Raw genomic sequence first — 112804 nt, 5'->3', positions numbered from 1 at the left:
AAAGCTTGTTGTAATTGCTACCTCGTTCTGGCTCAGGCCCAGCACGACCTCTTCCGCCCAAGCGGGCAGCGCGACAAGGATGAGCAAGGCGAGCCACCGCAACATCAGTGTCCCTCCGTCGCGCCAACCGAGAACAGTTCGGATGGCATGACAAGCAGGTCAAAGGCCAGCTTGCCGCAGACCACCAATACCATCAGGGCAAGCAAGATGCGCAGCTGTTCGGCCTTCATCCTCACGCCAATACGGGTGCCTATCTGCGCGCCGATCACACCACCGACCAGCAACAGGACTGCCAGCACAATGTCCACGGTATAGTTCGTGGTGGCGTGCAGCATGGTGGTGAAAGCGGTGACAAAAATGATCTGGAACAGCGATGTGCCCACAACCACCTTGGTCGGCATGCCCAGCAGGTAGATCATCGCAGGCACCATGATGAACCCACCACCAACACCCATGATGGCGGCAAGGATGCCAACACTCAATCCCACCAGCAGCGGCGGAATGACCGAGATATACAGGCCCGACACCCGGAAGCGCATCTTGAAGGGCAGCTTGTGGATCAGCCCGTGTTTCTTGCGGGTGGGGATCGCCGTGCCCTTGGCTGTCTTGCGGATCGCATTCAGGCTTTCGACGAACATCAAGGCACCAATGACACCCAGGAACACGACATAGCACAGGCGCACCAGCAGATCGACCTGACCCAGTGACTTGAGATAGTTGAAGAGCAGCACGCCCAGGGCCGCCCCTATGAGGCCGCCAACCAGCAGCACCGTTCCCATTTTCAGATCGACCGTTTTACGCCTGAGATGGGCAAGCACGCCCGAGAAGGACGAGGCGACAATCTGGTTCGCTTCCGTTGCAACGGCGACGGCGGGCGGGATGCCGATGAAGAACAAGAGGGGCGTCATGAGAAAGCCGCCACCGACGCCAAACATGCCGGACAGAACACCCACCATTCCGCCCAACCCCAAAAGGAGGAACGCGTTGACCGATACCTCGGCGATGGGCAGGTAGATTTGCATGGGTACTGTTAGGACGGCGGGGTATGGGAAATCAAGATGTCATGCCGCCACGCAGCAAACTGGGGTTAAGTTTGTGAGGAATCTGGACCTATCGCAGGGCGCACAGGTATGTGCGCCTTAAGATCGGGTGGCATTGGCGGCGCATCAGGATGCGCCTTACCGTTCTTTGACATAGGGCTCGCCCCCGGCGCGGGGGGGAATCGCTTTGCCCACGAAACCCGCAAGGATGACGACGGTCAGGATGTAGGGCAGGGCGTCCAGAAGCTGGACCTGCACTCTGAACCCAAGCGCGCCTTCGATGATGTCAGGGCGCAGCGCGATGGCTTGAAGATAGCCAAACAGCAATGTGGCCCACAGCGCATGCCAGGGGCGCCACTTGGCAAAAATAAGGGCTGCCAGCGCGATAAAGCCACGACCGGCGGTCATATCCTTGACGAAGCCCGCTTGCAGGCCAGTGGCCAGGTAGGCGCCTGCGATCCCGCACAGGATGCCGCAGATACCCACGGCAACAAAGCGCAGGCCCATGACCGATACACCGGCTGTATCCACCGCAGCCGGGTTCTCGCCCACAGCACGCAGCCGCAGACCAAAGCGGGTGCGGAACAAAAGCCACCATGTGCCGGGCACGGCCAGAAGCGAGACGTAAACAAGGATGGAGTGGCCCGAGATCAGTTCGGCATAGATCGGACCAAAGAAAGGTACGCCGTTCAGCGCATTGGCAAATGGCAGGGTGATCGGCTCGAACCGACCACCGCCGATCAGCGATGGAGTGCGCCCACCCTGCTGAAACCAATCCTGCGCGATCAACACGGTCATGCCTGCGGCCAGAAAGTTGATGGCCACGCCCGAGATCAACTGGTTGCCGCGGAAGGTGATCGAGGCAAGGCCATGGATACCGGACAAAGCCATCGACGCGGCGATACCGGCCAAAAGCCCAAGCCAGACAGAGCCCGTCATGGCCGCTACGGCAGCAGAGAAAAAGGCCGCAAACAACATCTTGCCTTCAAGGCCGATGTCGAAGATGCCCGCACGTTCCGAGAACAGACCGGCGAGGCAGGCCAGCAGCAGAGGCGTCGTCAGACGGACGGTTGAGTCGAGGACCGAGAGGTCGAAAAGGGCGAGAAAATCCATGTTAACTACTCCGCCGGTCCGACCGATTTGGACGCACGCGCAGTGCGCACCGCGAGGAATATCCGTTCAAGCGGCATCCGCACCATATTGTCCAGTGCACCCGTAAACAGGATCACAAGCGCCTGAATGACGACTATCAACTCACGTGGAATCGATGTCCACAGCGCCAGCTCAGCCCCACCCTGGTACAGGAACCCGAACAGGATCGCGGCCAGGAAGACGCCGAAGGGATGGCTGCGACCCATCAGTGCCACCGCGATACCGATAAAGCCTGTGCCTTCAACAGCGTTCAGGACCAGCCGCTCGGCCTCACCCATCACGTTATTGATCGCCATCATGCCTGCAAGGGCGCCCGAGATCAGCATGGCGATCATGGTGATGCGCACGGCCCCGATACCTGCATATTTGGCGGCGCGGCCCGATTTGCCATAGGACCGGATCTCAAGGCCCAAGGGCGTGCGCCAGATCAACAGCCAGACCAGAACACAGGCGATAATGGCGATGACCAGCGACACGTTTGCCGGTGCTGCCTTGGAGAAGTTGATGCCAATGGGGGCCAGCATCTCGTGTAGGCTCGGCAGATGCACAGCTTCGCGGAACCGCTCGGTGGCGGGGTCCATGCTGCCCGCAGGGCGCAACTGGTTGACGAGCATGTAGTTCAGAACGGCCGCCGCGATGAAGTTGAACATGATCGTGGTGATCACGATATGGCTGCCCCGCTTGGCTTGCAGATAGGCCGGGATCGCGGCCCAAAGTGCGCCAAAGACGGCAGCACCCGCCGTTGCAGCCAACAAGGCGATGGTCCAATGCGGCCAGGGAATGAACAGCAACACAAGGGCAACGCCAAGCCCGCCCAACATGGCCTGACCTTCGCCACCAATGTTGAACAGCCCGGCGTGGAACGCCACGGACACGGCCAGCCCGGTAAACATGAAGTTGGTCGCGTAGTAGAGCGTGTAACCCCAGCCATAGGTCGACCCAACCGCGCCAGTGACCATCAGGTTCACGGCTTCTACCGGATTCTCACCAATGGCAAGGATCACCAGCGCCGACAGAAGCGCCGCAAGGATCAGGGAGATCAGCGGAACAAGGATCACCTCGGCCCATTTTGGCATCACATCCATGGTTCAGATCTCCTTGTGCGGATTGCCGTGCGCTTGGGCGAGGTTGGCTTCGATCTCGGCTATCGTGTGGGGTTTGTCTGTGTCGGTAATACCCGCCATCAGCAAGCCCAATTCCTTTTCGTCCGTCTCCGTGGTCAGGCGTTCACCCATGATTTGCCCGTCGAACATCACGGCAACGCGGTCGGCCAGACCTAGGATTTCTTCAAGCTCGACCGACACCAGCAGGATCGCCTTGCCCTGATCACGCAGGGCGACGATCTGCTGGTGGATGAACTCGATGGCTCCGATATCCACGCCGCGCGTCGGTTGACCGATCAGAAGCAGGTCCGGGTTGCGCTCAATCTCGCGCGCGAGGACAATCTTTTGCTGGTTGCCGCCGGAAAAGTTCTTTGCCGCCAAATGCGGGTGCGGCGGGCGCACGTCAAAGCGCTCCATCTTTTCAGCCGTATCCGCCTTGATGGCTGCGTTGTTGCTCAGCAGGCCCGAGGTGTAGGCCGCATCCCTGTGATAGCCAAAGGCCGTGTTTTCCCATGCGGCGAAGTCCATGATCAGACCTTCGCGCTGGCGATCTTCGGGCACGTGGGCGATGCCCCGGTCCCGGCGCGATCGCCCGTCCGAGTATTTGCCCGTCAGGTCGATGGGGGCGCCGTTCAGCGTCACAGTGCCCGTGGCATCTTCATAACCGCCCAGCACTTCGAGCAGTTCGGATTGACCATTGCCCGCAACACCTGCGATGCCAAGGATCTCGCCCGCCCGCACTTGCAGATCAATGCCGCGCAAGCGCTCAACCCCTTGGTCGTCAACAACTTTCAGGTTCTTGACGTCCAGCACAACATCGCCCGGCGTCGCCGGTTCCTTGTCCACACGCAGCAAAACCTTGCGGCCCACCATCAGCTCTGCGAGCTCTTCGGGACTGGTTTCAGCGGTCTTGACCGTGGCCGTCATCTCGCCCCGGCGCATCACGCTGACGGTGTCGGTGATGTCCATGATCTCGCGCAGCTTGTGCGTGATCAGTATGATCGTCTTGCCCTCTTCCTTGAGACGGCCAAGGATGCGGAACAGCTGGTCGGCCTCGGCTGGTGTCAGCACGCCCGTAGGCTCATCGAGGGTCAGGATATTGGCCTGCCGGTACAGGGCCTTGAGGATCTCGACCCGCTGCTGCATGCCCACGCCGATCTGTTCGATAACTGCGTCGGGATCGACCTTGAGGTCGTATTCCTTTTCCAGCTCCAGCAGTGTCTTGCGGGCCTTGGACAGGGACGGCTTCAACAGCCCGCCATCCTCCGCGCCCAGGATGATGTTTTCCAGCACGGTGAAGTTTTCGACCAGCTTGAAATGCTGGAACACCATGCCGATGCCTGCGGCAATCGCCGCCTGGCTATCAGGGATCTCTGTCTTCTGGCCCGAGATGAAAACCTCGCCCGCGTCGGCCTTGTAGAAACCATACAGGATCGACATCAGCGTGGACTTTCCGGCGCCGTTTTCGCCAATGATCCCGTGGATCGTGCCGGGCATCACGCGAATCGAGATGTCCTTGTTGGCCTGAACGGGGCCGAAGGCTTTGGAGATGCCTTTGAGTTCGATTGCGGGGGCTGTCATGCGGTGTCTTCCGTTCCCATGAAGCCGACCATACGCGTCAGCTTGCCGTCTGCGTTGTGGTCGATGAAGTATTGTACACGCGCCATGCGGGCTCCGTCGCGGGTCAGGTCGAGGGTGGCGCGGGTGTGTGTGTTGTGGCTGGATGCGCCGGTCACCTTTGCAACGGCACCAGGCACGCGACCAGTGAACATGGTCAGAAAGTCCAGAAAGGTCGGCAAACCCTGGCAGGGGTGCGTCGCGTGCGGGTCTGGATAATAGAAATCATCGCTCAAGGCTGGCGTAACCAAAGCGGCGCGCGCGGCTGCGTCTGGCTCACCCCAGGTATCGAATACGGGTTGTAGTTCCAAAGTCATGCAATGCGCCAGCTTGAACGGCAGGCCGCGCCACATGATGTGCGGCGCGGCCCTTGTTTGATTTTGATCGGATCAGAAGTTCAGCACGGGGCAGCTGTCGTCCGACATGTAGTCGTGAACGGTCAACGTACCACCGGCGATCTCGGCGGATGCCGTATCGACAGCGGCCTTCATCTCGTCCGACACCAGGGCTGCGTTGTGCTCGTCCAGTGCATAGCCCACGCCCCCGTTGGCCAGACCCATGACGTTAAAGCCGGTTTCCATATCGACACCATCGGTGAAGGCCTGGAAGACGGCGTTGTCCACGCGCTTCATCATCGACGTCAGAACTTTGCCCGAATGCAGGTAGTTCTGGTTGCTGTCTACGCCGATCGACAGGATGTCTTCGTCGGCTGCCGTCTGCAGAACACCCACGCCTGTGCCGCCCGCTGCGGCGTACACAACGTCAGCGCCTTGGCTGATCTGTGCTTTGGTCAGCTCAGATCCCTTAACAGGGTCGTTCCATGCAGCAGGTGTGGTGCCTGTCATGTTGGCGATGACTGTTGCGTCGGCATTCACGGCTTTGACGCCCTGCGCGTAGCCGCACGCAAATTTGCGGATAAGTGGGATGTCCATGCCGCCAATGAAGCCGACAGTGCCGGATTCGCTGGCCTGCGCGGCCATCATGCCGACCAGGTAGCTGCCCTCGTGCTCGTTAAAGACGACCGAGCGCACGTTGGGGGCGTCCACAACCATGTCGATGATGGTGAACTTGGTGTCAGGGTAATCGGCAGCGACCTGGCCCAGCGCGTCAGCAAAGGCAAAACCGGCCATGACGATCGGGTTCGACCCTGACTCGGCAAAGCGGCGCAGGGCCTGCTCGCGCTGCGCTTCGGATTGCAGCTCGATTTCGCGGAAGCTGTTGCCGGTTTCGTCGGCCCAACGCTTCGCGCCGTTGAAAGCGGCTTCGTTAAAGGATTTGTCGAACTTGCCGCCCAGATCGAAGATCAGCGCGGGTTCAGCCAGCGCAGCACCTGCGGACAGGGCCAGGGCCGCGGTCGCGCCAAGGAATTTCTGCATCATGGTCATGTATCAGGTCTCCCAGTTTATCATGGTTGGGGCGGTGGCGGCGGGCCACCCACGCCCGGGATCAAAAGATCATAGGGGATTAGGCCGCAGGGGCGGGGTGGGGTCAACCGCTTTTTGACCGTTTGGGCAAGTGTGATGGAGGCTAACCTTGCGCAAAGCTGATTGGGTAGGCAGGGGGCTGTCTGCCCCCGCTCCGCCCTGGGGTCGGAGCCCCCCCGAGGATTTTCTTGAAACAGAGAAGGGAAGGCTAGTGCGCATGATCAGTGCGTCGGCGCGGCTGTCCGGGCGGTGGTAGTAGTTGGTGCGGGTTGCAATGATTTCAAAGCCTTGGCGCGTGTAGAGTGCGATGGCGCTGGCGTTGTCCGATGCAACGTCAAGAAAGGCGCTGGTACATGTCCCGGCCGCCTCAGACATCCATGAATTCATCAACTGTGTTCCAATTCCGCGGTCCTGATGTGCCGGATCTACGGCAATGGTGAGTAACTCTGCCTCGCCCGCTATCCCGCGCCACAGGGCGAATCCATGCTCGGATGCGCTCAGCTGTGTGTGGGGATTCGCCAGAAGATCGGCAAACTCCTGCGCCGACCAAGGGCGTTCTCGGGTAAAGGCTGCCCGATGCAAAGCGGCAAGCGTATCCGGTGTCATGACAGGATCTGTGGCGGCGCATCCCGCGCTGGTGCTGCATCCGGAGGGCGGACGTAGAACGGGGCCGGCGATGGTACCTCGGTCGGCCAGACAGAGGCAGCGTATTGCGCAATGGCGGTGGCCAATTCCGCCGGGGTGGGATGCGGGGCACTGTTCGAGATCTCCACGGCCGGTTGCAACTGCGCTTTGCCACTCCCCGTGACATAGACCATGTCACGGGGGGCCGGGATAGCGACGGTCGTTCCGTCTGGTGCAAGCCGCGTCCGGGCCTCGAAACCTGTGACGCCGTAGGCGGGGCATCCCAGCCCAAGGGCCAAGCCGCGCGCCGCCGACACGCCGATGCGAATGCCGGTGAAGTTGCCTGGTCCGGTTCCCACGGCCAACGCATCCAGATCCGCCCAGGTCACGCCTTGGCCGTTCAACACCTCCTCAAGCAATCCCATCAACCGCTCGGCCTGTCCGCGCGCCATCTTTTCTCCGACGGCAACCAACACCATATCACCACGCACCAGCGCCGCGGCACAATGCGCCGCAGACGTGTCAAAGCCGAGGATCAAAGGTGCTGTCATTCGGTCACAGTGTTTAATGCCTCACGCGCCGACGCATCGGAACGGGGCAGGTCGTCGTCGATATGCAGCCACGGCAACGTACTGCCAGCATGACTGTGCATCGCGGGTGCAAGCTGCTCCGCTTGGTCAATGATCCCGATGGGGACATAGATCTGGTCCGGCAAGTAGTCGAAGGCAGACCCCAGCGGCGCATGACAGGTGGGACATGTCCAGCGTTCGACACCAGCGGCACCCCGAAATGCATCCCGCAATTGTACGATCACATCGGCCCGATCAAAGGCGGCAAAGGCTGCGACCGGCGCGCCAGTCCACCGACGGCAATCGTCGCAATGGCAATAAGCCACCGTGAAAGGTGGTTTATCCAGCGTCAGTCGGGACGCACCGCAATAGCATCGGGCCGTGATCGGCCCGGTAGGGTCAGACGGCAACAGGGCGTACCTCTGTCACCTCGGGAATATAATGGCGCAGCAGGTTCTCGATCCCCATCTTCAGCGTCAGGGTCGAAGAGGGGCAGCCCGCGCAGGCACCCTGCATGTGCAGGTAGACAACGCCGCGGTCAAAGCCGTGGAAGGTGATGTCGCCGCCGTCCTGTGCAACAGCAGGGCGTACCCGGCTGTCGAGGAGTTCCTTGATCTGATCAACAACGGCGGCATCTTCACCATCATGCTCTGCATGGCCCGACGCCGGGGCGTGGCCATCATCCATGACCGGCTGGCCAGATTGGAAATGCTCCATGATCGCGCCCAGCAGGGCAGGCTTGATATGATCCCAATCGACCGCGTCCGCCTTGGTCACGGTGACAAAGTCGGTGCCAAAGAATACGCCCGTTACACCTTCGACCGCGAAGATGCGCTTGGCGAGCGGTGATTTGTCCGCCGCCTCGGCTGTCGGAAAATCGGCGGTGCCCATGTCCAAAACGGATTGGCCGGGCAGGAATTTCAGCGTCGCGGGGTTCGGTGTGGATTCGGTTTGGATGAACATGGGCACAGCTCCTGAGCGTTACACTAGGATATGCGGATGAGACGGCACACTGTCAAGGTTTGGAACGATTCTAAAGTGCGCGAGGCGACAGCGCCAAGCGATCAGGTGATGGCTTCCAGCTTCTCTTTGCTCAAATCGCCCGGCACGACGGTCATAGGAATGGGCAGATTGCCTGCGTTGCGGCTCAGCTGCGTGACAAGCGGGCCAGGGCCCTTCTTGTCCGTCCCGGCCCCCAACACCAATACACCGATCTCTGGGTCATCATGGACCTGCGCCATGATCTCGTCCACGGCCTGTCCCTCGCGGATAACCAGCTCTGGGTCGATACCCTGCTTGTCGCGCATCCACTTGGCGAACACCTCGAAATGTGCGTGGATGCGCTCGCGGGCCTCCTCGCGCATGACATTGCCAACACCGATCCAGTGATTGAACTCGTCGGGCGGGATCACCGACAGAATTGCAACGCCACCGCCCGTGTGATTGGCCCGCATTGCTGCAAAGCGCATCGCGTTCAGGCACTCACGGCTGTCATCCAGCACCACCAGAAATTTGCGCATCCTGTCCTCCGCTCACGTGCCGGCACAATGGCCCAACGTCCGCGCGCGCGCAATCCCGCGTGTGATCACGAGGCGCGGGCGTGGGCAAGCGCCTGTTCCAACCGGTCATTGCCCCAGAACAACGCGCCATCCACGACAAAGCTGGGCGCGCCGAACAACCCGCGCGCCAACGCCTCTTCCGTCGCTGTGCGCAACAGGGCCTTGCCCTCTGGTGCCGTGGCTGCGGCGACGATGGCCTCGGCATCTTGCTCGATCTCGAACAACAATGCGGCAATCACTGTGTCGTCCGCGATATCGCGGTCCTCGGCAAAATTCGCATGATACACAGCTCGTACAAACGGACCGACCCATGGTGCATCTGCATGCGCTGCCACTATTCGTGCGGCCAACAGGCTGCCACGGGGAAACGAGGATGGCTTGCCAAAGGGCAACTCCAGATCGGAACAACAGCGTTCCATGTCGGTCCACATATAGGCGCCCTTCACCGGAAACATGTTGAACGGCGAATCCGTCATGCCTTGCGCGCCAAAAACGGGGCCCAGCAGAAAGGATCGCCAGACCAGCGGCACCCCGGCGTTGGCACAGGCATCTTCGATCCGGGCAGCACTCAGATAGCTGTATGTGCTGGCGAATTCGAACCAGAACTCAAGCGGCTTACCCATGGCTTGCGGCCCAATCCCAATACATCTCGCGCGCGCGGCGGGTGACAGGACCGACCTGGTAGGACGTGTCCTCGAACCCCGACACAGGCGTGACTTTCATCATATTGCCAGACAGGAACACCTCGTCAGCGTCCTCGAAATCCTCGAATGTCAGGACTTTTTCGATGACCTCCATCCCATCGGCACGCATGTTTGACATGTGGCGGGCGCGGGTGATGCCGGACAGGAACGTGCCGTTCGGGATTGGGGTAAAGACCGCGCCATCCTTGACCATGAACACGTTGGCAGTGGCGCTTTCGGCCACGTTGCCCATCGCATCGGCCACCAGCGCGTTCTGAAATCCACGCTTGCGCACTTCGGCCAGCATACGGGCGTTGTTGGGGTACAGGCATCCAGCCTTGGCGTTGACGACATTGTCTTCGATCACGGGGCGGCGAAACCGCGTGCGTCCCAACGTGATCGACGCGGACGGATCAGCCATCGGGATCGCTTCGAGGCAGATGGCAAATCCGGTGGCGTCCGGTTTGGGCACGATGCCTGACGCATCACCGTCCAGCCCCCAATACATGGGCCGGATGTAGACGGCATCGGACGGATCATAGGCTTTCAAACCTTCGTGGATCGCCTCCACGATATCCGCGCTTTCCATGGTTGGGGTCAGCATCAACGCCTCAGCGGACCGGTTTACGCGGGCGCAATGCAGATCCAGGTCGGGCGCACGTCCGTCGAACCAGCGTGCGCCGTCAAAGACCGTGCTGCCCACCCAACTGCCATGATCTGCGGCGCGCATGACGGCAACGTCTTCATCATGCCATGCACCTTCAAAGAATGTGCGGATCTTGGTGCCGGTCACCATGTCTGTCCTCCCCCTGTTGCCGCGCAGGCTAGCAGAGACAGGTCAAGGGTCCAGACCTTTTCACTTCGGCTCCTTGCGCAACTGATACACGCCTTCAGGTAGGTCCAGTGCGGCAGCCAAATCACGCGCTTGTTCCGGGGACAGGGTGATCTTGACCACGCTGTCGCTGCGCGGGTCGTATTGCTCCACCGTGATCACCTCGGCGAACGAGTTGATCACAACATCTTCCTGCAGCGGGGCGGCCCCGTCATCCACCAGCGTGACGACGGTGGCGTCGAATTCATGCTCGATTGTAAACATGGGTTTAAACGTATGCCATGCGCGCAGAGTTGCAAAGGGGCACACGGCTGCGTGAAGAGGGCTGGAAGCTGCCAACGTGCGTGATAGTATCTGCTGCGTTTTGTACGAAAGGACATTGCCTTGATCACGCGTCTCTTGGCCGCCCTGACAACACTGGCTTTCGTGGCCGCCTGCGATGACCTCGTTGTCACGTCGGCGCCGACTGGCGGACCCGCGCCCGTCGCACGCGATGTGCCGGATGAGTTGCGCACGCGCCAGCAATCCACCCGCGCCTTTGCCGAGGTCGTGCGGCGCGTTGAACCCGTGGCCGAACGTGAATGCAAGGCGCGGACGCAGGGGATGAACTGCGATTTCAAGATCGTCGTGGATGATCGCGCCAATGCACCCTCCAATGCCTTTCAGACGTTGGATGACGAAGGTCGTCCGATCCTCGTGTTCACGCTGCGCCTGATTGACGAGGCGCGGAACGCTGACGAACTGGCCTTTGTCATGGGGCATGAAGCGGCGCACCACGTAAGCGGTCACATCGCGCGTCAAAGGGAAAACGCAGCCGCCGGGGCCGTCATCTTCGGCGGGTTGGCGACCCTGACCGGGGGTGATCCGAACGCCATCGAATCTGCACAGCGGATCGGGGCACAGGTGGGCGCACGCACGTACTCCAAGGATTTCGAGCTTGAGGCCGACGCGCTTGGAACCGTCATAACGGCAGCGGCAGGGTATGATCCGGTCAACGGTGCCGAGTTCTTCAATCGTATCCCTGATCCCGGCGACCGGTTCCTTGGGACGCACCCACCCAACGCACAGCGTATTGAAACCGTGCGCCGCACCGCGGCTGGCCTCTAGACCGGCGCGGATGTGCCGCGGTGTCGAAGCCGAACAAAGATGCCGATAATCGACATGGCCACCCAAAAGATCTGAAGCAGGGCCGAGGCCAGGTTGAAACTCGCCACCAGCCCCAGCAAGACACAGCTTGCGGCGACAAGGTTGATCGAGAAATACGCAAGGCAATCGCTGCTCAGGCAGCGGGTGGTCAGAAGACTGTAATTCGTCACATAAAGCGCAAAGCCCAGGATGCCGATCACCTCGTAGACCGGCATCGATGGCAACAGTGAAAAAGTCATGGGAAAATCCCCGGTTTGAAATGGTCTTTAATCAATCAATGGCGTCTGGATAGCACATGCGGGCCCGTCTGTCGGGTCTGGGAAACCCGACCTTGAAGCGTTTGGGCCAGATCCTGACCGACCGTGGGTCGAAATACGCCGTGTCCGGCTGCCCTGCTGCATCGCGGGCCGAGATTGATGCCGCTCTAAAGGGCCTCAAGCGCGACCGAGCCTACGCAAAAGCCACTCACAACACATGGGGTGCCACCTTGTCCGAAGGTGGCCCGATCAAGGGCGACGATGGCGAGGCGGGCGCGGGTATGGTGATCCTGCGGATGCTTGAACGCGAGGGGCTGACCGATCACCTGGTCGTCGTGACCCGCTGGTATGGGGGTAAACATCTGGGCGGTGACCGCTTCCGCCATGTCCAAAGCTGCGTGCGCGCCTATCTCGACCAGCTTTGATCTAGATCAAGGACCTTGTGCACCGCGCCCGTCAGGCTGGAACCATCCAAGGATCTCGTCGAAAGGGACGCCCGATGACTGACGCCCGATTGAAGACCCACGCCGATTTGGTCGACCGTATGGCCGCCGCCCGCGGTGTCGACCTGCAAGAAGCCGCCCTGCGCGCGCATCTGACACCCTCCGACATCTCGGACCTCGTGCTCAACTGTGTGGGCTGCACAAAGCCTGACGCCTGCGCGCAATGGCTGGACATGCAGGCCGGTCGAGTATCTGAAACGCCGGACTTCTGTCGCAACGCCGAAGCATTCGCCGAACTGGCGCGCCGCTCAGACTGACAGGCCCAAGGCCACAGCCCCAAAGAAACAGGCCGAGGCGGCCAGAACGAAGCTGTGCCAGATCGCGTTCTGAAAGCGCAGCGATTTCTGCGCGTAAAACACTGTGCCCAGCGAATACAGCCCCCCGCCTGCCACGATCAACGCGGTCGAGGCGCCGGGCAGGTTCTGCCACATGGGCCAGATCAACAGCACGCTCGCCCAGCCCATCGCGAGGTACAGCGCCAGCGATCCCCGTGCATCCGTGGCCCAGAAGCTCAGCTTGGCCAGGGCCCCCAGCAGGGCCACCAACCAAACGGCGGCCAGCACCACATAGGCAAAGGCCGATCCGATCAGGACAACCAGCGGCGTGTAAGTCCCGGCAATCTTGAGGCAAATGGCCGCGTGATCGATCCGGTGAAACACCGGGCGCGATCGCTCCCACCGCAGCAGATGATAGGAGGCAGACGCCACAAGGGCAAAGACCGCAAGGCCGGTGTAAATGCTGGTTGCTGCAATCTGTGCCGCCCCTTGGGTCTGCATAACATGAACCAACAGCATTGCACTTGCGGTGATCCCGGCTGTCAGACCAAGAACATGAACAGAAGCATCGGCAAGGGTTTCACGAACGGAATGTGGGTATGGCATTGCGGCAACCTGACCTGTGAGATGTTCACGGTCTAGGCACAAACCCTCACGATTCAGTTGACGTTGCTGCCGCCTGGCGTCGCAGATGCCATTGGTAGATCAGCGGCGCCAACACATGGTCATATGCTTTGGACGCAAGCCAATGGAGACCGGGCAGCGACACGATCCGTGCCAGCCAGCGATAACGCGGCATGTCCTGCCACAGCACGATGAAGGCCGGGACGCCCGAATACATCTGACCACCCCGCAACACGTACAGGCGGCGCGCCGCCTCGTCCCGGCTCAGCCCCCAATCCGTCATGTCGACGCAATTCAGATCTTCAAAGCGGATGGGCAGGGCGCGACCGGCGCTATACTTGGCATAGTGATCGATCTCGAAACTGCAGACGGGGCAGTCTGCGTTGTATAGCACCCGGGTATCTTCAGTCATGATGTAAATATAGAGCCGCACAAACGCGGCTCTATAGACAAAGCGCCGCACTTACCGGGGTTTGTTTCCATCGATCCACCGGGACATCATCACCTTGTCCTTGAAACACTCCGCCGGGATCTGGCGGCGTTTCAGACGGGCGATGCGTTCGGCAAACTGCACCTGCTTGGCACTGGGATAAGCCGAAAACCGGCCCTCTGCGGCTTTGGGTTTGGTCTGATCGATCCACGCCGACAAACCCACCCGGTCACGGAAGAGTGCCGCAGGCAAGGGGCGGCCCGTCTTTGCAGCCAGCGTCCGGGCATAGGCAATCTGCTTTTCCGTTGCAGGCTGCGCGTCAAGAGGCAGGGCCGTCTGCACCGGCTCGAACAGGCCGGGAAGGGTAGGATGGATCGACATATCTGTTCTCCTTGCTTTCGCCAGGGTGGAGAACAAATATAGAACAAATTAACCAAAACGCAAGGTTTGTGGGGAAACGCCGCGAATGTGTTGAATATGGATAGGTGCAACCGGACCCTTATTCAGCCCGCTGTCACCAGCTTTCCCCACAGGTCGTAGTCACCCGCCTCGTCCACCTCGACGGTCACGATATCGCCGGGGCTCAAATCCTCGAACCCCTCATCAATGAACAGATTGCCGTCGATCTCGGGCGCATCTGCTTTGGTCCGGCAGGTGGCGGCCTCGTCGTCCACCTCGTCCACGATCACGTCCATGCGCTGACCCACCTTGGCGGCCAGCTTGGCTTCGGAAATGGCCGCGGCCTTCTCCATGAACCGCTCCCAGCGTTCCTGCTTCAGTTCAGGCGCCACGTGATCGGGCAGGGCGTTTGATCGCGCGCCCTCCACGTTTTCGTACTGAAAGCATCCCACGCGATCCAGTTGCGCCTCGTCCATCCAGTCCAGAAGGGTCTGGAATTCCTCTTCCGTTTCACCGGGATAACCCACGATGAATGTCGAACGCAGCGTGATCTCAGGGCAGATCGACCGCCATTCTGCGATCCGGTCCAGTGTCCGCTCGGCGGCGGCAGGGCGTGCCATGCGGCGCAGCGTGTCGGTGTGGGCGTGCTGGAACGGGATATCGAGATAGGGCAGCACCAGCCCCTCCGCCATCAGCGGGATCAACTCACGCACATGGGGGTAGGGATAAACATAGTGCAACCTTACCCATGCACCGAGCGATCCCAGATCGCGGGCAAGGTCAGTGATATGGGCGCGATGTCCTTTATCCTCAGCGTGCTTGATATCGACGCCATAGGCCGACGTGTCCTGAGAGATGACCAGCAGTTCCTTCACCCCGGCCTCGACCAGCTTTTCGGCCTCGCGTACGACGGCATGGGCCGGGCGGGACGCAAGGCGGCCACGCATGTCCGGGATGATGCAGAACTTGCACTTGTGGTTACAGCCCTCTGAAATCTTGAGGTAACTGAAATGGCGCGGGGTCAGGCTGACGCCGCTGGCAGGCAGCAGGTCGACAAAGGGGTCCGGATCGGGCGGCACGGCGGAATGTACGGCATCCAGCACCTGCTCGTATTGATGCGGCCCGGTGACAGCCAGCACCTTGGGATGCGCGCCGGTGATGTATTCGGGTTCGGCCCCCAGGCACCCCGTGACGATCACGCGCCCGTTCTCATCCAGTGCCTCGCCAATGGCATCAAGGCTTTCAGCCTTTGCACTGTCCAGAAAGCCGCAGGTGTTCACGATCACCGCATCCGCGCCGGAATAGTCAGGTGAGATGCCGTAGCCCTCGGCCCGCAGCCGTGTCAGGATACGTTCGCTGTCGACCAGCGCCTTGGGGCAGCCAAGGCTGACCATCCCGATCGTGGGTTGGCCGGGGCGGCGAGTGCTGTCCAATGTAGCCTTGGGGGCAAGGTCGGGGCGCAGGTCAGGCGGGTTTGTGCTCATGGCTTGCCTCATATGTGATGTGGTGGCCGGGGAAAAGGGTTGGGTGCTATGCGTGCGCTGCGTTACGCTGGTCTCAACACGTCATCAGAACGGAGCAGTTGTCATGAAATGGATTTTCCGCCTTATCGGGTTTGTCCTGGTTCTTGTGTTGGTCGCAGGAGTGTCACTGTTTTTTTTGCCCGCTGATCGCATTGGTGCCATTGCCGCTGACCAGATCCGCAAGGCAACGGGTCGCGACGTGACAATCACCGGGGTGTCGATGACCCTGTGGCCAGTGCTTGGCGTGCGCGCCGACGGGCTTGAGGTTGGCAATGCCGACTGGTCAGAACAGGGTCCGATGCTGACAGCCGAAAATGCCGCGATTGGCGTGGACTTGATGGCCTATATTCGCGACCGCGAAATCCGCATTACCAATATCGAGGCAACACGCCCCACCATCCGGCTTGAAAGCCGTGCTGACGGGCGGGCCAGCTGGGTCTTCACCGATGCAAGTGGAGAGGCGCAGATCGAAACCGAGACGGCCCCAACCCGTGCCGCCCAACCCCTGTCGATCCAGAAGTTGGAGATCACGGATGCCACTCTGACCTATGCCGCAGAGGGGTCAGATACGCTGTCTTATTCCGGGGTTGATCTGATGCTTGACTGGCCCGAGCGTCTGGGCCCCGCCACCATCGACGCGACCTTGCGCCCCTCGGGGACACCGGTTGAAGTAGACGCCACCATTGACGGGTTCGCGGGTTTCATCGCGGGACAGGTGCAACCCGTCAAGGCATCCATCGAAGCAGGCGGGGGGCTATTGACGCTGGACGGACGCGCCAGCACGGCGGGCGAGGTTGCGGGCATGCTGGGGCTGAACCTGCCGGACACTGACACCTTCATGGCGGCCTTGGGATTGCCGCGCCCCGGGCTGCCGGCAAAGCTGGGGGAGTCGGTCGAGATGTCGACCGACCTTACCCTTACCGCTGACCGGCGTCTTTCCTTGCGCGATCTTCGGGCCGATCTGAGGGGCAACATGCTGACGGGTGCTGCGGATATCAGCCTGAACGGCACCCCGGCGATCAACGCTCAACTGAATGCCGGGGCGCTGGATCTGAGCAGTGCAACCGGCGGGGACAGCGGGGGCGGAGGTGGCAGTTCCTCGTCCTCGGAGGTTGAGGTAGGCACCGGCTGGCCCACGGATCCGATCGATGCCAGCGGGCTGGCCGCATTCAATGGTGAGATCGCGCTGGCAGCTTCCTCTATCGACCTCGGTCAGTTCAAACTCGGACAGACCCGCACCCTTTTGCGCAACGACAACAGCCGCATGGTGTTCGAACTGCGCGAAGTCGCTGCCTACAACGGCACGCTGGTCGGGCAGTTCGTGGTCAATAACCGTTCGGGGCTGAGCGTTGGCGGCAACCTGACTGCGCGCGGCCTTGGACTGCAACCGTTCCTGTGGGATGCGGCGGACCTTGAGATGTTGACGGGGAAAGCCAATGCAGAGGTGAAATTCCTTGGCGTCGGGCCCAATGTGGATGCGATCATGAAGTCGCTCTCGGGCAACGGATCATTCAACGTGGCAAGCGGTACAATCGAAGGGCTGGACCTCGACGGCCTGCTGAAATTCGGGCGGGGCAACGGGCGCACCACCGTGTTCGAAGAAATGAGTGCCAGCTTCCAAATGCAAGGCGGCAATCTACGGAATGACGACCTGTTGGTGTTGTTGCGCAGTTTCGAGGCGCGGGGTGCGGGACGCGTGGGCCTGGGCCAGCAAGATATCGACTATCTGTTCACGCCGACGGCGCTCAAGGGAGACGACGGCCCGGACCTGGCCATCCCTGTGCGCATCCGTGGTCCTTGGGCCGACCCAAGCATTCTGCCCGATCTGGATTCCGCGATTGACCTGAAGCTGGACAAAAAGCTGGAAGCCGAGAAAGACAAGATCGAAGCCAAGGCCAAGGAGAAGGTGCGCGAGAAAGTGACCAAGGAACTGGGCGTCACGGATGAGGGCCAGGACCTCGAGGATGCAACCAAGAAAAAGCTGGAAAATGAGGTCAAAAAAGGGCTGCGGAGCCTGTTTGACTGATCTGTCCCCGCGGGGACAGCGTGTTCGGTGAAGCTACGCAATCTTAGCGATTTCGTGAGTTCTGAACGGGAACAATGGTTTAGCCCTGCGCGCGGTCCGTTTGGGTGATTTTAACCGGATTTCCGGCAAGCTGCCCGTGAAGGCGGGCGGCGTCGCGGACCAGGCGGAACAGACCCGGTTTGAGCTTTGAGGTGCGGCGTGCTTGAAGTGAGCAATTGGCGCAGAAGTGGACTTTGCAAAGTCTGGCCGGAGGGCCGGTTTGAGCCCACAGCGGAAGTCTTTTATTTTCGCTGCGCGCGCGCAGCACGAAAATAGCTGCAGCTGCTTGGTTCATGACGCTGTGTGGCGGCGAGAAAACCGGGCATTGATGCCAACCGCAGCGCAGATGCGGCGGGCAAGGATCAAATTGCGGTATAAAGTTGCCGTTTGCGAAGTGCCGAGGAGCTACCCGCGCAGCTTGATATCTTCGTTCTTGAGGCGGCGGAGGACGGGGACACCATCAGCATGGTGGACGAACGTCGCGGGCAAATGCTGCGGTCAATCCGGGCCGGGGTGAGTGGCCTTTCAAAAGCCGAGCCAGACGAAACGAACATAGAGCAGTTCTGGTTCGACTATTCGATACGTGATGAGGAAGGTCAGCAACTGGTCTCGGCAACAGCGCGCGCCCTGCGTGGCGCCGCCCGAGCCCTCAAAGCCTCTGTATAGGCATTCGTGAGCAACTAAAGTTAGGCCACCCGTTGTACCGGGTGGCCTAATAGTTTTGCAGCACAGCAGTTACCGCCGTTACATCGCCACCGGACCTAATTTTCCCGCATTCCAGAAGGCGAAGCATTCAGCCGGGCCGAGATTGCCCCGGGGACAAGCGATTTCATAGGTAAGTTCCGCTAAGCCCTTGATCATGAAACCCATTCCTGCGGCGACAATGAACACGGAACCAATCAGGTATTGATTAGGATCTACACTTTGGCCTAGCGGTTGGCTGTCTTGATTTTGCTCCCAATTCAGATGAATACTGCCATCGGTAGTGTATTCACCAGCATCAATTCCGATCATATCACCATCGGGAAAATCCCAGTCCCAGTTCGAGTTTATTGCAGGATTCTGCAGAGTGGCGGACAAGTTGTTTTGACCCAGTTGGCGTTCTGAATGCAAATCGAAGTCAAAACCGGACGAGTGAGTGGTATGGTGAGTATTGGTCATCCCATCAGCGTGATTGACTGATTGCGAAACTGATGAGTGAACTTTGGGTGCAAACCCGTGTTGGCCAAGGTCACCCAGCGGACCAGCCGTGGACGTTCCGGCGCTCAGGATAATGGCGAATGCGGTGACGGATGTAATCAGTGCCTTTTTCATGTCTTGGTCCCTTTCGGTTGAGCGTGTTTGTTACGCTGTGTGTGGAACCAATCTGGCAATCTGCGGCTCGGATTTATTGCGATGGCACGTCAAGGTTTTGCGAAAAGACATCAAGTGAACACCCGCTTGCAGCGCCGCCCGAAACGGGCCCGTCTAAATCAAGCGAACAGTGGTTCGACGACAGCCGCACGCAAAACTGAATTGGTAGAAACCGACAGTTCGAGCAAACTCTTGCCATTCCAGTCTCGCGCGACATCTGCCAGTTTGGGCTTAGAGCCGCCGGATGCGCACGCAGAGACTATGCGCCAAACTGTCTTTGGACTGCAGACATTCTCCCATCTCGTAGATGCGCAGCGCAACGAGATGTTGTCAGCCAAAAAGCAAGATGCAGGGCAAAGCCGCCATTTGGTTTAGGGACGTCAGCAAGCGGTGCGAAATCCTTGATTGATCTTTCGTATCTTGAGCTTGTACCAACACCAAAAGATCTCCTGAATACGGGTGAACGTCTTGACGCCGGAACCACAAGGACGCCTGTTGTTCTTGCTGACAGCCATTTTCGCCGTGGCCCACATGGACCGGCATATTCTGAGCATCTCGCTGGATGCCATCGGCCAAGAGTTTGTTCTGTCAGATACGCAGCTTGGCCTCCTTTCCGGATTGGTTTTTGCGGCTATGTTTCTTCTTGCTGGCTTCCCAATCGCGCGATTGGCTGCCCGCGGAAACAAGCGAAACATCGTTGCAACGTCCGCCGTTGTCTGGAGCCTCTTAACTCTGATGATGTCGGTCGCGCAGAATTTTACGCATCTCGTTCTTGCACGATTGGGTGTTGGGCTAGGTGAAGCAGGTGCTGTGGCACCAGCCCATGCGATGATTTCAGACCGGTTCCCGCGTGAGACCCGCACATCGGCTCTGGCATCTTTTGCGACCGGGGCAAATGTTGGCGTTTTGTTGGCGTTCCTCGTTGGAGGCATCGTCGGGCATATGTTTGGCTGGCGGTGGGCCTTTGTTTTGGCAGGTCTTCCCGGTCTTATCCTGGCTCTGCTTCTGAGATACACGACAACGGACACCAGCAAATCGCAATCGGAGCAGAAAGCTGCCGCAGATCCAGCCGTTTTTCGCAGAACGTGTTATCTGATATGGAATGACCGCGGTCTTTTTCATGCACTCTGCGGTCTTGCATTGATCGGCATTGTAACCTTTGGCGTTTTAACGTGGTTGCCAACTTTCATCATCCGAACCCACGGAATGACCCAGGCGCAAACCGGCATCTACCTGGCCTTGACGACAGGGATCATCGGTGGATTTGGCACATGGTACTCAGGTCAACTGGCAGATAGGTGGGGAACGAGAAATCCACGATGGCGCATAGGCATAATCATTCTTGCCATCCTCCTGTCCAAGCCGCTGATATGGATTTTCTTTCTGACAAGCTCAACATCATTGGCTTTGATCAGTTTTGCCTTCGCAGCAACCGTGAGCGCTATATACTGGGGGCCAACCTTTGCCTATCTGCACAACCGTTTGCCAGAAGACTTGCGTCCCATGGGAACAGCGATATTTCTGTTTGGCTTTAACTGCGTTGGCGTGGGCATTGGTCCAACGGTGATTGGTCTGGCCAGCGAGACCTTGTTTGCCAGCCATGGCCAGAACGGCTTGAGGTTCGCCTTGTCCACTATTCAGATCGTGGGGATTTGGGCGGTTTTTCATTATTGGCGTGCGATGCGCGAGATTGATCACGTCAGCCCTCCAACGCCTTCATTTTCTCGATAGGCACCAACGATCTGCACCCTCAAACAAACATGGCCAGGGTCAGTCCCTCTATCTTTCCTCCACATCAGATAGATAGTCTGCTCGGGAAATTCGAAGGGTGTCGGGTACGGGAAGTCAGGGATTATGCCTTTGCTGGTTATGACAGACCAGTGGGGTCGGGAACACAAACTGTCGGGGATTATGCCAGCAGCCTCTCGGAGCGTTGCCAGATGGACATCTACAATCACGGGCGGTTCTACCAAGGGATAGACTTCACTACATTCCCCGCGCAGGCCGTATCCGCAACAACCCTATGACAAACCACTGAGGGCGCTAGGCTTATTCTGAAACGGTGTTCAGTGTTCCAACAGCACCCGAAAAAACAACAAAGATACGTGCGATGCCATCGCCAGTGTTTTTGCCGTTATGTCGTGAACCAAGTGCTTCAATCAGCGTGTCACCTTCACGATATACCCGAGTGCCGTCAGCGCCGTAGTCTACCGTCAGCTCACCTTCCAAGATGTGGGCTGTAAGCGGGGCTTCATGCTGATGCCAGCCTGTGACTTGACCGGCTTCCATAGTAATAATGGCAGCTGTGATTTGGGCGGGGCCCTCTGGATAGACAATCTGCTGTCCAATGATTGTAGTCTGCGATTGAAGCAAGACATCAACGGGCGGGTAAGATGTTTCAGCGTACCCTGCACTCGCCACGGCAGTGGCTGCTGTCACTGCAAGATGGAAGACAATTGATTGCGTGGTCATTGGCGGAAATTCCTAATTGGATGATCTCGCGCGCAAGGTGCGCCCATATCGGCGTCAGCACGTTCAACCATAGTTTAGAAGCCGGTAGGTTGCTTTTATCAAGCCAGAAAACCGTGTAGCGCAGCATAATAGCTGACATTCTCCAACAGCCGTACCTGCAACCCACTTGAAGGAATGAACGCTCAGCACGGGTGAGAACAGTCACAAACAAAGGGGATCCCCTCAAAGGCTGGGTAAGAAATGCCTGACGCGAAGTGCTGAAAACCGTCCTGAAGCTGCATCTCCATGAGTCAAAGGCTCGTGACGTTCCACACCAACTGTCGGGCGACACATGGCTTTTCCATTCGTTCGTGGCGAAGTCATTAATAATGAAACAGAAGAAATGCGGCACGCGTACCAACCTTGCCTTTTGCGACTCAAAGGTTTGCCTTCCTTGTAAGCTGACCTTCAAATAAATCGCGGCCAAATCTGACGGCGAGCCCATTTTGCGCGATGCTGCACTTTGCCCAATGTCGGCGGTTTGCGCGGTTGTTGACTTTCACGAATTCACTTTCACAAACGTCTGTCTCGAAGCCAATGGTTTCTTAGCTGAGGCCGCCCCGTTTCGGGTAGCGCCGCGAGCGGGCGTTCACTTGATGTCTTTTCGCAAAACCTTGACGTGCCATCGCAATAAATCCGAGCCGCAGACTGCCAGATTGGTTCCACACACAGCGTAACAAACACGCTCAACCGAAAGGGACCAAGACATGAAAAAGGCACTGATTACATCCGTCACCGCATTCGCCATTGTTCTGAATGCTGGAGCATCCATGGCCGGACCGCTGGGTGGCAATGGCCACCGCGGGTTCGCACCAGATGTTCGCGCGTCAGTATCGGAAGCACGCAGCCACGCCAGCGGGATGGCCCATACCCTGCAAATCACAAAAGGGTCTACCGATATAGCCGTCGGTGAGCAGCCAATGGCGCTGTCGGCAGCGCCTGTCCAAGGATACGCTTTTGATTACACCGACACTCCGGGGACTTTCGATGTGATCGCCGGTCAGCAGCCAACGACACTGTCGTCAGCGGCTACCCCAGCAATCCCCCTGGATGACACTGAATCTCTACTGAGTTGGTTGGGTTTGGTTTGGTTCAATCTTGCCTTGGTGAACTATCCGTATCCAGCCAACTTTTATGACAATCTTCCGGGGGAGCCGGAGAAAAAAATGATTATCAAAAAAACAATCGCCAATCATCACTACAATAAAACCCATTGACACTCAGACCGCGGTCAGATGGGCCCAGCGCCTCATTCAGCATCACCCCCATCTGCCCGTTAAACTGATGACTTTTCTCAAAACCCTGACGTGCCATCGCAATAAATCCGAGCCGAAGACTGCCAAATTGAATGCACACACAGCGTAACAAACACGCTCAACTGAAAAGGAACCAAGACATGAAAAAGACACTGATCACATCCATCACCGCTTTCGCCATTGTTCTGAGTGCTGGAATGTCCATGGCCGGTCCACTGGGTGACCACGGCTTCGGCGGGAAAGCACATGATGTTCGCTCTTCCGTTTCGCAAGCAGTCAAGCAAGCTGACAGGACGGCGAATACCCACCAAACCACCACCGTGACCGGCTCGAGCCCGAGCACGCAATTGCCCAATGTCATAGCCATCCCAGTTCAAGATGATGGCAGCTATACTTGGGTTATTGGCAAGACGCCGAGTGATGGCCCCTCAAGCTGCGTGTATGTGCGGGGAGGGATGACATTCTGTTGATCCAGGTGCGTCGGCCCAGACAAAACATGATGCGCCGCCATCTAACGCCGGGCCCCGGATACAAACTCCGGGGTCCGGCAGCACCTTTCTCTGGACGCAAGTAACACAACACATTCGCCCCTCGCTCTGAGTGCGTCGAGGTCAACGCCGGTCCGGGCCAGATGATCAGCGCGGTTGTCGCGACGCCAATATTGGCCTGACATGGACCGCGCCGCTGCAAATGCATGAGGGGCGGGCGCTCAATTGACGTCTTTTCGCAAAACCATGAGGTGCCATCGCAATCAATTTGAACGGCCGATTGCCAGACTGAGTGCACACACCGCGTAACAAACGCGCTCAACTGGAAGGCACTCAAAGATGAAAAAGGCACTCACTCCATCCGCTACAATACTCGCTCTTGTCGTAAGTGCCGGAATGTCCATGGCCGGACCGTTGCAGGGTCACAGTGACTATGGATTTGCACATGATGTTCACTCATCTATTGCGCCAGACCGCAGCAATGAAAATTTCGGTGATCGCCATGTAACGACGAACAGCGATGACCAGCAATATGATACAGATTTCTACTTGGGAGAGGTCGCGGGCGGGGATATGTTCGGCAGGGTTGAGTTCGGCACCACCCACTCGTCATCGGACGTCAGCACCCGCCTGGCCAGCGCTGGTATCTCAGCGGACAGCTACGATGCAACCATAGGCGCGCTTTGGGTCGCAGATAGTATGCTGTATATTGATGGGCAGTTTCGCTATGGAGCATTCGATAGCCGCATAGGTCTGAATGGTCAAAATATCTTGGATATCGACGGCAGTGGATATCAGATATCTGTTGAAGTTGGTAAGCCCTTCGCCCTTTGGAACGACTTGACGCTCACCCCGCAAGTGGAGGTCACCTACAGCGACATCGACTTGGACAATGTTCCGGGTGGTCAGATCGGAACCTTGGTGGACAGCGATACACTGATGGCTCGACTTGGACTGCGCGCTGAACGTACCTTCGCGAACAATTCGATGCTGTATGGTCAAATTGATATCTATCATGCCTTCGACAACGAAGCCTCGATGGTATTTGGGCAGAACACAGCGGCCCTGAGCATAGGTGGCAATCTCTCCCTGTCAGATCACTCACAGCTCTATGCTGAGATCACCAGTGAAACCGGATTGGGGAGCAGCTCGAACGACCACAGCGTTAGCTGGAACATCGGTTTCGCGGTCCAGTTTTAAGGCCCGTCGCTGCGGCGAAACGAAGGACAGGCGCCAACTTGGTGACTTTTCGCAAAACCTTGACCTGCCAGCACAATAAATCCGAGCCGCAAGCTGCCAAATTGAATGCACAGACAGCGTAACAAACACGCTCAACCCCAAAAGGAGAAGACAAATGCAAAAGACAATGCTCACAGCCGCCACAGTATTCGCACTGGTCACGAGCGCCGGAGCGTCCATGGCCGGACCTTTGAACGGCCACAGCTTCGGTGGGAAAGCCCATGACGTGCGCGCCTCCGCATCGCAAGCACTCAACAACGCGGACCGTGGGGCCAATACTCACCAAACCGACCCTGGCTTCGATCCGGGTCAAGACAACTTGTCCTCGACCCAGCCCTTGGGCTCCGACAACTTTAAATTCAATTTCGAAAACCACTCTGGCGGCCAGAATGGTACACCTGTGATCTTCTGGTCCCCAAAATGATTGTCTTGTGGTGTTTCGCGGCACTTGGTTGTCCCGCCACCAGCATTGTTTTGATCCAGACAGGAGGGCGCTGAGAAATCGCGACGTACCACCACCTAATGCCGGGCCCCGGATGCTAACTCCGAGGTCCGGTTTCGTCTGTCGGTCGCGCCCCTTGCAGGTCGTCGGGGCAGGCCAGGTCCTCCTGACACAAAATACCCCTCGCAAACTACCTGGCGCATAGACGCCAAATTGAAGCTTCTTCGCAAAACCCTGACCTGCCAGCACAATAAATCCGAGCCGCAAGCTGCCAAATTGAATGCACACACAGCGTGACACACACGCTCAACCCCAAAAGGAGAAGACAAATGCAAAAGACACTGATCACCGCCGCCACCGTTTTCGCACTGGTCATGAGCGCCGGAGCGTCCATGGCCGGACCTTTGAATGGCCACAGCTTCGGTGGAAAAGCTCATGACGTGCGCGCCTCCGCATCACAAGTGCTCAACAACGCGGACCAGATGGCCCGTACCGGTTCGCACAATGCTGACATGGTTGGGCTGGCGGAGACCAGTCAGGGCATCCTGCAGATCTATTCGGTTGATTCGATTGCCGATGCGGTTGCCATTGCTCAGATGATCGCCCCGAATGCAAAGGCTACCTACCACGCTGACCATGGCTTCGGTCAGGATCAAGACAACCTATCCTCGACCCAGCCCCTGGGCGAAGAAGAAAGCAAAATTATTCCTGTGGAATAGTAGACATCAAAATGATCATCCTGTGGTGTTTCGCGGCACTTGTTTGTCCCGCCACCAGCATTGTTTTGATCCAGACAGAACGGCGCTGAGAAATCGCGACGTACCACCACTCAATGCCGGGCCCCGGATACGAGGTCCGGCAGCACCGTGTTCGACGATTTGTAAACCCTGAGATCAGCTACGCAGTCCGAACACTCCCCGGAGATTGGCCCGTCCAGCTCTTGTAGGCATTGGTAAACGCAGCTTGATCAGAGTAACCAAGGGCAAAAGCAATCTCGGAAAGGCTGAGTTTGGGGTCATCAAGATATTGTTCCGCCAGCCTTTTTCGAATGTCCATTAGCAGCTGTTTGTAGGTTGTGCCTTCTTTGGAAAGTTTGCGTCCAAGTGTACTGATGCTCATGCCAAGCGTCTTTGCAATTTCATCTTGCGTGGGTGCACTGAAAGACAGTCGTGACGTTACTTCGCCCTGCACCAAAGAACTTGTCTCACCGACAACTGGTGTCAGATCCTTCATCAGAGTTTGCACATGTGTTTCAAGGTGCAAAAGCAATGCGGCATCCGCGTCCCTGATCGGAATATCCACAACCGCCTTGTCAAACAGGATGCCTGGAACGCGCTGACTCTGTTTGACGTTGACCGACAAAGCATCCGAGATTTGTGTTTGCTTTTCTTCGGTCAGCTTATGCGGAAAACGCATCTCGACGACTGGCAGGGGGGTCTCAGCCGCAATCTGAAGACTGGTCAAAAAGGCGGTAATGCGAAACTCGTTATGCGCCCCATCAGCACGTATCAACTTGGCGATGGTGTCTATTTCCAAGAACATGCCATGCTCTTCTTCATAGAATGACAGTTTTGCGAAGCCCCGCGCCAAACGCGCGTAGGTCACAGCCTTCTCAATGGCCTCACCAACGGTCGGAGAGTTCAAAACGACGTAACTGAGAAGCGTTGTCCCTCTGGGGTTGAATGTTTGTCCTGCCGAGACCGCAAAAAAGGGATCTTTGGTTTCTTCAATAGCCAGTTCCAGGAGGCGGAGCTCACTCCGAACATCGACTTGGTTCGGAGGGGTTTCGTGACAATCAACAGGTAGATTTGCCGATCTCAGAAGCGCGGCGACATCTGAACCACGGTTTTTCAGAAGCTTGGCGATGTGGTGGACGCCAAAACCTGGAACATTCCAAACATGGCTATCAGAATTCGCTTCGTTCGTTTTCATGCTGACATGCTGCCTGAGACTGAAGAGCCCCGTCAAACTGAGGCGGTTTGTGTATTGGGCGATATTAGACAGGGTGCAAAAGCCATGCCAAGCAATCGTTTGCTCGCCACCGGAACGGCAGGCAGTTGCAGTTCTGAGCGCTTGCCCTCAGCCCAGCTCTCACGTGGTGACATGCACGTTCTCAGTGGGAGTGCGCGGCAGTGCTATTGTCCACGAAGCAAATTGCTGAAAACAAACGCTGCCATCTTCGGCGGGTTTCACATGGTTGACATTCGTGCACCCGCAGCGAAGGCGCACTTAGTCCGCGTCTGAGTTGTCCGATGAAGCTGCGGCGAAATTGCGTTTTCGGTTTAGGCCACCTTGACGACCGCGAACATCCGGTTCGGTGACATGTGCTGCGTGGCAGCGGCAGGCTCGCCGCAACCGCGAAGGGATGCTGCGTCGGCGAAGTGCTAAAATCCAAGGTCGGTTTTGTCCCGCACAGCCGTCATCCCAGCAGCTGTGACCAACGTCCGCTTAGGGCTGGTATCCGTCAATTCGGAAGTAACAGTGTCTATACAAACCACGCGCCACACGGTAGAGGGGCGTCTTAAACCTCGGATGATGCGCTGATTGCAAGTTTGCACAGCCGTACAGCCTGCCCCATACAAAGAACTTCCACCTTGAAAAAAACCATCGCAGATGCGCTTGCCCGCAAGGGCTATGATATTTTGACCCCCGTTCAGCAAGCGGTCACCCAACCAGAACTGGAGGGCCGGGACCTTTTGGTATCGGCGCAAACCGGATCGGGAAAAACGATAGGTTTCGGGTTGGCGATAGCCCCCACTTTGTTGGGGGATGATGACGTGTTTGGTGCGGCTGCCGCGCCGTTGGCTTTGGTCATCGCGCCGACGCGGGAACTGGCATTGCAGGTAAAACGTGAACTCGGGTGGCTTTATGCTGATGCGGGCGCATTTCTGGCATCCTGCGTTGGGGGCATGGACATGCGCGATGAACGTCGTGCCTTGGCACGTGGTTCCCACGTCGTCGTAGCCACGCCGGGGCGGTTGCGCGACCACATTATGCGCGGGTCCATCGAGTTGACCCAGGTCCGTGCGGTCGTGCTGGATGAAGCCGATGAAATGCTGGACCTCGGCTTTCGCGAGGATTTGGAATTCATCCTTGATGAAACGCCTGCAGACCGCCAGACATTGCTGTTTTCCGCAACTGTTCCCGGCGCGATTGCCAAACTGGCCAAAAGCTATCAGCGCGATGCGGAACGTGTGTCGACCGTAAGTGAACAGACCCAGCACGCCGACATAGACTACCGCGCTATGGCGGTGGCCGCACGTGATGGCGAAAACGCCATCATCAATGTGCTGCGCTATTACGAGGCACCCAATGCCATCGTGTTTTGCAACACCCGTGCGATGGTATCACGCCTGACTGCACGACTGTCGAACCGCGGATTTTCGGTTGTGGCCCTATCCGGTGAGCTGACCCAGGGCGAACGATCCAACGCACTACAAGCGATGCGGGACGGGCGCGCGCGGGTTTGTGTGGCAACCGATGTCGCCGCCCGAGGCATTGACCTGCCCAACCTTGATCTGGTCGTTCACGCCGAACTGCCGAACAGCCACGAGACCCTCTTGCATCGGTCCGGCCGCACGGGCCGCGCAGGACGCAAAGGTGTAAGTGCTTTGATTGTCGTGCCGTCGTCCCGAAAGAAGGCGGAACGGATTTTGAAGTTTGCCAAGCTGACTGCTGAATGGGGCGCTGCGCCTTCGGCCGAGGCCGTGCAGGAGAGCGATCAGGCGCGTATGCTGGCCGCGGACGACTGGCAAACAGACATCACCGAAACGGAACGCCCGATGGTCGACCAATTGGTCGAAAAATTCTCTCCTCAACAGATCGCGGCCGCTTACTTGCGCCAGTATCAAACGCGCCATTCCGCCCCGGAAGAGCTGGGTGTGGTTCAGGCGGAAAAGAGCAAGCCAAGGGGGGCATTCGGTCCCAGCGTCTGGTTTTCGCTGTCAGAGGGGCGGAACCAAAGCGCGTCTCCACGTCATCTGCTTCCGATGGTGTGTAAGGCGGGTAACATCACGAAGGACGATATTGGCGCGATCCGCATTGCTGACGATTTGTCTTACGTCGAAATTCGCGAGGCTGTTGTCGACAGTTTTCTGGCAGCCATTGGTTCTGACATGAGGATCGAGAGGACAAAGGAAATCGTGCGTCTGGACGCGGCGCCGGATATCCCGGCCTTCAAGCGACCGAAATCCGATCGCGCGCCTACGGGCAAACCACGTCATCGCAAAGCGGACACGCCGCCGACTGACTGGAACGACGCGCCAACGCCTCGACGTCGCAAGCCCAAGCCCGAGGATCGCAAGCCCAGGGAGCAGAAACCCAAGGCGAAAGAGACGGATAAGGCTGCGCATGCGCCTTTGAAAAAACGAAGCTCATCGGCGGCAAGCCCTCAGGGTAAATCATCGACTGCGTCCAAAGCAGCCAAGGACACGTATTCCAAACCTCGGAGCAGCAGCGCCAAAGGTCCCCCGCCCCCAAAGGGCAAGCCCAGCAGCAAGAAAAACCGTGCGCGGTCTGCGGCAAAAACGGTTCGTGGGGGAAGCGCGGTGCCAAAACGACGGTGATGTTGCGCTGTGCGATGTCTGAAGTGGCCGTCCTGAACGTAGCCAACTGACTGCTATGGGCCGGCGGTTCTAAACTACACTAGCGGTTCAAGCTGGCGATGAGTTGATGAAACTTCTCGCCCTGCACGGCGACGTGCCGCCGCAGAACCGACGCCGCCTGATCCGCGTTGCCTGCTTGCAGTGCCGCCAGGACCTCGGAGTGCTCGCTCATGGATTGTTGGAGCCTGCCGCGGAAGCGGAGTTGAATCCGGCGATAGGCCTTGAGCCTGTTTTGAAGTTGCAGCGCCTGCTTTTCCAGGAACGCGTTGGCCGCGCCGCGGTAGATGATTTGGTGGAACGTCTCGTTCTCTGTGTAGTAACGGTCGTGGTCCGTGTCATCGATGGCTTGCTGGCACCGGTCATTCGCGGCTGACAGCGCCTCGAGACCCTGATCGGTCATGCGTGTTGCCGCAAGGCGGCCGCACACCGCCTCGATCTCGGCCATGGTTTCGAACATCTCCATCAGTTCAACGGGGCCGGGCTGTCGGATGAAGACGCCGCGCCGTGGCACCTGTTCGGCCATGCCCGAGCTGACAAGCACCTGCAGCGCCTCGCGGATGGGCGTGCGCGAGACGTGAAACTGTTCTGCCAGCTTGAGTTCGTCCAGACGTTGGCCATCCTGAAATTCCCCTGAAAAAACCAGTTGTTCGAGGGCTTCTGCAATCTGATCTGCACGTCTGACATCCATGGGTGATGTGTATCATTCAGCGGGTAAAAAATGCAAGTATTGGATTATTGTATACAAGAAAGTTGACTCGTTATGCGCGCTGTGGGAGCGTCCCAGTCGTAGTTTCAGCGCGCAAAGTTGATTCACACCTAGGGAGGACACTATGAAATTCGCAAAACTCACAGCCACTGCCATGGCGGCGTGCCTGGCCATCGGATCGGCCGCGAGCGCAGAGACGCTGCGCCTGTCGCACCAGTGGTCCAACAAGGATGTGCGGCACCAGGTGGCCCAGATGGTCGCTGACGAGGTTGCTGCCGCAGGCGTCGATCTGGAGATACAGATCTTTGGCTCGAAATCGCTGTTCAAGCCGCGCGAGCAATATCGCCCACTCAGCCGTGGCCAATTGGACATGACCGTTCTGCCGCTCAGCTATGCCGGTGGCCAACAGCCCGCCTACAACCTGACGCTCATGCCCGGCATGGTGAAAAACCACGATCACGCCGCACGTCTGAGCGCATCCCCCTTCATGGCGGCCCTCGAAGAGAAGATGGCCGGTGATGACGTGATGGTCCTCGTCCATGGTTATCTGGCGGGCGGTTTTGTCGGCAAGGACAAGTGCATCACCGCGCCCGATGATGTGAAGGGCCTGCAGACCCGCGCGGCCGGCAAGGCGTTCGAGCAGATGCTGGCGGGGGCAGGGGCCTCGATCGCCTCGATGGCGTCTTCGGAAATTTACAACGCGATGCAAACCGGTGTTCTGACCGCCGCGAACACGTCGTCATCATCGTTCGTATCCTACCGGATTTACGAACAGGTCAGCTGCTATACCCCTGCGGGCGATGTGGCGCTGTGGTTCATGTACCAGCCCTTGCTGATGAACAAGTCGCGGTTCGACAGTCTGACCGAAGCGCAGCAGGTAGCCCTGTTGGACGCGTCCGCCAAGGCGCAGGCGTTCTATCTTGAGGAAGCCAAGAAGCAGGATGCCGCATCGGAACAAGTGTTCCGTGACGCGGGTGTCGAGATCGCGCAGATGTCGCCCGAGGATTTCGAAGCCTGGCGTGCGTTGGCGCAAGAGACGTCTTACGCCGCGTTCGTTGCGGAGGTCGATGGCGGGCAGGAGCTGCTCGATATGGCTTTGGCTGTCGAGTGATACACATCGCGAGGGGGCGCATGCACATGCGGCCCCTCTGCACCCCTTTTCTCATCCAAGGACATCGTCATGGCGGGTCATAGTTCCGCTGCGGTTGCGCGAACCGGAAACAACCCGTTTCTGCGCGTCGTGGCTGCACTCTCTACACTTGCGGGCTGGTGCTCGGCTGCGATGATTGTCGCGGCTGTCGCGATCACCTGCCAAATGATTTTCATCCGTTTCGTGTTGAACGGGTCGACGGTGTGGCAGACCGAGGCGGTGATCTATCTGGCCATCGCTGCCACGCTGATTGGATTGCCATATGTTCAGCGCCTGCGGGGGCACGTGAATGTGGACCTCATCCCACTGGCTCTGAGCAAGCGCGCATGCTTCGTTCTTGCGATGTTCACGCTGTCCCTGTCCATCGTCATGGTCGCGATCATGCTGTGGTACAGTTATGAATTCTGGCACCTGACATGGGAACGGAACTGGAAGTCGGACACGGTCTGGGGTGTGCGGCTTTGGATTCCGTATCTTGCCTTACCGGTAGGTTTTGCACTGTTCCTGCTGCAACTGGTCGCCGACATGGTCGCGATCCTTCTCAAAATCGAACAGCCGTTCGGCCTGGAGGACGTGTAATGGATCCGCTGACGCTGGGCGCGCTTGTTGCTGTCTGCACTATCCTTGTCCTGTTTTCCGGCGTGTCGGTGGCCCTTGGGCTGCTGATCGTATCGACAGGTTTCATCATGATCTTTGACGGCATGCGCTCGCTTGAGTTGCTGCCGGAAATCCTGTTTGGCAAGCTCGACAATTTTGCGCTTCTGTCGATCCCGATGTTCATAATCATGGGATCATCAATTGCATCGACCCGCGCGGGGGCGGACCTTTATGAGGCGTTGGAACGCTGGCTGACGCGGGTGCCCGGTGGTCTTGTGATATCGAATCTTGGTGCCTGTGCGCTTTTTGCCGCGATGTCCGGATCAAGCCCTGCAACCTGTGCCGCCATTGGTAAGATGGGCATCCCCGAGATGCGCAAACGCGGCTATCCCGATGGGGTGGCGGCCGGGTCCATCGCGGCGGGCGGCACTTTGGGTATTCTGATCCCGCCCTCTGTCACGATGATCGTCTACGGCATCGCCACCGAGCAATCCATTGGCCGCCTGTTTCTGGCTGGCGTGATCCCCGGTCTCATGCTGGTGGGTCTGTTCATGGTGTGGTCGCTGTATTCCACATGGCGATCCGGAGACCGGGCGCTGTTGGCGCAGGGTGATTATACGTGGCGGCAAAGGCTGGAAATTCTGCCGCGTGTCCTGCCCTTTATCTTCATCATCATCGGCGTGCTTTATGCCATGTATGGCGGTGTTGCGACACCGTCAGAGACGGCGGCTGTTGGGGCGCTTTTGTGTCTGCTGATTGCGATGGTGATCTACAAGCTGTGGAACCCCAAGGACCTTTGGGTGGTGTTGCGCGACAGTACCAAGGAAAGCGTGATGATCCTGTTCATCATCGCGGCGGCGGGTGTCTTTTCCTACATGCTGTCCAGCCTGTTCATCACGCAATCCATCGCGGCATGGATCGGCACGCTGGATGTGAACCCATGGGTCCTGATGGCGGCGGTCAATGTGTTCCTGTTGATCGCAGGCTTTTTCCTGCCGCCCGTTGCGGTGATCCTGATGGCGGCGCCCATCCTGCTGCCCATCATTACTGCTGCGGGCTTTGATCCCATCTGGTTTGCCGTGGTGCTAACGATCAACATGGAGATCGGCCTGATATCACCCCCTGTTGGTCTGAACCTCTATGTCATCAACGGGATCGCGCCGGACATTTCCTTGAAAACCATTCTGACTGGTTCCTTGCCCTTTGTCGCGTGTATGGTGATTGCGATCATTCTGCTTTGCATTTTCCCGGGCTTGGCAACCTGGCTTCCGAATGCGGTGATGGGCACGGCGATATGAGCTATTTCGCGGGGCTTCTTTCGACACTCTTTGATCGGCGGTACGAGCGTGCCGTATCTTTGGACGCGGAAGGGCGCACGATGACCGAGCTGGCGCTGGACCTGTTGGGCGCCCGCGGGGAAGTGTCGGGAAGCACCTTGGCGCGTTTGATCCTGGATCAATACGCCGGTGCTGATGACGCTGAAAAGCGGGGGTTCTTCGCGTTTATGCTGCAGGACCTCGAGATTGACCCTGTAGAGGTTGTGGAATGCCTGAAAGCTTATAAAGAGGCGCCATCGAAACGCAGTTATCGTGAGTATGCGCGTGCCAGCGAACCCAGACGGCAGGAATTGTTGCGACGGCTCAATCAGGTGCCGGGGGGGACGGCGCACCTTGTATCCATGCGGAAGGACCTTTTACGCATGATACGGACGGATCGAATGCTTGGTCCGCTGGATGTGGATTTCCAACATCTGTTCGCGTCGTGGTTCAATCGTGGTTTCCTTGTGCTGCGCCCCATAAACTGGTCCAGCCCGGCCGAGATACTTGAAAAGATCATCGCATACGAAGCAGTCCACGCAATCGACAGCTGGGATGATCTGCGTCGCCGTCTGCAGCCGTCGGACCGCCGATGCTTTGGCTTTTTCCATCCCGCGATGCCGGATGAGCCGCTGATCTTTGTCGAGGTTGCGTTGACCAGAGGCATCCCGAATTCCATCCAGAGCTTGCTGGCCGACGGGCGTGATCCCATCGAGGCAGAAGAGGCGGATACGGCGGTTTTCTACTCCATCTCGAACTGCCAGGCCGGGTTGGCGGGCATTTCCTTTGGCAATTCATTGATCAAGCAGGTGGCAGCGGACCTGTCGCGTGACCTGTCCTTGATCGAGACCTTCGTGACACTGTCGCCGATCCCGGGCCTGTCAAAATGGTTGGACCAGGCGGACCACCCCGCGCTTAAGAATGCCTCGCGGCAAGCGCAGGCGGCTTACTACCTGCTGGATGCAAAGCGCGAGGATCGCCTGCCTGTCGACCCGGTGGCACGGTTCCACCTGGGAAACGGGGCATCCGTCCATGCAGTTCACGCGGACGCCGATTTGTCCGAAAACGGGATGCGCCAATCATACGGTGCGATGGTCAACTACATGTATGATCTTTCCCGGATCACAACGAACCACGAGCAATTCGTCACGGAAAAAACTGTCGCGGCATCGCCGGAGGTGCATGCCTTGAGCGCACTGGTCGCTGCAGCAAAATAGGAACAAGCCTGATGCCCAATCCTCTTTACGATACGCTGTTTGGTCAGCATCTTCAGAGTGATGCCGTGTTCCTGCAACTGCCTGGCGGTGACGCGGTCACGTACCGGTCCTTCCTAGAAACGGCGGCCCAATATGCTGGTTTGTTGACGGATATGGGGCTTGCGCCGGGGGATCGCGTTGCCGTCCAAATCGCCAAGTCCACCGAAGCGTTGGCCGTGTATGCGGCATGTGCGCAAGCCGGGTTGGTTTTTCTGCCGCTCAATACGGCCTACACGCCGGACGAAGTTGCCTATTTTATTGAAAATAGTGGCGCGGGGTGCGTGCTGGGCGATGACAGTAAGCGGGTCGAATTGGCTGCCATCGCAGACCGGTGCAGCGCCCGTCTGGACACCCTGAATGCCGATGGCTCGGGATCGTTTGCCGACAAGGCGGCACGCTTTCCAACGACGTTCGAGACGGTGCATCGCGACAAGGACGACCTGGCTGCCTTCCTCTACACATCGGGAACAACGGGGCGTTCAAAAGGGGCGATGCTGAGCCAGGCCAACCTGTTGTCCAACGCGCAGACCTTGAAGCAGGAATGGTGTTTCACGTCCCAAGATGTGCTGCTGCATGCCTTGCCGATCTTCCATACGCATGGACTATTTGTTGCAACCAATGTGACGTTGTTGTCGGGCGGGCGGATGATCTTTTTACCCAAGTTCGATCTGGACCAGATGATCGCGCATTTGCCGGGCGCGACAACCATGATGGGGGTCCCCACGTTTTATACTCGCCTTCTCGGGGATGCGCGTTTCACCAAGGCGCTCACGGCGCATATGCGCCTTTTTGTATCGGGCAGTGCCCCGCTTCTGGCAGAGACCCACGTTCAGTTCAAAGCGCGCACTGGGCATCGCATCCTTGAACGCTACGGCATGACCGAAACCAACATGAACACCTCGAACCCCTATGACGGGGAGCGGCGTGCGGGGACTGTTGGTCTCCCGTTGCCGGGGGTGGAACTGAAGATTACCGACCCGAAAACCGGCGCACCCCTTCCGCCAGGACAGATCGGAGAGATCGAGGTGCGAGGCCCAAACGTGTTCCAGGGCTATTGGCAGATGCCGGAAAAGACCGCGGAGGAACTGCGGGCGGACGGGTTCTTTATCACCGGTGATCTGGGCGTTGTGGATGCAGATGGCTATGTCACCATCGTGGGCCGAAACAAGGATCTGATCATCTCGGGCGGGTACAACATCTACCCTAAGGAGATTGAATTGCTGCTGGATGAACAGGACGGCGTTCTTGAAAGCGCGGTCATCGGCGTGCCGCATCCCGATTTCGGAGAAAGCGTTGTCGGCGTCCTGGTGGCCATGCCGGACCAGCAGCCCGATCTTGACGCCATTTCGACCGCAATTGGAACGTCGCTTGCGCGGTTCAAGCAGCCGCAGAAACTGGTGCTGCTGCCCGAACTTCCGCGCAATACGATGGGTAAGGTGCAGAAGAAAGCGCTGCGGGATCAGTTCGCGACGACTTTCGCGTAATCGTCCGAAGCGCACCTAGCGTACCAGAATTTCCCGTGCGACCTGCTGCACCTTTCGTGTCAGACGCTTGAGGATGTCGGAAGAGATCGCGCTGTATTGCCAGACCAGTTCGGTTGCCATCTGATCCTCTGGAAACAGTTCCACGAGGCGGCCAGCAGCAATGTCGCCTTGGACTGACAGGCTGGGTGCTATGCCCCAACCAATCCCGGCACGACAGGCGTTGATATAGCCGGCAAATGACGGCACCCGGTGGGTCGCAATTGTCGTTGGGCCCCCGAATACGTGCTTGATCCAGAGGTCTGGCAAGCTGTCCTTTTCATCAAAGGCAATGCCCCGCACAGCGGATAGGCTGGCAAGCGTCACACCTTCCGGAAAAGCATCTGCATGAAAGCCCGGGCTGACGACAGCGCTGTACTCCAAGCGGCCCAACGGCAGTGATTTCAATCCATCCAGCATGCGGTCGCGCGGTGTGACGGTGGCGATTGCTTCGCCACGTTTCAAGGCCTCTGTCGTATATTCGCGGTCGTCACGCAGGATGTGGATTAGGACCTCTTCATCTGTGCAGAATTCCGCAATCACCCGATTGAACCAAGTGTTCATACTGTCGCCGCTGACCCCCACGCGCAGCACCACGGGTGCACGGCCCACAACAAGTCCTGATGTTTGAAAGTCCGATTTCACATCCTGTTCAAGCAGCTTGACCTGTTCCATATGCGCAAAGAGACGGTACCCCATCGGCGTCGCCTCACAGGGCTTGGAACGGACCACAAGGACCTGGCCGACGCGGCTTTCCAACAGTTTTACCCGCTGGGATACCGCGGAAGCCGTGATGCTGAGCCGTACGGCCGCCCCTTCGAAGCTGCCTTCGCGGACAACTGCCCAGAGGGCATTCAGCAGTTTGTAATCAAACATGAAAACATGCCCCGACACCCGGAAATTTCCCGCCATGGTAGCGTGTGCCTGTGTCCAAATCAAGTTTTGCTAAGGTTGCCTTAGGAAACTGAGCTTTTCTAATCACTCTCTTTCACACAACCTTGAGGTGTCCCGCTGATTTGCGGGGAGTGTGGAGGATAGATTATGAGTTTTGACCGCCAAATACGTGCCTATCGGGACACGGATCGCGATCACGCGATTGCCCTGTTTGAAGCTGGAAATGCCGATTACCGCAGCGCCGATACGGCGGCGCATTTTGATACCTATATGCGCCGCGCCCGATCGGGCGAGATTGACCGCTTGGGTGACAGTTTCGCAGAGCGCGGCGGACGCATCTGGATGGTGGAACAAGGCAGCGACGTGGTGGGCATGTTTGGGCTTGAGCCGGAAACCCGCACCACGATGCAGCTTCGCAGGCTGTACGTGACCCCGCGTGTTCAAGGCACAGGTCTGGCCCAATGGATGCTGGCCCGTGCCGAGGAGAAGGCTCGCGCATTGGGCGCGCAGCGTCTCTCGCTTACGACGTCGGCGCATCAGGTGCGGGCGATCCGGCTCTATCAGCGCCATGGTTACGACATGCGCCCCGACGTGCAGGCCCGCCACCCTTTGCGCAGCCTGCGTGCGGACACAGGCAAGCTGAGCGGCCTCAAGACGCTTGCGTCCGAACAACTGCCGCTAAGTGTGACCAGCCCATTTCAAGGAGTTTGCCATGTTTGATCGTATTGAAACCGACAATTGCTTTGCCGCTTTGGAGCATGCCGTTCAGGCGCGCTTGGTCCACGAAACATCGCGCGACGTTCTGGACCGAACAGAAAAGTCAATCCGGGCCTATATGGCTGACCGTGGCATCGACTTTGAAGGCCGTGCGCTGCCTATGTCGCTGCGCCCACTTGTGATGGACGAAGGACAGGTGGCAGCCACGGCGCAAAACCTGCGGCTGGTGCGCGCAGGCATCAACCGGATCATTGTCAGGACCCGCGCTGATATCCGCAGCAACGCCGATACGGTGCTGACCCGCTTTTTTGGTGGATACAGCAAGTGGTTCGACCTGATCGCCGCGGAGGAGCGTCGGCTGCCCGATGTCATGTTGATGCGTTTCGACACGGCGTTTGACCGTGAAACAGGATGGCAGGCGATGGAACCAAATGCGGCCTGCCCAGGTGGGGTCATTCATTGCGCTTATCTGCGCGCGGCCTGGCAGGACAGCGATCTTGGTGCTGGCCTGACTGAAGCTGTGCCAATCGTGGAGCGTGCCATCGACGATGCCTCGGGGTTTGTCCGGTTTCTGGAGGGCGTGATCAAGGCACCGGATGGCGACCGTCATGCCGTGATCTGCAACTATGATGGCACGTATACCAACGAGTTGGACAGTTTGGTACGTCGTGCTGCGATTGACCGCGCGGCGGGGCAGGGCGCCCTCACCATCAGTACCGCCGATATTCGCGCGCTTGAGCAAGTCGGGGACGAGATTCACCTGAACGGGCGGCGGGTCGACCTGATCTACAACAAGCTTGATCCGCTGGAAATTGACCCCCAAGACCCGGATACCACCGCGTGGCGCGCGGCCAGCCATTCGAAACACTGCACGTTTCTGAACAGCTTTGGCGCGATGTATATCGGCGAGGCCAAGAGCATGTTCGCGGCGCTCAGTGATCCGGCCATTGCCGCCCATGCCGGTCTCACCGTGGAGGAACGGGCGGCCGTGGAGACCTGTGTTCTGTCCACCCGCCGGGTGCGGGATTTGGCGCCGGCGCTTCGGGCCAAGGCTGTTGCTGATCGCGCGGCCTGGGTGCTCAAGGAAGATGCCACCACGCGTGGGATCGGTGTTGAGTTGGGGGATGCGCATGGGGCCGACGATTGGGCCGCTTTGCTTGCGGACTATGCCCCGCGCAACGGTGTCATTCAGCGCGCTGTGGCCACACCCCGTCGTGCCCGGTCCGGAAACGCGGGCGAGGAGTTCTTTGGTGCCGACTGGTTCTTTTTTGGAGACAGCTTTGCGGGCTGTGTCAGCCGCGCCCACGTGAACAAGGTGTTCAACGTGGGCAATGGCGGGTGCGAGGTTCCGGTACTTGTCGTGCAGCAAGAGGCGAAGGTGGAGGCCGTCTCATGCTGAACCGGGTCTATGCAAATCCGGTGGATTGTGACATGCTGCCCCGGGCCGAGCGGGAGCGGTATCAGGAAACTGCTTTGGCCCGCCTGTTGGCTGAATGTGGCGGTCACCCTCTTGTCGCAGAGAGGATCACCGGTCCGCTTGCCCTGCACAACATCACACCGGGGGAGTCCGAGGATCACAGCGGCGCCATTTGCGGCATTGGTCCCTACGCCAACCGTCCCAGCCGCGACCCCGGCGCGTGCATCGTGTTCTCAACCAGTGGCAGTTCCGGGACCGAACGGCGGCTTGTGACCTCGTACCAGGAAATCATCAACAACGCCCGGATCCACGGCAAGGGCTATGCCGCCTGTGGCGTTGGGTCCGACCATACGCTCGCCACCTTTGGAGAAGTCGGACGCTTTGCTTCGGAATTTGCGGTGATTGCTGCCCTCGACATGACGGGCTGCACAATTGTGCCCCTTGTCGATCGTCTGGACATCACCGCCAATGTCGCACTGTTTCAGGAGCTGAACGTGGACGCCCTTCTGGCGATGCCGTCGGAGTTGTTGGGTTATCTCGATCATTGGGAGACAGCGCCAGAGACCGTCCCGGCCTTGCGTCTGGTTGTCACCGGGGGAGAGCCTCTGCCTGCCCCCGTGCGCGCAAGACTGCAGCGGCTTTTTGGTCCCGAACTGAAAGTGCGGGGGACGTTCCAGACCGCTGATGCGGGCACAATCGGGTATCAATGTACCCATTGCGCGGACGGCGAATTCCACCTGCACGAAGAATTGCAACTGGTCGAGTTGCTTGATGAAAGCGGGCAAGCCGCCGCGGAGGGAGAGATGGTTGTCACCAATCTCTATCGGCGTGAAATGCCCGTGATCCGCATGAAAACAGGCGACCGCGCCGCTTGGACCAGCCATGCAGAGCGCTGTGATTGCGGGCGCACCTCGCGCCGGATCAGGTTGCTGGGTCGGGCTGCGCGTTTACTGAAGATTGGCGGGGAAAAGACATCAGCCCGGGCTCTCGGTGATCTGGGCGCGCGGATGGTGCCCAATGGTGAGTTGGTGCAATTCGTCGTGTCCCGGGATGCGGGCGGAGGTGATGTGTTGACGGCTCACGCCTGTGCCTTTGCTGACCCGGACCGGGCGCGATCTGCCCGCGACACGCTGCTCCGGGACCCATGTCTTGGATCACTGTACGCGCGTGGTCGCATTGTCGACCTCCAAGTGTCTGGTGCGCTGCCGACGCACCTGACCGGGTCCAAGCAGAAACCGCGCGCTGTTGTGGACATCCGCGACGACGCCAGCCTGAAAGGACATCACACATGAATGCGCCCGTTCTGACCATTCCCGCGCTCCTGGCTAGAGAGATGCCCGCCATCGCGGACCTGCGCGATCCGGTGCGCGACCACGCCCTTGAAAGCTGCATTGCCTCTTTGGACCTGTTGGCCAAGACGGTGATCGATCTACGGGGCGGGGTTGGCGTCAACGCCATGCGTTTTGCCAAATACGGCGCCATGCGGGTCTTTACCCTGATCTTAGATCCGCAGGCTGTGCGCTATGCCCGCCAGCTGATCCGCAGCAACGGTTTTGAGGGCGTAATTACGGTGATCAGCAAGCCTGTGGCGCAAGCCCAGGTTGATGGCGATCTGCCGGAAGGTGCGGATATCCTTTTTGCCGATGCGCTGGACTGCGGCGTGTTCAACGAAGGTGGGTTGGAGCTGTTTGATGACATCGCGGCCTTGCGTGGGCCCATGACACGGGTTCTGCCCGAAGCCGTGTTTCAAAGCGGAGTGATGGTGCATGATCCTGCGTCGCGTGCAACCTGCCGGTTTGACACCTCGTGCGGGTTCGATCTGTCCTGCCTGAACCGGATGAATGGGCGCGGATATGTCCCGGTGGTCAATGAAAGCGCGGCGCAACAATTGTCGCCGCGGGTCCTGTGCCGCCGCTACGACTTCACCAGCCGCGACTGTCTCGAAGATCGCATCATTGACGTGGTCGCCACCCGGGACGGCCCCTGCGACGGCCTTCTGACATGGTTCGAAGCGCATTATGGCCAGGTGCTGCTGTGTAATCGGCGCGAGGGCAGCCTGTGGCCTCCGGCCTATCACCCGCTTGAGACACCAATCCCGGTGCGGGCGGGCCAGCGCTATCGTTTCCAGATGACCGGCGATGGGCGGGTTGGTTTCCTGTGTGACAGCGCCGCCCCGGAAAGGGTGACAGCATGACCGCGGATCACCCCAATTACCTGCACATGGTCAGGCGTATTTCCTTCTTTGCGGCGATCAGCTACGCGGTCGACTATTCTTTTCAGCTGATCGACATGTTCTGGGTTGCGCAATTGGGCGCTGCGGCCCCGACGGCGATCACGCTGGTCTCTGTCATCCTGTTTGCTGTTCTGGCGCTGAACGAGATTGTTGGCGTCAGCACCGTTTCTCTGTTCTCGCAATCGGTGGGACGGGGCGATGACGTCGAGACCGGTGCCTTGATCCTGAATTGTCTGGTCGTGAAATTCGTTCTTGGCATTGCCATGGTTGCCCTGTTCGGTGCTGTGCTTGCGACCACCGTCTGGTGGCAAGGCCTGGACGGTGCCCTGCGACAACTGACGCTGGACTATGCTTGGGTGATCTGGCCCTCCCTCATTCTGGTACCCGTTTATTCGACCATCATGACCGTGCTGCGGACCGTGGGGCTGGAGGTTACGGCGGCCGCGATTTCGGTCATGATCCTTGCAGTCAATGCGGTCGCTACGCCGCTCTTGGTGCTTGGCTATGGTGACATGCAGGGTTTTGGGATTGCCGGAGCCGCATGGGCGACGATCCTGTCGCAAGTCTTGGCGTTGGCCCTATCATTGGCCGTGCTTGTGAAACAGCGCCCGGCCCTGGATGTCTTGCGCCGCGCTGCCCTTGCCTGGCAGCCTGCCCTTTATCGCAAACTTGTCCTGATCGGTTTGCCCATCGGCGCCATGATGGTGGTCTACAGTTTAGAAAACCTCGTGCTTGCAAACCTCGTGCTGGATTATCCTGTCGCTGTCAGCGATGGCTTTGGCATCGGTGCGCGTATCTTTGGCTTTGTGTTCATTATCAACCTTGGCATCACGGTCGGCGTGGGCATCGGTGCGGGTCGGGTCCTGGGCGCTGCCGGAACGTCGCAGGCCGCTGCCGAGGCGATCCGCAGCGGCACACAAAAGCTGTGCCTTGGCCTATTGGTGCTTGGGTTGTTGATCTGGGCCAGCGCCCCCCTTTGGCTGGCGGCTGTGCTGTCCACCTTTACCAAGACACCGGAAACCGCGGAGACCGCCGCGCTTTACATCCGCGTCATGTTGCTGACGAACTGCCTTTTCATGGTTACCTATGCGTTGAACGGCGTGTTCGAGGGATCCGGCGTGACCTGGCCCATCCTTGCCGCGGGGCTGGTCAGCTACGGTGTTATCGAGTTCCCATTACTGTTCATCCTGCACGTTCATGCACCGGGTAATCTGTTGCTGCTTTGGGGCACAATCTGTGCTGCGGCTGCCGCGGGTTTGGCGGTTACGACGGTCCTGTTCCGACTGCGGTTTTGGGATGTGAACAAGGACGCGGCGGTGGTGCCCTAGATCGGGATTGAGGTGTCCCCGACGCCTTGGCCTGATGTTATGGCGGGCGCGCGCCAAACGCGCTTGAACGTCGTGTGGAAGGATGCGCGCGAGTTGAACCTGACCTCGTGAGCAATGGCTATGATGGGAGCATCGTTGGTGTGCGGTCGGTTTGCAGCATCCCAGATCCGCCAGCTGTTCACATCGTCAAAGAAGCACCTGCAAATGCAGGACAGGCATGGCTTGGCAAAATCGCGGGCATTTGATAGCTCTCACCCACGGTCGGCAGACACCGAGGCGTCGCTGCTCTTACCTGAGTGCTAAACCTGCCAATAAACCAAACGAAATCGCATGAAGTAGGGCGTGTTTCGTTAAGCCAGCGACCGACGAGTGAGCAAACGCCCGACTTGGATGCATGATGACCAAAACACCTGTCCCATTGCGTGTGGACGATGTGACCACATTCACACGCGCGCTATCCCGACAACTGGGGGACAAAAGTCCCAAACATCTGACATTGATGAACATGGTCGCCCGGTCTGCCGGCTTTCAGAACGTTCAGCATTTGCGTGCGGTGTCCGCGGCGGCAAAGCGGCTGGACAATCAATCCGAAAATACGCCTATCGATGCCCGCGCGATCAAACGCGCATTGCATCAATTCGATGATATGGGGCGGCTCCTTCGTTGGCCGTCCAAACGTGCCACGCAGACCCTGGCGCTTTGGGGGTTGTGGGTCACGTTGCCTGCCAATCAGACATGGGACGAGCGCGCGGTGAATGCGCATCTGAAAGAGGAACACCTGTTTGAAGACCCCGCGACACTGCGACGAACCATGGTTTCATGTGGCTTGCTGAGCCGAGAACCGGATGGAACGAACTACCGCAGGATTGAGCAGGAACCGCCCGCCGAAGCCAAGGCACTTGTCCGCGCCCTGAGTTCCCGCCGCAGGGCGCGCGTTGGCGCCGGAAAGCAGCGTGCATAGGTAAGATCTGCCATTGGTCCTGTGACTGGAAGTTCTTGCGTCCATGGCGATCTGAAGCAGCGTCACACGGCCACAAGTCTGGGGGCGGGGATCCGGAGTTCCCTTTCGACGGCGTCGGGACGTGACAGAAACAATATGGCCGGGCTTTCGATGCCTGCCCGTGTCAGTTCAGACACCATATCCCGACCGCCACAGTGCAAGACTTTTTGCTCCGCGCGCTGGGCGTTGCTCACGGCCGTCACTTGCACCTGATCCAGCAGGTTTGCGCGCCGAAGGCATTCGGCGATCTTGGGGGCTGCTGCAACGCCCATATAGACGGCGACATTGCTGCGCTGGGTCAGATGCGTGACCCAATCCGGCGTGCCATTGCCATCGGCACAGCGGCCCGTGGTCAGAACCAGCGTGTCGCTCTTGCCCCGCTCTGTCAGGAACCCACCGACGGCTGCGGCGGCTCCGCTGGCTGCAGTCACGCCCGGTACAACCTCGCATTCAAGCTCTGCGGCACGCAAGGCGTCCGCCTCTTCCGCGCCGCGGGCAAACACACCCGGATCACCGCATTTCAGACGCACAACGCGCTGACCGCGCTTGGCGGCGGCGACGATGACCGCGTTGATCTTGTCCTGTGGCCAGGCGTGGCAACCGGGTTCCTTGCCCACGAACACACGTTCGGCATCGCGGCGGGCCAATTCCAGCACACCCGGATCGACCAGCCGGTCGTAAAAGATGATGTCCGCCTCTTGCAACCGCTGCACACCGCGCATCGTGATCAGGTCAGTGGCACCCGGTCCTGCGCCAACCAGCGCGACCGGAGAAGGGGCGGCGGCGGGCACTGTGCCGGTGCGAATGACGTCCTTGATTGCGCGGGCAACAGGCGCATCCCCCTCACGCGCATGCCGGGCCCGCAATGGGCCGTTGAAAACCCAGCGCCACAGATCGCGCCGTTGCCGGGGTGCAAGACGCTGGGCCGCAAAGTCTCGCAAACGTCCGGCCAATGCAGCCATATCGCCCAAACGCGGATCCAGCATGCGTTCAAGCGCAGTCTTGATCTGTCGCGCCAGCACCGGTGCCGTGCCTTCGGTGCCTATGGCCACCACAACCGGATCCCGATCCACGATGGCGGGTGTGATCGCGTCACACAGATCGGGTTGGTCCACCACGTTCACCAGCCCGCCTGCGTCCGTGGCGACGGCGTGCAGTGCCGCGTCGATGCCCGGGCAGCCTGTGCCGACAAATACAAGTGGTGCACCGCGCAGCGCATCCGCAGTGATCCGGTCCATCCGATGGGTGATCCGGCCAGTATCGACCAGCGATTGCAGCTCGACGTCCAAAGCAGGGGCGAAGACTTCAATCGCGGCTTCGGTCTTGAGCATCAGGCGGCATTTCTGGGTGGCCTGCTCGCCGCCACCAAGGATGACCACCCGTCGGCCTGTCATGGTCAGGAACATGGGAAAGGTTTTCATCGCAATCCTCCTATTCCGCTGCAACGGCGGTGGGATGGGCTGGCAGCAAGGCAGCAAGCTCGGGCTTGCAAGCGCCGCAGTTCGTACCTGCGCCGGTGCATTGCCCCAGCGCGTCGACACTTGTCGCACCATCGGCGATGGCGCGTTTCAGATCATTCAAACCGACGCTCATGCAGGCGCAGACCGTGGGGCCGGGATCCACTTGGGAACCCGCTGCACGCCCGGCTAAGGCAGCCCCGGCGGGGCTTGCTTGCCCGATGGCTGCGACAGCGTGGGGGCGCGAGAGTTGTACAGGTTCAGGCGCAAGGAACAGCAGGGCAGTCAGGCGCCCATCCTTGTGATGGGCCACGCGCTGCATCCCGGTCGCGCCGTCACTCACCACACTGATGGACCCGGCAAGTGGTCCGACAAGCTGCGACAGCATGGTTTGCGGGTCTTCGAGATCTGTCAGGCCTGCTAGCTCGGCCTGCCATCCCGTCTCGGTCCGGGCGATTGCGCAATAGTCGCCGTGCAGATGCATCTCTGTCGCAGAAGTTGCAAACCCGTACCAGCGGGCGGCAAAGCGCTGTGCGCTCACGCGGCCGAACTTCAGGGCGGGTTGGCCGGATACCGGATCGGTGCCGGCCTGAACAACGGCGTTTACCGGCCCGCTGGCTGACATTTGCCGTGTCCAGTGCATCGGGGCAAAGAGAGTGCCGCGCGCAACGCGATCCGTGGGCAGAGTACGCAGGATGGTCGTGTTGTGCCCATCGCTCAGAACGCACAGCTCCGCAGTACCCAGCCCCACCTTTTGGGCATCATCAGGGTGAATTTCGACATAGGGTTCCGCCAGATGTGCACCCAGCCGGGGCGACTTGCCCGTGCGTGTCATCGTGTGCCACTGATCGCGATTGCGGCCCGTGTTCAGGTGGAACCTACCGTCTTGATGAGGGGCCGGAGCGGTCAAGGGCAACATGCGTGCCTTGCCGTCCGGGTGAAAGAACCCCCCATCGGCAAAGAAGCGACGCGGGCCCTTGCCCGTTGCGGGCACAGGCCATTGAACGGGTGCGAACGCGTCGTATTCGGCATCCGTCAGGTTGGCGAGGCCACTGATATCAAAGTCCCGCCCGAACTGGCGCGTCGCGACAGACAGCAGAGCATATTCCCTGAAAATTGAAGCCGCCGAGTCATGATCAAAAGCCGCCCCCCAGCCCATCGCCCGCGCCACATCGCAGATGATTTGCCAATCAGGCCGCGCCTGTCCCGGCACGGGCAGGAATGGTCGCTGACGCGAAATGCGGCGTTCCGAGTTGGTGACGGTTCCGCTTTTTTCACCCCATGCGGCGGCGGGCAGCAATACGTCGGCCAGATCGCCCGTATCTGTGCGGGCCATGATGTCAGACACAACAGTGAAGGGGACGTTGGCAATGGCGTCGGCTATGCCTTGGGCATCGGGCAGGCTGACGGCGGGGTTGGTCGACATCACCCACAGGGCCTTGATGCGCCCATCGGCGCAGGCCTGAAACAGATCAACGGCTTTCAGCCCGGGCCCTGTGCACATTGTGGGGCTAGACCAGAACTCCTGTACGGCGTTGCGGTGATCGGGATTTTCGATATCCAGATGGTTGGCCAGCATGTTGGCAAGCCCGCCCACCTCGCGCCCTCCCATGGCGTTGGGCTGGCCGGTGACCGAAAACGGTCCCATGCCCGGACGGCCAATGCGGCCCGTGGCAAGGTAGCAGTTCAGGATGGCATTGACCTTGTCCGTCCCGCAGGCTGATTGGTTCACCCCTTGGGAATAGACAGTCACGACCTTCTCGGTCCCCGCCCACATCGAATAGAACACAGCCAGATCATCAGGCGAAAGTCCGCTGGCAGCATGGTCCGTGCACTCTGCCGCTGCCACTGCAGCGCCGAAACCAGATACATGCGCGTCGACATAATCGTGGTTCACACGACTGGAGGCACTCAAATGCGCCAAGAGCCCATTGAACAGGGCCACATCGCCATCAGGCGCAATGCTCAGATGCAGATCAGCCAACTGAGAGGTCGCGGTGCGGCGCGGATCAATATTGACGATCCGCATTTCGGGCCGCGCTTCTTTCGTGGCGGCAATGCGCTGATGCAGGACCGGATGACACCACGCTAGGTTCGAGCCCACCAGCACGATCAGGTCGGCCTCTTCCAGATCTTCATAGGTCCCCGGAACCGTATCCGCACCAAAGGCACGTTTGTGGCCCGCCACCGATGACGCCATGCACAGCCGTGAATTCGTATCGATATTCCCGGACCCGATGAACCCTTTCATCAGCTTGTTAGCGACGTAGTAGTCCTCGGTCAGCAATTGACCCGACACATAAAACGCGACCGAGTCCGGCCCATGATCCCGAACGGCCTCAGAGAACTTGTGTGCAACCAGGGCGGTCGCCTCGTCCCAATCCGTCTCGACCCCATCGACCATGGGCGTCAGCAAACGTCCCTCAAGATCAATGGTCTCTCCCAGGGCCGAGCCCTTGGAACACAGCTGCCCGAGGTTTGCGGGATGCGTCGGATCACCCTTGATGCTGCCATCTGGCGATGCAATGATCCCGCACCCTACGCCACAATATGGGCAGGTGGTGCAGGTGCTCATGCCGCTGACCGGGCTTGCAGGAACGTTGTGTCCAACAGGACGCGCCCACCCTCGACCCGTGCTGGATAGGTCGCAACCTGACCTTCATCATTGCCCTGCACCAACCCGGTCTCAAGCGAGATCACCCAGTTGTGCAGCGGGCAGGTCACGGCGCTGCCATGCACGATCCCCTCGACCAGCGGCCCCTGCTTGTGTGGGCACGCGTTGTCGAGAGCAAAGACCTCGTCCGCTGCCGTCCGAAACACAGCCACACAGCCTGCCCGCGTCTTGACCACGCGGGCACCACGCTGCGGAATGTCATCGATAGATGCAATGTCAATCCAGTCGGTCATTCCGCTGCCTCCAGGCTCAGGTTTGCAACAGGCCGATAAATCGCTGCCTTTTTCTGTGCATGCTCGGCCCAGGGGTCTTTCTGGTACACAGTCTGGGACAGATCGAAGCGCGTGGCCAAAGTGGCGCGCTCTGCTGGGTCTGCAATACGCTCGCGTATCCACTCCAGCCCCACCTTGTTCATCCATTTGTAGATGCGGTCGAGGTACTTGGCGTTTTCACGATACAGCTGCGTCATCGCCTTGATTGCGATGATGGTTTCCTCTTCGGTCTCGACATCGATCAGCCGCTCGACCTCGCGCACATCCATGCCTGCTGCCCCGCCGATGCCGATCTGAAAGCCGCTGTCGACACAGACAATCCCGATGTCCTTGCAGGTCGCTTCCGCACAGTTGCGCGGGCAGCCCGACACACCCAGCTTCAGCTTGTGCGGGGTCCAGGACCCCCACAGCGCCTTCTCCAGTTTGATGCCAAGGCCCGTCGAATCCTGCGTCCCGAAGCGGCAGTGATCGGTGCCCACGCACGTTTTGACCGTGCGCAGCCCTTTGGAATAGGCATGTCCCGACACCATCCCGGCGTCATTCAGATCGGCCCAGATGCTCGGCAGGTCCTCACCTTTCACGCCCAACAGGTCGATGCGCTGCCCGCCCGTTACTTTCACGGTCGGCACGTCGTATTTGTCGGCGGCATCGGCAATCGCGCGCAGCTCATCCGGCGTGGTGATCCCACCCCACATGCGCGGCACCACTGAAAATGTTCCATCCTTCTGGATGTTCGCGTGCTTGCGTTCGTTGATGAAACGACTTTGCGGGTCGTCCAGATATTCCAGCGGCCAATCGGCAATCAGGTAGTAGTTCAGGGCGGGGCGGCACACATGGCATCCGTCCACCGTCTTCCACGCGCATTCCTGCCAGACGGCGGCCATGGACTTGAGTTCCTGAGACTTGATCATGCGCCGCACGTCTTCGTGCGTCATGTCGGTGCAACCACAAATCGGCTGTGCACCGGGCAGAACGAAATCGTCGCCCAGCGTCACAGCCAGAACCTGTTCCACCAACCCGGTGCAGGTCCCGCAGGACCCGGACGCCTTCGTGACAGCGCGCACGGCGGTCAGGTCGGTTGCCCCACCCTCAATCGCGTCCACAATGGTGCCTTTGCAAATGCCGTTGCAGCCACAGATTTCCGCATCACGCGGTAAGGCTGCAACGGCTGCTAAAGGGTCCACGGGGGCACCCCCCTGATAGGCAGGGCCGAATATGACCGTATCGCGCATGTCGGCGATGTCGGTCTTGTCGCGGATCAGGCCAAAGAACCAATTGCTGTCGGCGGTGTCGCCATACATGACGGTGCCGACAACCACATTGTCCTCGATCACAAGCCTTCGATAGACGCCGCGCCCTGGGTCTCGGAACACAATGTCCTCGCGTCCCTCGCCATCTGCAAAGTCCCCGGCAGAGAACAGATCACACCCGGTGACCTTCAGCTTCGTGCTCAGCTCCTTTTGAACAAATGCTGCTTCGTCCCCAAGGATCGTCTGTGCCGCCACCTTCGCCTGATCGTAAAGTGGGGCAACAAGACCAAAGATCGCGCCGTTGTGTTCGACACATTCGCCAACGGCGAGGATGTCTTTATCAGACGTCACCATCTGGTCGTCCACATGAATGCCCTTGCCGACGGCCAATCCAGCGTCCTGCGCCAGAGCCACGTTGGGCCGGATACCCACCGCCATGACCAGCAGGTCACAGGGCAACTCTGTCCCATCGTCCAAGAGCAGCGCGCATACCTTGCCGTCTTGGCCAAGGATCTCTTTGGAGTTCGCCTGACACAGCACCGTGATGCCCTTGTCCACCAACGCTTTGCGCAGCAGATACCCTGCCGTCTCGTCCAGTTGACGCTCCATCAGGTGGCCCATAATGTGCACCACCGTCACCTCCACACCGCGTGCGGCCATGCCCGCTGCGGCTTCAAGCCCCAACAGACCGCCGCCAATGACAACCACCTTGTTCTGCGGCCCCATCGACATCATCAACTCGGTGTCTTCCAGATCGCGATACGCAATCACACCGTCCAGATCATGGCCGGGCAGGGGGATCATGAAGGGGTTCGAGCCGGTACCGAATATCAGCTTGTCATAGGGCAGCACGTCGCCGTTCTCGGCCGTGACAGTCTTGGCCGCACGGTCCACCGACGCCACCCGTTCGCCAAAGCGGCAGGTCACCCCGTTGGCCTCGTACCAATCGGCATCGTGCGTCACGATCTCCTCGTACGTCTTGTCGCCCGCTAGAACAGGCGACAGCATGATACGGTTGTAGTTCCCGCGCGGCTCGGCGTTGAACAGGGTGACATTCACGTCCGCGCCCGCGTCAAACAGGTGCTCCAACGTACGGCCCGAGGCCATGCCAGCACCTATGACGATGATTTCTTGGGTCATCTCTTTCACTCCGCCGCGATGGCTTTTGGCTTCGGTTTCGGTTTGGCGCCGTGTTCGTATTCCTCAAGGAAATCGAGCACGTCCTGCCGGTAATTGTAGTAATCGGGGTGTTCGAGCAGCGCCTTGCGGGTGCGCGGGCGGGGCAGGTCCACATCCACGATCCTCCCAATCGTCGCCTGCGGCCCGTTGGTCATCATCACCACGCGATCCGCCAGCAAAATCGCCTCGTCCACATCGTGGGTCACGCAGATGGCGGTCACCTTGGTCCGCGACCACACCTCCATCAGCACTTCCTGCAACTCCCACCGTGTCAGGCTGTCCAGCATCCCGAACGGTTCATCCAGCAGCAGCAGCTTCGGAGACAATGCGAAGGCCCGCGCGATCCCCACCCGTTGTTTCATCCCGTTCGACAAGGACGCCGCTTGCTTGTCCATCGCATCGGCCAGACCCACACGCTCCAGGTAGTACTCGATGACATCCTGCCGTTCCTCGCGCGAGGCGCGCGGGTAGACCTTGTCCACCCCGATCGCCACGTTTTCCTTGGCGCTCAGCCACGGGAACAGGTTGGGCGACTGGAACACCACGGCGCGTTCAGGGTCCGCGCCCTCCACATGCCGACCATCCAGCTTGATCGCGCCCTTGGAGATCTCGTTTAGACCCGCGGCCATAGTCAACACGGTGGATTTGCCACAGCCTGAATGCCCGATCAGCGAAATGAACTCGCCCTTGTTGATCTTCAGGTCGAAATCCTCAACCACCGTGAGCGGCCCCTTGGGCGTCGGATACACCTTGTGCAACTGGCTGAAGTCGAGGAACCGGTTCTCGATCATCCCCTTCTGCGCGTCGGCGACAGCAGATGGCACACCATGGATAGGTGTGACATCCGGCAAGGACTTGGTGCCCTCGACCTTCGCTTCGATCCCTACATCCATCAGGTACTTGGTCACATCCGCACGCAACCGCTTGAACTGCTCGTTATGGTTCATCTCCATCCGGTCGCGCGGACGCGGAATGGACACCTTGAACTCATCGCCCAATGTGCCATCGGGGTTCAGCGCAATGATGCGGTCGGCCAGAATAATGGCCTCATCCACGTCATTGGTGATCAGCACACAGGTCTTCTTGTCGGCCTCCCAGATGTGCTCGATCTCGTCAGCCAGATTGGCACGGGTCAGCGCATCCAAGGCGCTCAACGGCTCATCCAGCAACAACACCTCCGGGTTCATGGCCAAGGCACGGGCCACATTCACCCGCTGACGCATGCCACCTGACAACTCGGCAGGCCGCCGCCCGGTCGCGTGACCCAGACCAACCATCTTCACATAATGATCCACCTTCGCCGCCCGCTCCGCGCGCGACATACCGGGAAAGATCGTATCCACAGCCAACCCGACATTCCCGTGCACCGTCAGCCACGGCATCAGTGAATAGTTCTGAAAGATCACGCCACGCTCCGGCGCCGGCCCGGTAATCGGCGCGCCCTTGAACGTCACCTCACCGGAGGACGGCATATCCAAACCAGCCATCAAGTTGATCAGGGTCGTCTTGCCGGTGCCGGAAAAGCCCAGCAGAACCAGAAACTCGCCCTCTTCCACGGACAGAGAGACATCTTTCAAAACCTCCGTCCGTTCGTTGCCTGCCTCAAAATGCCTCGATACGTTCTTGAACTCGATCATGCTCATGGCGCTCACCGGTTGTTCGTGAAGGTGAACATGGACTGGATCGCATACATCAACCGATCCAGCAGGAAGCCGATGATGCCGATGGTGAAAACAGCCACCATGATCTTGGCGAGAGACTGCGAGGACCCATTCTGGAACTCATCCCAAACGAATTTGCCCAAACCGGGGTTCTGCGCCAGCATCTCGGCCGCAATCAGCACCATCCAACCCACACCGAGCGACAAACGCAGACCCGTAAAGATCAGCGGCAGGGCCGAGGGCAGGACCAGCTTGGTGATCTTGGTCCAGGTGTTCATTTTCAGAACCTTGGACACACTCACCAGATCCTTGTCTATGCTCGCCACGCCAAGGGCGGTGTTGATCAGAGTCGGCCACAGCGAACAGAGGGTCACGGTGATGGCCGAGGTGAGGAAGGATTTGGCGAACCAGCCGTCCGAGGCATAGGTGGCCGACACGATCATGGTCACAATGGGCAGCCACGCCAGCGGCGACACAGGCTTGAAAATCTGGATCAGCGGGTTGATGGCCGAATTGACCATCGGGCTCAATCCAGCGGCAATGCCCAGCGGAATGGCAAAGACGGACGCGATCAGAAAACCAAAGAACACGGTCAGGATCGACGTCCAGATTTGGTCGTAATAGGTCGGCTTGCCGGTATAGACCCGCTCTTTCACGCGGTCGGCTTGTCCGTCTGCGATTAGCTTGGCGTTGCGCTCGTCCTGACGGACGTAAAAAGCGGCTTCCTTTTCCTTTTCGCGCTGTGCGTCTTGGTGCAGTTTGCCAACCTGCTCCCAGACCTGTGCCGGTCCGGGGATGGCGCCCAGCGATGTTTGCACTGTCGGTGCCAGCGACGCCCACGCGGCCAGAAACAGACCAATCGCCAATAGCGGCACACCCAGCAGACGCCAGATTTCGCGCCCCTGCGCTTTGGGGTTGTCACTCGCGGCGGCCTTCAGCACCGGAGTCAGCCAGGCCAGGCCCAGAACCTGAAACCATTTGTCGGCGGCATTGATGCGGGTAAAGTTCCGCTGTTTGCGCTCTTCGCGCGCTGTGGCGTCCAGATCGGATGGGTCGATGGCGGTCATGTCAGGGCCTCCTCGGCGGGATCGGGCGGGGCGGTCAAAACCCCATATCTTGTGTGTGGCGGGCTATGCTGCACTGCGGCGGTGCATAGGGGGTGTACGGGGGGTGCACGTGGGGTGACACCGGGGTGTTGGGGGCTCTTGCGGCACAGCAGCGTGCCTGAATTTTGAGCAGGCGCCCCGCCTTTGGGGCCAATTTGCTGCGGGGCAGCGTCGGGTGGGCAATGCTGCCCACCCCCTCATGGCTTTCAACCTTCGACCGCGTTGCCGACGACCTTCTGGTCACCCTTCAGACCGATAGGCAGGCTATCGATATAGGCGTTCGGTGCCTTCCCGTCATAGGCGATACTGTCGATGATATCGGTGGCTGGCGTCGGTGCCTTGAATCCGTCGCTGTCCCAGGGGAAGTCGGCCTCATCCGCCAGCCCTTCGTCCACCAGCAGACGGGCTGCTTCGAGGTAAATCTCGGGCTTATAGACCTTGGCGGCCATGTCGAAGTACCACTGGTCGGACTTCGCTTCGGAAATCTGACCCCAACGGCGCATCTGGGTCAGATACCAGATGGCGTCGGAATAGAACGGGTAGGTCGCGTTGTAGCGGAAGAACACGTTGAAGTCGGGGGCCGGGCGGCGGTCGCCCTTCTCGAATTCGAAGAAGCCGGTCATCGAATTGGCGATCACGTCGTAATCCGCGCCAACATATTCCGAGCGGCTCAGGATCTCGACCGCTTCCTCGCGGTTGGCGTTGTCGTTCTCGTCCAGCCAGATGGCCGCACGGATCAGCGCCTTGGTGATAGCCTTGGTGGTGTTTGGGTATTCTTCGGCAAATTCGTTGGTGATGCCAAAGACCTTCTCTGGGTTGTTCTTCCACATGTCATAGTCAGTGATGACCGGTACACCGATGCCTTTGAACACGGCCTGCTGGTTCCACGGCTCACCCACGGCGTAGCCATATATGGTGCCTGCTTCCATCGTTGCTGGCATCTGTGGGGGTGGGGTCACGCTCAACAAAACGTCCGCGCCGATCTGGCCGGTGATGTTGTCCGGGCTGTAATAGCCGGGCTCCAGACCACCGGCGGCCAGCCAGTAGCGGATTTCATAGTTGTGGGTCGAGACAGGGAACACCATGCCCATGTTGAAGGGCAGGCCTTGGTCTTTATAGTCCTCGACGACCGGCGCGAGCGCTTCGGCGCTGATGGGGTGCTGTGGGCGACCATCGTCCATCAGCGGCACGTGGGGCTTCATCTCTTCCCAGATTTCGTTGGACACTGTGATGCCGTTGCCATTCAGGTCCATGGAAAAGGGCGTGATGATATGCGCTTCGGTGCCGTAGCCGATGGTAGCGGCCAGCGGCTGGCCGGCCAGCATGTGTGCGCCGTCCAGTTGCCCGTCGATCACACCGTCCAGCAGCACTTTCCAGTTCGCTTGCGCTTCCAGTGTGACGAACAGGCCTTCGTCCTCGAAATAGCCATTCTCGTAGGCGATGGCGAGCGGTGCCATGTCGGTCAGCTTGATGAAGCCAAATTTCAGCTCATCCTTTTCCAGGTCGAGCAGCTCGGCGTGGGCCGCCGTGCCAAGCAGGGCAGCCATCGCACCTGCAAAAGTAAAGAGACGGGTCATCCTGTCGGTCCTTTTTTTATAAAAAAAAGCCGCCCGTTCCACAATGCGCACGGGAGGAGGTGTACGCAGGCAGAACGAGCGGCTTTGCTCTTCAGTGAGCCCCCATCGCTGGGAGCAGAGGGAAGCTTCTTTGCTTCGTTGGAATGAACTTAGCGGTCGCCATGTTCAGTATCCAACAAGAAACGCCGTTATTCTGATGAAATTCGCTGCAATGCAGCAACTGCTCAAAAATTGGTCACTCAGACAGGGTGAAATCAAAAGTTTCGCCATCAAAAAAAGCATCCGGCCCAAGAATCATCTCGCCCCGTGTCGAGGCGACGGCCATCGGGTAGGTCAGTGCACCTTCGATCTTGGCGGATGCGCCGGGCATATCGACACCAATTGGGCCAAGGTGCTGGCGATAGCAATCTGGCCGCATCGTGCGTTGTGCCGCTGCAATCGCGGTATCGCGGTCAATGCCGGCCAGTCGGGCGATCTCGGCCCCGATCCATGCGGCCTGACTGCGCCACGGGAAATTCGCTGCACGGTCATGGAAGCGCAGAAAGCCGGGGACATCTACGGGGGCTGCATCGAACTGCGTCGCGAAACGGCCCATCAAGGCATGATCCAAAGCTGCGTGTGGCAAATCCAGATGTGCGCTGCGCGCCAGAATCTCTATGGCCAGAGGGCGATTTTTCGGTGTGTCGAGCCAAGCGGCCGCCCTTGCCACCGCGCGCATCAGCGCTCCGACGGCCGCCGTATTCTCTTCGATCCAATCATGTCGCGCGGCCAGTACCTTTTCTGGTGCATGTGCCCATATGGCGGCACCCGGCATGACCAGTTCGCCAACATCGTCTGCCACTGCGACTGATCCCCAAGGTTCCCCTACGCAAAATACGTCGATCTCGCCCATCGCCACTGCATCGGCCATCAGAGGCGGTGGTGTCGTAATGATCCTGATATCGGCCGCCTGTGCCTGACCGGTATGGGCAATCCAGTATTCAAACAGCAGGCGGTGCATTGAATAGGGAAATGGGACGCCGACGCGGAGCGGGCCATCAAGCGCCTTCAGGAGCGGACCCACCGTATCATATGGCGTTCCAAAACCGCCGGGCCACCCATGGTTCCGCATGACCGCGGCCATGGCGTTCGACACGCCGATTACGGTGCCATTGACCGATAGCACCATCAGGGCATCGATCCGGGCAGCAGGGCCACTCAGCCCCAGCGACATGGCAGTTGGCATCGGGGCCAGCATATGTGCGGCATCAAGATGACCCAGCGCCAGCAAGTCACGCAACGCGGCCCATGATGGCTGCCGCAGCAGGTTGAGCGACAGACCCTCATCCGCGGCAAAATTAAGTTCTTGCGCCACGATCAGTGGCGCACTGTCGACCAGTGGCACGTACCCGAGATTGAGGCGTGCGACAGTCATGTCAGCAAATCCGATGCTGTCAGCAGGGCTTGGGCCACGTCGATCACCTTGCGGTTTTGCGACATGGCGGTCTTGCGCAACAAGGCATAGGCCTCTTCTTCGCTGACGCCGCGCGCGCGCATGATCATGCCCTTCGCGCGGTCAACGGTTTTGCGATCTGCCAAAGCCTGCTTGGCGGCTTCAAGCTCGTTTCGCATCTGGCTCATCATCTGGAAACGGGCGATGGCCGTTTGCAGGACAGGCTTGATGCGTTCGGGCTGCAACTCACCCACAACATAGGCCGAGAGGCCCGCGGTTACGGCGGCTTGGGTCATTTCATCATCCGAGCGGTCCACGAACATGGCAACCGGCCGGCTTTGTGCATCGGAGGCGACGCTGACCTGTTCCAGCGCATCCCGGCTGGGATTGGCCAGATCAATCAGAACAAGGTCCGGGTCGAGCGCGGCCAGCTTGCGCGCGAGCCCTGTTACATCACCCAGAACGACCACATCGGTCCAGCCGCCCTCCATCAGCGCGTCGATGATGTCGCGGGCGCGGTCCGGGTCAGGTTCAATGACTGCTATTTTCATGTTTTTGGTCACCGGACCGTGGTGGGTTAAGTTGCTCGACTGATCCATTCACAGCGATCTTGGGCGCAGCGGGATGTCGCAGTGTTCGGGGCTGTCATCCCAAGAGTTGGGCGATGCGACTAAAAAATATGCAACTGCGGAACAAAGGGCTGGTGCAGCATACAATTCCGCCGCACAGTCATCGGCGGCAAGATGAAAAGTCGAGAGAGGGCCACGTGGCAAACACACCTGAGCATGACACATACGACGTGGTGATCGTGGGAGGCGCCATCATGGGCGCGTCGACGGCCTGGTTTCTGACAGACAATCCGGATTTTGACGGCCGCGTTCTGGTGATTGAACGTGATCCCACCTATTCCGCATGTTCGACAGCGCATACCAACAGTTGCATGCGGCAGCAGTTCTCGACCGAATTGAATGTCCGTATCAGCCAGTTTGCTGCGGATTTTGTGAAGAACATCCGCCAGTACATGGGCGGCGATGAACGTGTGCCCGAATTGGGGATACGCAGTTTTGGCTATATGTATCTCGCCGATACCGAGGCCTTCGCGAGCACCTTGCGTGGAAACATTGAGGTGCAACACGCCGCCGGAGCCGCAACCCAACTCATGACGCCGGATCAGATCAAGGATGCCTATCCTTTCTACAATGTGGATGACATCGTGCTCGGGTCGATCAACACGGTGGATGAAGGGTATTGGGATGGCGCAGCGGTCTTTGACTGGTGGCGCAGGCAGAGCCGCGAACGCGGTGCCGAATACATTGAAAATGAAGTCATTGCGATGACGCGCAATGCGGCTGGCACACGTGTGAACAGCGTTACACTCGCGAGTGGTGAGGTTATTTCCTGCGGGCAGGTCGTTAATGCCTCGGGCCCCCGTGCTGCGCGCACGGCGCAAATGGCGGGAATTGATGTGCCGGTTGAGCCGCGCAAACGTTATTCGTGGATATTCAAGGCCGAACAGCCGCTGGATTGCGACTTGCCGCTGACAATCGATCCGTCCGGGGTTCACGTGCGTGAAAATGGGGGCGGCACCTATCAGGCGGGCGGGCATTCAGACATCGATCCTGCGGTCGATTATGATGACTTCGCCATGGACCATGGGATTTGGGAAAATCATGTCTGGCCAGTCCTGGCCACACGCATTCCGCAGTTCGAGGCGATCAAGGTGACCAGCGAATGGGCGGGTCACTATGCCATGAACACGTTCGACCATAACGCCATCATGGGACCGCACAACAAGGTCGAGAATTTCGTCTTTCTCAACGGATTCTCGGGCCACGGATTACAACAGTCTCCGGCAATGGGACGCGGTACGGCGGAGTGGCTGACCTATGGTGAATACCGTAGCCTTGATCTGTCTCTTTTTGGGTATGATCGCCTTGTCGCGGACCGTCCCATCATTGAAAAAGCAGTGATCTGAAGGACTAAACATGAAGAAACTTGTACTTACGGGCGCAGCCGGTCGTCTTGGCTCGTACCTGCGCGAGCCGCTGTCAGGCATGTGTGACGAACTGGTGTCTACCGATATCGCGGACAGCATTGACACCTTGTTGCCGAATGAAAGCTATGTCCAAGCCGATCTGGCCGATTTCGATGCAATGGAAGCGATTGTCAAAGGTGCCGATATGGTGGTCCATTTCGGCGCTTTCGTGGACGAAGGACCGTTCGAAACGCTTCTCGGCCCCAACTTCGTCGGGTCCTACAATATCTGGGAAGCCGCGCGGCGGCACGGGACGCGGCGGGTGGTCTATGCATCGTCCATCCATGCCGTGGGCATGCACCCCAAGACAGAGGCGATCGGCATAGATGCCGCCCATCGGCCCGACGGGTTCTATGGTCTTGCCAAATGTTTCACCGAAGATCTGGCCCGTATGTATTGGGACAAGGAAGGGATTGAGGCGGTTTGCCTGCGTATCCTGTCGTGCGCCAATGTGACCAACCCGCGCGCGGTCGGGTCGTGGCTGAGTTATGACGACATGATCCATCTGGTTGAACGGGCCATAGACACGCCCATCGCCGGGTTTTCCATCGTTTACGGCGTATCGGACAATGATCGTGCTCCGGTTGACAATTCAGGTGCGCGGCATCTGGGCTACCGGCCGAAAGACAACGCCGAGCAGTTCGCGAAAGAAATCTATGCAGAGGCAGGTGTGCTCGACCCCCAAGACCCGGCCAATGCTTACCATGGTGGACCCTTTGCCAGCACGCCAATGGGACGCGGTGCGATGATGGCGCTGAACCTTGATGAGGATGACAAAGGCAAGGACTGAACCATGCGCATCGACAATCTTCAGTACTGTAATTGGTCCGAAAAAGTCTTTCGCCAGATGCGCGAAGGGGGTGTCGATGCTGTCCACGTCACCATTTCCTACCACGAAAATTTCCGCGAAACGGTGCTGAACTTCGAAGCGTGGAACCGATGGTTCGAACACTATCCTGACCTGATCACCAAAGGGCTATGGGCGAGCGACATTGATCGCGCCAAGGCGGATGGAAAGATCGTAATTTTCTTTGGTTTTCAAAACCCTAGCCCGATCGAGGATGACATCGGGCTGGTTGAGATCGTGCACACGCTTGGGGCACGTTTCATGCAGTTGACCTACAACAATCAGTCTCTGCTCGCGACCGGTTGTTACGAGGATGACGATACCGGCATCACCCGTATGGGCAGGCAGGTTATTAAGGAAATGAACCGTGTGGGGCTGGTCGTGGACATGAGCCATTCGGCGGATCGTTCGACGATCGAGGCCGCAGACATCTCGGAACGGCCCATCGCCATCACCCATGCCAATCCCCATGATTGGCATCCGGCGTTGAGGAACAAGCGTGATGACGTGATCCGCGCAGTCACGTCAAATGGCGGAATGTTGGGTTTCTCGCTCTATCCCCACCATCTCAGGGGGGGCACGAATTGTACACTGCAATCCTTCTGCGAGGCGATCGCGCGGACGGCAGAACAGTACGGAACGGACAAGATCGGTATCGGCTCGGACCTGTGTCAGGACCAACCCGATAGCGTGGTCGAGTGGATGCGTGTGGGGCGCTGGTCGAAAGAGATCGATTATGGCGAGGGTTCCGCCGCCAATCCCGGCTTTCCGCCGCAACCCGGGTGGTTCCGCGACAACCGCGATTTTGGGAATATCGAAACCGGTTTGCGGGACACCGGCATGTCCGAGGACGAGGTTGCAGGCATCATGGGCCGCAACTGGTATCGGTTTTATGCCGAGAATTTTGGTCCGGCGTCGTAAACAAGACGGACAGTGTCGGCCTACCTCTGTCCCCATGGACCACAGGTGCAAGGGAGAGTGGCCATGAAAATCGGTTTTATCGGTCTGGGGAATGTGGGGAGCAAGTTGTCGGGCAGCCTGATCCGGAACGGACATGATGTTGCGGTACATGATCTGAACGCGGAACTCGTGGCTGGCAAAGTCGCCGATGGTGCACAAGACGGGGAAACCGCCGCAGCGATGATGCAAAGCTGTGACGTTGTCATCACATGTTTGCCAAGCCCCGCCGCCTCTGCCGCCGTGATGGAGGAGATGCTGCCGCATGTCGGTTCCGGCAAGATCTGGATGGAGATGTCGACGACCGACGAGGCCGAGGTCAAACGCATCGGCGCGCAGGTCATCGCGGCCGGTGGTGCGGCTGTCGACTGTCCTGTTTCAGGCGGGTGCCACCGGGCAGACACCGGCAATATCAGCATCTTCGCGGGCTGCGACCGCGCGACATTCGAGCGTATACTCCCGCTGCTTGCCACGATGGGTCGCCGGGTGTTGCACACGGGCGATCTGGGAAGCGCGTCGGTGCTCAAAGTGCTGACCAATTACCTGGCCACTGCCAACCTCGTCAGCTGCGCCGAGGCGCTGACGGTCGCGAAGGGGGCGGGCATGGACTTGGGCGTGGCGTACGAAGCCATGGCGATCAGTTCGGGCACGTCCTTTGTGCATGAAACGGAAAGCCAGGTGATCTTGAATGGCAGCCGCGATATTTCCTTCACTATGGACCTGGTGGCGAAGGATATTGGCCTGTTTCAAGACGTGGCCGACCGGGCAGGGGTTCCACTGGACCTGAACCCGTTGCTGATCCGGTTGTTCAATGACGCCATCGACCGATTTGGTCCGCGTGAGCTGTCGCCGAACATCATCAAGAGGTTGGAAGAGGCCACGGGGTTTGATGTGACCGCACCGGGATTCCCATCAGAAATGACCGATGATGAGCCTGAAGAGCGCGGAGCCGAGGTCATCGTGCGGCGCTGACCCCCTTGCCCGCCCGGGTCGCCCGAGCTAAGGGCGAGCCATGCAAGGTCTGGATTTCAAAGAAGGCGAAGTGATCGCCACGATCAACGCGTCGCCGGGGCGGCGCATCCTGGGCATCGGATCGCTTTGGATCCTGTCGCTGATGGTTATTTACGTCGCCATTGTACGCCCACCCGAGATTGGTTGGCAACTTTTCCTGTTTGCGTTGGGTGGTGGTTCCATCTGGATCGCGGAAAAGATGCGCCGGGCCACGGCCCTCACGCTGGAGCTGACGCCTGAGGAACTGCGTGACAGTTCCGGACAGGTTGTCGCACGCACCGATGACATCCAATCACTGGATCGCGGTATGTTTGCCTTCAAGCCGTCGAACGGTTTTTTGCTCAGGCTAAACGGGTCAGACGGACGTGCTTGGCGTCCGGGGCTCTGGTGGCGGCTTGGAAACCGCGTTGGTGTCGGTGGTATGACACCCGGTCACCAGGCAAAATTCATGGCCGAGATACTCTCGGCCATGATTGCGGAACGATCATCCGACTGATTATTCGTTCGACCACAGAACGCGAGGTGCGTAGCGGGGCCGCGTGAACACGAAGTTCTCGATCTCGCGGTCTTGCAAACCCGTTTCAAACGGTGGGTCGTACTTGACGAAGGTCTCTACCACCATCACCCGTTCGTTGTGGGGCATGACAGGCAGCAGGCTCTTCAGCTTGCCGACGTCGTTGTTGCTCAACGCTGGCTTCCAACCTTTGGCTTGGGACCAGTCGCGTTTGTAGACATCGTTCACGCCGTCATACTTCACGCTTGTGACGCGCACAGCGACATTTGTTTCGGCGTTGGCCGTCAGGTAGGCGAGAATCTCACGCGTGCCGTCCAGGTAGTCGCCGTCAAGCGGTGTCGTCTCGCGAGAGATAATGTCACCGATTGTGTACGCGGCCTTCTGGTTGATCGAGTGCTGGCGATACGCATCAAAGATAGCGAACATCGACAGGTAAGCCCAAAAGAGGACGGGAATGATCAGTACGGTTTCGACCGCAAGGCTGCCACGCTCGTCGTCGCGGAAGGATTGTAGTGTTGCGATAAAGCGTTTCATCAGCTTGGCTCCTGCACAAATCCGGACATCGAGACCATCTTGACCCGGCCGGCACCGTCCTTGGAGAACGAAGCGCCCAGCCCCGTCATCGGAAACACCGGATTGAAGGTGTAACATGCGCGCAGCATCATCAGCTGGTGCTCTGACCCATGTACGAATGTGGTAGACGGTGTAACGGCCAGGGAAACGTCCGCGCAGTCCGGTGAGTCCGGGAAGCCAGCGAAGTTACGTGCCGAAACAGGTTTCATCTCAAGCTTCAGAGCGGAGTCGCAGTCTTCCAGGAAGCCTGAGAATTCACACACCATCGTCTTGATATCGCCGTGTGAATAGTTGGCTCCGGTGTTCAAGCGGACGTTGCGGACCGCCATGTCCAGACCCCGATCCAGGAAACCCTGGCGTACAGAGTAGATTCCGAGTTCGACCGAGGTCATGAAGAGGGTGAACATAAGTGGCACTGCAAGGGCAAATTCCACCAACATTTGGCCATCCTCTTCACGCCGGAAGCGGCGCAGGAATGATTTGGGATTAAAGGTCATTGGGTCAGCCTCAGTTGGTTGATTTGCTTGGCAATTGCCTCGAAGGCTTCGGTAATTTCGACGCCTTCCACCCGGAAGAAGTGACTGGGCGAAGATGCGCAATCTTCCATGATCCCGGCCGAGAAGTCGGTAACTTCGAAGCCGACGGACCACACCACGATACCCTGGTCCTTGGCCGCGTCGCAGATGTTACCGAGCATCGAGTCGGCCTGGGTCGACGTGTACTTGGTGTAGCGCCAGTCGCTCCAGCTGCCCCGCACGTAGTTGTTCAGGTACCAGTGCAGCGGATAACGGCTCCAGTGCGCGTAGTGTGAAGAATTGGCGTAGTACCAAGGTTGGATACGAGTGGTGTCCACGTTCTGACCGTCAGTCATCAGCACGACAGTCTTCAGCGTTTCGGTATCCGTGTACGCGGCCGGACGATTTGCGAACGTGCTATCCACGACGTTCTCATCGGGCGCTGCCAAATCCTGAATAATCGGGCGGAACGACGGGTCAAGAAGCGCGACGCCCCACTTCATCCCAAGGTGGATCGACGTATTGGCGCGTGCGCGGTAGTCGTCGATCGTGTTCTTGAGTGTCGTCGCATTCTGGCTGAACGGTACGATTTCTTCGTAGCTGCGTTTGGGGCAGCCTGGGTTGCTGACAGGGTTGGAGTAGTTCCACCCTTCGTCAAAGTGCTGCATCTGTTGATAAGGTGAATCCAGATCCAGACCGGTTGACGAAAAGTCTTCAATGTCGAAGTCGACACAATATGAATAATTGTGCTTATGGTCGGTCTCCATCCGCGAGAATATATCGTAACCCGCATTCACCTGCGCGGTGTATGGGATCAACGAGATCGAGATCAGGTCTTCGTTTTCTTCGCGAATGACGGTGTCCACAAATGTTGTGGCCGCATTCTGAAGATTCTCCATCTTGTTGTCCCAGCCCATCGAGCCGGAGATATCGAGAACCATTGAAATCTCGACGTTCGAAACACGCTCTTCGGCCTGACCCAGTGCGGGCACAGGCAACGTTTCGACACCCATCAAATGCATGAATTGGGTGGTTGTCGACATATTGGCACTGGCTGTCACTGTCCGGTAATTCAGACCCTGATCAACCGTCACCGAAGAGAGATAGTCGCTCATCCCCGACTTGTTGAAGTAATCGCGCACGACTGCTTCGGGCTCCAACGGCTGATCCAGGTCGGCAGCCGCCAGGACCGCGCGGTCGACGGTCGCCTGCATCCGCGTGCGTTCCATCTCATTGCGCATAAGGTCGACGCCGATGCCGCCAACCAAAATCATCATCATAAACATCGCGACGGCGAAAATGGTCATGGACCCCGAGTCGTCGCGCGCAAATCCGGCAACGCTGCTTTTCAGCCCTGCCTTCGTCGTCAATTTCCGTGTCCACATCATTAACATAATGCACCTTATTGTTTTTGGTCATCACAGGCTTTGACAGCCTTTTGTCCAACGATGGGTGTGGTCTCTGAATGTGGCCGAAATCGGGCAAAAGGGGGAAACCACTAAGGAGATTTAGGTCCAATTGTCGTCAATCCGACCACGTATGGATTACTGTTTACGATTCATTAAGAAATGGTGTGGGAACGGCGGGTGTTTGTCGGTTCGCACAAAAAAGTCGCGCTGATTAACGGAACCGTCATAGGCTGCCTTCACAGACTCAGACGCAAGTGAGTCGACCCGGAAAAAGGAGAACCCGGATGAGCACCCCCAATGAGCCCAGTTTCCGTGAAAGTGTGGACATAATGTTCAATCGCGCCGTTGCGCTGATGGACCTGCCACCGGGCCTTGAAGAGAAAATCAGGGTGTGCAATGCGACATACACTGTACGGTTTGGTGTGCGACTGCGCGGTCAGATCCAGACATTTACGGGATACAGGTCCGTACATTCCGAGCATATGGAACCTGTAAAGGGTGGAATTCGGTTTGCGCTGGGTGTCAATCAGGATGAGGTCGAGGCGCTGGCTGCACTGATGACCTACAAGTGCGCGCTGGTCGAGGCTCCGTTCGGCGGGTCAAAGGGCGGGCTGCACGTTGATCCTCGCGAATATGATGAGCACGAGATGGAACTGATCACCCGTCGTTTTGCTTACGAGTTAATCAAGCGAGACATGATCAACCCGGCCCAGAACGTGCCCGCACCCGACATGGGCACGGGTGAGCGAGAGATGGCGTGGATCGCCGATCAGTACAAGCGCATGAACACGACCGACATCAACGGCGTGGCCTGCGTGACAGGCAAGCCGACCAACGCCGGCGGCATTCAGGGCCGTACGGAAGCGACCGGGCGTGGCGTGCAATACGCATTGCGAGAGTTCTTCCGCGACACCGAAGGTGTAGCCAAGGCGGGGATGTCCGGCACACTTGATGGCAAGCGCATTATTGTACAGGGCTTGGGCAATGTGGGGTATCACGCGGCACAGTTTCTGGCCGAAGAGGACGGCTGCAAAATTGTTGGCATCATAGAGCGCGACGGCGCGCTGGTGGATGACCGTGGTCTTGATGTGGATGCCGTCCGCAACTGGATCGGTGGGCATGGTGGCGTCTCTGGATATCCCGACGGAACCTATGTCGAAAACGGCGCCTCTGTGCTGGAGAAAGACTGTGATATCCTTGTACCCGCCGCACTGGAAGGCGTGATCAACCTTTCAAATGCGGAGCGTGTGATAGCGCCACTGATCATCGAGGCCGCGAACGGACCCGTCACCGCGGGTGCGGATTCCGTCTTGCGGGAAAAAGGCACAGTCATCATCCCGGACATGTACGCGAATGCGGGTGGTGTGACCGTGTCGTATTTCGAATGGGTCAAGAACCTCAGTCACATCCGGTTTGGCCGGATGCAGCGCCGTCAGGAAGAGGCGCGGCACCAGCTTGTCGTGGACGAGTTGGAACGGTTGAGCCGACATCTTGGAGATTCATGGTCCATGACGCCTGACTTCAAGGACAAGTATCTGCGCGGCGCGGATGAGTTGGAACTGGTCCGCTCCGGCCTCGACGACACGATGCGGGCGGCTTACCAATCCATGGCGTCCGTCTGGCACGACCGGGGGGATGTCGATGATCTGCGTACGGCGGCGTATCTGGTGTCAATTGGCAAAGTTGCCGACAGCTACCGGGCCAAAGGTCTGTAACGATCAATCCAGACACATCCCCTTGCAAAACCTCATCGCACCTGCCTTTCGGCGGGTGCGTTTTTTTAGCCCGTCACAGTTTTGGGACGCATAAAAAGGCAACCGATTTATCTAGCGGGCGGCGAGGTCTGGCATGGCCGCATCAATCTGATCGTAAACGGCGGTGCATATGTCCTGCATCGCAATCATGAAGAAGGTTTTGGCTGCCCTTTCATTTGGGTGGTAGGGGTCTTTGACCTTGCCCGACTTCGAAAGACGGAAATACTTCTTGTTGCCTTGATTTGCCGCGACCGTCTCGGGGGTTGCCACCTCGACAAAGCTGCATTGGCTCCCTGTTTCGACAAAAGCGCGTTTCACATTGGCTTGCGCTTTCAGGCGCAGGTCGGTGATCTTCTTGGAGTAACTCGGTGCTGTCGTCATAAAGATGCAAGGGACACCCGCGGGCAGTTGAGCATTCATCTTCTCAACGTCTTCCAGGGCTTGCTCATAGCTGCTTGCCCAGCGTTTCGCCGAGTTCCCCAGAAATGACAAAAGTATCAGCTTGGGTTCGTAGTAGCCCGGGCGAAACATGGTCTGAAAGGCAGACATGTCCATCTTACAGAACTGGTAAGCGTCTCCCTGTCCAATCTGTTTGTACTTGTTTCCAGTCGTGTTGATGAACCCGTAGGTGCCCGCGTTGACCTTCCACTTCGGATCAACATCACAGATTGCTCCCTTGGCTTTACCCATCTTGGCCGTCCAGGAATGCAGCGACGTCGAACGAACGCCGATGACCGCGACCTTCATGTCCGCCAGCACTTCAAGATTGGCGGCTTGCTTCGGGGTTGGTGGGCAATGGCTTTTGATGTTCTCAAAGAACTCCAGAAATACTGGACCTGAGCCAAACGGGATCTGACTGTCGCCAAGAACAACGATCGAAGGTGAAACGAAGTCAGAGGGTTGGGCAGCCATCTGAACGGGCAAAATTGTACCGAGCGCCAAGGCCAATGTGCGAAGTAGGTTCATGACAACATTCAATGCCAAAATGATGTTTCATAACAGGCAAATCCCTGTGAGTGCAGTAATTCGTCGCTGGTGGGCCAGCCCGTGTCGAAAAGCGCCGTAAGGTGTTCGGCGGCTATTGCTACACCCGCAAGGATGGTGATGGTGGTGCCATGAAACGGCGGAGGTGCGCATGCGCTTTTCAGGGCTGAAAGTGTTGGCGGAAGGGTTGATCGGTAACAAGGGCTGGGGGCCGCATTGGCGCAGCCCGGAACCAAAGTCCGAATACGATATTGTTCTGATCGGCGGCGGCGGCCACGGTCTGGCCACAGCGCACTATCTGGCGAAGGTGCATGGGCTGACCAATATCGCCGTGCTCGAAAAGGGATATCTTGGCGGTGGAAATGTAGGGCGGAACACCACGATTGTGCGCGCGAACTACATGCTGCCCGGCAACTCCGAATTCTATTCCCATTCCCTGAAACTTTGGGAAGGTCTTGAAGAAGACCTGAATTACAACGTGATGCACTCGCAGCGGGGCATCATAAATCTCGTCCACTCCGACGGGCAGCGCGATGCATTTGTCCGCCGTGCCAATATGATGTGCGGGCAGGGTGACGACGGCGCGATGCTGGATCGCAAAGGCGTCGAAAAGCTGCTGCCATTCCTGGATTTCGAGCAGACACGTTTTCCGATCTACGGCGGTCTTTATCACAAGCGCGGCGGCACGGCCCGGCATGACGCAGTGGCGTGGGGTTTTGCACGATCGGCAAGTGACCGGGGTGTGGATCTGATCCAGCAATGCGAAGTGAGAGGCATTGATGTTGTCAATGGCGTGGTCAAGGGCGTCCAAACGACAAAGGGGCCGATCCGGGCCAAGAAGGTCGGCATGGTCGCCGCGGGCCGCTCGTCTCAGGTGGCCGCGATGGCCGGTCTGCGCCTGCCGATTGAGAGCCACGTGCTGCAGGCCTTCGTGACAGAGGGATTGAAACCCTGCCTTGACCACGTTGTCACCTATGGCATGGGCCACTTCTACATCAGTCAATCAGACAAGGGTGGCCTCGTCTTCGGTGGTGATCTGGACATGTACGCCAGCTATGCCGCCCGTGGAAACCTGCCGTTGGTCGAGCACGTCGCCGAGGCGGCGATGACCCTGATGCCCGTGATTGGCAAGGCCAGGATGCTGCGCAGCTGGGGCGGGATCATGGACATGTCGCCCGATGGGTCGTTCATCATCGACAAGACCGACATCAAGGGGCTCTTCGTCAACACGGGCTGGTGCTATGGCGGGTTCAAGGCGACGCCTGCGTCGGGTCACACATTTGCCCATCTGCTCGCAACGGGCAATCCGCACCCGACCACTGTGCGCCACCGTCTTGACCGCTTCCGCACAGGGCGCGGCATCATGGACGAAGAGGCGACAGGGTCGCAACACAATCTGCATTGAGGGGTGATTGAGATGACACGAGCCTCCGGCGGGGATTTTTTTGAAACAGGGAAGGGCTGGACGATGCACCCTGATGGAGAGGTCTGATGCGGCTGCCATGTCCAATTTGTGGTGAGCGTGATCGGCGCGAATTCTACTATCAAGGTGCGGCGGTGATGCTGGAGCGTCCGGCACCGGACGCGGGCGAGGATGCGTGGGATGAATACCTGCACCTGCGCGATAATTCTCCTGGGGATCTGGACGAACTTTGGAGCCATGACGCGGGCTGCGGCGCGTGGCTCAAGGTGACCCGCAACGTGTCCACACATGAGATCAGAAGCGTCATACTGGCGCGGGAGGTTAGGCAATGAGGGTGGACGGCAAGGGGCTGATTGAACGATCGCAACCGGTATCCTTCCGCTTTGACGGCAACACCTATCGTGGATTTGCAGCGGACACGCTGGCTTCGGCACTTTTGGCCAATAATGTGCGACACGTGGCGCGGTCGTTCAAGTATCACCGCCCTCGCGGCATTCTCACCGCCGGATCGGAAGAGCCCAACGCCCTGATGACGGTCGGACGGGGTGCGGATGCTGACCCAAATGTGCGGGCAACGGTGCAGGAGCTGTACGACGGCCTTGAGGCGCGCAGCCAGAATGCGTGGCCGTCGCTCGGCTTTGATCTGCTCAGCGTCAACGATCTCGCGGCACCCTTTCTGGGCGCAGGATTTTACTACAAAACCTTCATGTGGCCGCGCGTGTTCTGGGAGAAGGTCTATGAACCCGTCATTCGTCGCGCTGCGGGGCTGGGCGCGCTGAGTGGCAAGCAGGATGCCGATCACTATGAAAAGGCATACGCATTTTGCGACGTGCTGGTGATTGGCGCGGGTCCTGCTGGCCTGATGGCTGCCTGGACCGCAGCGCAATCCGGTGTCCGTGTGATCCTCGCGGACGAAGACAGCCTGATGGGGGGGCGCCTGAACGCTGAAACCTTGACTGTAGATGGCAAGCCGGGCGCTGAATGGGCCGCCGATATGGTCGCGAAACTGGCAGCCATGGACAATGTCCGCCTGATGTCGCGAACAACACTCACCGGAGCGCATGACGGAGGCACGTTTGGCGCCTTGGAACGCGTCGCCCATCATGTGAACGGCACGCCAAAGGGCGGGGTCAAGGAAACCTTCTGGCGTATCGTGGCAAAGCGTTCTGTCCTCGCGGCGGGTGCCATCGAACGACACATCGCGTTTCAGAACAACGACCGCCCCGGCATCATGGCTGCGGGCGCCGTGCGTGTCTATCTCAACCGGTTTGGCGTAAGTCCGGGCAAGGCCGTGACGGTCTTTGCCAACAATGACGACGCGCACCGGACAGCGATGGATATGCAGGAGGCGGGCGTTCACATCGCCGCAGTCATTGACTGCCGCAAGGACGCGACTGCCTTGGGTGATTATCGTCTGATCGCAGGCGCCATGGTTTCTGGCGGCCATGGGCGCCGTGGGCTTGAGGCCATTACTGTCCAGATGGCGTCGGGCCGTGAAAAGATTGCCACGGATTGTCTGGCTGTCTCGGGCGGGTGGAACCCGACGGTGCACATGACGTGCCACATGAACGGACGTCCCACATGGCATGACGCCATCGCCAGCTTCATCCCGACGCCCGGCGCAATTCCGGGGATGGCGACGGCGGGGGCCTGCAACGGTGCATTCTCGACCGCCGCCTGTCTGGCGGAAGGTGTGTCCGCGGCCAAGGCCAGCCTTGAAGCGCTTGGCGTGACACCTGTTGTCATGGACGTGCCGCAGGCCGATGACACGCCATACGCGGTCGAACCGCTCTGGGCAGTGCCGGGCAAGGGCCGCGCCTGGCTCGACTTCCAGAACGATGTAAGCGTCAAGGACGTCAAACAAGCCGCGCAGGAGAACTTTACCTCCGTGGAGCACATGAAACGCTACACGACCCAAGGTATGGCGACGGATCAGGGTAAGAATTCGAACGTGGCTGCACTGGCACTTCTGGCCGATGCAACAGGTCGTGGCATCCCCGAAACGGGCACGACCACGTTCCGCCCGCCATACACACCCGTGGCGCTTGCCGCGCTGGGAGCGGGCGCGCAGGGCAAAGGATTTGCGCCCGAACGCAAGACCACCAGCCACGCGGCGACCGTCGTCGCGGGCGCTCCAATGATCGAGGCGGGGCTTTGGTATCGCCCGTCCTACTACCCGCTGCCTGACGAAAAGACATGGCGCCAGTCCTGCGACCGTGAGGTTGGCTGGGTCCGGAATGCTGTCGGCATCTGCGATGTCAGCACATTGGGCAAGATCGACATTCAGGGGCCGGACGCCGCGCAACTGCTCGACTTTGTCTACACAAACATGTTCTCGACCCTGAAAGAGAACCGGGTGCGATATGGGCTCATGCTGCGCGAGGACGGGTTCGTCATGGATGATGGGACGACCGCCCGTCTGGGTCAAAACCACTATGTCATGACAACCACAACCGCCGCAGCGGGGCAGGTCATGCGGCACCTCGAATTTGTGACGCAGGCGCTGCACCCCGAATGGGATGTGCGGATCATGTCGGTGACCGAACAATGGGCGCAGTTTGCCGTGGCCGGACCGAAGTCGCGCGAAGTGCTGAACGGTTTGCTCGATCAACCCATCGACAGTGACGCGTGGCCGTTCATGTCTTGCGGTCCGGTGGATGTGCAGGGGGTCAACGGACGGCTCTTCCGCATCTCCTTTTCAGGCGAGCACGCCTACGAAATCGCGGTCCCATCCCGCTATGGGGACAGCCTGTTCCGACTGCTGGTTGCAAGAGCCGAAGCGTTGGGCGGCGGCGCCTACGGGATGGAGGCATTGAATGTCCTGCGGATCGAAAAGGGGTTCATCACCCACGCTGAAATTGACGGCCGCATGACGGCACAGGACATCGGGATGGAGCGAATGCTGTCTGGAAAGAAAGACTTCATCGGCGCAACCATGGCGCAACGCCCCGGCCTGACCGAAGACGGTCGCGAACAGCTTGTTGGCATGAAGCCAGTGGGACCGGTCAAACAGCTGACCGCCGGGGCACACATCTATTCCAACGGTGAAGACCCGGTGCGTGCGCATGACCAAGGATATGTCACGTCGGTTGGGTTCTCGCCGACGCTTGGGCATTTCATCGGTCTCGGCTTTGTGCAGGACGGGCTCACTCGGCATGGAGAGGTGCTGAACATGGTCGACCATGTAAGGGGCATCCAGACACGGGTTGAGCTTTGCGATCCGGTGTTCTTTGACCAGGATGGAGGGCGCACACGTGACTGAGCTGATCGCCAAAACACCGCTTGATGACATGGCGCCGCTCACCATCGGGGCATGTAGGCTGGCCGAGGTTGATCTGGGCATCCTGACCTCGATTGCACCCTATGCCGCAAGCAAGATTGCCGCGCCGTTCAAGGCAGCACATGGCATGGCATGGCCTGCGCCGAACAGGGCAACGGGCAAGGCAGATGGGCGCGCCATCTGGTTTGGACGTGACATGGTTCTGTTGGCTGGTCCAAAACCCGATCCGACGCTGACCAAACACGCGGCGCTGACGGATCAGTCTGATGCGTGGGCGGCCGTTACCCTATCAGGTGCAGATGTCGAGGATGTATTGGCCCGTCTTGTTCCCCTTGATCTGAGCCCGGGTCAATTCAAGCGTGGACACACGGCCCGCAGTCAAATCCAGCACATGACCGGGTCGATCACCCGCGTTGGGACGGATGCCTTTCTCCTGATGGTCTTCAGATCCATGGCAGGCACGCTGCTGCACGATCTGGAAAGGGCCATGGCAAGCGTCGCGGTGCGGGGCTAAAACGACTAAACCGATTCCCAAGTGTCTGGAGCTGTCCATGATCCGTTTTGCTTTTATTGCCGCTATCGCATTGTCCACGGCACCCGCCTTTGCCCAAGACAGCAAGGAAGAAAGCTGTGGCTACCAAGCGCAGGTTGTAGGTGCGATACAACAGGCGCGCCTTGATCGCGTAAGTGAACGTGACGTTCAGGCGCACATTCTGTCCCAGGACACTGACTGGCCAGAGCAGTACAACAACGCGATCCCGCTGATCACCCCATGGGTCTACGAGCAAAAGCGTCGCGTGTTGCGCAATGAAAGCCTGTCAGACGCTTGGAGTGAACTCTGCTTACAGCAGTGACTCGACTCCCGGCGTGTCACCACCAATATTAAGAGCATGAGCCTGCCCCCCGGATTTCTTGATGAACTGCGCACACGCCTGTCCTTGGGACAGGTTGTAGGCCGCAAGGTCATGTGGGACGCGCGCAAGTCCAACCAAGGCAAAGGTGATCTCTGGGCGCCATGCCCGTTTCACCACGAAAAAACAGCCAGTTTTCACGTCGATGATCGCAAGGGCTACTATTACTGCTTTGGTTGCCACGCAAAGGGCGACGCGATCAGCTTTGTCCGCGAGACCGAGAATGTAGGCTTCATGGAAGCAGTCGAAATCCTGGCCGGTGAAGCCGGGATGCCCATGCCCGAGCGCGACCCGCGTGCGCAGGAAAAGGCCGACAAGCGAACTCAGTTGGCCGATGTTATGGAAATGGCTGTCCAGCACTTCCGTCTGCAACTGAAAACCGGCGCAGCCGGAACAGCACGCGACTATCTGGAGCGGCGGGGCCTTGATCCAGCGGCGCAGGACCGATGGGAGATTGGTTATGCCCCCGATGCCTGGCAGGGCTTGTGGGACGCACTCAAGGGGAAAAGCGTCGAAGACGACCTGATCCTCGGTGCCGGTCTGGCCAAACCCAGCCAGAAGGGTGGTACGCCCTATGACACCTTTCGGGGCCGTATCATGTTCCCCATCCGGGACGCGCGCGGTCGGTGTATCGCCTTCGGCGGGCGCGCGATGGACCCCAATGACAATGCGAAATATCTGAACTCGCCCGAAACGGAACTCTTCGACAAGGGGCGTAGCCTATACAACCATGGTCCGGCCCGGACAGCGGCGGGCAAAGGCCAGCCCCTGATCGTGGCCGAAGGCTACATGGATGTCATCGCACTGGCCGAACATGGGTTCGGCGCCTCTGTTGCGCCTTTGGGTACCGCGGTGACCGAAAACCAGCTCGCAATGCTCTGGCGTATCGCCGATGAGCCGATCATCGCGCTTGATGGTGACAAGGCGGGCCTCCACGCGGCCATGCGCCTGATCGATCTTGCTTTGCCCCAGCTGGAAGCAGGCAAATCGCTGCGCTTTGTCCTGATGCCGGAAGGGCAGGATCCTGACGATCTGCTCAAGGCCCAAGGCGCGCCAGCCCTGCAAAAGCTGGTCGATAACGCGATGCCCATGGTCCAGTTGCTCTGGCAGCGCGAGACCGAAGGCAAGACCTTCGACAGCCCCGAACGCAAGGCAGCGCTGGACAAGTCGTTGCGCGACAAGATCAAGCTGATCCAGGATCCGTCGATCCGCCAACACTACGGTCAGGCGATCAAGGACCTGCGTTGGCAGCTTTTCCGCCCGCAACGCGGCGCAGGTGGTCAGAAACGGAACTGGCAGCCGGGGCGCGGTTGGCAAGCGCCACCTGTGCCCATGCCCAGCACCAAGACATCCGCGCTGGCTTCAGGTGATGCGCAGATTGCGGATCATTTGCGGGAAACGGTGATCCTTGCCGCCCTTGTCTGCACGCCTGACGTTGCGGAAGAATTCGAAAGCGGGCTCGAAAGCCTTGCCTGTGTAAACCCGGACCATGCCGTATTGCGCGACCTGATTCTGCGCCACGGGCATGCCGGCACCGAGCTGTTGCGCGAAAAGATTTTCGGCGCACTGGGCCCTGATGCCCTTGATAACCTGCTCTCTTCACGCCATGTGGCAATTGTCCCGTGTATCCGCACACCCGGCGATGCTGAAATGGCCCGCATGACCGTGGCCGAAGAGCTCGCAAAACTCAGCGCGGCAAAGGGACTGAATGCCGAGATCGCGGATGCGGCGCAGGACCTGGAAGGTGTGGCAGATGAAGGCGTAACTTGGCGCCTCAGCCAAGCGGCTGAAGCCGCAGCTCAGGCCTCCCGCAGCGGAAAAGAGGATGATTCGGAATATGAGACGGGCGACAACGGTGCCCGAATCAGTCGGAGCGAAAAAGACGCTTTTTCTGCGCTGATGGATCAGATCGACTTCTCTAAACGCCGTAACTGATGCGAATTGGTCTCAAAATATAAAGAAAATGCACGTACATGGGTGGTCGAATCACCCAAAGCACTAAATGTTTCTGGCAGCGATTCGCGGGGACGAATCGCCAAGGAGCCCCGATTGAAGGAGCCCAGTATGGCCGCGAAAGACACAAACGAAGACGCCAAGACCGAAGATCAGGACAGCGCCCACTCGCTGGACATGAGCCAGGCAGCCGTCAAAAAGATGATCTCGGAAGCCCGCGACAAGGGCTACATCACCTATGATCAGCTCAACACTGTGCTACCGCCCGATCAGGTCAGCTCAGAGCAAATCGAAGACGTGATGTCGATGTTGTCCGAAATGGGCATCAACATCATCGAGGACGAAGAAGCTGAAGAGGAAGAGCAAAAGGGCTCGACCGAGGTTACGACCACCGAAGGCACCCGCGATCTGACGCTGGGCGCCACGGGTCAGGAAAAACTGGACCGGACCGACGACCCTGTGCGCATGTACCTGCGCGAGATGGGCAGCGTCGAACTGCTGAGCCGCGAAGGCGAGATCGCTATCGCCAAGCGGATCGAAGCCGGGCGCAACACCATGATCGCAGGGCTTTGCGAAAGCCCGCTGACCTTCCAGGCGATCACCATTTGGCGCGACGAACTTCTCAGCGAAGAGATCCTGCTGCGCGACGTCATCGACCTCGAAGCGACCTTCGGCAACCAGTTGGGCGAAGACGGCGAAGAGGTGTCAGAACCTGTCGTTGATGCGGCCGCCAAGACCGAGGAAAAGACGGACGCCGACCCCGAACTGGACGCCGATGGCAATCCGATTGCCAAGGATGACGACGACGACGAGGACGAACAGGCCAACATGTCGCTCGCCGCGATGGAGGCTGCACTCAAGCCGCAGGTGCTTGAGGCCCTTGAGGTCATCGCACACGACTATTCGCTCTTGTCAGAGATGCAGGATAGCCGGATTTCCGCAACTTTGAACGAGGATGGATCGTTCAGCCTGGGCGATGAAGAGACGTATCAGAAGCTGCGGGCAGAGATCGTGCTGCTGGTGAACGAACTGCACCTGCACAACAACCGGATCGAAGCACTGATCGACCAGCTTTACGGCATCAACCGCCGGATCATGCAGATCGACAGTTCCATCGTGAAGCTTGCCGACCAGGCGCGGATCAACCGCAAAGAGTTTGTGGACGCCTATCGTGGGCGCGAACTGGACCCCAACTGGCTCGACGAGATGGGCGAGAAGTCCGGACGCGGCTGGCAGATGTTCATCGAACGCTCGGCCGAAAAGGTCGAAGAGCTGCGCGCGGACATGGCACAGGTTGGCCAATATGTCGGCCTCGACATCTCTGAATTCCGTCGCATCGTGCAGCAGGTCCAGAAGGGCGAGAAAGAAGCCCGTCAGGCCAAGAAAGAGATGGTCGAAGCCAACCTCCGCCTCGTGATCTCGATCGCCAAGAAGTATACCAACCGTGGCCTGCAATTCCTCGACCTGATCCAGGAAGGGAACATCGGCCTGATGAAAGCGGTCGACAAGTTCGAATACCGCCGCGGCTACAAGTTCTCGACCTACGCCACATGGTGGATCCGTCAGGCGATCACCCGATCCATTGCTGACCAGGCGCGCACCATCCGTATCCCCGTGCATATGATCGAAACGATCAACAAATTGGTCCGGACAGGCCGCCAGATGCTGCACGAGATTGGCCGCGAACCCACGCCCGAGGAACTGGCCGAGAAGCTGCAGATGCCGCTCGAAAAGGTCCGCAAGGTGATGAAGATCGCCAAGGAACCGATCAGCCTTGAAACCCCTATCGGGGACGAGGAAGACAGCCAGTTGGGCGATTTCATCGAGGACAAGAATGCCGTGCTGCCGCTCGACAGCGCCATTCAGGAAAACCTCAAGGAAACCACAACCCGCGTTCTGGCCTCGCTCACCCCGCGTGAAGAACGCGTGCTGCGGATGCGCTTTGGCATCGGCATGAACACAGACCACACGTTGGAAGAGGTCGGCCAGCAGTTCAGCGTGACCCGCGAACGGATCCGGCAGATCGAAGCCAAGGCGCTGCGGAAACTCAAGCACCCCAGCCGCAGCCGTAAACTGCGCAGCTTCCTCGATCAGTGAGGGGGCTGGCCACCGTCCTTGCGCTGGCGCTCACCCCTGGGGTGGCGGTGGCGCAATGCGGTGGCATGGACCTGGTACTGAACTGTCAGATAGGCTCCAAAACCATCACCGTGTGCGCGGGGGAAGGTCAGGCAACCTATGCCTTTGGTCCGCTGAACGCACCTGAACTCGAATTGGTCATGCCCTTGGGGCAGGTACAGGCCAGACCGTGGCCGGGCGTCGGACGCTCAATCTGGGAAGACATCACATTCGAGAACGCAGGTACCCGATATACCGCATGGATCTCTGTCGACCGCATGGCTGAAGATCTGCCAGCAACCGGTGGCGTTATCGTCTCGCATGGTGATCAAAAGCTGGCCGACCTGACCTGCAATGCAGACACGGCAAATGTCGGGATCTTTTCCATTGCGGATGCGATGCAAGCGGCGGGATATTGCGCGGACCACGATAGCGGGCTCTACACCAGCGCGGCCTGCGCCGACTGAGATCGCCCTGTTCCACAGAACGCGCCCGGGACAGGCAATCGGCCGTGTGCCTGATCCGACCCAAAGCGGCTTCGAATGCCTTTGATACAGGATCGCAAGATGCAGAAGACCTTTATCATCGCCACGCAAGGCCAAGGGCTATACGAATTCACCAGCGCCGTGGTGGACTGGTGCACTGGCGACGGCCTGCTGACCCTGTTCGTGCAACACACATCATGTTCATTGCTTGTTCAGGAAAATGCCGATCCCGAGGTGCAGACTGACCTGCACAATTTCTTTTCACGCCTCGTGCCGCCTACGACTGACGCCTCAATGTCCTATCTGACCCACACTTACGAAGGACCGGATGATATGCCTGCCCACATTAAGGCGGCACTCTTGCCCGTCAGCCTTCAGATCCCGGTGTGGCAAGGGCAGCCACAACTTGGCACCTGGCAAGGCATATATCTGTTTGAACATCGCGATGCGCCACATCAGCGCAAGGTCTTGGCGCACATAGGCTAGAGGCGGCGAAAGGGCACCGCACCCGTGTATTTGGTGCTTTGAAACTCATGTCGCCACAAGGTGATTTCCATTTCAGTCCGCGCTACCTACATCCTTTCGATAAAGGAGATGCCCGATGTTCAAACCAATTACCCTTGCCATTGTGATAACCTTGCCGACTTTGGGGCATGCACAGGATTTCGTGCGCCGCGAACGGTTCACGATCCCCGTCAACCAGATCGACAGCACAACGTTTGAGGTGGTCGAAGCCGACAGCGCAGGCGGCACGCAGATGTGGTGCGCAGCCGGTCTCTATGCGCGCAAGGTTTTGGGGGTGCGGGGCGGTGACCTGTACATTGCACAGGGGCGCGGAGATGCGCAGACGGCACCGGGACGCAAGGGCGTGACCTTCAGCACACAAGCGGTGCCAAATGCGTTCTCCTCGGTCAGTCAAGGCGTGCGCCGCACGGGCAAGGTATTTTCGATGGCCCATGCCTACGCTCTTTGCCGCAGTGTACCCTTCCTAAGGGTGCGGACCTCTTCGAACCAACTGGTTCGGCGTTAAAGGGGCACCGCTCATGTAGCGGTGTCATTTCCCCTCTACCCAAAACTTAGACAACCGCCTATAGTTTCGCGGAACGGGGGAAAACCCCCACTACAGACGGGACTAGAACAAGGGGATGGGCGATGCGCTGTCCGTTTTGCGGGAATATTGACACACAGGTAAAAGACAGCCGACCGGCAGAGGATCACGTTTCGATCCGGCGCAGGCGCTTCTGTCCGGCCTGTGGCGGGCGGTTCACCACGTATGAACGCGTCCAATTGCGTGACCTGGTGGTCATCAAGTCCAACGGCAAGCGCGAGGATTTCGATCGCGACAAGCTCGAACGCTCGATCCGCATCTCGATGCAGAAGCGGCCCATTGATCCCGAACGTATCGATCAGATGATCTCGGGCATTGTGCGGCGTTTGGAAAGCATGGGTGAAACAGACATCCAGTCCAAGCAGATCGGAGAGATCGTGATGGAGGCGCTCAACCGTATCGATACGGTGGCCTATGTCCGGTTTGCCAGTGTTTACAAGAATTTCCAGGCAGCGGACGACTTTGACAAGTTCGTGGCAGAGCTGCGGCCAGACACCCCGTCAGACGAGTGAGCGAAGCGGAGGACATCCGCTTCATGTCACTGGCGCTGTCCCTGGGGCGGCGCGGAATGGGGCACACAGCCCCAAACCCGGCAGTGGGCTGCGTCATTGTAAAGGACAGCCGCATCGTTGGACGGGGCTGGACCCAACCCGGCGGGCGGCCCCACGCGGAAACCGAAGCCCTGGCGCAAGCGGGTGACGCGGCGCGCGGTGCCACAGCTTACGTGACACTTGAACCCTGCGCCCACCATGGTCAGACGCCGCCCTGTGCGAATGCTCTGGTCGACGCTGGTATTGCACGTGTCGTTATCGCCACTCAGGACAGTGATGCCCGTGTCGACGGCGCTGGTATGGCGATCCTACGTGACGCGGGTATCGACGTGACGACAGGCATATGCGAGGCGCAGGCACAGACGGATCATGTCGGGTTCTTTCTGCGCACCGAACAAGGGCGCCCGTTCGTCACCCTCAAACTCGCCAGCAGTTTCGATGGGCGCATCGCGACCGGCACAGGAGAAAGCAAATGGATCACCGGACCGCAGGCGCGCAGGCATGTTCACGCCACGCGCGGGCGGCACGATGCGGTGATGATAGGGGGCGGGACGGCGCGGCATGACGACCCGTCGCTGACGGTGCGCGGCTTTGGCAGTGTGGCGCAACCCGCCCGCGTGGTGGTATCGCGCAGGCTGGATCTGCCGCTCATGTCCACACTCGCCCGCACCGCCAAAGAAATTCCGGTCATTCTCTGCCACGGGCGCGATGCGGACCCGATGCTGCAGGACACATGGCGCGATCTGGGCGCGACCCTGTTGCCCTGTGGCGCGTCAGGCAGTCAGCTTGATCCGCGGGATGTATTGCAGCAACTGGGCAGTCACGGCTTCACCCGCGTGTTCTGCGAAGGGGGCGGCGCACTTGCCGCATCCCTGATCGAAGCGGACCTGGTCGATGAACTGGTGGGGTTCACGGCTGGCCTTGTGATCGGGGCCGAAGGTTTGCCGAATATCGGGGCTCTTGGGTTGGAGGCGCTTGCCGCCGCGCAGCGCTACGTGCTGAAATCAGTGTCACGCGTGGGCGATGATGTGTGCCACAAATGGGCCCGGGTCTAGCGCCACAGATGCGCGCGGCTGGCCAGCAATCCTTGCAGCTTGGATAGCGCCCTGTTGGCAAATCCGGGTCGGGGCAAAGGCCCGTCGCGCAAACGGTCAACAACCACCTCGACAGGGCAGGCGGTACCGGTTGCCGGGTCGAAATAGCGCGGATAGTCGATCAGGGTGGCATGCACCAGACCGGTCAGCGGGATGTCTTCGCGGCGTCGGGGGGGGACGTCGCCAAGATCCTCCGTCAGCCCCCATCCGGCATAGAATGGCGCACCCGTCGTGACCACATGCACGCCGCGCAACAGCGCTTCGAACCCGGTCAGCGATGTCATGGTCCACAACTCGTCCACCTGCGCCAACACCGCGCCAATGTCGGCATTCGCCGCCACTACGTCGGCAAGTGCGCTGGCATCATACGCGCCATCGCGCAACCCCGCTTCCACATCCGGATGCGGTTTGTAAATCAGGACATCGTCGGGCCGGGCGGCCCGTGCCGCCTCAAGCAACGCCGAGTTGGTGCACACCCGACCAGCCCCCAGGCGGATCGACGCATCATCCTCGACCTGCCCAACAACCAGAACGCGCCGCCCTGCGGGCCAGTCAGGCACGTCACCGGACAGGTTATACTTGCTCAAACCATCCTCGGTCAGAGTGCGCATCAGGCGCTCTGCGCGCAGGGTCTGATCCGGGCGCAAGGTGCGACGGGATCGGATCATATGCTCCAACCGACTCGGGCGAGAGGGGTCATAGTAGATCCCCAAATCATCCGTGACCAATGACAGCGGCGGAATCAATGCGGCGCCCAGGCCACGCGAGCGCAAGAACCCGTCCTCGATCCGGACGGCATCCTCGTGACCCACATCTGCTTTACCGGCCCACACCATCCAGGGCCGCGCCATCGCCCGCGCACGGCGGGGGTCATCCTGAAACCGCACTGGTGCAAAGCGGCCAAACACCTTTTGCAGGGGCTGCCGCTTCCACAACCGCATGCCGCTGGCGACCCATCCCTTGTGATCGGCGCGCCACGCGCGGGTTTCTGCGGCAAGCGCCTCCATCGTGGTGGTCAGATCGCACAGGCAATCGCGATGCGGATCATACCATGTCGGGTACAGGATCATCGCCCCGGCGAACAATTGCGCGCGGGTCAACTTGCGCTGGCGGCGCTGCACCGGGAATTCGTCCGCGGTCAGCCCCCATCCTGCATAGAAAGGCTGGCCAAACACGCGCGGCTTGTGGCCCGCGATGATTGCTTCGAAACCCAGCCCGGAAGAAACGGTGTAGACGGCCACAGCCCCCTCCATCAGAATCCACGGGCTGACCGGGTCCGAAAAAAGGGACACGCGGTCGTTGCAGTCGTCCGGGCCGAAATATCCTTCCCGGAACCCCTGTACGGTTTCGGGGTGTGTCTTGATCAGGATGCGTGCGCCGGGATGCTCATCCTGCGCGACAAACAGCATTTCAAGGAACCGGTTCCGATCCGCGCCACATGCCGTAACCGATGCGTCACCCTGTGTCTGGTCGATGACCAGAACGTAACCCGGGTCGGGCACGGGTGTGCTTGGATCAAAGCCAGTGTACTTGCTCAGATGCGCTTCTTGCATCCGCGCCATGGCGCCGCGGGCCGTATTCAGAATGGCCGTGTCGTCCAGCGGATGGCTTGCCAGAATCTCTTCAAGATCAGACGGGGCCGCCGGGTCAAAATGCACCCCCTTGTGATTGATCAGCAACCCCATTGGCGGGCTTCCTGTACGGCCGGGTAGAACGGACCGCAAAAACGCGTCCTCGACCCGCACGAGGTTTGCGTCACGTCGGTTGGCGACCGTTTCGCCCCGATGCGCTGTCGGCGAATTGCCCCAAACACCAACCAGGGCATCCGGGCCGGGCAGACCAAGAGAGATATCGTAACCCGCAAGCTCGACAATGCGCCGCACACGCCCGCGGGTCAGAAAACCACCATTGTAAACGTAAAGCCGCCGGGCCTTTTCGGGTCCGGCGGCTGAATCGTCTGACTGGATCATTGGCGTCAGTTGCCGGTCACACCATTGGCAAGCGTGTTGACGCTTGTGATGGGCGTGGTGATCGATGTGATGATCTTGGCGAACTGGGTATAGGGCGCTTCAGTCACATAAAGCGTGTCGCCATCGCGGATCACGAAGTCACGGGCCTGGAACATTCCGTTGGGCTGCGTAAGGTCCAGAACATAGACGACCCGTTGCGCGCCGACCAGATCATCCCGTCCCAGCACGACATTGGCCACTTCCGCAGGTTCGTTGCGGAATACGAAGATGCCGGTTGGGTCGGATGTGTTGGTCTGCAAACCACCCACCTGGGCAAGCGCTTCGAGTGCGCTCAGGTTTTGGCTTTCAAAGGGTACGCGGGCCTGTCCACCGGTCGCGCCCAATGCTGTAAAGGCACGCGTGTCTTCTTCCACCAGCACACGGTCTCCGCCGCGCAGGGCGATATCCAGTTCCGGATGGTCATAGATGTCCTGGAACCACACCTGGCTGCGCATGCCGCCGCGGATCACGGTGACGCGTGCAATTTCGGGCACGATGGTGACGCCACCGGCGCGGGCCAGCATGGTCGACAAGGTGCGTGTGGGGCGTTCAATGGCATAGACGCCTTGCGCGCCCACCGATCCGATCAGCGATACGGTTGATCCGTCACCGGCCACCCGGCGCACCTGCACCTGCGGGTCGGGGGTCTGGTCTTCGAGCTTGGTGGTGATGATGCGGCGAATGGCGTCCGGAGTATTGCCTGCGGCGCGGATGCGGCCTGCATAGGGGACAAAGATGAAGCCAGCGCCGTCCACTTGTACTTCTTCGAGGATGGTGGAGTTCTGTGTTTCTCCAGCCAGCAGGCCATCATCGACGTTTTCCCAGATTGTCAGGCCCAGTACGTCACCGGGCCGGATGGTATCCGACCCCAACACGCCCGCGTTCCGGAACTGGTCGGAAAATCCAAGGGCCGGGGTCACGGCAGTCGCTTCGGTCACCCGATCATTGACCGACACGACAAACGCATCGCCCTCACGTTGAACGGAACCAGAGAAAATCTGGCGTTTGCTCGGCCCGATCTGCGGAAGGCCGCAAGAAGCCAGAATCCCCAAAAGGGCCAACGACGCAGCCACGCGCGCCCAGCGGAACGGTTGGAAAATCACTGCTCGGTCTCCTCGACCTGTTCTTGTTCTGCCTCGGGCGCAGGTTGGTCCGCGCCCATATTATTGTGTGTTGCGACGGTTTTCCGACGCTGATTTGTCGTCAAGCTACCGGAGTCCGGTGATAAAATCTAGCCATAGGGGTAGTGGTGGTCAGGTCACCAACCGCAACTGTTGCCTTGGCGCCGCGGTGCCCGATGCAAGCGCATCGTAAGGATCGTCCGGCGACAGCATCATGTCCACGACCTGACGCAACAGTTGGCGTCTGCCACGGGCGGAATAAAAGCCGCCCGGAATCTGGCTGGTTTCCAGCAGATAGCGGCGATAGTCCCGGTATGCACGGTTGTCGGGACGGCTCGCCCCGGCAAAGAAGGCGGGCAGGGGCTGGTCACTGACAAATTCCGGCTTTGCAAAGACGGCCTTGCCAAAGACTTTGAGCGGAATACCACGCCACAACACCTGTTGAGCAGCCGTTGAATTCACGGTGACGGCGCTGCGGGCGTCATTCAGAAGCTGCGCCAGCTTGCCGCCGCGCACGTAGTGCACCCGCCCTTGCAGTCCCAGCTCACGAGCCAGGGTTCGAATGGCTTTCCGAATGGGGGTGCGTCCGTCTTCGAGGGGATGTGCCTTGATGACAAGATGATGATGGGCCAGCGCGCCTTCGGCGAACCCACGGATCACGAGGTCCAGGAATTCCGGCATCGTCTTGAAGGGTGAATGCTTTTGAAAGCTGCTGTCATGCTCCAGCTGAAGCAAGGCCAGGTGATATGGGAAGCCACCATAACGGATGCGCATCGTGGCCTGTATCCGGTCCAGGGTATGGACCGGCATCAGAAGCAATCGCTTCAAATAAAGCTGAAACTCACGGGTAACGCTCAGCGCGCGATGCGGCTGGAAACTGCGATACCTGCCGTTTCGGAACATGACGAACCAATGGTAGAGCGCACCATAAAACACGTGTTGGCGCATGTCGCCCCAATTGCCGGGGGGCAAGGGGGCTTCCATATCGGACAGGGCCAGCGCGTCTTGCATCTGGGTTACGGACATGTCCATCAGGCGCGAATGGCCGTTGGTGCCGCCGCGTTCATAGGTGACCCAATAGGGGCGCATATACCCTTCCTCGAACACGTGCACAGTGATGCCGCGCCGCTTGGCCTCGGCCACGGCTTGCGCATGGATGGGGCGAACGTCACCATAGAGGACGATATCGGTCACGCCCTTGTCGTCTGCGATCTGTGAAAATGCGTCTGGCCACGCGGCAGCGTTGCCGGTGTAGGGGATGTAGCTGCGCGGATGAAACCAGAAGGCCTGGTCGCCCGCGTTGAACCCGACGCGCCACACAGTCGCTCCCGCGCGACGCAGCATGGCGCCAAGACGGTTGAAAAACGGTCCATGCGGTCCCTGCAGAAAAAGGAACACCCGGGCTTCGGGGGCGTGCAGTATCATCTGGTCCCTGATACGTGGCAATGTCTTGACCCATGATGAACATCTGACTGGGGCGGATTTATGGCTCAACTGGCAAAAAACCGCAACGTCTGTCAGACTTGCCCTTGAGGATATGCACCGTTACCTCGGGTCAGAATGACAAGGAGAGCGCTCATGTTCACAGGTATCGTCACCGACATCGGCACCATTTCGGATCTCGAGCAAGAGGGCGACCTGCGGGTGCGCATCCAGACCGGGTACGACACGTCGGGTATCGACATGGGGGCCTCCATCGCGTCCGACGGCGTATGTCTGACCGTCGTGGACCTTGGCCCCGACTGGTATGACGTGCAGGTCAGCGCGGAAACGGTATCCAAGACCAACCTGTCGGCATGGGCCGTGGGGCGGCGGGTCAACCTGGAGCGGGCGCTGCGTGTCGGTGACGAGTTGGGTGGGCATATCGTTTCGGGGCACGTGGACGGTGTGGCCGAAGTTGTGTCGGTCGTGGATGAGGGTGACAGCACCCGCGTGCAATTGCGGGCACCGGAGGGCCTTGCGCGTTTCATTGCGCCGAAGGGATCCGTGGCGCTGAACGGCACCTCCCTCACGGTAAACGAAGTGCAGGGCGATGTGTTCGGCATCAACTTCATCCCACACACCAAGGAGGTGACCACATGGGGTGATGTCGCTGTGGGGGATGCGGTCAATCTTGAGATCGACACGCTCGCCCGCTATGTCGCGCGCCTGGCTGAAGCCGGGTGACCCAACGGACAGGCCATTCGGCCTGACGCCATTTTGGATGTGGGTGCTGGCGTGCTCGCATCATAAGAGGCGATGGCCCGGTGACAGATTGGCCCGTTGGGACAGATTCCTGAGGAACGAAGAACCGCGCAGCTTTTGCTGCCTTGCGACACTGGTATTGGTGTGCCTGATCCTCTATGTCGCGGGCAACGCTGCCACAGGTGACACATGAGCTTTGAGACCCCCGGGCCGGTCGAAACGGACCTTGCCGCTGCCATTTCGCCCATCGAAGAGATCATTGAAGAGGCGAAATACGGCCGGATGTTCATCCTCGTCGATCACGAGGATCGCGAGAACGAAGGTGATCTGGTGATCCCCGCCAACTTTGCCGATGCGGCGGCGGTGAACTTCATGGCGACCCATGGGCGTGGGCTGATCTGTGTGACCTTGCCTGCCGAAAGGATCGACGATCTGGGCCTGCCCATGATGGCAATGCACAATTCTTCGCGGCACGAGACGGCCTTTACCGTGTCTGTTGAGGCGCGTGAGGGTGTCAGCACTGGCATTTCGGCGGGGGACCGGGCGCTGACTATCTCGACCCTGGTGAACCCGCAAGCAACTTCGGCCGATCTGGCCACACCGGGGCATGTGTTCCCCCTGCGCGCCCGCAAGGGCGGGGTGCTTGTGCGGGCCGGTCATACCGAGGCTGGCTGCGACGTGGCACGCCTCGCCGGTCACTACCCAAGCTCCGTGATCTGCGAGATCATGAACGAAGACGGGACCATGGCACGTCTGCCTGACCTCGTGGATTATGCCGCCAAGCACAAGCTCAAGATCGGCACCATTTCGGACCTGATTACCTACCGCCGCCGCCATGACAATCTGGTGGTCGAAACGGATCGCCGCATGATTACCTCGCAACATGGCGGGCAATGGGACATGCGCATTTTCACTGACCAAACCTACGGTATCGAGCACGTGACGCTTTCGAAAGGTGATCTGGGCACGGATGAGCCTGTTCTGGTCCGCACCCACGCACTGGCCGAGGTGACGGATATCCTGGGTCTCAGCGACAAGCCCGTGGGGGAACTGCCCCGTGCAATGGAGTTGATTGCCGATGAAGGGCGCGGGGTCGTCTGCCTGTTTCGCGAACCGCGCAAGTCACTGTTCACGGATGAAGAGGCCGGCCCCCGGATCGTGAAAAACACCGGCCTCGGCGCCCAGATGTTGTCGAACATGGGCCTTTCACGCCTTATCCTGCTTACGGACAGCCCGCGCACGACCTATATGGGCATCGACGCCTACGGGCTCGAAATCGTGGGCACCCGCCCCATTCTCGGAGAGACCTGATGGCATCCATCGAACACCACGTGCTGGACCGACCCAGCTTTGACACGCCCACAAAGCTGCTGATCGTCGTGTCGCCCTATTACAAGCAGATCGCCAAAAACCTTGTATCCGGTGCCAAGGCCGAGATCGAGGCAGCAGGCGCCACCTGGGATCTGGTCGAAATGCCGGGTGCCCTCGAAATTCCGACCGCCATCGGCATCAGCGAACGCCTTTCGAACTTCGATGGCTACGTGGCGCTCGGCTGCGTCATCCGGGGCGAGACCACGCATTACGAAACGGTCTGCAACGACTCGTCCCGCGCGATCCAATTGCTCGGCCTTCAGGGGCTCTGCATCGGGAATGGAATCCTGACGGTGGAAAACACCGAGCAGGCCGAGGTACGCGCCGATCCTGCGGGTCAGAATAAAGGTGGCGGGGCTGCGGCTGCGGCCTTGCACCTGATTGCACTCAGCCGTAAGTGGGGCCGCTCCAGCAAGGGGGTCGGGTTCAAACCCGCCACCGAATACCAGCTGGCAGGCAAGACAGGATCCACGACCGCATGACCCTCTCGGGCAACCAGAAACGCAAGATGCGCTCGGCCGCGCGGCTTTATGCCGTGCAGGCGCTGTTCCAGATGGAACAGACCGCGCAGACCGTCGACCAGATCAAGGTCGAGTTCATGGACCACCGCTTTGGTGCGTCCTACGAAGGCGACGAGATGACCGAGGGCGACCCAAATCATTTCGCCCGCGTGATGGATGATGCGGTGAACTACCAGGCGCCGATCGACCAGATGACGGATCGGGCGCTGGTCGCGAAATGGCCTATCGCGCGCATCGATCCGACCCTGCGCGCGCTGTTCCGCGCGGCCGGGGCAGAGCTGCGGGATACGGGCACGCCGCCAAAGGTGGTGATCGTGGAATATGTGGACGTGGCGCGGGCGTTTTTCCCCGACGGCAAAGAGCCGAAGTTCGTGAACGCGGTGTTGGACCACATGGCGCGGGAAGCGCGACCCGAGGCGTTTTAGGGGGCAGGGCCGCCCAAGATAGGATCCTGTTCATCGTTGCCAAGGGATGTGATGCTCAGGGTGATCACGCCCTCACCGAAAAACAAAGCTATTTGCGACGCTGCCATGACCTGCGGCCAGATCAATAGATGTGCCGCCACAACCGGGGCAACTTCGGCGCAGACGTCAAAGTCCAGCAGCATCCAAAATCTGATCCACCACAAGCCCACCTGACGGGCTGTCGCACGCGCAGCCTTGCAAGCCGTCTGCTGGATCTGCCGCGCTTGTCGCAAGCAGTTTGTCTGCGACTACTGCCATTGTCATACGCGGATACACGGTAGAACGTCCCTTGGTATTTCGGTCGTATCGCGTGCCCTGCGTCGGTGCACGCGATACCGCAAAGACCGGACACCAACTTTCCGTTGCTGCAAGACACTTGACCAATCAGCGACGATTGGCCCGATCACGACAAATGTGTTTTGAACCAGCCAATCGTCCGTTCCCACGCCAATTCTGCCATGGCTTCGTCATAGCGGGGTGTGCTGTCGTTGTGAAAGCCGTGGTTTGTGCCTTCATAGATATACGCCTCGTACATCTTGTCGTTGGCTTGCAGCGCCGCTTCGAACGCGGGCCAGCCGGCATTGATGCGCTCGTCAAGTTTGCCCATTTGGATCAAAAGCGGGGCCTCGATCATGGCAACATCATCAGCCGCCGGCTGCCGCCCATAGAAAGGAACACCGGCTGCAAGTTCCGGGTATGCGACAGCGATCGCGCCGACCACGCCCCCGCCATAACAAAAGCCCACGGCACCAACGCTGCCGGTGCTGTCGTCTCGTCCCAACAGGTGTTCGAAGCCTGCAAAGAAATCATTCATCAGTTTGATACCGTCGACGGTTCGCTGAAGCTCCCGGCCATCGACGTCATTGCCCGGATAGCCTCCCACAGATGTCAGCCCATCAGGCGCCAACGCCATAAAGCCATCCTTGGCAAGGCGGCGGGCAACATCTTCGATGTAGGGGTTCAAGCCGCGGTTTTCGTGAATGACCAATACGGCTGGCAGCGGCCCCTCGACCTCGGCAGGGCGCACCAGATAACCTCGGACATCGCCGGTGCCATTCGGTGAAGGATACATGATGTAGTCGGCATGAATGTCGGGATCATTGAACGATACCTGCTCTGCCATAGCATAATTTGGGCTCAGCATATTGAGCAGGGCAGCCGCTGTTACGCCACCAACGGCAAACTTGCCGGCGCGATCCAGAAACTCGCGTTTGGTGATCTTGCCGTGTGCATAGAAATCATAGAGATCGAGAAGCTCTTGATCAAAGTCTTTGGCTGTCATGCGGTTCATCTTCATTCTCCAAGTGTTGAAATGTGATCTATTAGATAGAAGCTCCACCCTTTGCTGCTATGGGCCCGGCCGTCGCGCCGTAGCATCGCAGGGGGCGTCAGGATCATTCAATGTGCAGCCGGTCTCGGCCCGCAAACATCCCAGAATGGCATTCGATCCCGCTGCGCCTGCGTGGTAGTGATAAGTGCCATCTTCACCAAGATGGCCGTTGCATTGGTCGAGTTCCGCAGGCACCAATCCATCGGCCATCAGATGTTTGAAGATTGGATAGCCGTCCATCGCGATTCCGATCTGGGGGCCGTGTTCGGGCACATCCGCTTCGGGGCCGTTGTTCAAACACTCGGTGACTGCATGATAATGGTATCCGACATGCAGGTTCACGTGCCCCCCGCAATCGTCGAACGGGGCAATCGTATACGCCCCCAGTATCGCGTCGACGGGGGCAGGGCCGTCCAGCCGAACGCCGTTGTAGGCAACACCTGATCCGGTCCGCGTCGGTGACAACTGATCCGGCTCACCGGGATCGATCGGGATGACATAGGTCACCGATGCACCATCCGGCATATACTCGGGAAGACATTCGACGCAGTGGTTCTGGTAGGCGGGGTCGACATTCGGTCGTGCTGCCGCCTCGCAGGCTTCAAGCGTGCCGGTGAAACGGACGGCACCGGTCTCCGGGTCATGGAGTTGCCAGTTGGTATCGCCGTAAAATTCCGCAAGGCGTTCGATAAAGGCACCGTCGACATCGTGAACGACGCCATCCTGCAGCCAGATACCGCCTGCGTCCGCACCATCATCAACATTGCGGGGGCACCACGGTCCGGGCGTGTCACCTTCAGGATCATCGGTGAAGGTAATCGAAAAACAGGCCGTTTCCGTTCCGCCGCTCAGTTTACACTCGACAACTGTCGGGCTGGAGACAACGGTCGCGCCAGCAAAAAACTGCATAACCGTTTCCAGCCGCGCGTCGACGTTTTGCGATGCAGCCCCCGAAGGCAGGCATGCCAGCGCCAGGACGGCGAAGTATTTTGCGGGCCCTCGGAAACGAAACCTTCGGAACATCTGCACTTTGGACATGCGCCGTTTCATCCTTGATGATGATTCTTAGTTAGCTTACTAATAATTTAATGACGCGCAAAGAACCCAACCTCCACTTCCTGCTGCACTCTGCCGCCCTGGTGGAAGATGTCGTGCGTCATGAGCTGCGCCCACTTGGTGTGGGGCACAGCCAAGCCCGCGTCCTCGACGCGCTTGATCGGATGGGACCATCCTCGCAGATAGAGTTGGCGGACGAATGCAATATCACGGCTGCCAGCATGAGCACGATGACAATGCGTCTGCTGGCGTCCGGGTTCATTGTCCGGCGACAAGACCCAAATGAAAAACGCAGCAACATCTTGCGATTGTCAAAAACGGGGGCCAGCCTTCTATCCGATGTGCGCGCGATCTGGCACAAAGTCGACCGGATCATTGAAGGCGTCATTGGTGCTGATAAAGCGGCCACCATCTTCAAGACTGCCGAGGAACTGCGCGATGCGCTTGGCGGCCGGACAGCGGGTGAGCGGCGGGCGAAAAGAGACGGCCTTGATACTGATGTCAGCGTTGAGAATACCCACGCTCCGACGTGAGTTGACGTATCGATGCCGGGCAAACCGATGCGCATATCTTGACTTTATTCAATCCAGCCCCGCTCCCTCTGGCCGGGGTGCCGGGCACCGTCCTTGCTGAAAGGCTCTGCAGCACATGCCGCATCGGCACCACATGGCCCAAACACCCATCAGGGTGATCGGCTTCTGGCGTCTCCCAGATAAAACACTACCTTAATTCCATGAGTCACCAGCCCCACCCTCTCATTCGCCTCTTCCTCAACGGCACCGCCGTGGGCTTCGCTCTTTCGGCCGTCTTCGTCTCGGCTATCTGGCTCCTCGACATCGCGGACATCCGCACGCATGCCCAAAACAGTGACGATGCGTTCCTGGTCCTGTTCATTCTGTGGTTCTTCAACGGCCTGCTGTTCGGCGCTGTGCAGATCAGCTATGTGGTCTGGCAAATCGGCCGCGAGGGCCGCTGACAGAGGGACACCCACAATGCGCGCCATGCAAGTCACCGAACTGGGGCAGCCACTCCAGATGCGCGAGATCGACCGCCCCACACCCAAAGCGGGCGAGGTGCTGGTCCGCATCCACACCTGCGGGCTCAACTTCGGTGACACGCTGATCGTAAAAGGCACCTACCAGGAAAAGCCGGACCTGCCCGCCACCATCGGGATGGAGATGTGCGGCACCATCGAGGCACTGGGCGAGGGCGTCACGCACCTGGCCAAGGGCCAACGGATCGCCGCCTATGCCGGTTTTGGCGGACTTGCTGAATACGCGGCCCTGCCTGCAAGCGTTTGCGTACCCATCCCCGACGCGATGACCGAGGTGGACGCCGCGGCCTTCCTTGTCGCCTATGGCACCAGCCACGTGGCGCTTGATTACAAGGCGCATCTGAAACCCGGTGAACGACTGCTCGTGCTCGGTGCGTCAGGTGGGGTCGGCCTCACTGCTGTCGAACTGGGCAAGCTCATGGGCGCAGAGGTGATCGCCTGCGCGCGCGGCGCCGACAAACTCAAGATCGCGTCGCATGCGGGCGCGGACCACCTTCTTGACAGCGACACCTGCGATCTGCGCGCTGACGTCAAGGCACTGGGTGGCGCAGATGTGGTTTATGACCCGGTGGGCGGCGACCTCTTCGACGCAGCCTTGCGTGCCTGCAACCCCGAGGCGCGACTGCTGCCCCTCGGTTTTGCGTCGGGCACGGTCCCGCAAATTCCCGCCAACTATCTGCTGGTCAAGAACCTGCACGTGCTCGGCTTCTATTGGGGCGGCTACATGCGGGTGAATCCATCAGTGCTGACCGACAGTTTCGAGGTGCTCTTTGGCTGGTATGCCGAAGACAAGCTGAAACCCCATGTCAGCCATGGGCTGCCGCTGGACCGGGCGAACGAGGCGCTCGACCTGCTGCGGACACGCAGGGCCACGGGCAAGGTCGTGATCCAGGTCGACGGCTAGATCTTACCCAAAAGTTACCGGAGCCGCGCAAATCTTAACACGGCAGGAAAGTTAACAGGGTGTGACTGCGCTCTGGGTGCAGAAACTGCGCAGTTTTGGCCGTAAATTGTGCAGTTTTTCGGAAACAGGGGTGAAATCCCCATTTTCGCGGGGTGTAAAATACGCGGTTTCGGCTTCAAAATGCGCGGTCTTGCAATATCAACGCACCGTGCGGTGCCCTAACCATTGCGTCCCCGGACAGGCCGCCGGTCGCCACCCCGCGCTTTTTGGTGCTCCAGCAGAAACACGAACAGACCCGCGCCCAGGATCAGAAGAATGCCGATCCAGACCTCCAGCATCGGCAGGTCCCCGAACACCGCCCAGCCCCAGAAGACGGCCAGCGGCAGACCAATGTATTCGAAGGGCGCAACCGTTGCCGCATCGGCCAGGCGGTAGGCCTGGCTCAGGCAATACCCGATGATGGCTGCGTTCACGCCCAGGCCGAAAAAGATCCATATATCAACGCCTTGCGGCCAGACCCACGCCCGCAGTAGAAAGATCACCGATCCGTTTGTCGCGCCTTCGGCGTACCGCCCGTCACCGGCGACAGCGAAAAAGCCCAAGGACACGATGACAAAGGTCGCCTGGATATAAACCGCCATGGCGCTGGCTTTGCTGGCCACACCCAGTTTTCGCGTAAGTATTTGATTCAACGCGTAAGTCAGGGCCGCCAGAACCGGCAACAGCAGCACGACCCGGCTCACCTCAAGCGTATCTGCATCCGCCCAGGGGCGTTGCATGATGACGACCCCGGCAAATCCAACGGCCACCGCCGACAGGCGCAAAACGCCAACCCGTTCACCCAAAATGGGTATAGATAACAATGTGATAAACAGGGGCGCGACAAAGAACAGGGCCGTCACATCCGCCAGTGGCAGCACCGCCAGCCCCACAAAAAAAGTCATGTTGGCAATGACGATCAGAATGCCCCGCAGCGCGTGCTGCCATGGGGTATTGGTGCGCAGAATGCCAAAGCCACCTTCGTACTGAACGATGATCAGGCTGAACAGAATGCCGATGCCAGAGCGCGCAAAGACAATCTGATGGAGCGGATAATCACCCGATAACCGCTTGATAAACATATCATTTATTGAAATGCAGAATACACCGATCAGCACGCATAGAATGCCCAGTCCGGCGATGTTCTGACGGGTATTTTCCATGCCCACAGCCCTATCACAGCATGGCGCAAGTTGGCTTGTGAATAGCGCATAGCGCAATTGCACCGGGTGAGGTATCACGACCGAAAGAGCAAGGGAGACCCTTCATGCAAATGTCCGATACCCGCCAGATCGCAGCCACCCCGTCCGAGGTTTACGCTGCTCTTTTGAACCCTGATATACTCAAAGCCTGCGTGCCGGGAGCGACCGAAGTGACGGGCAGCCCCGAAGAAGGTTTCGAGGCATCGGTCACTCAGAAGGTCGGGCCAGTGAAAGCGACGTTCAAGGGACAGGTGACCTTGTCTGAAATGGTTGAAAATCAAAGCCTTACCATCACGGGTGAAGGAAAAGGCGGGGCCGCCGGGTTTGCCAAAGGCGGCGCCGAAGTGCGTATGGCAGAGGTCAATGGCGGGACCGAACTTTCCTATGATGTCGAGGCGAAAGTTGGTGGCAAGCTGGCTCAATTGGGCAGCCGTATCATCGACGGCTTTGCCAAGAAGATGGCCGACCAGTTCTTTTCCAACTTGCAGGAAACACTGGAAGGGCCGGCCGAGCCCGACGGGGAAGAAGCACCCAAGAAGGGTTGGCTTGGCCGCCTGACGGGCAAGGAATAGGCGCGCACATGCAGCTGTGCGCGGGCGCTCTGGCGCTGCGCTGGGGCGCGGCATAATCCTGATCCACCCGAAACGAGCCGGAGCATTCATGGCGACGATCCTGAGTATCCAGAACCTGCGCAAGGCCTATGCTAGCGGGTTCGAAGCCCTCAAGGGCGTGAACCTCGATATCGAGGAGGGTGAGATCATCGCCCTGCTTGGTCCCAATGGCGCGGGAAAAACAACTTTGATTTCAACGGTTTGCGGAATCACGATGCCAACCTCAGGCACGGTGACAGTCGCTGGCTTCGACATCCTGAACAACTACCGTCAGGCCCGCAGCCTGATCGGTCTGGTACCCCAGGAAATCGCGTTGGAGCCGTTCGAAAAGGTCATCAACACGGTCCGCTTCTCCCGTGGCCTGTTTGGCAAGGGCCGCAAGGACAGCGCGGTCGAAGATATCCTGAAGCGCCTGTCATTGTGGGACAAGCGTGACAACCAGATCCGCGAATTGTCCGGTGGCATGAAGCGCCGCGTATTGATCGCCAAAGCGTTGGCCCACGAACCGCGCGTGCTGTTTCTGGACGAACCCACAGCAGGCGTCGATGTGGAACTGCGCAAGGACATGTGGGGAATTGTCGAACAATTACGAGCGGATGGCGTCACCACGATCCTGACCACGCACTACATTGAAGAGGCCGAAGCCATCGCGGATCGGGTCGGTGTCATCAGCAAAGGTGAAATCCTGTTGGTCGAAGACAAGGACACGCTGATGGCGCGTATGGGCAAAAAGCAACTGGATGTTCAACTGACGACGCAGTTGGATGCCGTGCCCGATGTTCTGGCGACCTATGACCTGATACTGGGCGACGGTGGCTGGACATTGATCTACAGCTACGACGTGAATGCAGAACGCACCGGCATCACCAAACTGCTCACGGACGTTCAGGCATCGGGCCTACAGCTTCGTGATGTTGTCACGCGTCAATCCAGCCTTGAGGATATATTTGTGTCACTGGTGCACCAGCCGGAGGAAACGGGATGAACTGGACAGCAATTCGCGCCATTTATGCCTTTGAGATGGCACGTTTTTTTCGAACCATCGCGCAATCCCTCATTTCGCCTGTGCTGTCCACATCCCTGTACTTCGTGGTCTTCGGCGCCGCCATCGGCAGCCGTATCGATCAGGTCGAGGGGGTTAGTTATGGCGCGTTCATCGTGCCGGGCCTCATCATGCTGACGGTGATGACCCAAGGTATTTCGAACGCGTCCTTTGGCATCTACTTTCCCAAGTTCATTGGCACGATCTATGAATTGCTTTCCGCACCTGTCAGTTTTCTCGAGATTGTGATGGGCTATGTTGGGGCGGCTGCCACCAAGGCAATGTTTATCGGGATCATCATCCTGATCACCTCATTTTTCTTTGTGGACCTGGATATTCAGAACCCATTGGCAATGATCGCTTTTCTGCTTCTGACCTGTGTCAGTTTCGCGCTTTTTGGGTTCATCATCGGCATCTGGGCGAGCAATTTTGAACAGCTGCAACTGGTGCCACTGCTGGTGGTCACCCCGTTGGTGTTTCTGGGGGGATCGTTCTATTCTATCTCGATGCTGCCGCCGGTGTGGCAGGCCATTTCGATGTTCAATCCGGTGGTTTATCTGATTTCCGGTTTTCGCTGGGCCTTTTTCGGGGTCGAAGACGTCCCGATTGCAACGTCTCTGTTTGCCATCGCACTTTTTACATCGCTGTGTCTTGGGGCCGTCTGGTGGATATTCAAGACGGGTTGGCGCATTCGGCAATAACGTAACGGCGCACAACTCCTTTGCAATGTGGCCTTGTTCTGTGCGGGGCTGCATTCTACATGGGCTGAGATGAAACGCTGGATCCCCTTCATGAAATCAGACCCCACGGTCGCTGTCGTGCGACTGCAGGGGGTCATTGCCGGTGGATCGCGTGGTGCACTGAATGGTCAAGCGCTGACCAGCGCCATTGAAAAGGCGTTCAGCCGTGGCAAACCCGCTGCGGTGGCGCTTGAAATTAATTCCCCCGGCGGCAGCGCCGTACAATCGTCTCTGATCGGTGCTCGCATCCGCAGGCTCGCAATGGAGAAAGATGTGCCCGTTATCGCCTTTGTCGAAGACGTCGCTGCATCCGGCGGCTATTGGTTGGCTGCGGCGGCGGATGAAATATATGCGGACCCATCATCGGTGGTTGGATCCATTGGTGTCATTTCCGCGAGTTTCGGTGCGCATGAATTACTGGCTAGGCAAGGCGTGGAACGGCGCGTGTATACGGCTGGCAAGTCCAAAAGCATGCTGGATCCATTCCGCCCCGAAAAACCCGAAGACGTCGAACGCCTCAAGGGGCTGCTTAATGATATCCACACCAATTTTATCGAACATGTGAAAGCCCGCCGGGTGGGCAAGCTTGATACGGAAGCTGATTTGTTCACTGGTGAAGTCTGGTTGGCTGACAAGGCCAAGGCGCTTGGGCTGATTGACGGGATCGGACATCTCAAACCGATGATGCAAGATCGGTTCGGCGAAAAAGTGAAATTCCGTCGATACGGTGTGCGACGTCCTTTCTTTGCTCGGTTGGGGGCGCACCTGATGGACGACGCCGTGTCGTCCATCGAAGAACGCGCGGCCTATGCCCGGTTTGGACTGTAATTCATGATGTCCAAGATTGTCCTTCTGTTCCTTGCCTTCATTGCGGTGCTGGCTGTCTTTGGCAAACTGCACTGGATCGGCGGCAAGCGGTTGGCATCCGCAAAATGTAGCTGCGGACGCTACCGGATCGGCAAGGGCAAATGCACGTGTGGGCGGGGTGGAACTTGATGGCTGTTGCAATGCCATGGCTGCTCAGCGGTCTCGGTTTGGTCATCCTGCTTCTGGCGGGCGACTCTCTGGTCAAAGGGGCCGTGAACCTGTCTCTGCGTTTAGGCGTGCCTGCCTTGATTGTAAGCCTTACGATTGTCGCCTTCGGCACATCGGCGCCAGAGTTATTGATAGCCATTCAGGCGGTACTGGACGATGCGCCGGGGATTGCGATGGGCAACGTGGTTGGGTCCAATACTGCAAACATCCTGCTGGTTTTAGGTATCCCTGCGCTACTTGCGACGATGCACACGTCCGAGTGCGAGACGAAAAAGACCTACAATTTCATGATCGCGGCCTCGATCCTGTTTATAGCGCTTGCCTTCCGCGGAGTGTTTGACTGGATCGCGGCGATTGTCCTTTTGGCTGCGCTTGGGTTTGTCCTGTGGGATGCTGCGCGTGAGGCCAGAGGCCACCGCGCGGCATGTGCGGATGCAACAGCGGATCCAGAGGAAATCGAAGGGGTGGATCCGGACCTGCCCGGCTGGCGTATTGCGGTCTTCTTGATCCTTGGCCTGATCGGCTTGCCGTTGGGGGCTGACCTGCTGGTCGATAATGCGACGATCATTGCGAAGATGTACGGCGTCAGTGATACCGTTATTGGCCTGACGCTTGTGGCTGTGGGCACGTCCCTGCCCGAGCTTGCGACAACGGTCATGGCAGCGCTGCGTCGGCAGGCGGACGTTGCGCTGGGCAATGTCATCGGTTCAAACATGTTCAACCTGCTCGCCATCATTGGCGTGGCCAGCTTTGTGGGGCCGATCCCCGTGGATTCCGGGTTCCTGCAGTTTGACCTGTGGGTCATGCTGGGTGCATCTATCCTGCTGGTGCCATTCGTGTACATGCGCCGTGATATTACGCGGGTTTGGGGCGTGATCTTGACCGTCCTCTATCTGACCTATCTGGCTATCGTACTAAGCTGATTTCGAAGAGGGAGGGTGCGATGACGCGCGCACTAGTAACAGGGGCAGGGCATCGCCTGGGCCAGGCCATGGCCGTCTATCTGGCGGGGCGTGGCTATGATGTGGCCGTGCACTACGCCAGCTCGGACAAGGGCGCGCGCGAAACAGTCGCACAGATCGAAGCCAAGGGGCAGCGTGGTGTCGCTTTGCAGGCCAACCTGCTGGACGAGGCTGACACACAAACGCTGTTCGAACGCGCCGTGGACGCGCTGGGTGGTTCGATCACCTGCCTAGTGAACAATGCCTCCATCTTCGAATACGACACCGTAGAGAGCGCCACCCGGGACAGCTGGGACCGGCACATGGAAAGCAATCTGCGCGCACCGTTCGTACTGACACAGGCCATGGCGGCCCAGGGGCTGATGCCCACGCAAGACGATATGAATGAGCCGGTCGCGGCCGGGTTGATCCTGAATATGGTGGATCAACGTGTGCGCAAGCTCACGCCCGAGTTCATGACATACACAATCGCCAAGATGGGGCTCTGGGCGCTGACACAGACCAGCGCACGGGCTCTGGCACCCGTGATACGCGTCAACGCAATCGGACCGGGTCCAACGTTGCAGGGTGGCCGCCAAAGCGCTGAACACTTCGCCAAGCAACGGGCAGCTACCGTTTTGGAGCGTGGATCCAATCCCGCGGATATTGTCGGCGCGCTGGGTTATTTCCTCGATTCACCGGGGATTACGGGGCAGCTTTTATGCGTGGATGGAGGACAACATTTGGCGTGGGAAACGCCTGATGTGATCGGGGTGGAGTAGATGACGCTAGGTGAGTTTTGCACTGGATTCATTTTGGTTACAAAACTGTTACTAAAAGCCCTGTGATTTCAGTGACTTGTTGCCTGTGTAATTAAAAATGAAGTGAAAACAACGTGTTGGATATGTGCCTAAAAATTAGGCATTCCAGCGAAACGCCCAAAAAACAAAGAAAAAACCCAAACGGCCAGAAGTTACCCGCACACTTATCCACATGATCCGTGGATGCAAGTATGCTTGATCGACCAGTCAAATAAGTGCAGCCAAAACAGGAAAGACAGCACGAATCGCATGGAAACAAACAAGCCATCCTCACACGCCCAAATTGAACACCTCGCGCCTGTCGGGCACGAAGTGATCCAGGGCTATCTCAAGACGCTGGATTCATCCCCTGGCGTCTACAGGATGCTTGATCGTGAAAGCCGGGTTCTCTACGTGGGCAAGGCTCGCAACCTGCGCGCGCGCGTCTCCAATTATGCGCGACCCTCCGGTCACAGTGGCCGGATTGCCCGCATGATCTCGATGACGGCGTCGATGATGTTCCTGACCACACGGACAGAAACCGAGGCACTGCTGCTCGAACAGAACCTGATCAAGCAGCTCAAACCCAAGTTCAACGTGCTGCTGCGGGACGACAAGAGCTTTCCAAATATCCTTGTGACTGGCGATCACGCCTATGCGCAAATCAAAAAGCATCGCGGGGCAAAAAAGCAGAAGGGGGCATATTACGGACCTTTCGCCAGCGCAGGTGCGGTGAACCGCACGCTGAACCAGCTGCAAAAGGTGTTCCTGCTGCGCAATTGCACGGATTCGATGTTCGAGAGCCGCACGCGCCCCTGCTTGCTGTACCAGATCAAGCGGTGTTCAGGACCATGCGTGGGCCTGATTTCGGAAGCCGACTACGCTCAATCGGTCAAGGATGCCGAACGCTTTCTGTCCGGCAAAAGCACTGACATTCAGGCAAAACTCGCTGACCAGATGCAGCAGGCCTCGGAAGAGATGGAATTTGAACGTGCCGCCGCGCTGCGCGACCGCATCCGCGCGATGACACAGGTGCAGTCTGCTCAGGGTATCAATCCGCGTGGTGTCACCGAGGCAGACATCGTTGCCCTTCACATGGACAGTGGGCAAGCTTGTGTTCAGGTGTTCTTTATCCGCGCCAACCAGAACTGGGGCAACCGCGACTTCTACCCTCGCGTCGGTGCGGATGTGGATGCGGCCGAGGTGCTTGAGGCGTTCCTGGGCCAGTTCTACGACACCAAGGAACCTCCTCGGCAGTTGATCCTGTCGAACGAGATCGAAAACCCCGACCTTATGGCTGAAGCGCTGACACAGAAACTGGGCCGCAAAGTCGAACTGCTGGTCCCCCAACGCGGCGAAAAGGCGGAACTGGTTGATTCAGCTTTGCGCAATGCCCGCGAAAGCCTCGCCCGCAAGATGTCCGAAAGCGCCACGCAGGCCAAGTTGCTGCGCGGACTGGCGGACGCCTTCGAATTGCCTGAACCGCCCGAACGGATCGAAGTCTATGACAACTCGCACATTCAAGGCACCAACGCAGTTGGCGCCATGATCGTTGCTGGTCCCGATGGGTTCATGAAAAACAGCTACCGCAAGTTCAACATCAAGGGCGACGACCTGACCCCCGGTGACGACTTTGGCATGATGAAGGAAGTGCTGCACCGCCGCTTCAAACGTCTGCTCAGCGAAGACCCCGACCGGGCCAAGGGCATGTGGCCCGATCTGTTGCTGATTGATGGCGGAGCCGGGCAGGTGAGTGCAGTTGCTCAGATCATGGCCGAGCACGGGGTTGAGGATATTCCTATGGTGGGCGTGGCCAAGGGGGTGGATCGCGATGCGGGTAAGGAAGAATTCCACCGTGTCGGCCAACGCCCATTTGCTCTGCGCCACAACGATCCCGTGCTTTACTTTGTGCAGCGGATGCGGGACGAGGCGCACCGCTTTGCTATCGGTACACACCGGGCCAAGCGGGCCAAATCCAACATGAAGAACCCGCTCGATGACATTCCGGGCGTGGGCGCCGCGCGCAAGCGTGCGCTGCTGGCTCATTTCGGGTCGGCCAAAGCCGTAAGCCGCGCCAACCTTGCCGACCTCAAGGCGGTCGACGGTGTGTCAGAAGGGCTGGCGCAAAAGGTCTATGACTTCTTTCACGATCAGTAGGGCGCAGGTGTCGTACACCCCCTTCCTGCCTGACACGGGACACGCTAGAGGTACGGCATGAACTGGAATATCCCGAACATCCTGACGACTCTACGTCTGATCGCAGCCCCACTTGTCGCCGTCATGTTCCTGTACTTCACCCGACCTTATGCCGATATCCTTGCGGTGATCCTGTTCGTTGGGGCTGCTATCACGGACTGGTTCGACGGCTACCTCGCACGGGCGTGGGGGCAACAAACAAAACTGGGCACCATGCTTGATCCCATCGCAGACAAGGCGATGGTTGTGATCGCGTTGATGGTCATCATTGGCTTTTCCAGTTGGTCGCCATGGCTCGTCTTGCCCGCGACAATGATCCTTTTCCGCGAGGTTTTCGTGTCAGGCCTCCGCGAATATCTGGGCGATACTGCCGGGACGCTGAGTGTCACGAAGCTGGCGAAATGGAAGACGACCCTTCAGATGATCGCCATCGCGGTGCTGTTCTCTCAAGGTGTGTTTGAGCATTATTTCGGCATGTCGATCTGGGGTATGGATCAGGCGATGGTCAGCGCCATCCTGAATGGCGACGAACCCGATCATCTGGGTCTCGCGTGGAAACTGGCAGGTGCCGATTGGTCGGGTCGCATAGGCCTTTGGTTGCTGTGGATCGCTGCCGCACTTACCTTTATCACCGGGTGGGATTACTTCCGTAAGGCGATGCCTTACCTGAAAGGGTGACAATGATGGACGTGCTCTATTTTGCCTGGGTTCGTGAACGGATCGGCATCCCGCGTGAGGCCGTTGAAACACAAGCGGTTACGGTCATGGACCTTGTCGACGAACTCCGCGCCCGCGAGGATCGTTATGCCGCGGCTTTCGCCGACATTACAGCCCTGCGAGTGGCCGTAGACCAACAACTGACCGGCTTCGATGCGCCGCTCTCCGGTGCGCGCGAAGTCGCGTTCTTTCCACCGATGACGGGCGGTTGATATATGCACATTGCTGTTCAGGATGCGCCGTTCGACTTCGGGATGGAAGCCGAGGAATTTGCCAGGGCGCGCGCCGTGTCCGGTGCCATCGTGACGTTTACCGGCATCGTGCGGGACGTCGACGGCGGGCTGCGGGCGATGGAGATTGAACACTATCCCGGCATGACCGAAGCAGCCCTGACCGAGATCGCAGACCAAGCCGTTACCCGCTGGTCACTGGAAGACGCGCTGGTGATCCACCGGCACGGACGGCTTGCGGTTGGCGAGATGATCATGATGGTCGCCACCGCCGCGCGACACCGGAAGGATGCGTTCGAGGCTGCGGAATTTCTGATGGATTATCTCAAATCCCGCGCCCCGTTCTGGAAGCGGGAGATCACCCAAGATGGCGCCGAATGGGTCGCTGCGCGGGATGAAGACGAAGACGCGCTGACGCGCTGGTGACGTGGTGCACAGGTTGGCGATTAGCTGGGTGATTCATCCCCTGTTAACATAGCTGAATCGCCATTTTGGAGGGTGCCACCCGCGTGCAGCATCCGTACACCACCAACGGGTGCAACTTGGACGGCTAACGGAACGCTTGGTGGATTTAGGAGACGGAAATTGCTTGGCGGCTATTGAACCGGCCCTGTCGCTAGCTTGCCTGCTGGCGGTCAATCCAGGCGCGCAGTTCTTCCGTCTCTTGCCGCGCGTCGCGCAACCCGTCCATGGCCGCGCGCAATTCGGCCTCTGTCTGGCTCAGCTGGTTGGTCAGCTCAGCTTCGCGTTGCTGCAGATAGGTGATGGCCTGATCGCGCGTTTCCTCGGCTTCGTGCAGTTCCTGGCTCATACGGTCCAGTTCTGCCACATCCCCGGCTGCGACACGGGTAAAGCGATGGATTAGCCAGTTGGCAAACCAGCCAAGGCAAAACGCAATGAAAAGAATGATGGCTGTCGCAATGACGAACTCAGTTCTGCTCATCGTCCTGTCCTTCGGCGCTGTCCTCTGTGCCCGCCTCTGTATCGCCTGTTCCGGCCAGGGTTTCCAGCGTTGTTTCACCTTCCGGAGCGGAAGGGGCTGGGCGGATCAGTTTGAATTCAATGCGCCGGTTGGCTTCGCGTCCTTCTTCGCTGTCATTTTCCGCGATTGGATCGGCCTCACCGTAGCCTCTGGCGGAATAGGTGGCCGTCAGCACGCGCCGAGCTCTCAACTCATTCAACACCGATTGGGCGCGGGCTTGGCTGAGGTTCAAGTTCATCTCTTCCCGGCCCTGGCTGTCAGTGTGGCCCTGAATTTCCAACCGTAGGTCACCGCATTGGCGCAGCACTTCGGAAATGTCGTCCATTGTGCCAAGCGCACTGGCGTCGATGGTTGCGCTGCCCGGTTCGAAGGTGATCTTGGAGGATGACAGGATCGTTGCGATCTCTGCCTCACATTCATCAGGAGTTGGAAGAGCAGCTATGGGATTCAGTTTTTCCTGATATGTGACACGGATGTCGAACTCTTCCGCTTCTCCCAGCTTTGAGGCGAGCAACGTGGCAATGTTGGTGCTTGCCTTTGGGTTACCGGTGTTGCCGGACACTGTCACGGTATCAGGGGTCACGGTCACGGCGCCATTCGACAGTTGTGACAGAGCCTCAAGGCCGGTTAGAACGCGCACTGGCCAGGTCGAGGGCAAGCCTTCGACAATACGCGTTGCGGTATAAACACTATTTGAGCCAAAGGCAGCCTGCGCGTAGCTGTCCACCAGTGACCGCAGATTTTCATCCGAAATGCGACCACGCAATTGCACCAGACCTTCGGGGCTGAGCGTGGCAACAAACTCTGGCGGGCCCTGGTTGGGGTCCACTGTCTCAGGCAGCTTGGCATAAAGCGCAAACACTTCGGGCAACTGGTTTTCCAATTCGCCCACGATGCGGTCGAAATCGGTTTGTGGAGTACCTTCGGCGGCAATCAGAGTGATGTCCGCATCGGAAAAGGTGACAGATCCCGCACCCAATTCGGCCAGAGCTGCAATGGATTGCTCCACGGCGGTGCTCCAGTTCGGGCTGGGTACTCCCATGCCGACCGTACAGGTCGCAGAGCCGGCTAACCCCGCTTCCAGAGCCGCGGTAACGATCCGCGTGCGTGCAGCTTCGGTATCGGCAGAACAGGCATCGAAGCGGGTGCCGTCCTCGTCCTTGACCAGCCGCAAGGTGAACGGGGTTATGACGGGGCGCGGTGCGGCGATATCGAGGGCTACACGCAACCCGGGCGGCGTGGCGCGGTTCAACTGCGTTTCAAGCTGCGCCTTTTCCTCTGCGCTGTCGGTGATGGCCTTGATCGACACGCGACCCGCTGTGACCGATACTTTGGCGCGGGGCAAACGCTCCATGGCGGCGAGTGAAAAGCCAAGCGATTCTTCCCATCCGTCCGGGGCCGGATAATCTGCCACCTCGATCAGGTCAGTCACCTGCAGGTCGCCCGCAATGGCCGTAATGCGGTCGATTACGGCTGTTCGATCCGTTGCCGCGGGGATCAGACCGATGATCGACAACCCGGCATCGTTGCGTAGGATTTCAGCCGAAAAGCGCGGCGGGGCAATCGCCGCCGCGGCTTCCACCTCCATCTCGTCGATGACACGGGCCGCGTCGACAACGCTGCCGGCAGTGGACAATGCCGCAAAGCGGATCGCTTCGGTTGGTGCAATGCCGGCAAGGGTGACCTGCAAGCCGTCGGCCTCGACCTCGGCCCAGGTCAAACCCGCGGTGTCCAGCGCGTCGCGCACACCGATTTCCGAGTTTTCCTCGATCAGATTGACCGAAAGATTGGCCGTCACCAACGCAAGTACAGCCGCCACGGCGAACGTGACGACGACAATCAGAAGGGAGGACAAACGCATCATCGGCAAACCTTTTCTCAGGTCAGTGGCGCGGTCCGGTCTACGCGGCTTGGACCGGGGGTTCAATCATACCAGAAGTGCAGCGCAGAAAAAGACCAGCGGAATCGCGCCCGTGTCTCGGTTGGCCCGGAAAAGCTGCAGGCACTTGGCTGGGTCCTCGATATCAAGGCCGCGCAACTGCCATGCCATGTGCCACCCCATGGCCCATGGGCCGCCCAGGGCAAGCACCATTGCCAGCATATTCGCTGCGTCCACGGCGGCAAAGATCACTGCGATCCCCATCAGACCCACGGTGGCCATCAGGAAGCGACGCAGCCACGGAGCCGTTTTTTCGCCAAACAGGCGCGCGGTGGATTTGACACCGATTAGGGCGTCATCTTCGGTGTCCTGATGGGCATAGATCGTGTCATAAAACAGTGTCCAAGCAATCCCCGCGAGGTACAGGACCACGGCAGGCGCCTCCACTTGTCCTGTATGGGCGGTCCAGGCCAGCAGAGTGCCCCAGTTGAATGCAAGCCCAAGAAAGACCTGTGGCCACCAGGTGAACCGTTTCGCGAACGGATAGACCGCGACGGGTACCAACGCGAGTATGCCAAGCAGAATGGCCGCGGTGTTGAAGGTCAGCAGGATGCCAAGGGCGATCAGTGATTGTAGGCACATCCAGATCACTGCACCGCGCACAGTGACCTGACCCGACGGGATGGGGCGCGACCGCGTGCGCTCGACCTGTCCGTCGAAATCGCGGTCGGTGATATCGTTCCATGTGCATCCTGCCCCACGCATCAACCAGGCCCCCAAAGCGCAGCCAAATGCGATCCATGCATCTTCCCAGCGCGGGGTTTGATCGTGGAGCATTGCAAGCGTCAGCCCCCACAGGCAGGGCAGCAACAGCAACCATGTCCCGATGGGCCGATCTGCGCGGCTCAGGCGCAGGTAGGGGCGGCTCCATACAGGTGCCAGCGTATCCACCCAGTTGTCGGATACAGCGTCGGCGACTTGCCCGTCTGGTGATGGCTGCGAGTTGGTCATATGTAGAGGTCCATGAGTGACGCAAAGATCCGCCTTTATTTAGAGCACGCCTTGGGGCAGGGGCAATCGGTTCCACTGTCGCGGGACCAAGCCCATTATCTTTTTGGCGTGATGCGCCTGACTGTGGGGGCGGCGGTTTTGCTGTTCAACGGGCAGGATGGCGAATGGCGGGCCAGGGTGGTTGAGGCGGGTAAGCGCGGCGGCGCGCTTTTGTGCGAGGCGCGGACCCGACCGTTGCAAATGCCCCCGGACCTGTGGTTGATCTTTGCGCCGATCAAGAAGGCGCGCACTGACTTCATCGTCGAAAAGGCGGCAGAGATGGGTGCTCGGCGCATCGTGCCGGTTCAGACCGAGTTCACGAATGCGGGCCGTGTACAGCGTGACCGCTTGCAGGCCCATGCTGTCGAGGCGGCGGAACAATGCGGCGGAACTTATGTGCCCGAGGTCGCGGATATGGCACGGCTTGATCGCGTTCTGGCGGACCTTGGTGACAGGCAGATCATGTTCTGTGACGAGGCTCTGGCGGGGGCGGAGGACACCTCCGCCCTACCGGACATTCCGGGCCCTTGGGCGATCCTGATCGGGCCTGAGGGCGGATTTTCTGAGAAGGAACGCACCCGCCTGCACGCGTTGGATCACGCCCACGCGGTGCAACTGGGGCCGCGCATTTTGCGCGCAGATACCGCGGCCGTGACGGCGTTGACTGTGTGGCAACAGCAATTGGGGGATTGGCGGTGACAACACCAAGTATCTTTGCCCCTGGCGAAAGGGAAGCAGTACATGTTCTTTCGACCTGAAGCAAAAGCCGTGCTCTGGCGTTGGCGCGAAGTTCTGGCGGGTATCGCACTGGCCATCCTCGCCCTCTGGTGGTTGGCGCAAGCGCGCGGTGTGTTGGGATATATTGCCCCTGTCATGCTTGTGGGCGCGGGCGCGTTGATCATGGTGGGCCTGCAACGCGGGCGCTTTCGGGGCGCGGGCGGTGGCCTTGGCACCGTGCAGGTGGACGAGGGCGAGGTGACCTATTTCGGCCCGCTTTCTGGGGGATCGGTCTCGATGCGCGAGGTGCAACGCCTGACTTTGGACGGTGCACAGACCCCGGCGCATTGGCGGCTCGACCAGCCCCATCACCCGCCGCTGATGATTCCAGTGGATGCGGATGGAGCTGACGCGTTGTTTGATGCCTTCGCTGCCCTACCAGGGCTAAAAACTGAACGGATGCTGGCGCAGTTGCGTGCCGGTCCCGACACGTCAGTGCTGATTTGGGAACGTAGTGCGCCGATACTTGCGCAAATGGAGCCGCGCGGCCGGGCGTGATTGATGGGCGCGCCGTGGCTGACTGCGCACGGATGCGCACGCCCCCGTGACCTAATGCACGTTCCCAGCGCATTGACACCTCCGCCAATTCGCCCCATCCCTTGCAGCCTTAGGCAAAGATAAAGCGGAGCGCCCTATGTCCATCCCTCAATCCGGCGGCGGGCCAATCGAACATCACGAGCAGCTGGCGCAATACCTGGCGGATGGATGCAAGCCCAAGGCAGACTGGCGCATCGGCACCGAGCATGAGAAGTTCGGCTACTGCCGTGATACGCTCAAGCCGCTGCCCTATGAAGGGATGCGGTCGATCGAGGCGGTGCTGAGCGCTCTGCGCGATCGCCACAACTGGGCGGAGCTCCGCGAGGGTGGCAAGCTAATTGGGTTGGAAAAGGATGGGGCAAATATCTCGCTTGAACCGGGCGGTGCACTTGAGCTGTCCGGCGCGCCCCTCGAAACCATCCACGAAACCTGTGATGAGGTGAACCAGCATCTGAGCGAGGTTATGGACATCGCGAACGAGATCGGCGTTGGCTTCATTGGCCTTGGCGCGGCACCCATCTGGACTCATGAAGAGATGCCGTTGATGCCCAAGGGCCGCTACAAGCTGATGGATGCCTATATGGGCAAGGTTGGCACCATGGGCCGAACAATGATGCGGCGTACCTGCACCGTGCAGGTGAACCTCGACTTTGGGTCCGAGGCGGACATGGTGCAGAAGATGCGCGTGGCCGTGGCGCTGCAGCCCGTGGCCGTGGCGCTCTTTGCCAACTCGCCTTTCTTCGAAGGCAAGCTGAATGGCCACAAATCCTGGCGCAGCCGCGTCTGGCGTGATCTTGATTCTGCCCGCACCGGCATGATCCCCTTTGTCTTTGAAGAGGGTTTCGGTTTTGAGCGTTGGGTCGAATATGCGCTCGATGTGCCGATGTACTTCGTCTACCGCGATGGAAAATACATCGATGCGCTGGGGCAGTCATTTCGTGACTTTCTGAAGGGCAAGCTGCCGGCGTTGCCGGGCGAGACGCCCATGTTAAGCGACTGGGCCGATCACCTGACGACGGCCTTCCCCGAAGCACGGGTTAAGAAATTCATAGAAATGCGAGGGGCTGACGGCGGCCCTTGGCGACGCTTGTGCGCGTTACCCGCATTCTGGGTCGGGCTGACCTATGACCAGACGGCGCTGGATGCTGCATGGGATTTGGTCAAAGGACTCGATGCTGAAACACGGGAAGGCTTGCGTGTTGCGGCGTCGGTGGATGGATTGCAGGCAGAAGTGAACGGGGTCAAGATGCACGACCTCGCGCGCGAAGCGGTTGCGATCTCGCGTGCGGGGCTGAAGGCACGGGCGCGCCCGGGGGCCGGTGGGCTGATCCCGGATGAAACCCACTTCCTCAATGCGCTGCAGGAAAGCGTTGAGACAGGCAAGGCGCCCGCTGACGAGTTGCTTGACCGATACCATGGTGATTGGAACGGTGACATCAGCCGGGTATTCGCGGACTACTCCTACTGATTGCATTGCGCCGGCGGGCCTGCTGCGTATGCAGGCTTGTCGCTTGTTTGGCGGCCAGCTCTGAGCATGCCGCGTGGGCGGCGTGCTCGGGGATCTACGGTAGCCAAAAGTCACGGTTGAGCATTACGACATTCGCTTCCCGTGCATCTCTGGACAAAACGGCTACTTTGCCCGACAAGGCGGTCCGGGTTCCGGTTTAGGAGTGTCATGATCGACTTCCCCCGTTTTAATTCGCGCTGGGGCGCCATCCACATGGTTGCGCACTGTGACACGAAAGGCGCCGTATGACAGATATCCTGTTCAAAAACGCCAAGCTGGTGGATCCAGAGGCGGGCACTGTCACGACAGGTGCGCTCATCGTGCGGAATGGAAGGATTGCGGAGACTCGACCGCAGGCCTCTGACCTGAAGGACGAAGAAGTCGCGGGCGCGAACTTTGCTCGGATCGTTGATTGCCAACGCAAGCATCTCGCTCCTGGTATCGTGGATATCGGGGTCAAGGTTTGTGAGCCTGGCGAGCGGCACAAGGAAAGCTTTGGGTCCGCAGGGCTTGCGGCGGCGGCAGGTGGGGTGACCACCATGGTGACACGACCCGACACCGACCCGGTGATCGACAATCCCGAGACCCTGGAATTTGTGATCCGCCGCGCCCGCGAAGCCGCACCGGTCAACGTGCTGCCCATGGCGGCCCTGACCAAAGGACGGCGGGGGCGCGAGATGACCGAGATCGGGTTTCTGCTGGATGCGGGTGCTGTCGCTTTTACAGAATGCGATCATGTGGTGACTGACAGCAAGGTTTTTGCCCGTGCTCTGGCTTATGCCCGGTCTTTGGGCGCTCTGGTGCTGGGGCATCCCCAGGATCCCGGGCTGAGTGCGGGTGCTGCGGCCACGTCGGGCAAATTTGCCTCGCTTCGGGGCCTGCCCACAGTATCTCCCATGGCAGAACGGATGGGGCTGGATCGCGATATCGCCATGGTCGAGATGACAGGCGTGCGCTATCACGCCGACCAGATCACTGTTTCCCGCGCGCTTCCTCCGCTCGAGCGCGCCAAAAGCAATGGGTTCGATATCACGGCCGGTACGTCTATTCACCACCTGACGCTGAACGCGTTGGACATTGCTGACTACCGCACCTTCTTCAAGATCAAGCCGCCGTTGCGGGACGAGGAGGATCGGATTGCTGTGGCCGAAGCCGTGCGGACCGGCCTGATCGACATCATCAGTTCGATGCACACCCCACAAGACGAAGAAAGCAAGCGATTGCCTTTCGAAGCTGCCGCGTCCGGAGCGGTGGCGCTTGAGACCTTGCTGCCGGCCGCCATGCGCTTGTTCCACGCTGACCAGATTGATCTGCCCACGCTTTGGCGCGCCATGTCCCTGAATCCGGCAAAAAGGCTAAGTCTCGATTCCGGACGCTTGTCTGTTGGCGCGCCCGCCGACCTTGTCCTGTTCGACCCGCATGCCCCGTTTGTGATGGATCGGGCAACACTGCATTCGAAATCGCGCAACACCCCATTTGACGGGGCCCGGATGCAGGGTAAGGTTTTGGAAACCTTTGTCGCTGGACAATCCGTATATAAAAGAGACTGATGCCCATTCTTGAAAGTACACACGCAACGCTCGCCCTTTGGGCGGTGATTGGCTACATCCTTGGATCGATCCCCTTCGGCATGATTTTGGCCCGGGTGATGAACCTTGGGAACCTGCGCGAGATCGGGTCCGGCAACATCGGCGCGACAAATGTTTTGCGAACAGGCAACAAGACGGCAGCAGGGCTGACCCTGTTGCTGGATGCAGGTAAAGGCGCTGTGGCGTTACTTCTTGCGCGCGCGATCACGGGGGCAGAGGATACCGCCCAACTTGCCGGGCTCGCGGCGATGCTGGGACATTGTTATCCGATCTGGCTGGGCTTCAAAGGCGGCAAGGGCGTTGCGACCTTCCTTGGCCTGCTGACTGCACTGCATTGGCCTGTGGGTTTGGGCGCCTGTGTTGCCTGGTTGGTCGGGGCAGGTCTGTCGCGGATTTCATCTATGGGGGCTTTAGTCGCTGCCGCGTCATCCACGTTCCTGATGATGTTTCTTGGTGCGGCTGAGGGGTTGTTTCTGGGCATCGTCCTGACCCTTTTGATTTTCTGGCGGCACCGCGAGAACATTCGCCGCATCAAGGCTGGTACCGAACCCAAAATCGGTCAGAAAGGCGCGTGAGCGACTTCACGACGGCGTTGGCCGCTCTGCCGGATGGTACATTCTTTGGTACGGTTGGCGGGCGGCGATATGTTGCAACCAAGTCGCTTTTTGCCGGCGGCAAATCCGTCAAGCTGGTGGCCGAAGAACTGGGAGGAACGGATTATATCAGTCTGAACTGGTATGACATCGGACCGGGCGGACGTTTGAAACCCTGCGAGATGCCGGAGGCCAAGGTGCGTTCGTTCGTCGAGCGGCTCGTTATTGAGGCGCCGGGTGGTGATGTGTAAAGTGTCTAATCAGGCGATGATGTAGACGCGGTGGTGCCAGGCGCATAGGCTGCCCGTATGACTGATATCAATCTACCGCTGATCTTGCTGGCTGCTCTTCTGGCGGGCGCAAGCCCCGGGCCAGCCACGCTTACGATAGCAGGAACGTCGATGGCGTCCGGCCGCAGGGCCGGGCTGGCCGTTGCCGCCGGCGTGACGACCGGATCGTTTACGTGGTCAGTGTTGGCCGCTTTTGGCTTGGGCGCAATCATGTTGGCCAATGCGTGGATGTTCGAGATCGTGCGCTATTTCGGGGCCGCGTATCTGGGTTGGCTTGCCATCAGATCGGCCCGGTCTGCTTGGATGGGCGCGGCGTTGAAGGTGCCGCCCGTTACCAGGAGGTCGATCAAGGGGCACTACGCCAAAGGGTTGGCTTTGCACCTGACCAACCCGAAGGCCGTGTTGTTTTTTGGCGCGCTTTATTCTGTCGGGGTGCCGCCTGGGACACCCATTACAGGACTCATAACCGTCATTCTCGCCGTAGGCACGCTCAGCTTCACTGTCTTTCACGGCTATGCCGTGATCTTTTCTTCGGCTCTTATGACGCGTGCATACAGCCGTGCCAAACGTGGGTTCGAAGCAGTGTTCGCCGTGTTTTTCGGAGTTGCAGCATTGCGCATTCTGACAGGGCGGTTGGTCTGACATAGGACGGTGCGAAGCAAATGCGGGTTCCATGATTAGTGGATACTCTGCGACCATCGCCAACCAACCTAGTCGAAAGACAACGTGTTGTGGTTCTGGCGTCAGGGCAAGGATTTTTGGTCACTTCGCACGGGTTTTCGAACTTCAAATTGCCTTGAAAAGGCACAAGTAGCTTCAACGAAAGTTCGGGCGAACGAGGTCTCAGTGCGCTGCAAACTCCCGAACGACCCGCCCTGCGTTTACAGACGTTCGGGATCCGTTCAGCATCGAGAGCTGGCCGTTCACCAGAACATGAACGATGCCCGAGGCGTATCTGCGTGGATTTTTAGGGGTCGCATTGCTTGTGATATTTGCCTTGTCGAACACGCAAATATCCGCCTGACAGCCAACAGCCAGCCGACCGCGATTTTTAAGTCCCAGGCGATTTGCAGGAATGGACGTCAGTTTGGCAATGCCCTCACCCAAACCGAGGGCGCGTCGATCCCGTACGTAATACTGCAGGAACCGCGCAGCCCAACCATATCCGGAAAGCGAACCGACATGGTCTTTCAGAATCTCTTCGTTCGCGATGGTGACAGTGTCCGATATTACCGCACACTCTGGCTGCGCGAGGCACAGTTCCACATCGGAATTGCGGAACGACTTTGAGGACCACATGCACGCCATCAGATTCTCACCCTCTTCCAGAAGGATATCGAGCACCGCGTCATAGGGGTGACAATTGCGCATCCGTCCGATCTCGGCAAAGTCAGCACCGACGATGTCCTGGTTGTGTGTCGCATTGAGTAGAATGATGTCCGACCATTTCTCGGCCTTCACAATCAGCCACATAGGTTGCGGGTTGGCCTTGATCTTTTCCCGGCATTCTGGATCGGCCAGCCGTGCCAGAACATCGTCGATGGATCCCGCCTGTGCCCATTTGGGCAGGATTGCCGCCATCAACGTGTGGTTCCAGTCGTGCGGGATAACGTCAAAGGCAATGTCTACGTCATGCCGACGGGCCAGCTCAATCATCTCGAGCGTGTGATCCATTGCATAGTCCGGGGCTCCGAATTTCGGTTGAATATGGCTAATCTGCAGCTTGGCACCGGATTGGCGGGCCGTGGCAATCGCCTCTGCGAACCCGAGGTCCTAGGCTCAGGACTCATAACCAGTAAGTAACGATTGCGGCGAGTGCGATTGCTGAGAGGAAGACCTTTGGGCATCTGTCGTATCGCGTTGCCACCCGCCGCCAGTCTTTCAGTCTGCCGAACATGATCTCGATCCGGTTGCGGCGTTTGTAGCGACGCTTATCGTATTTCACGGTCGTCTTGCGTTGCTTTCGACCGGGGATGTAGGGACGTATCCCTTTGTCTTTCAATGCTTCTCTAAACCAATCGGCGTCATAGCCTCTGTCTCCGAGCAGCCAATCG

General features: G+C 59.1%; 117 protein-coding genes (1 of these 117 cut by a window edge). 66 read left to right on the top strand and 51 right to left on the bottom strand.

Translation table 11 applies throughout. From position 1 onward, the window contains the following. The 15 genes from Q1A75_RS03250 to Q1A75_RS03180 all read right to left on the bottom strand — a co-directional run. A protein-coding gene (locus Q1A75_RS03250) for a TIGR02186 family protein (RefSeq protein WP_299546503.1) crosses the window boundary here: on the bottom strand, positions 1 to 105 show its 5' portion. 648 nt of this gene lie to the left of the window's left edge; only the first 105 of its 753 coding nucleotides appear in the window; it begins with the start codon at positions 103 to 105; the stop codon falls past the left edge of the window. After that, the gene (locus Q1A75_RS03245) at positions 105 to 1022 is read right to left on the bottom strand and encodes a sulfite exporter TauE/SafE family protein (protein WP_299546501.1); all 918 of its coding nucleotides are present in this window, start codon (positions 1020 to 1022) and stop codon (positions 105 to 107) included. Before Q1A75_RS03245 ends, Q1A75_RS03250 begins: the two co-directional genes overlap by 1 nt. Before the next feature lie 156 nt (positions 1023 to 1178). After that, a complete protein-coding gene (locus Q1A75_RS03240) occupies positions 1179 to 2153 on the bottom strand; it encodes an ABC transporter permease (RefSeq protein ID WP_299546500.1) in 975 nt (324 codons plus the stop codon). A 5-nt stretch (positions 2154 to 2158) separates the two neighbouring features. Next, complete coding sequence (locus Q1A75_RS03235; RefSeq protein ID WP_299546498.1) at positions 2159 to 3277, bottom strand: ABC transporter permease; 1119 nt, start codon at positions 3275 to 3277, stop codon at positions 2159 to 2161. 3 nt (positions 3278 to 3280) lie between these two features. Beyond that, positions 3281 to 4876 (bottom strand): ABC transporter ATP-binding protein, encoded by a 1596-nt coding sequence (locus tag Q1A75_RS03230; RefSeq protein WP_299591828.1) that lies wholly within the window; start codon positions 4874 to 4876, stop codon positions 3281 to 3283. Further along, positions 4873 to 5229, bottom strand: coding sequence for a nuclear transport factor 2 family protein (locus tag Q1A75_RS03225; protein ID WP_299591830.1), 357 nt, complete (start codon positions 5227 to 5229; stop codon positions 4873 to 4875). Before Q1A75_RS03225 ends, Q1A75_RS03230 begins: the two co-directional genes overlap by 4 nt. A gap of 72 nt (positions 5230 to 5301) precedes the next feature. Beyond that, the gene (locus Q1A75_RS03220; RefSeq protein ID WP_299546929.1) at positions 5302 to 6297 is read right to left on the bottom strand and encodes a BMP family ABC transporter substrate-binding protein; all 996 of its coding nucleotides are present in this window, start codon (positions 6295 to 6297) and stop codon (positions 5302 to 5304) included. A 69-nt stretch (positions 6298 to 6366) separates the two neighbouring features. Further along, on the bottom strand, positions 6367 to 6942 hold the full coding sequence (rimI, locus tag Q1A75_RS03215) for a ribosomal protein S18-alanine N-acetyltransferase (protein WP_366142169.1): 576 nt from the start codon (positions 6940 to 6942) through the stop codon (positions 6367 to 6369). Continuing rightward, positions 6939 to 7511: a tRNA (adenosine(37)-N6)-threonylcarbamoyltransferase complex dimerization subunit type 1 TsaB gene (tsaB, locus tag Q1A75_RS03210; RefSeq protein ID WP_299546925.1), complete on the bottom strand. Its 573-nt coding sequence runs from the start codon at positions 7509 to 7511 to the stop codon at positions 6939 to 6941. The genes rimI and tsaB overlap by 4 nt, the downstream gene beginning before the upstream one ends. Further along, a complete protein-coding gene (locus Q1A75_RS03205; RefSeq protein WP_299546922.1) occupies positions 7508 to 7939 on the bottom strand; it encodes a GFA family protein in 432 nt (143 codons plus the stop codon). Before Q1A75_RS03205 ends, tsaB begins: the two co-directional genes overlap by 4 nt. Next, complete coding sequence (locus Q1A75_RS03200; protein WP_299546919.1) at positions 7929 to 8492, bottom strand: NifU family protein; 564 nt, start codon at positions 8490 to 8492, stop codon at positions 7929 to 7931. The genes Q1A75_RS03205 and Q1A75_RS03200 overlap by 11 nt, the downstream gene beginning before the upstream one ends. 101 nt (positions 8493 to 8593) lie before the next feature. Continuing rightward, the gene (locus Q1A75_RS03195; RefSeq protein WP_299201441.1) at positions 8594 to 9049 is read right to left on the bottom strand and encodes a universal stress protein; all 456 of its coding nucleotides are present in this window, start codon (positions 9047 to 9049) and stop codon (positions 8594 to 8596) included. 65 nt (positions 9050 to 9114) lie between these two features. Further along, a complete protein-coding gene (locus Q1A75_RS03190) occupies positions 9115 to 9711 on the bottom strand; it encodes a 2-hydroxychromene-2-carboxylate isomerase (protein ID WP_299546916.1) in 597 nt (198 codons plus the stop codon). Continuing rightward, complete coding sequence (locus Q1A75_RS03185; protein ID WP_299546913.1) at positions 9704 to 10567, bottom strand: branched-chain amino acid aminotransferase; 864 nt, start codon at positions 10565 to 10567, stop codon at positions 9704 to 9706. Before Q1A75_RS03185 ends, Q1A75_RS03190 begins: the two co-directional genes overlap by 8 nt. A 60-nt stretch (positions 10568 to 10627) precedes the next feature. Beyond that, positions 10628 to 10867: a hypothetical protein gene (locus Q1A75_RS03180; protein ID WP_299546910.1), complete on the bottom strand. Its 240-nt coding sequence runs from the start codon at positions 10865 to 10867 to the stop codon at positions 10628 to 10630. A 123-nt stretch (positions 10868 to 10990) separates the two neighbouring features. Here Q1A75_RS03180 and Q1A75_RS03175 point away from each other — a divergent pair, with 123 nt between their 5' ends. Then, positions 10991 to 11710, top strand: a complete 720-nt coding sequence (locus Q1A75_RS03175; protein ID WP_299546955.1) for a M48 family metallopeptidase — start codon at positions 10991 to 10993, stop codon at positions 11708 to 11710. Here the strand turns inward: Q1A75_RS03175 and Q1A75_RS03170 are convergent. Beyond that, on the bottom strand, positions 11707 to 11988 hold the full coding sequence (locus Q1A75_RS03170; protein ID WP_299546907.1) for a hypothetical protein: 282 nt from the start codon (positions 11986 to 11988) through the stop codon (positions 11707 to 11709). The genes Q1A75_RS03175 and Q1A75_RS03170 overlap by 4 nt on opposite strands. Positions 11989 to 12044: 56 nt before the next feature. Between Q1A75_RS03170 and Q1A75_RS03165 the strand changes: the two genes are divergently transcribed. Beyond that, positions 12045 to 12431 (top strand): YigZ family protein, encoded by a 387-nt coding sequence (locus tag Q1A75_RS03165; protein WP_299546904.1) that lies wholly within the window; start codon positions 12045 to 12047, stop codon positions 12429 to 12431. 74 nt (positions 12432 to 12505) lie between these two features. Next, positions 12506 to 12766, top strand: coding sequence for a DUF6455 family protein (locus Q1A75_RS03160; RefSeq protein WP_299546901.1), 261 nt, complete (start codon positions 12506 to 12508; stop codon positions 12764 to 12766). On the opposite strand, the gene Q1A75_RS03155 is transcribed toward Q1A75_RS03160, so the two are convergent. The 4 genes from Q1A75_RS03155 to rimO form a co-directional block, all read right to left on the bottom strand. Continuing rightward, positions 12758 to 13390, bottom strand: coding sequence for a hemolysin III family protein (locus Q1A75_RS03155; RefSeq protein ID WP_299546898.1), 633 nt, complete (start codon positions 13388 to 13390; stop codon positions 12758 to 12760). The two genes, Q1A75_RS03160 and Q1A75_RS03155, sit on opposite strands and share 9 nt — an antisense overlap. Positions 13391 to 13436: 46 nt before the next feature. After that, the gene (locus tag Q1A75_RS03150; protein WP_299546895.1) at positions 13437 to 13820 is read right to left on the bottom strand and encodes a thiol-disulfide oxidoreductase DCC family protein; all 384 of its coding nucleotides are present in this window, start codon (positions 13818 to 13820) and stop codon (positions 13437 to 13439) included. Between the two features lie 51 nt (positions 13821 to 13871). Further along, positions 13872 to 14219: a hypothetical protein gene (locus tag Q1A75_RS03145; RefSeq protein WP_299546892.1), complete on the bottom strand. Its 348-nt coding sequence runs from the start codon at positions 14217 to 14219 to the stop codon at positions 13872 to 13874. Positions 14220 to 14341: 122 nt separating this feature from the next. Then, positions 14342 to 15721, bottom strand: a complete 1380-nt coding sequence (rimO, locus tag Q1A75_RS03140; protein WP_299546889.1) for a 30S ribosomal protein S12 methylthiotransferase RimO — start codon at positions 15719 to 15721, stop codon at positions 14342 to 14344. A gap of 103 nt (positions 15722 to 15824) precedes the next feature. Between rimO and Q1A75_RS03135 the strand changes: the two genes are divergently transcribed. Next, positions 15825 to 17786, top strand: coding sequence for an AsmA family protein (locus Q1A75_RS03135; protein ID WP_299546886.1), 1962 nt, complete (start codon positions 15825 to 15827; stop codon positions 17784 to 17786). Positions 17787 to 17865: 79 nt separating this feature from the next. Here the strand turns inward: Q1A75_RS03135 and Q1A75_RS03130 are convergent, their stop codons facing one another. Continuing rightward, positions 17866 to 18120, bottom strand: a complete 255-nt coding sequence (locus tag Q1A75_RS03130; protein ID WP_299546883.1) for a hypothetical protein — start codon at positions 18118 to 18120, stop codon at positions 17866 to 17868. A 92-nt stretch (positions 18121 to 18212) separates the two neighbouring features. Here Q1A75_RS03130 and Q1A75_RS03125 point away from each other — a divergent pair, with 92 nt between their 5' ends. Further along, a complete protein-coding gene (locus Q1A75_RS03125; protein WP_299546880.1) occupies positions 18213 to 18491 on the top strand; it encodes a hypothetical protein in 279 nt (92 codons plus the stop codon). A 78-nt stretch (positions 18492 to 18569) separates the two neighbouring features. On the opposite strand, the gene Q1A75_RS03120 is transcribed toward Q1A75_RS03125, so the two are convergent. Next, positions 18570 to 19139, bottom strand: a complete 570-nt coding sequence (locus tag Q1A75_RS03120) for a hypothetical protein (protein WP_299546876.1) — start codon at positions 19137 to 19139, stop codon at positions 18570 to 18572. A gap of 534 nt (positions 19140 to 19673) precedes the next feature. Between Q1A75_RS03120 and Q1A75_RS03115 the strand changes: the two genes are divergently transcribed. Next, complete coding sequence (locus Q1A75_RS03115; protein WP_299591832.1) at positions 19674 to 20909, top strand: MFS transporter; 1236 nt, start codon at positions 19674 to 19676, stop codon at positions 20907 to 20909. 318 nt (positions 20910 to 21227) lie between these two features. Here Q1A75_RS03115 and Q1A75_RS03110 read toward each other — a convergent pair whose 3' ends face one another. After that, complete coding sequence (locus Q1A75_RS03110) at positions 21228 to 21650, bottom strand: cupin domain-containing protein (protein ID WP_299546873.1); 423 nt, start codon at positions 21648 to 21650, stop codon at positions 21228 to 21230. 746 nt (positions 21651 to 22396) lie between these two features. Here Q1A75_RS03110 and Q1A75_RS03105 point away from each other — a divergent pair. The 5 genes from Q1A75_RS03105 to Q1A75_RS03085 all read left to right on the top strand — a co-directional run bounded on the left by Q1A75_RS03105 (position 22397) and on the right by Q1A75_RS03085 (position 25833). Continuing rightward, a complete protein-coding gene (locus Q1A75_RS03105; protein ID WP_299546870.1) occupies positions 22397 to 22906 on the top strand; it encodes a hypothetical protein in 510 nt (169 codons plus the stop codon). A 179-nt stretch (positions 22907 to 23085) separates the two neighbouring features. Next, the gene (locus Q1A75_RS03100) at positions 23086 to 23415 is read left to right on the top strand and encodes a hypothetical protein (protein ID WP_299546867.1); all 330 of its coding nucleotides are present in this window, start codon (positions 23086 to 23088) and stop codon (positions 23413 to 23415) included. 357 nt (positions 23416 to 23772) lie between these two features. Next, on the top strand, positions 23773 to 24633 hold the full coding sequence (locus tag Q1A75_RS03095) for an autotransporter outer membrane beta-barrel domain-containing protein (RefSeq protein ID WP_299546864.1): 861 nt from the start codon (positions 23773 to 23775) through the stop codon (positions 24631 to 24633). A 154-nt stretch (positions 24634 to 24787) separates the two neighbouring features. Then, positions 24788 to 25096 carry a hypothetical protein gene (locus Q1A75_RS03090; RefSeq protein ID WP_299546861.1) on the top strand — a complete coding sequence of 103 codons (309 nt, stop codon included), beginning with the start codon at positions 24788 to 24790 and terminating at the stop codon, positions 25094 to 25096. 347 nt (positions 25097 to 25443) lie between these two features. Further along, positions 25444 to 25833: a hypothetical protein gene (locus Q1A75_RS03085; protein WP_299546858.1), complete on the top strand. Its 390-nt coding sequence runs from the start codon at positions 25444 to 25446 to the stop codon at positions 25831 to 25833. Positions 25834 to 26011: 178 nt separating this feature from the next. Here Q1A75_RS03085 and Q1A75_RS03080 read toward each other — a convergent pair whose 3' ends face one another. Continuing rightward, positions 26012 to 27046: an AraC family transcriptional regulator gene (locus Q1A75_RS03080; protein WP_299546856.1), complete on the bottom strand. Its 1035-nt coding sequence runs from the start codon at positions 27044 to 27046 to the stop codon at positions 26012 to 26014. Between the two features lie 662 nt (positions 27047 to 27708). On the opposite strand from Q1A75_RS03080, the gene Q1A75_RS03075 reads away from it, so the two are divergent. Then, positions 27709 to 29679, top strand: a complete 1971-nt coding sequence (locus Q1A75_RS03075; protein WP_299546853.1) for a DEAD/DEAH box helicase — start codon at positions 27709 to 27711, stop codon at positions 29677 to 29679. Between the two features lie 79 nt (positions 29680 to 29758). Here the strand turns inward: Q1A75_RS03075 and Q1A75_RS03070 are convergent, their stop codons facing one another. Further along, positions 29759 to 30406, bottom strand: coding sequence for a GntR family transcriptional regulator (locus Q1A75_RS03070; RefSeq protein WP_299546850.1), 648 nt, complete (start codon positions 30404 to 30406; stop codon positions 29759 to 29761). Between the two features lie 142 nt (positions 30407 to 30548). Here Q1A75_RS03070 and dctP point away from each other — a divergent pair, with 142 nt between their 5' ends. The 5 genes from dctP to Q1A75_RS03045 all read left to right on the top strand — a co-directional run bounded on the left by dctP (position 30549) and on the right by Q1A75_RS03045 (position 36227). Further along, positions 30549 to 31535: a TRAP transporter substrate-binding protein DctP gene (gene dctP / locus Q1A75_RS03065; protein ID WP_299546847.1), complete on the top strand. Its 987-nt coding sequence runs from the start codon at positions 30549 to 30551 to the stop codon at positions 31533 to 31535. 69 nt (positions 31536 to 31604) lie between these two features. Beyond that, positions 31605 to 32153, top strand: a complete 549-nt coding sequence (locus Q1A75_RS03060) for a TRAP transporter small permease (protein ID WP_299546845.1) — start codon at positions 31605 to 31607, stop codon at positions 32151 to 32153. After that, positions 32153 to 33469 carry a TRAP transporter large permease gene (locus Q1A75_RS03055; protein ID WP_299546843.1) on the top strand — a complete coding sequence of 439 codons (1317 nt, stop codon included), beginning with the start codon at positions 32153 to 32155 and terminating at the stop codon, positions 33467 to 33469. Before Q1A75_RS03060 ends, Q1A75_RS03055 begins: the two co-directional genes overlap by 1 nt. After that, positions 33466 to 34704, top strand: coding sequence for a malonyl-CoA decarboxylase (locus Q1A75_RS03050; RefSeq protein ID WP_299546841.1), 1239 nt, complete (start codon positions 33466 to 33468; stop codon positions 34702 to 34704). The genes Q1A75_RS03055 and Q1A75_RS03050 overlap by 4 nt, the downstream gene beginning before the upstream one ends. Positions 34705 to 34715: 11 nt before the next feature. Then, positions 34716 to 36227 carry a malonyl-CoA synthase gene (locus Q1A75_RS03045; RefSeq protein ID WP_299546839.1) on the top strand — a complete coding sequence of 504 codons (1512 nt, stop codon included), beginning with the start codon at positions 34716 to 34718 and terminating at the stop codon, positions 36225 to 36227. Positions 36228 to 36242: 15 nt separating this feature from the next. Here Q1A75_RS03045 and Q1A75_RS03040 read toward each other — a convergent pair whose 3' ends face one another. Continuing rightward, the gene (locus Q1A75_RS03040; protein WP_299546837.1) at positions 36243 to 37139 is read right to left on the bottom strand and encodes an ArgP/LysG family DNA-binding transcriptional regulator; all 897 of its coding nucleotides are present in this window, start codon (positions 37137 to 37139) and stop codon (positions 36243 to 36245) included. A 165-nt stretch (positions 37140 to 37304) separates the two neighbouring features. Between Q1A75_RS03040 and Q1A75_RS03035 the strand changes: the two genes are divergently transcribed. The 6 genes from Q1A75_RS03035 to Q1A75_RS03010 all read left to right on the top strand — a co-directional run bounded on the left by Q1A75_RS03035 (position 37305) and on the right by Q1A75_RS03010 (position 43813). Further along, on the top strand, positions 37305 to 37877 hold the full coding sequence (locus tag Q1A75_RS03035; protein ID WP_299546835.1) for a GNAT family N-acetyltransferase: 573 nt from the start codon (positions 37305 to 37307) through the stop codon (positions 37875 to 37877). Then, positions 37870 to 39273: a hypothetical protein gene (locus Q1A75_RS03030; RefSeq protein ID WP_299546832.1), complete on the top strand. Its 1404-nt coding sequence runs from the start codon at positions 37870 to 37872 to the stop codon at positions 39271 to 39273. Before Q1A75_RS03035 ends, Q1A75_RS03030 begins: the two co-directional genes overlap by 8 nt. Continuing rightward, entirely contained in the window at positions 39267 to 40583 is a 1317-nt protein-coding gene (locus Q1A75_RS03025) for an AMP-binding protein (protein ID WP_299546829.1), read from the top strand. The genes Q1A75_RS03030 and Q1A75_RS03025 overlap by 7 nt, the downstream gene beginning before the upstream one ends. Next, positions 40580 to 41485 carry a 50S ribosomal protein L11 methyltransferase gene (locus Q1A75_RS03020; RefSeq protein ID WP_299546826.1) on the top strand — a complete coding sequence of 302 codons (906 nt, stop codon included), beginning with the start codon at positions 40580 to 40582 and terminating at the stop codon, positions 41483 to 41485. Before Q1A75_RS03025 ends, Q1A75_RS03020 begins: the two co-directional genes overlap by 4 nt. After that, the gene (locus Q1A75_RS03015; protein ID WP_299546823.1) at positions 41482 to 42852 is read left to right on the top strand and encodes an MATE family efflux transporter; all 1371 of its coding nucleotides are present in this window, start codon (positions 41482 to 41484) and stop codon (positions 42850 to 42852) included. Before Q1A75_RS03020 ends, Q1A75_RS03015 begins: the two co-directional genes overlap by 4 nt. A 397-nt stretch (positions 42853 to 43249) precedes the next feature. Beyond that, positions 43250 to 43813: a DUF2087 domain-containing protein gene (locus Q1A75_RS03010; RefSeq protein ID WP_299546820.1), complete on the top strand. Its 564-nt coding sequence runs from the start codon at positions 43250 to 43252 to the stop codon at positions 43811 to 43813. A gap of 62 nt (positions 43814 to 43875) precedes the next feature. Here Q1A75_RS03010 and cysG read toward each other — a convergent pair whose 3' ends face one another. The 9 genes from cysG to Q1A75_RS02965 form a co-directional block, all read right to left on the bottom strand. After that, positions 43876 to 45273 carry a siroheme synthase CysG gene (cysG, locus tag Q1A75_RS03005; RefSeq protein ID WP_299546817.1) on the bottom strand — a complete coding sequence of 466 codons (1398 nt, stop codon included), beginning with the start codon at positions 45271 to 45273 and terminating at the stop codon, positions 43876 to 43878. Positions 45274 to 45283: 10 nt separating this feature from the next. Beyond that, a complete protein-coding gene (locus Q1A75_RS03000) occupies positions 45284 to 47884 on the bottom strand; it encodes a nitrate reductase (RefSeq protein ID WP_299546814.1) in 2601 nt (866 codons plus the stop codon). Next, positions 47881 to 48216, bottom strand: a complete 336-nt coding sequence (gene nirD / locus Q1A75_RS02995) for a nitrite reductase small subunit NirD (protein WP_299546811.1) — start codon at positions 48214 to 48216, stop codon at positions 47881 to 47883. The genes Q1A75_RS03000 and nirD overlap by 4 nt, the downstream gene beginning before the upstream one ends. After that, positions 48213 to 50645: a nitrite reductase large subunit NirB gene (gene nirB / locus Q1A75_RS02990; RefSeq protein WP_299546809.1), complete on the bottom strand. Its 2433-nt coding sequence runs from the start codon at positions 50643 to 50645 to the stop codon at positions 48213 to 48215. Before nirB ends, nirD begins: the two co-directional genes overlap by 4 nt. Positions 50646 to 50650: 5 nt before the next feature. Continuing rightward, positions 50651 to 52327 (bottom strand): nitrate ABC transporter ATP-binding protein, encoded by a 1677-nt coding sequence (locus Q1A75_RS02985; protein ID WP_299546807.1) that lies wholly within the window; start codon positions 52325 to 52327, stop codon positions 50651 to 50653. Positions 52328 to 52332: 5 nt separating this feature from the next. Beyond that, positions 52333 to 53412, bottom strand: coding sequence for an ABC transporter permease (locus tag Q1A75_RS02980; protein WP_299546805.1), 1080 nt, complete (start codon positions 53410 to 53412; stop codon positions 52333 to 52335). Positions 53413 to 53657: 245 nt separating this feature from the next. After that, complete coding sequence (locus Q1A75_RS02975; RefSeq protein ID WP_299546949.1) at positions 53658 to 54998, bottom strand: CmpA/NrtA family ABC transporter substrate-binding protein; 1341 nt, start codon at positions 54996 to 54998, stop codon at positions 53658 to 53660. 265 nt (positions 54999 to 55263) lie between these two features. Then, positions 55264 to 56442: a CmpA/NrtA family ABC transporter substrate-binding protein gene (locus Q1A75_RS02970; RefSeq protein WP_299546803.1), complete on the bottom strand. Its 1179-nt coding sequence runs from the start codon at positions 56440 to 56442 to the stop codon at positions 55264 to 55266. Further along, positions 56439 to 57023: an ANTAR domain-containing protein gene (locus tag Q1A75_RS02965; RefSeq protein WP_299546801.1), complete on the bottom strand. Its 585-nt coding sequence runs from the start codon at positions 57021 to 57023 to the stop codon at positions 56439 to 56441. Before Q1A75_RS02965 ends, Q1A75_RS02970 begins: the two co-directional genes overlap by 4 nt. A gap of 203 nt (positions 57024 to 57226) precedes the next feature. Here Q1A75_RS02965 and Q1A75_RS02960 point away from each other — a divergent pair, with 203 nt between their 5' ends. From Q1A75_RS02960 to Q1A75_RS02940, 5 genes are all read left to right on the top strand, one after another. Further along, positions 57227 to 58435 carry an FAD-binding oxidoreductase gene (locus Q1A75_RS02960; RefSeq protein WP_299546799.1) on the top strand — a complete coding sequence of 403 codons (1209 nt, stop codon included), beginning with the start codon at positions 57227 to 57229 and terminating at the stop codon, positions 58433 to 58435. A 10-nt stretch (positions 58436 to 58445) separates the two neighbouring features. Then, complete coding sequence (locus tag Q1A75_RS02955; RefSeq protein WP_299546797.1) at positions 58446 to 59285, top strand: NAD(P)-dependent oxidoreductase; 840 nt, start codon at positions 58446 to 58448, stop codon at positions 59283 to 59285. 3 nt (positions 59286 to 59288) lie between these two features. Beyond that, positions 59289 to 60263 (top strand): membrane dipeptidase, encoded by a 975-nt coding sequence (locus Q1A75_RS02950; protein WP_299546795.1) that lies wholly within the window; start codon positions 59289 to 59291, stop codon positions 60261 to 60263. A 63-nt stretch (positions 60264 to 60326) separates the two neighbouring features. Next, positions 60327 to 61271: an NAD(P)-dependent oxidoreductase gene (locus Q1A75_RS02945; RefSeq protein WP_299546793.1), complete on the top strand. Its 945-nt coding sequence runs from the start codon at positions 60327 to 60329 to the stop codon at positions 61269 to 61271. 40 nt (positions 61272 to 61311) lie between these two features. Continuing rightward, complete coding sequence (locus tag Q1A75_RS02940; RefSeq protein WP_299546791.1) at positions 61312 to 61806, top strand: hypothetical protein; 495 nt, start codon at positions 61312 to 61314, stop codon at positions 61804 to 61806. On the opposite strand, the gene Q1A75_RS02935 is transcribed toward Q1A75_RS02940, so the two are convergent. The 3 genes from Q1A75_RS02935 to Q1A75_RS02925 are packed head-to-tail and all read right to left on the bottom strand — an operon-like array spanning position 61807 to position 64219. Continuing rightward, positions 61807 to 62358: a TadE/TadG family type IV pilus assembly protein gene (locus tag Q1A75_RS02935; protein WP_299546789.1), complete on the bottom strand. Its 552-nt coding sequence runs from the start codon at positions 62356 to 62358 to the stop codon at positions 61807 to 61809. Further along, entirely contained in the window at positions 62358 to 62894 is a 537-nt protein-coding gene (locus Q1A75_RS02930) for a TadE/TadG family type IV pilus assembly protein (protein WP_299546787.1), read from the bottom strand. Before Q1A75_RS02930 ends, Q1A75_RS02935 begins: the two co-directional genes overlap by 1 nt. Continuing rightward, positions 62891 to 64219, bottom strand: coding sequence for a pilus assembly protein TadG-related protein (locus Q1A75_RS02925; RefSeq protein ID WP_299546785.1), 1329 nt, complete (start codon positions 64217 to 64219; stop codon positions 62891 to 62893). Before Q1A75_RS02925 ends, Q1A75_RS02930 begins: the two co-directional genes overlap by 4 nt. A 386-nt stretch (positions 64220 to 64605) precedes the next feature. Between Q1A75_RS02925 and Q1A75_RS02920 the strand changes: the two genes are divergently transcribed. Continuing rightward, a complete protein-coding gene (locus Q1A75_RS02920; RefSeq protein ID WP_299546783.1) occupies positions 64606 to 66036 on the top strand; it encodes a Glu/Leu/Phe/Val dehydrogenase in 1431 nt (476 codons plus the stop codon). 111 nt (positions 66037 to 66147) lie between these two features. Here the strand turns inward: Q1A75_RS02920 and Q1A75_RS02915 are convergent, their stop codons facing one another. Further along, positions 66148 to 67041, bottom strand: a complete 894-nt coding sequence (locus Q1A75_RS02915) for an SGNH/GDSL hydrolase family protein (RefSeq protein WP_299546781.1) — start codon at positions 67039 to 67041, stop codon at positions 66148 to 66150. Positions 67042 to 67210: 169 nt separating this feature from the next. On the opposite strand from Q1A75_RS02915, the gene Q1A75_RS02910 reads away from it, so the two are divergent. The 12 genes from Q1A75_RS02910 (at position 67211) to ribD (ending at position 79940) form a co-directional block, all read left to right on the top strand. Further along, a complete protein-coding gene (locus tag Q1A75_RS02910; RefSeq protein ID WP_299546779.1) occupies positions 67211 to 68464 on the top strand; it encodes a sarcosine oxidase subunit beta family protein in 1254 nt (417 codons plus the stop codon). Between the two features lie 86 nt (positions 68465 to 68550). Beyond that, complete coding sequence (locus Q1A75_RS02905; RefSeq protein ID WP_299546777.1) at positions 68551 to 68814, top strand: sarcosine oxidase subunit delta; 264 nt, start codon at positions 68551 to 68553, stop codon at positions 68812 to 68814. After that, a complete protein-coding gene (locus Q1A75_RS02900; protein ID WP_299546775.1) occupies positions 68811 to 71744 on the top strand; it encodes a sarcosine oxidase subunit alpha family protein in 2934 nt (977 codons plus the stop codon). Before Q1A75_RS02905 ends, Q1A75_RS02900 begins: the two co-directional genes overlap by 4 nt. Beyond that, complete coding sequence (locus Q1A75_RS02895; RefSeq protein ID WP_299546773.1) at positions 71737 to 72276, top strand: sarcosine oxidase subunit gamma family protein; 540 nt, start codon at positions 71737 to 71739, stop codon at positions 72274 to 72276. Before Q1A75_RS02900 ends, Q1A75_RS02895 begins: the two co-directional genes overlap by 8 nt. A gap of 37 nt (positions 72277 to 72313) precedes the next feature. Continuing rightward, complete coding sequence (locus Q1A75_RS02890) at positions 72314 to 72616, top strand: hypothetical protein (RefSeq protein WP_299546771.1); 303 nt, start codon at positions 72314 to 72316, stop codon at positions 72614 to 72616. 36 nt (positions 72617 to 72652) lie between these two features. Continuing rightward, positions 72653 to 74608 carry a DNA primase gene (gene dnaG / locus Q1A75_RS02885; protein WP_299546769.1) on the top strand — a complete coding sequence of 652 codons (1956 nt, stop codon included), beginning with the start codon at positions 72653 to 72655 and terminating at the stop codon, positions 74606 to 74608. A 129-nt stretch (positions 74609 to 74737) separates the two neighbouring features. Next, entirely contained in the window at positions 74738 to 76723 is a 1986-nt protein-coding gene (gene rpoD / locus Q1A75_RS02880) for an RNA polymerase sigma factor RpoD (RefSeq protein WP_299546767.1), read from the top strand. A gap of 65 nt (positions 76724 to 76788) precedes the next feature. Further along, entirely contained in the window at positions 76789 to 77208 is a 420-nt protein-coding gene (locus Q1A75_RS02875; protein ID WP_299546766.1) for a hypothetical protein, read from the top strand. Between the two features lie 99 nt (positions 77209 to 77307). Next, positions 77308 to 77712, top strand: coding sequence for a secondary thiamine-phosphate synthase enzyme YjbQ (locus Q1A75_RS02870; protein WP_299546764.1), 405 nt, complete (start codon positions 77308 to 77310; stop codon positions 77710 to 77712). Between the two features lie 115 nt (positions 77713 to 77827). After that, positions 77828 to 78256: a hypothetical protein gene (locus Q1A75_RS02865; protein WP_299546762.1), complete on the top strand. Its 429-nt coding sequence runs from the start codon at positions 77828 to 77830 to the stop codon at positions 78254 to 78256. A gap of 122 nt (positions 78257 to 78378) precedes the next feature. After that, on the top strand, positions 78379 to 78846 hold the full coding sequence (nrdR, locus tag Q1A75_RS02860; RefSeq protein WP_299043536.1) for a transcriptional regulator NrdR: 468 nt from the start codon (positions 78379 to 78381) through the stop codon (positions 78844 to 78846). Continuing rightward, a complete protein-coding gene (gene ribD, locus Q1A75_RS02855; RefSeq protein WP_366142166.1) occupies positions 78843 to 79940 on the top strand; it encodes a bifunctional diaminohydroxyphosphoribosylaminopyrimidine deaminase/5-amino-6-(5-phosphoribosylamino)uracil reductase RibD in 1098 nt (365 codons plus the stop codon). The genes nrdR and ribD overlap by 4 nt, the downstream gene beginning before the upstream one ends. On the opposite strand, the gene Q1A75_RS02850 is transcribed toward ribD, so the two are convergent. The 3 genes from Q1A75_RS02850 to Q1A75_RS02840 all read right to left on the bottom strand — a co-directional run bounded on the left by Q1A75_RS02850 (position 79937) and on the right by Q1A75_RS02840 (position 84534). Next, positions 79937 to 81949: a capsular polysaccharide biosynthesis protein gene (locus Q1A75_RS02850; protein ID WP_299546760.1), complete on the bottom strand. Its 2013-nt coding sequence runs from the start codon at positions 81947 to 81949 to the stop codon at positions 79937 to 79939. The two genes, ribD and Q1A75_RS02850, sit on opposite strands and share 4 nt — an antisense overlap. A 5-nt stretch (positions 81950 to 81954) precedes the next feature. Beyond that, positions 81955 to 83091 (bottom strand): polysaccharide biosynthesis/export family protein, encoded by a 1137-nt coding sequence (locus tag Q1A75_RS02845; protein ID WP_299546758.1) that lies wholly within the window; start codon positions 83089 to 83091, stop codon positions 81955 to 81957. A 150-nt stretch (positions 83092 to 83241) separates the two neighbouring features. Further along, on the bottom strand, positions 83242 to 84534 hold the full coding sequence (locus tag Q1A75_RS02840) for a capsular biosynthesis protein (protein WP_299546756.1): 1293 nt from the start codon (positions 84532 to 84534) through the stop codon (positions 83242 to 83244). Between the two features lie 153 nt (positions 84535 to 84687). On the opposite strand from Q1A75_RS02840, the gene Q1A75_RS02835 reads away from it, so the two are divergent. The 4 genes from Q1A75_RS02835 to nusB all read left to right on the top strand — a co-directional run bounded on the left by Q1A75_RS02835 (position 84688) and on the right by nusB (position 87610). Next, positions 84688 to 85275, top strand: a complete 588-nt coding sequence (locus Q1A75_RS02835; protein ID WP_299546755.1) for a riboflavin synthase — start codon at positions 84688 to 84690, stop codon at positions 85273 to 85275. Between the two features lie 207 nt (positions 85276 to 85482). Then, on the top strand, positions 85483 to 86604 hold the full coding sequence (ribB, locus tag Q1A75_RS02830) for a 3,4-dihydroxy-2-butanone-4-phosphate synthase (RefSeq protein WP_299546753.1): 1122 nt from the start codon (positions 85483 to 85485) through the stop codon (positions 86602 to 86604). Beyond that, a complete protein-coding gene (locus Q1A75_RS02825; protein ID WP_299546751.1) occupies positions 86604 to 87146 on the top strand; it encodes a 6,7-dimethyl-8-ribityllumazine synthase in 543 nt (180 codons plus the stop codon). Before ribB ends, Q1A75_RS02825 begins: the two co-directional genes overlap by 1 nt. Continuing rightward, a complete protein-coding gene (gene nusB, locus Q1A75_RS02820; RefSeq protein WP_299546749.1) occupies positions 87143 to 87610 on the top strand; it encodes a transcription antitermination factor NusB in 468 nt (155 codons plus the stop codon). The genes Q1A75_RS02825 and nusB overlap by 4 nt, the downstream gene beginning before the upstream one ends. Here nusB and Q1A75_RS02815 read toward each other — a convergent pair. From Q1A75_RS02815 to Q1A75_RS02805, 3 genes are all read right to left on the bottom strand, one after another. Further along, positions 87607 to 87813 carry a hypothetical protein gene (locus Q1A75_RS02815; RefSeq protein WP_299546747.1) on the bottom strand — a complete coding sequence of 69 codons (207 nt, stop codon included), beginning with the start codon at positions 87811 to 87813 and terminating at the stop codon, positions 87607 to 87609. The two genes, nusB and Q1A75_RS02815, sit on opposite strands and share 4 nt — an antisense overlap. A 239-nt stretch (positions 87814 to 88052) precedes the next feature. Then, the gene (gene yghX / locus Q1A75_RS02810; RefSeq protein ID WP_299546745.1) at positions 88053 to 88940 is read right to left on the bottom strand and encodes a YghX family hydrolase; all 888 of its coding nucleotides are present in this window, start codon (positions 88938 to 88940) and stop codon (positions 88053 to 88055) included. Between the two features lie 57 nt (positions 88941 to 88997). Next, positions 88998 to 90017 carry a YHYH protein gene (locus Q1A75_RS02805; protein ID WP_299546743.1) on the bottom strand — a complete coding sequence of 340 codons (1020 nt, stop codon included), beginning with the start codon at positions 90015 to 90017 and terminating at the stop codon, positions 88998 to 89000. 50 nt (positions 90018 to 90067) lie between these two features. Here Q1A75_RS02805 and Q1A75_RS02800 point away from each other — a divergent pair, with 50 nt between their 5' ends. From Q1A75_RS02800 to Q1A75_RS02790, 3 genes are all read left to right on the top strand, one after another. Then, on the top strand, positions 90068 to 90568 hold the full coding sequence (locus tag Q1A75_RS02800) for a MarR family transcriptional regulator (protein ID WP_299546741.1): 501 nt from the start codon (positions 90068 to 90070) through the stop codon (positions 90566 to 90568). 200 nt (positions 90569 to 90768) lie between these two features. Then, positions 90769 to 91011 carry a hypothetical protein gene (locus tag Q1A75_RS02795; protein WP_299546739.1) on the top strand — a complete coding sequence of 81 codons (243 nt, stop codon included), beginning with the start codon at positions 90769 to 90771 and terminating at the stop codon, positions 91009 to 91011. Between the two features lie 16 nt (positions 91012 to 91027). Beyond that, a complete protein-coding gene (locus Q1A75_RS02790) occupies positions 91028 to 91993 on the top strand; it encodes an NADPH:quinone oxidoreductase family protein (RefSeq protein ID WP_299546737.1) in 966 nt (321 codons plus the stop codon). Between the two features lie 218 nt (positions 91994 to 92211). On the opposite strand, the gene Q1A75_RS02785 is transcribed toward Q1A75_RS02790, so the two are convergent. Next, positions 92212 to 93195 carry a DMT family transporter gene (locus tag Q1A75_RS02785; protein WP_299546735.1) on the bottom strand — a complete coding sequence of 328 codons (984 nt, stop codon included), beginning with the start codon at positions 93193 to 93195 and terminating at the stop codon, positions 92212 to 92214. A 104-nt stretch (positions 93196 to 93299) separates the two neighbouring features. On the opposite strand from Q1A75_RS02785, the gene Q1A75_RS02780 reads away from it, so the two are divergent. The 11 genes from Q1A75_RS02780 to Q1A75_RS02730 all read left to right on the top strand — a co-directional run bounded on the left by Q1A75_RS02780 (position 93300) and on the right by Q1A75_RS02730 (position 101972). Continuing rightward, positions 93300 to 93806, top strand: a complete 507-nt coding sequence (locus Q1A75_RS02780) for a carbon monoxide dehydrogenase subunit G (protein ID WP_299546733.1) — start codon at positions 93300 to 93302, stop codon at positions 93804 to 93806. Positions 93807 to 93894: 88 nt separating this feature from the next. Beyond that, positions 93895 to 94830, top strand: a complete 936-nt coding sequence (locus tag Q1A75_RS02775) for an ABC transporter ATP-binding protein (RefSeq protein WP_299546731.1) — start codon at positions 93895 to 93897, stop codon at positions 94828 to 94830. Further along, complete coding sequence (locus tag Q1A75_RS02770; protein ID WP_299546730.1) at positions 94827 to 95588, top strand: ABC transporter permease; 762 nt, start codon at positions 94827 to 94829, stop codon at positions 95586 to 95588. The genes Q1A75_RS02775 and Q1A75_RS02770 overlap by 4 nt, the downstream gene beginning before the upstream one ends. Positions 95589 to 95657: 69 nt before the next feature. Further along, positions 95658 to 96455, top strand: a complete 798-nt coding sequence (locus Q1A75_RS02765) for a S49 family peptidase (RefSeq protein WP_299546728.1) — start codon at positions 95658 to 95660, stop codon at positions 96453 to 96455. A gap of 6 nt (positions 96456 to 96461) precedes the next feature. Then, a complete protein-coding gene (locus tag Q1A75_RS02760; protein WP_299546958.1) occupies positions 96462 to 96623 on the top strand; it encodes a hypothetical protein in 162 nt (53 codons plus the stop codon). Between the two features lie 11 nt (positions 96624 to 96634). Next, positions 96635 to 97585, top strand: a complete 951-nt coding sequence (locus Q1A75_RS02755; protein ID WP_299546943.1) for a calcium/sodium antiporter — start codon at positions 96635 to 96637, stop codon at positions 97583 to 97585. Next, on the top strand, positions 97585 to 98385 hold the full coding sequence (locus Q1A75_RS02750) for an SDR family oxidoreductase (RefSeq protein WP_299546940.1): 801 nt from the start codon (positions 97585 to 97587) through the stop codon (positions 98383 to 98385). Before Q1A75_RS02755 ends, Q1A75_RS02750 begins: the two co-directional genes overlap by 1 nt. A 288-nt stretch (positions 98386 to 98673) precedes the next feature. Further along, a complete protein-coding gene (gene uvrC, locus Q1A75_RS02745) occupies positions 98674 to 100560 on the top strand; it encodes an excinuclease ABC subunit UvrC (RefSeq protein WP_299546726.1) in 1887 nt (628 codons plus the stop codon). Between the two features lie 57 nt (positions 100561 to 100617). Continuing rightward, complete coding sequence (gene pgsA, locus Q1A75_RS02740) at positions 100618 to 101277, top strand: CDP-diacylglycerol--glycerol-3-phosphate 3-phosphatidyltransferase (protein WP_299546724.1); 660 nt, start codon at positions 100618 to 100620, stop codon at positions 101275 to 101277. Between the two features lie 5 nt (positions 101278 to 101282). Next, positions 101283 to 101528, top strand: a complete 246-nt coding sequence (moaD, locus tag Q1A75_RS02735; protein ID WP_299546721.1) for a molybdopterin converting factor subunit 1 — start codon at positions 101283 to 101285, stop codon at positions 101526 to 101528. A gap of 3 nt (positions 101529 to 101531) precedes the next feature. Further along, positions 101532 to 101972: a molybdenum cofactor biosynthesis protein MoaE gene (locus tag Q1A75_RS02730; RefSeq protein WP_299546719.1), complete on the top strand. Its 441-nt coding sequence runs from the start codon at positions 101532 to 101534 to the stop codon at positions 101970 to 101972. Positions 101973 to 102162: 190 nt separating this feature from the next. Here the strand turns inward: Q1A75_RS02730 and Q1A75_RS02725 are convergent, their stop codons facing one another. The 3 genes from Q1A75_RS02725 to ubiA form a co-directional block, all read right to left on the bottom strand. Further along, the gene (locus tag Q1A75_RS02725; protein WP_299546718.1) at positions 102163 to 102489 is read right to left on the bottom strand and encodes a hypothetical protein; all 327 of its coding nucleotides are present in this window, start codon (positions 102487 to 102489) and stop codon (positions 102163 to 102165) included. Further along, on the bottom strand, positions 102476 to 104389 hold the full coding sequence (locus Q1A75_RS02720) for an OmpA family protein (protein ID WP_299546937.1): 1914 nt from the start codon (positions 104387 to 104389) through the stop codon (positions 102476 to 102478). The genes Q1A75_RS02725 and Q1A75_RS02720 overlap by 14 nt, the downstream gene beginning before the upstream one ends. Positions 104390 to 104455: 66 nt before the next feature. Further along, a complete protein-coding gene (gene ubiA / locus Q1A75_RS02715; RefSeq protein WP_299546716.1) occupies positions 104456 to 105418 on the bottom strand; it encodes a 4-hydroxybenzoate octaprenyltransferase in 963 nt (320 codons plus the stop codon). Between the two features lie 12 nt (positions 105419 to 105430). Between ubiA and Q1A75_RS02710 the strand changes: the two genes are divergently transcribed. The 7 genes from Q1A75_RS02710 to Q1A75_RS02680 all read left to right on the top strand — a co-directional run bounded on the left by Q1A75_RS02710 (position 105431) and on the right by Q1A75_RS02680 (position 111392). Then, complete coding sequence (locus Q1A75_RS02710) at positions 105431 to 106156, top strand: 16S rRNA (uracil(1498)-N(3))-methyltransferase (protein WP_299546714.1); 726 nt, start codon at positions 105431 to 105433, stop codon at positions 106154 to 106156. A gap of 42 nt (positions 106157 to 106198) precedes the next feature. After that, entirely contained in the window at positions 106199 to 106732 is a 534-nt protein-coding gene (locus tag Q1A75_RS02705) for a hypothetical protein (protein ID WP_299546712.1), read from the top strand. Positions 106733 to 106868: 136 nt separating this feature from the next. Next, a complete protein-coding gene (locus Q1A75_RS02700) occupies positions 106869 to 108239 on the top strand; it encodes a glutamate--cysteine ligase (RefSeq protein ID WP_299546710.1) in 1371 nt (456 codons plus the stop codon). Between the two features lie 284 nt (positions 108240 to 108523). After that, a complete protein-coding gene (pyrC, locus tag Q1A75_RS02695; protein WP_299546708.1) occupies positions 108524 to 109828 on the top strand; it encodes a dihydroorotase in 1305 nt (434 codons plus the stop codon). Next, positions 109828 to 110442, top strand: coding sequence for a glycerol-3-phosphate 1-O-acyltransferase PlsY (plsY, locus tag Q1A75_RS02690; RefSeq protein ID WP_299546706.1), 615 nt, complete (start codon positions 109828 to 109830; stop codon positions 110440 to 110442). Before pyrC ends, plsY begins: the two co-directional genes overlap by 1 nt. Beyond that, positions 110439 to 110711 (top strand): hypothetical protein, encoded by a 273-nt coding sequence (locus Q1A75_RS02685; RefSeq protein ID WP_299546704.1) that lies wholly within the window; start codon positions 110439 to 110441, stop codon positions 110709 to 110711. Before plsY ends, Q1A75_RS02685 begins: the two co-directional genes overlap by 4 nt. Positions 110712 to 110768: 57 nt before the next feature. Further along, positions 110769 to 111392 carry a LysE family transporter gene (locus Q1A75_RS02680; protein WP_299546702.1) on the top strand — a complete coding sequence of 208 codons (624 nt, stop codon included), beginning with the start codon at positions 110769 to 110771 and terminating at the stop codon, positions 111390 to 111392. 201 nt (positions 111393 to 111593) lie between these two features. Here Q1A75_RS02680 and Q1A75_RS02675 read toward each other — a convergent pair whose 3' ends face one another. Beyond that, complete coding sequence (locus Q1A75_RS02675) at positions 111594 to 112424, bottom strand: amidohydrolase family protein (RefSeq protein ID WP_299546700.1); 831 nt, start codon at positions 112422 to 112424, stop codon at positions 111594 to 111596. A 112-nt stretch (positions 112425 to 112536) separates the two neighbouring features. After that, positions 112537 to 112804 (bottom strand): transposase (locus Q1A75_RS02670; RefSeq protein WP_299638789.1); only part of this gene is annotated, 268 nt, incomplete at its 5' end.

The organism is uncultured Tateyamaria sp. (genome assembly GCF_947504105.1).
Lineage (GTDB): Bacteria > Pseudomonadota > Alphaproteobacteria > Rhodobacterales > Rhodobacteraceae > Tateyamaria.
Note: the sequence above shows the minus strand (reverse complement) of the source record. Positions and strands in the feature narration are given on the sequence as shown.

Bases quoted from the DNA above. Each gene is read 5' to 3' on its own strand.
- Q1A75_RS03245 (WP_299546501.1), bottom strand. From the start codon at position 1,022: ATGCAAATCTACCTGCCCATCGCCGAGGTATCGGTCAACGCGTTCCTC.
- Q1A75_RS03240 (WP_299546500.1), bottom strand. From the start codon at position 2,153: ATGGATTTTCTCGCCCTTTTCGACCTCTCGGTCCTCGACTCAACCGTC.
- Q1A75_RS03235 (WP_299546498.1), bottom strand. From the start codon at position 3,277: ATGGATGTGATGCCAAAATGGGCCGAGGTGATCCTTGTTCCGCTGATC.
- Q1A75_RS03230 (WP_299591828.1), bottom strand. From the start codon at position 4,876: ATGACAGCCCCCGCAATCGAACTCAAAGGCATCTCCAAAGCCTTCGGC.
- Q1A75_RS03225 (WP_299591830.1), bottom strand. From the start codon at position 5,229: ATGACTTTGGAACTACAACCCGTATTCGATACCTGGGGTGAGCCAGAC.
- Q1A75_RS03220 (WP_299546929.1), bottom strand. From the start codon at position 6,297: ATGACCATGATGCAGAAATTCCTTGGCGCGACCGCGGCCCTGGCCCTG.
- rimI (WP_366142169.1), bottom strand. From the start codon at position 6,942: ATGACACCGGATACGCTTGCCGCTTTGCATCGGGCAGCCTTTACCCGA.
- tsaB (WP_299546925.1), bottom strand. From the start codon at position 7,511: ATGACAGCACCTTTGATCCTCGGCTTTGACACGTCTGCGGCGCATTGT.
- Q1A75_RS03200 (WP_299546919.1), bottom strand. From the start codon at position 8,492: ATGTTCATCCAAACCGAATCCACACCGAACCCCGCGACGCTGAAATTC.
- Q1A75_RS03195 (WP_299201441.1), bottom strand. From the start codon at position 9,049: ATGCGCAAATTTCTGGTGGTGCTGGATGACAGCCGTGAGTGCCTGAAC.
- Q1A75_RS03190 (WP_299546916.1), bottom strand. From the start codon at position 9,711: ATGGGTAAGCCGCTTGAGTTCTGGTTCGAATTCGCCAGCACATACAGC.
- Q1A75_RS03185 (WP_299546913.1), bottom strand. From the start codon at position 10,567: ATGGTGACCGGCACCAAGATCCGCACATTCTTTGAAGGTGCATGGCAT.
- Q1A75_RS03180 (WP_299546910.1), bottom strand. From the start codon at position 10,867: ATGTTTACAATCGAGCATGAATTCGACGCCACCGTCGTCACGCTGGTG.
- Q1A75_RS03170 (WP_299546907.1), bottom strand. From the start codon at position 11,988: ATGACTTTTTCACTGTTGCCATCGATGCCGGTCTACGAGGTGATCGGC.
- Q1A75_RS03165 (WP_299546904.1), top strand. From the start codon at position 12,045: ATGCGGGCCCGTCTGTCGGGTCTGGGAAACCCGACCTTGAAGCGTTTG.
- Q1A75_RS03160 (WP_299546901.1), top strand. From the start codon at position 12,506: ATGACTGACGCCCGATTGAAGACCCACGCCGATTTGGTCGACCGTATG.
- Q1A75_RS03155 (WP_299546898.1), bottom strand. From the start codon at position 13,390: ATGCCATACCCACATTCCGTTCGTGAAACCCTTGCCGATGCTTCTGTT.
- Q1A75_RS03150 (WP_299546895.1), bottom strand. From the start codon at position 13,820: ATGACTGAAGATACCCGGGTGCTATACAACGCAGACTGCCCCGTCTGC.
- Q1A75_RS03145 (WP_299546892.1), bottom strand. From the start codon at position 14,219: ATGTCGATCCATCCTACCCTTCCCGGCCTGTTCGAGCCGGTGCAGACG.
- rimO (WP_299546889.1), bottom strand. From the start codon at position 15,721: ATGAGCACAAACCCGCCTGACCTGCGCCCCGACCTTGCCCCCAAGGCT.
- Q1A75_RS03135 (WP_299546886.1), top strand. From the start codon at position 15,825: ATGAAATGGATTTTCCGCCTTATCGGGTTTGTCCTGGTTCTTGTGTTG.
- Q1A75_RS03130 (WP_299546883.1), bottom strand. From the start codon at position 18,120: ATGAACCAAGCAGCTGCAGCTATTTTCGTGCTGCGCGCGCGCAGCGAA.
- Q1A75_RS03120 (WP_299546876.1), bottom strand. From the start codon at position 19,139: ATGAAAAAGGCACTGATTACATCCGTCACCGCATTCGCCATTATCCTG.
- Q1A75_RS03110 (WP_299546873.1), bottom strand. From the start codon at position 21,650: ATGACCACGCAATCAATTGTCTTCCATCTTGCAGTGACAGCAGCCACT.
- Q1A75_RS03105 (WP_299546870.1), top strand. From the start codon at position 22,397: ATGAAAAAGGCACTGATTACATCCGTCACCGCATTCGCCATTGTTCTG.
- Q1A75_RS03100 (WP_299546867.1), top strand. From the start codon at position 23,086: ATGAAAAAGACACTGATCACATCCATCACCGCTTTCGCCATTGTTCTG.
- Q1A75_RS03095 (WP_299546864.1), top strand. From the start codon at position 23,773: ATGAAAAAGGCACTCACTCCATCCGCTACAATACTCGCTCTTGTCGTA.
- Q1A75_RS03090 (WP_299546861.1), top strand. From the start codon at position 24,788: ATGCAAAAGACAATGCTCACAGCCGCCACAGTATTCGCACTGGTCACG.
- Q1A75_RS03085 (WP_299546858.1), top strand. From the start codon at position 25,444: ATGCAAAAGACACTGATCACCGCCGCCACCGTTTTCGCACTGGTCATG.
- Q1A75_RS03080 (WP_299546856.1), bottom strand. From the start codon at position 27,046: ATGAAAACGAACGAAGCGAATTCTGATAGCCATGTTTGGAATGTTCCA.
- Q1A75_RS03070 (WP_299546850.1), bottom strand. From the start codon at position 30,406: ATGGATGTCAGACGTGCAGATCAGATTGCAGAAGCCCTCGAACAACTG.
- dctP (WP_299546847.1), top strand. From the start codon at position 30,549: ATGAAATTCGCAAAACTCACAGCCACTGCCATGGCGGCGTGCCTGGCC.
- Q1A75_RS03060 (WP_299546845.1), top strand. From the start codon at position 31,605: ATGGCGGGTCATAGTTCCGCTGCGGTTGCGCGAACCGGAAACAACCCG.
- Q1A75_RS03055 (WP_299546843.1), top strand. From the start codon at position 32,153: ATGGATCCGCTGACGCTGGGCGCGCTTGTTGCTGTCTGCACTATCCTT.
- Q1A75_RS03050 (WP_299546841.1), top strand. From the start codon at position 33,466: ATGAGCTATTTCGCGGGGCTTCTTTCGACACTCTTTGATCGGCGGTAC.
- Q1A75_RS03045 (WP_299546839.1), top strand. From the start codon at position 34,716: ATGCCCAATCCTCTTTACGATACGCTGTTTGGTCAGCATCTTCAGAGT.
- Q1A75_RS03040 (WP_299546837.1), bottom strand. From the start codon at position 37,139: ATGTTTGATTACAAACTGCTGAATGCCCTCTGGGCAGTTGTCCGCGAA.
- Q1A75_RS03035 (WP_299546835.1), top strand. From the start codon at position 37,305: ATGAGTTTTGACCGCCAAATACGTGCCTATCGGGACACGGATCGCGAT.
- Q1A75_RS03030 (WP_299546832.1), top strand. From the start codon at position 37,870: ATGTTTGATCGTATTGAAACCGACAATTGCTTTGCCGCTTTGGAGCAT.
- Q1A75_RS03025 (WP_299546829.1), top strand. From the start codon at position 39,267: ATGCTGAACCGGGTCTATGCAAATCCGGTGGATTGTGACATGCTGCCC.
- Q1A75_RS03020 (WP_299546826.1), top strand. From the start codon at position 40,580: ATGAATGCGCCCGTTCTGACCATTCCCGCGCTCCTGGCTAGAGAGATG.
- Q1A75_RS03015 (WP_299546823.1), top strand. From the start codon at position 41,482: ATGACCGCGGATCACCCCAATTACCTGCACATGGTCAGGCGTATTTCC.
- Q1A75_RS03010 (WP_299546820.1), top strand. From the start codon at position 43,250: ATGACCAAAACACCTGTCCCATTGCGTGTGGACGATGTGACCACATTC.
- cysG (WP_299546817.1), bottom strand. From the start codon at position 45,273: ATGAAAACCTTTCCCATGTTCCTGACCATGACAGGCCGACGGGTGGTC.
- Q1A75_RS03000 (WP_299546814.1), bottom strand. From the start codon at position 47,884: ATGAGCACCTGCACCACCTGCCCATATTGTGGCGTAGGGTGCGGGATC.
- nirD (WP_299546811.1), bottom strand. From the start codon at position 48,216: ATGACCGACTGGATTGACATTGCATCTATCGATGACATTCCGCAGCGT.
- nirB (WP_299546809.1), bottom strand. From the start codon at position 50,645: ATGACCCAAGAAATCATCGTCATAGGTGCTGGCATGGCCTCGGGCCGT.
- Q1A75_RS02985 (WP_299546807.1), bottom strand. From the start codon at position 52,327: ATGAGCATGATCGAGTTCAAGAACGTATCGAGGCATTTTGAGGCAGGC.
- Q1A75_RS02980 (WP_299546805.1), bottom strand. From the start codon at position 53,412: ATGACCGCCATCGACCCATCCGATCTGGACGCCACAGCGCGCGAAGAG.
- Q1A75_RS02975 (WP_299546949.1), bottom strand. From the start codon at position 54,998: ATGGCTGCCCTGCTTGGCACGGCGGCCCACGCCGAGCTGCTCGACCTG.
- Q1A75_RS02970 (WP_299546803.1), bottom strand. From the start codon at position 56,442: ATGACTGTCGCACGCCTCAATCTCGGGTACGTGCCACTGGTCGACAGT.
- Q1A75_RS02955 (WP_299546797.1), top strand. From the start codon at position 58,446: ATGAAGAAACTTGTACTTACGGGCGCAGCCGGTCGTCTTGGCTCGTAC.
- Q1A75_RS02950 (WP_299546795.1), top strand. From the start codon at position 59,289: ATGCGCATCGACAATCTTCAGTACTGTAATTGGTCCGAAAAAGTCTTT.
- Q1A75_RS02945 (WP_299546793.1), top strand. From the start codon at position 60,327: ATGAAAATCGGTTTTATCGGTCTGGGGAATGTGGGGAGCAAGTTGTCG.
- Q1A75_RS02940 (WP_299546791.1), top strand. From the start codon at position 61,312: ATGCAAGGTCTGGATTTCAAAGAAGGCGAAGTGATCGCCACGATCAAC.
- Q1A75_RS02935 (WP_299546789.1), bottom strand. From the start codon at position 62,358: ATGAAACGCTTTATCGCAACACTACAATCCTTCCGCGACGACGAGCGT.
- Q1A75_RS02930 (WP_299546787.1), bottom strand. From the start codon at position 62,894: ATGACCTTTAATCCCAAATCATTCCTGCGCCGCTTCCGGCGTGAAGAG.
- Q1A75_RS02925 (WP_299546785.1), bottom strand. From the start codon at position 64,219: ATGACCATTTTCGCCGTCGCGATGTTTATGATGATGATTTTGGTTGGC.
- Q1A75_RS02920 (WP_299546783.1), top strand. From the start codon at position 64,606: ATGAGCACCCCCAATGAGCCCAGTTTCCGTGAAAGTGTGGACATAATG.
- Q1A75_RS02915 (WP_299546781.1), bottom strand. From the start codon at position 67,041: ATGAACCTACTTCGCACATTGGCCTTGGCGCTCGGTACAATTTTGCCC.
- Q1A75_RS02910 (WP_299546779.1), top strand. From the start codon at position 67,211: ATGCGCTTTTCAGGGCTGAAAGTGTTGGCGGAAGGGTTGATCGGTAAC.
- Q1A75_RS02905 (WP_299546777.1), top strand. From the start codon at position 68,551: ATGCGGCTGCCATGTCCAATTTGTGGTGAGCGTGATCGGCGCGAATTC.
- Q1A75_RS02900 (WP_299546775.1), top strand. From the start codon at position 68,811: ATGAGGGTGGACGGCAAGGGGCTGATTGAACGATCGCAACCGGTATCC.
- Q1A75_RS02890 (WP_299546771.1), top strand. From the start codon at position 72,314: ATGATCCGTTTTGCTTTTATTGCCGCTATCGCATTGTCCACGGCACCC.
- dnaG (WP_299546769.1), top strand. From the start codon at position 72,653: ATGAGCCTGCCCCCCGGATTTCTTGATGAACTGCGCACACGCCTGTCC.
- rpoD (WP_299546767.1), top strand. From the start codon at position 74,738: ATGGCCGCGAAAGACACAAACGAAGACGCCAAGACCGAAGATCAGGAC.
- Q1A75_RS02875 (WP_299546766.1), top strand. From the start codon at position 76,789: ATGGACCTGGTACTGAACTGTCAGATAGGCTCCAAAACCATCACCGTG.
- Q1A75_RS02870 (WP_299546764.1), top strand. From the start codon at position 77,308: ATGCAGAAGACCTTTATCATCGCCACGCAAGGCCAAGGGCTATACGAA.
- Q1A75_RS02865 (WP_299546762.1), top strand. From the start codon at position 77,828: ATGTTCAAACCAATTACCCTTGCCATTGTGATAACCTTGCCGACTTTG.
- nrdR (WP_299043536.1), top strand. From the start codon at position 78,379: ATGCGCTGTCCGTTTTGCGGGAATATTGACACACAGGTAAAAGACAGC.
- Q1A75_RS02850 (WP_299546760.1), bottom strand. From the start codon at position 81,949: ATGATCCAGTCAGACGATTCAGCCGCCGGACCCGAAAAGGCCCGGCGG.
- Q1A75_RS02840 (WP_299546756.1), bottom strand. From the start codon at position 84,534: ATGATACTGCACGCCCCCGAAGCCCGGGTGTTCCTTTTTCTGCAGGGA.
- Q1A75_RS02835 (WP_299546755.1), top strand. From the start codon at position 84,688: ATGTTCACAGGTATCGTCACCGACATCGGCACCATTTCGGATCTCGAG.
- ribB (WP_299546753.1), top strand. From the start codon at position 85,483: ATGAGCTTTGAGACCCCCGGGCCGGTCGAAACGGACCTTGCCGCTGCC.
- Q1A75_RS02825 (WP_299546751.1), top strand. From the start codon at position 86,604: ATGGCATCCATCGAACACCACGTGCTGGACCGACCCAGCTTTGACACG.
- nusB (WP_299546749.1), top strand. From the start codon at position 87,143: ATGACCCTCTCGGGCAACCAGAAACGCAAGATGCGCTCGGCCGCGCGG.
- yghX (WP_299546745.1), bottom strand. From the start codon at position 88,940: ATGAACCGCATGACAGCCAAAGACTTTGATCAAGAGCTTCTCGATCTC.
- Q1A75_RS02805 (WP_299546743.1), bottom strand. From the start codon at position 90,017: ATGTCCAAAGTGCAGATGTTCCGAAGGTTTCGTTTCCGAGGGCCCGCA.
- Q1A75_RS02800 (WP_299546741.1), top strand. From the start codon at position 90,068: ATGACGCGCAAAGAACCCAACCTCCACTTCCTGCTGCACTCTGCCGCC.
- Q1A75_RS02795 (WP_299546739.1), top strand. From the start codon at position 90,769: ATGAGTCACCAGCCCCACCCTCTCATTCGCCTCTTCCTCAACGGCACC.
- Q1A75_RS02790 (WP_299546737.1), top strand. From the start codon at position 91,028: ATGCGCGCCATGCAAGTCACCGAACTGGGGCAGCCACTCCAGATGCGC.
- Q1A75_RS02785 (WP_299546735.1), bottom strand. From the start codon at position 93,195: ATGGAAAATACCCGTCAGAACATCGCCGGACTGGGCATTCTATGCGTG.
- Q1A75_RS02780 (WP_299546733.1), top strand. From the start codon at position 93,300: ATGCAAATGTCCGATACCCGCCAGATCGCAGCCACCCCGTCCGAGGTT.
- Q1A75_RS02775 (WP_299546731.1), top strand. From the start codon at position 93,895: ATGGCGACGATCCTGAGTATCCAGAACCTGCGCAAGGCCTATGCTAGC.
- Q1A75_RS02770 (WP_299546730.1), top strand. From the start codon at position 94,827: ATGAACTGGACAGCAATTCGCGCCATTTATGCCTTTGAGATGGCACGT.
- Q1A75_RS02765 (WP_299546728.1), top strand. From the start codon at position 95,658: ATGAAACGCTGGATCCCCTTCATGAAATCAGACCCCACGGTCGCTGTC.
- Q1A75_RS02760 (WP_299546958.1), top strand. From the start codon at position 96,462: ATGTCCAAGATTGTCCTTCTGTTCCTTGCCTTCATTGCGGTGCTGGCT.
- Q1A75_RS02755 (WP_299546943.1), top strand. From the start codon at position 96,635: ATGCCATGGCTGCTCAGCGGTCTCGGTTTGGTCATCCTGCTTCTGGCG.
- uvrC (WP_299546726.1), top strand. From the start codon at position 98,674: ATGGAAACAAACAAGCCATCCTCACACGCCCAAATTGAACACCTCGCG.
- pgsA (WP_299546724.1), top strand. From the start codon at position 100,618: ATGAACTGGAATATCCCGAACATCCTGACGACTCTACGTCTGATCGCA.
- moaD (WP_299546721.1), top strand. From the start codon at position 101,283: ATGGACGTGCTCTATTTTGCCTGGGTTCGTGAACGGATCGGCATCCCG.
- Q1A75_RS02730 (WP_299546719.1), top strand. From the start codon at position 101,532: ATGCACATTGCTGTTCAGGATGCGCCGTTCGACTTCGGGATGGAAGCC.
- Q1A75_RS02725 (WP_299546718.1), bottom strand. From the start codon at position 102,489: ATGAGCAGAACTGAGTTCGTCATTGCGACAGCCATCATTCTTTTCATT.
- Q1A75_RS02720 (WP_299546937.1), bottom strand. From the start codon at position 104,389: ATGCGTTTGTCCTCCCTTCTGATTGTCGTCGTCACGTTCGCCGTGGCG.
- ubiA (WP_299546716.1), bottom strand. From the start codon at position 105,418: ATGACCAACTCGCAGCCATCACCAGACGGGCAAGTCGCCGACGCTGTA.
- Q1A75_RS02710 (WP_299546714.1), top strand. From the start codon at position 105,431: ATGAGTGACGCAAAGATCCGCCTTTATTTAGAGCACGCCTTGGGGCAG.
- Q1A75_RS02705 (WP_299546712.1), top strand. From the start codon at position 106,199: ATGTTCTTTCGACCTGAAGCAAAAGCCGTGCTCTGGCGTTGGCGCGAA.
- Q1A75_RS02700 (WP_299546710.1), top strand. From the start codon at position 106,869: ATGTCCATCCCTCAATCCGGCGGCGGGCCAATCGAACATCACGAGCAG.
- pyrC (WP_299546708.1), top strand. From the start codon at position 108,524: ATGACAGATATCCTGTTCAAAAACGCCAAGCTGGTGGATCCAGAGGCG.
- plsY (WP_299546706.1), top strand. From the start codon at position 109,828: ATGCCCATTCTTGAAAGTACACACGCAACGCTCGCCCTTTGGGCGGTG.
- Q1A75_RS02680 (WP_299546702.1), top strand. From the start codon at position 110,769: ATGACTGATATCAATCTACCGCTGATCTTGCTGGCTGCTCTTCTGGCG.
- Q1A75_RS02675 (WP_299546700.1), bottom strand. From the start codon at position 112,424: ATGGATCACACGCTCGAGATGATTGAGCTGGCCCGTCGGCATGACGTA.